We start from the raw sequence: 115343 nt of genomic DNA, 5'->3' as shown, positions 1-115343 counted from the left end.
AGAAAAGGATCAATTCATCAAGGTCATTCCGAGAAATTACAAAATGATGCTTCAAAGCATTGAAGAACAAAAACAAGCGGGCCTTAGTCATGAGGAAGCGGTCATGTATGCCTTTGAAGCAAACACGAAACCGAAAAATCAAGAAACGGCAAACGGGCAAAAAGCAGCCCTCGCTCATTAAGAAAGGGGAGAGGACAATGGGCAAAGCAACAGGTTTTATGGATTATAAAAGAGAAAAGCCAAATGAACGTGACCCTCTCACTCGTCAAAATGACTGGAAAGAATATTCAGCTCCTTATACAGATGACGTATTGAAGAAGCAGGGCGCTAGATGTATGGATTGCGGCACACCGTTTTGTCAAATTGGGATGGAGATCAAAGGCGGCGTGTCAGGCTGCCCGATCTACAATTTAATTCCAGAATGGAACGACCTTGTGTATCGAGGCAGATGGAAAGAAGCGCTCGAAAGACTGCAAAAAACAAATAATTTCCCTGAATTTACTGGGAGAGTGTGTCCAGCGCCTTGCGAAGGGTCATGTACAGTCGCCATCAATGATCCAGCTGTTTCGATTAAAAATATCGAACGCACCATCATTGATAAAGGCTTTGAAAATGGATGGATCACACCGAGAATTCCTTCAAGCCGTACAGGCAAGAAGATTGCCATTGTCGGCTCAGGACCAGCAGGTCTTGCAAGTGCTGATCAATTAAACCAAGCAGGCCACGCCGTCACAGTGTTCGAACGGTCTGATCGCCTTGGCGGACTGCTGACATACGGCATTCCAAACATGAAGCTGGACAAAGAAGTAGTGGAACGAAGAGTCAAACTGCTAAGACAAGAAGGCATTGATTTTGTAACGAACACAGAAATTGGCGTCGATGTCACTGCCGATGAACTGAAAGAGCAGTTTGATGCGGTTATCCTTTGTACAGGTGCACAAAAGCAGCGTGACCTGTTGATTGAAGGCCGGGAAGCTAAAGGGATTCACCTAGCGATGGATTATTTAACCCTCGCCACAAAAAGCATGCTGGATTCAGGGTTTAAAGACAAAAACTTCATTGATGCAAAAGGAAAAGACGTGATTGTCATTGGCGGGGGAGATACAGGTGCAGATTGCGTTGCAACTGCACTTCGCCAAAAAGCAAAAAGTGTTGTTCAGTTCGGGAAGCATCCGAAGCTTCCGGATACACGTGTAGGGGATAACATGTGGCCTGAACAGCCTTACGTCTTCTCACTCGATTATGCTTATGAAGAAGCACAAGCAAAATTCGGGGAAGATCCGCGTCAATATTCCATTCAAACCACAAAAATTGTGGCAGACAAAAATGGAAAATTAAAAGAGCTTCATACGATTCAAATGGAAAAGGTGAAAAACGAACAAGGGAAGTTTGAATTTCATGAGATTCCAGGGACCGAAAAGGTATGGCCGGCTCAGCTAGTCTTTATTGCAATTGGTTTTGAGGGAACTGAACAGCCACTCGTGAAACACTTTGGCGTGGACAGCAAAAACAATCGCATTGACGCAACGTATGGGGAGTATACAACAAATGTAGAAGGCGTATTTGCAGCGGGAGATGCAAGACGCGGGCAAAGCTTGATTGTCTGGGCAATTAATGAAGGCAGACAAGTGGCGCACGAGGTAGACCGTTATTTAATGGGGAGTTCGGTTCTGCCAAAATAGGTCAAACAAAGGGTGTTTACACATATAAAGAAAAGCCATGACCGAAGAGTGGTCATGGCTTTTTATGAATCAGATATTTTGATTTACTATCACTTTTTTCCGCTCTAGGCAGTGAGCTGATTTGAAAATCCATCTTTCATGAGGTGACATTCAAGCACCAGATCATGGATGCAAGTATATGACTCATTGCTTGAGGTAGACGACGTTTTACTTTGTAAACGGTTTAGATCCTTCCTTTCATGTGCATGCTGTAGGTAAATGCACTTTGAAAGGAAGGTATGTTTGTGCCATTTTTTAATATTTTCATTGAACTGTTTATCGGATTTTTTGCCTTATTTTCTATAATAAAATTATTAGGGAAAACACAATTTGCACAAATCACGCCGTTTGATTTTATTTCTGCACTGATTTTAGGCGAAATGGTCGGAAACGCCATTTTCGACCCAGAAGTCAAGATTCAGCACATTTTGTTTGCTGTTGCGGTATGGGGCGTTCTTCTCTATACAGTTGAATGGTTTTCACAGCGCTTTAAAGGTATTCGAGCCTTTTTAGAAGGAAGACCGACACTTGTCATTGATCAAGGGAAGATTCACTACAAACGTTTAAAGAAAAATATGCTTGATCTCAATCAGCTGCAGACACTGATTCGCGCGAAGGGTCATTTTGCCTTGAATGAAATTGAATATGCCATTTTGGAAACAGACGGCTCGGTAAGCGTTCTTCCGAAAATGAAATACGCAACAGCCACCGCAGAAGATGTGAACGTGAAGGGAAAAGAAGTCAAATTACCTAGAACGTTTATTATTGACGGTGAAATTTTAAAAAAAGATTTACAAGAAGCTGGCTTCGATGAAACATGGCTGAGTGAGCAATTAAAAAAGCAGCACATTTCTTCCTATCGAGACGTTCTATTTTGTGAATGGATTGAAAATGAAGGGATTTATGCAATGAAATATGAAAAGTCCAAAAAACATCCATAACATCTATAAGTGGGTGTTTTTTTGTGCGTGTCATGAATAGGATCAAAAAGAATGTTTGATTGAAAACGTTCACAAAGAGGAGGAGATGTACGATGAAGTATGGAAAGGTATGGCTTGTAGTCGTCTTGTCTTTATTACTATTGAACTCAGCTTCACTTCAAGCAGCCGGACATCAGAATCAAACAAATCGCGTCCTTGTGGTCGATCAAAAGGGAAATGGCTCGTTTCGAACCGTTCAGTCTGCCATTGATGCGATTCCAGTGAACAATCAACAGCGCGTAACGATCTATATTAAAAATGGTGTGTATAAAGAAAAAATCCTGCTTCCGCAAAATAAACCTTACGTGTCCTTTATTGGGGAAGACCAATACAAGACGATTCTGACGTATCATGATACAAATGCAAGTACTGGCAGCACAACAAATAGCTCAAGCACAATGATTCGTGCGAACGACTTTTATGCAGAAAATATCACCTTTCAAAATACGGCTGGCAGACATGCTGGTCAGGCGGTTGCACTGTACGTGTCCGGCGACCGGGCTGCGTTTAAACAAATACGAGTTTTAGGGTATCAAGATACACTTTATGCAACAGGTACAGGCCGGCAATATTATGAAAACTGCTATATCGAAGGCACGGTCGATTTTATTTTTGGATCAGCCACAGCCGTGTTTAAAAGAGCTGAAATAAAAAGTCTTGGAAATGGGTATATTACTGCAGCATCCACAACAGAAGCGCAAAAGTATGGATATGTATTCATCGATTCTACACTCAAAAAGGGGACGGCTGCTGCTCAATCGGTATATTTAGGACGTCCGTGGCGGCCTCATTCTGCTGTGACATTCCTCTATACAAATATGGATGATCATATTAAGGCAGAGGGTTGGCATAACTGGGATAATCGTGATAACGAAAGAACAGCAAGATATAAAGAATATGGATCGACAGGAGCAGGAAGCAACGCAGCAACCCGCGTAAAATGGTCCAGTATTTTATCGAAAAACGAAGCAAGTCAAATCACAGTGCAAGCTGTTCTTAGCGGAACCGATGGCTGGAATCCAGAAAAAAGGTAAAGAGCTTGTCAGTTTTCGTCAAAGAAAGCTGACTTTTCTGTTTAAAAAACCTTTGAGAACAAACGTTCTTTTGTGTATAATGAACATATTCTTCTAAAATTGGCTGCGACTAAAAAGGAGGGATTGCGTGAAGCGTTTTTCACAGATCTTGTTTTTACACATATGTATCCTGTCGATTTTATTTCTCCCTTTTTCAGCAAAAGATGATCAACTGACAGCTCGTGACGACTCACTGCCGTGGGTGACAGCTTTAGATGAATTTATACGAACAGCACCTGATTTAGAGGGCGCGATCTCTGGCATCAGCGTCCGCGATACTTCTGACTCCTCTCTTCTTTATGAACATCAAGCCGATATTCGTCTTACTCCTGCTTCTAATATGAAACTGCTCACATCAGCCATCGCCCTTGATATACTAGGAGAAACACACACATTCCCGACAGACATCTGGATAGATGGTTCTATTCAAAAGAAAACGTTACATGGCAACCTGTATCTACGCGGTACCGGGGATCCGACTTTATTAGAAGAGGATTTTGCAGCACTTGCCAAACAAGTGAAAAAGGCCGGAATACATACAATTCGCGGACAGCTTGCGGCAGACGATACATGGTATGATGACACAAGATATTCGATTGATTTACCTTGGAGTGATGAGGATCAATATTACGGTGCACAAATCTCTGCTCTCACGGCTTCACCGAATCAAGATTATGATGCAGGAACCGTGATTCTCGAAGTAAAGCCAGGCAAAAAAGCTGGGCAAAAAGCAACCTATGACATGATTCCGAAGACTTCTGTCCCTCAAGTCATCAATCAAGTAAAAACCGTGCCAGAAGAAGGGAAAAAGAAGATTTCTTTTAAGCGCTCTCACGGCACCAACAAAATCACTTTAACTGGCACCATTCCGGTGAAAGCGAGTGTATCTAGACAATGGGTAGCATTATGGGAGCCATCCTCTTATGCGTTAGATTTAATGAAACGAGCGTTAAAGGCGGAAGGGATTCACGTAAAAGGACCGCTTAAAATAAAACAAGTTCCTAAAAAAGCCAAGAAAATTGCCACCCATTCATCGATGCCTTTATCAGAGCTCCTTGTTCCCATGATGAAACTCAGCAACAATACCCATGCAGAAATGTTGCTGAAGAAACTTGGAAAACAAGTGAAAAGCAAAGGGAGCTTTGAAGATGGACTGGATGTGATGAATGAACGGCTTCCTGCATTCGGCATCGATCCATCTCTTGCAGTGTTGCGAGATGGGTCAGGCATCTCACCTATTAACCTTGTTTCTGCCAACCAGTTCACGTTATTTCTAACAAACATTCAAAAGGAAAAATGGTTTAAGACCTATGAACATGCGCTTCCGTTAGCAGGGGCAAGTGACCGAATGGTGGGAGGGACGTTAAGGAACAGGTTGAAAGAACCAGCTACACTAGAAAAAGTACGTGCAAAAACAGGTTCATTAACTACGGTCAGTACACTGTCTGGATATATTGACACAAAGAGTGGAAAGACGGTCGCTTTTTCCATTTTATTAAATCATCTTGTTGATGACGAGAAAGGGAAAGAGATAGAAGACCACATTGTTAGCATTTTAGCTGAGAATCTTTAGATAGAGAAGGAGAACCATCATGACGTTAGATAACAATCAATCTTTAGTAAAAACCATGTCCATTTTTCTCGTCCCGCTTTTGCTTAGCAATATTTTGCAATCAATCGGACAACTTGTATCCATCGTCCTTGTCGGCAGATGGATTGGAGAGGATGCAGTAGCTGCCATTTCTGCATTCTTTCCGCTTTTCTTTTTACTCGTTTCTTTTTCCATCGGAATTGGATCGGGAAGTTCAATCCTTATTGGACAAGCGTATGGAGCAAAAAATGAACAAAGATTAAAAGAAATTATTGGCACAACGCTTTCATTCACTTTTTTGATCGGACTTTCTTTAGCAATCATTGGAGGTTTTTTTGCAACGGATATCTTAAACCTCATGGGAACACCTGCGAATATCGTGGAGGAAAGTGCGGCTTATGCCAGAATTCTATTCATCTCAATGCCGATCTTATTTCTTTATTTTGTTTACACGACTTTCCTGCGAGGGACAGGGGATTCAAAAACGCCTTTTTATTTCTTAATGATTAGTACGGCAACGAATATTTTGATGCTGCCGATTTTATTATTTGGCTGGCTGGGACTGCCGGCATTTGGTTTATACGGTGCTGCGTATGCTTCTGTGATTTCAACCATTGTGACGTTTATTATTCTACATATCTACTTATATAAAACAAAACACCCGCTTCGCATCGATGCATCGGTTAGAAAGCATTTATTGATGAAAGGGGATCTACTAAAAACATTATTAAAGCTCAGCATTCCATCGAGCATTAATATGATCCTTATTTCTTTATCAGAAATTGCTGTTATTTCCTTTGTCAATGATTATGGATCACAGGCGACTGCTGCCTATGGTGTTGTCAATCAAGTTGTGAGCTATGTGCAGATGCCGGCAGTAAGTCTTGGCATCGCGGTCTCGATCTTTGCAGCACAATTCATCGGCGCAGGGAATATCAACCGATTGAAAGATGTGATAAAAATCGGGTTAGGGCTCAATTTTGCCATAGGCGGATTCATTATTATCATTGTTTATCTCTTCGCACCGCAGATTTTATCTATCTTTTTAACAGATTCTAAGACGATTGACATTGCCTATAGCTTAGTTGTCATTACATTATGGAGCTATCTTATTTTTGGAACAGCCCAAATTGTTGCAGCCACGATGAGAGCAAGCGGAACAGTGCTATGGCCAACGATCTTTAGTATTTGTTCCATTTGGCTTGTAGAAGTACCAGTCGCTTATGTGCTATCGCACCACACAACCCTTGGCATCAAGGGCATCTGGATTGGCTATCCTGCGGCTTTTTTCGTGAACTTACTCCTTCAATACGGCTACTATCAGCTCGTATGGAAGAAAAAACAGATTGTAGCGCTAGTGCAGTCATAATGTAAAAGTGTGAAGCAGCATATACATACGAAGATCTATCACTTTTCAGGAGGTCTGATCTTCTATGTATTTGAATCAAAGAAGTGAACTGAGTGCGTACAATATCGGTGATTTTTCTTATGCCGGACCAGATTTCCAAGTGCTGACGTGGGGGGAAGGAACAACATTAAACATTGGAAAGTTTTGTTCCATCGCAAACGAAGTCAAAATTTTCCTTGGCGGTGAACACCGTACAGATTGGGCCACAACGTATCCGTTTAATCAAATTTTCAAGGAAGCTTCTCACATTAAAGGACATCCAAAGTCAAAAGGAGATGTCCACATAGGACACGATGTCTGGATTGGTTATGGAGCAACAATCATGTCAGGAGTATGTATAGGGAACGGAGCAGTGATTGGTGCAAATAGTGTCATCACAAAAGATGTGCCCCCATATGCGATTGCCGCAGGAAATCCGCAGCAGCTCATGAAATACCGGTTTTCATCTGAAATCATCGAAAAACTTCAGTTATTAGAATGGTGGAATTTAGAGTTTACCGTCATCCAATCTATTTTTCACCTCTTACAATCTGATGATATTGAACAATGTATAAATGTCATAGAAGACATAAAAAAGAAAGGCTGAAAAAGCCTTTCTCATGCTGTCGAGAAAATCTCGACAGCTTTATTTTTTTCTTAGATATTTTCCATCTCTTTCTTTGAGAGCTGTACAAGATCGAAAAATCATCAAAAAGTGATCTCCAGACATGTATGGGAGAGGAACACAAGAAAAGATCAGACAAAATCGTCTGTCTGCCTCTGGAAAAGAGCTATATAAAAAAAGAAAAGAAAAATAGAGCGAAGCCTTGCAGATTCAAAACAACTGCATGGGCTTCGCTATTGCCGGTTGAGAGGAAAACAAAACGTGTGTGGGATGCCTTTTTTATTCAACCTAACGATTGTAGAAAAACATGAGTTTCTCTACAATCTGAAGGCTAAAGTAGCCCTTCTTTTTTTCGTTAACTGAGTCTTATGATTGTTAGGGATGCCCCGGTTGCACCTCCACCAATTAAAATAGCTGTTACAACTGCCCCAAACAATTGCAATGATATCGTATTTCCAGCAGTTAAATTCACAATCAATGTGTTACTGATAAATGTGGTTGAGACCACCGGTGATTGAATAGAACCTGGGATGACAGTGGCTCCATTAAGAAGTAGCCGTGCACTAACTAAAAGTGCAACTGTTGTATTAATTTGGTATGTGATATAGTATTTACCTGTTTGTTGTACAGTAAAAGTATCATTTGAACCATTCGGTGCAAATCCATTGATATTTTGATTACTTGGTAAAGCAATGTTCGTACCACCAAGAACAGTAATGATTGTAGGCCCCGTTGTATTTCCGGCATAAAGAGTCGTTTGAGTTGGACCAGTAGGCCCAGTGGCTCCAGTAGGACCGGTAGCTCCAGTGGCACCAGTAACTCCAGTAGGACCGGTATCTCCGGTTGCACCAGTAGCTCCAGTAGAGCCGGTAACTCCGGTTGCACCAGTAACTCCAGTAGGACCGGTATCTCCGGTTGCCCCAGTAGCCCCAGTAGGGCCGGTATCTCCGGTTGCCCCAGTAGCCCCAGTAGGGCCGGTACCTCCAGTTACACCAGTAACTCCAGTAGAACCGGTATCTCCGGTGGCTCCAGTAGAGCCGGTATCTCCGGTTACACCAGTAGGACCAGTAGGACCGGTAACTCCGGTTGCCCCAGTAGAGCCGGTAACTCCAGTTACACCAGTAACTCCAGTAGAACCGGTATCTCCGGTGGCTCCAGTAGCTCCAGTAGAACCGGTATCTCCGGTTGCACCTGTTGGTCCAGTAGGACCGGTACCTCCAGTTACACCAGTAACTCCAGTAGGACCGGTACCTCCAGTTACACCAGTAACTCCAGTAGAACCGGTATCTCCGGTTGCCCCAGTAGCTCCAGTAGAGCCGGTAACTCCGGTTGCACCTGTTGGTCCAGTAGGACCGGTATCTCCGGTTGCCCCAGTAGGACCGGTATCTCCAGTTACACCAGTAACTCCAGTAGGACCGGTATCTCCGGTGGCCCCAGTAGCTCCAGTAGAGCCGGTATCTCCGGTTGCACCTGTTGGTCCAGTAGGACCGGTATCTCCGGTTGCACCTGTTGGTCCAGTAGGACCGGTACCTCCGGTTGCACCTGTTGGTCCAGTAGGACCGGTAACTCCAGTTACACCAGTAACTCCAGTAGGACCGGTATCTCCGGTTGCCCCAGTAGCCCCAGTAGGGCCGGTATCTCCGGTTGCCCCAGTAGCCCCAGTAGGGCCGGTACCTCCAGTTACACCAGTAACTCCAGTAGAACCGGTATCTCCGGTGGCTCCAGTAGAGCCGGTATCTCCGGTTACACCAGTAGGACCAGTAGGACCGGTAACTCCGGTTGCCCCAGTAGAGCCGGTAACTCCAGTTACACCAGTAACTCCAGTAGAACCGGTATCTCCGGTGGCTCCAGTAGCTCCAGTAGAACCGGTATCTCCGGTTGCACCTGTTGGTCCAGTAGGACCGGTACCTCCAGTTACACCAGTAACTCCAGTAGGACCGGTACCTCCAGTTACACCAGTAACTCCAGTAGAACCGGTATCTCCGGTTGCCCCAGTAGCTCCAGTAGAGCCGGTAACTCCGGTTGCACCTGTTGGTCCAGTAGGACCGGTATCTCCGGTTGCCCCAGTAGGACCGGTATCTCCAGTTACACCAGTAACTCCAGTAGAACCGGTAACTCCGGTTGCACCTGTAACTCCAGTAGAACCGGTAACTCCGGTTGCACCAGTGGCTCCAGTAGGACCGGTATCTCCGGTGGCCCCAGTAGCTCCAGTAGAGCCGGTAACTCCGGTTACACCAGTAGGACCAGTAGGGCCGGTAACTCCGGTTGCACCTGTTGGTCCAGTAGGACCGGTAACTCCGGTTGCACCTGTTGGTCCAGTAGGACCGGTACCTCCAGTTACACCAGTAACTCCAGTAGGACCGGTACCTCCAGTTACACCAGTAACTCCAGTAGAACCGGTATCTCCGGTGGCCCCAGTAGCTCCAGTAGAGCCGGTAACTCCGGTTGCACCTGTTGGTCCAGTAGGACCGGTAACTCCGGTTGCACCTGTTGGTCCAGTAGGACCGGTAACTCCGGTTGCCCCAGTAGGACCGGTATCTCCAGTTACACCAGTAACTCCAGTAGGACCGGTATCTCCGGTGGCCCCAGTAGCTCCAGTAGAGCCGGTATCTCCGGTTGCACCTGTTGGTCCAGTAGAGCCGGTATCTCCGGTTGCACCAGTACCTCCAGTAGGGCCGGTATCTCCAGTTACACCAGTAACTCCGGTTGCACCAGTAACTCCAGTAGAACCGGTAACTCCGGTTGCACCAGTGGCTCCAGTAGGACCGGTATCTCCGGTGGCCCCAGTAGCTCCAGTAGAGCCGGTAACTCCGGTTACACCAGTAGGACCAGTAGGGCCGGTACCTCCAGTTACACCAGTAACTCCAGTAGAACCGGTATCTCCGGTGGCTCCAGTAGCTCCAGTAGAACCGGTATCTCCGGTGGCCCCAGTAGCTCCAGTAGAGCCGGTATCTCCGGTTGCACCTGTTGGTCCAGTAGGACCGGTAACTCCGGTTGCACCTGTTGGTCCAGTAGGACCGGTATCTCCGGTTGCACCTGTTGGTCCAGTAGGACCGGTACCTCCGGTTGCACCTGTTGGTCCAGTAGGACCGGTAACTCCAGTTACACCAGTAACTCCAGTAGGACCGGTAACTCCAGTAGAACCGGTATCTCCGGTGGCCCCAGTAGCTCCAGTAGAGCCGGTATCTCCGGTGGCTCCAGTAGCTCCAGTAGAACCGGTATCTCCGGTGGCCCCAGTAGCTCCAGTAGAGCCGGTATCTCCGGTTGCACCTGTTGGTCCAGTAGGACCGGTAACTCCGGTTGCACCTGTTGGTCCAGTAGGACCGGTATCTCCGGTTGCACCTGTTGGTCCAGTAGGACCGGTACCTCCGGTTGCACCTGTTGGTCCAGTAGGACCGGTAACTCCAGTTACACCAGTAACTCCAGTAGGACCGGTAACTCCAGTAGAACCGGTATCTCCGGTGGCCCCAGTAGCTCCAGTAGAGCCGGTATCTCCGGTGGCCCCAGTAGCTCCAGTAGAGCCGGTATCTCCGGTGGCCCCAGTAGCTCCAGTAGAGCCGGTATCTCCGGTCGCACCAGTGGCTCCAGTAGAACCGGTAACTCCGGTTGCACCAGTGGCTCCAGTAGAGCCGGTAACTCCGGTTACACCAGTAGGACCAGTAGGGCCGGTACCTCCAGTTACACCAGTAACTCCAGTAGAACCGGTATCTCCGGTGGCTCCAGTAGCTCCAGTAGAACCGGTATCTCCGGTGGCCCCAGTAGCTCCAGTAGAGCCGGTATCTCCGGTTGCACCTGTTGGTCCAGTAGGACCGGTAACTCCGGTTGCACCTGTTGGTCCAGTAGGACCGGTATCTCCGGTTGCACCTGTTGGTCCAGTAGGACCGGTACCTCCGGTTGCACCTGTTGGTCCAGTAGGACCGGTAACTCCAGTTACACCAGTAACTCCAGTAGGACCGGTATCTCCGGTTGCCCCAGTAGCCCCAGTAGGGCCGGTATCTCCGGTTGCCCCAGTAGCCCCAGTAGGGCCGGTACCTCCAGTTACACCAGTAACTCCAGTAGAACCGGTATCTCCGGTGGCTCCAGTAGAGCCGGTATCTCCGGTTACACCAGTAGGACCAGTAGGACCGGTAACTCCGGTTGCCCCAGTAGAGCCGGTAACTCCAGTTACACCAGTAACTCCAGTAGAACCGGTATCTCCGGTGGCTCCAGTAGCTCCAGTAGAACCGGTATCTCCGGTTGCACCTGTTGGTCCAGTAGGACCGGTACCTCCAGTTACACCAGTAACTCCAGTAGGACCGGTACCTCCAGTTACACCAGTAACTCCAGTAGAACCGGTATCTCCGGTTGCCCCAGTAGCTCCAGTAGAGCCGGTAACTCCGGTTGCACCTGTTGGTCCAGTAGGACCGGTATCTCCGGTTGCCCCAGTAGGACCGGTATCTCCAGTTACACCAGTAACTCCAGTAGAACCGGTAACTCCGGTTGCACCAGTAACTCCAGTAGAACCGGTAACTCCGGTTGCACCAGTGGCTCCAGTAGGACCGGTATCTCCGGTGGCCCCAGTAGCTCCAGTAGAGCCGGTAACTCCGGTTACACCAGTAGGACCAGTAGGGCCGGTAACTCCGGTTGCACCTGTTGGTCCAGTAGGACCGGTAACTCCGGTTGCACCTGTTGGTCCAGTAGGACCGGTACCTCCAGTTACACCAGTAACTCCAGTAGGACCGGTACCTCCAGTTACACCAGTAACTCCAGTAGAACCGGTATCTCCGGTGGCCCCAGTAGCTCCAGTAGAGCCGGTAACTCCGGTTGCACCTGTTGGTCCAGTAGGACCGGTAACTCCGGTTGCCCCAGTAGGACCGGTATCTCCAGTTACACCAGTAACTCCAGTAGGACCGGTATCTCCGGTGGCCCCAGTAGCTCCAGTAGAGCCGGTATCTCCGGTTGCACCTGTTGGTCCAGTAGAGCCGGTATCTCCGGTTGCACCAGTACCTCCAGTAGGGCCGGTATCTCCAGTTACACCAGTAACTCCGGTTGCACCAGTAACTCCAGTAGAACCGGTAACTCCGGTTGCACCAGTGGCTCCAGTAGGACCGGTATCTCCGGTGGCCCCAGTAGCTCCAGTAGAGCCGGTAACTCCGGTTACACCAGTAGGACCAGTAGGGCCGGTACCTCCAGTTACACCAGTAACTCCAGTAGAACCGGTATCTCCGGTGGCTCCAGTAGCTCCAGTAGAACCGGTATCTCCGGTGGCCCCAGTAGCTCCAGTAGAGCCGGTATCTCCGGTTGCACCTGTTGGTCCAGTAGGACCGGTAACTCCGGTTGCACCTGTTGGTCCAGTAGGACCGGTATCTCCGGTTGCACCTGTTGGTCCAGTAGGACCGGTACCTCCGGTTGCACCTGTTGGTCCAGTAGGACCGGTAACTCCAGTTACACCAGTAACTCCAGTAGGACCGGTAACTCCAGTAGAACCGGTATCTCCGGTGGCCCCAGTAGCTCCAGTAGAGCCGGTATCTCCGGTGGCTCCAGTAGCTCCAGTAGAACCGGTATCTCCGGTGGCCCCAGTAGCTCCAGTAGAGCCGGTATCTCCGGTTGCACCTGTTGGTCCAGTAGGACCGGTAACTCCGGTTGCACCTGTTGGTCCAGTAGGACCGGTATCTCCGGTTGCACCTGTTGGTCCAGTAGGACCGGTACCTCCGGTTGCACCTGTTGGTCCAGTAGGACCGGTAACTCCAGTTACACCAGTAACTCCAGTAGGACCGGTAACTCCAGTAGAACCGGTATCTCCGGTGGCCCCAGTAGCTCCAGTAGAGCCGGTATCTCCGGTGGCCCCAGTAGCTCCAGTAGAGCCGGTATCTCCGGTGGCCCCAGTGGCTCCAGTAGGACCGGTAACTCCGGTGGCTCCCGTTGAGCCAGTTGATCCTGCTGCAGCCAGTAATGTGTAGTCTGGGGAAGTATCTGGTGTACCTGTCGGTGGTGCAGTATTTACTACATACGTACTGCCATTAAAGGTCACTACTTGCCCTACTTGGTAAGTAGGGCTGATTACCGGATCAAACGCTTCAATACCTGTTAACCCTGCACCAGTAGCTCCCGTTGGACCGGTATCTCCAGTTACACCTGTAGGTCCAGTAGGACCAGTATCTCCGGTTGCACCAGTGGCTCCAGTAGGACCAGTATCTCCGGTTGCACCAGTGGCTCCAGTAGGACCGGTAGCTCCAGTTGATCCTGCTGCAGCCAGTAATGTGTAGTCTAGGGAAGTATCTGGTGTACCTGTCGGTGGTGCAGTATTTACTACATACGTACTGCCATTAAAGGTCACTACTTGCCCTACTTGGTAAGTAGGGCTGATTACCGGATCAAACGCTTCAATACCTGTTAACCCTGCACCAGTTGCACCAGTAACTCCAGTAGGACCGGTAACTCCGGTTGCACCAGTAGGACCTCTTTTTACAATTTTATTATTTGTTTTTTTCCGTCCTTTTGCTTTAGCACAAGTGCTGTGATGTTTAACAACTTTGTTCTTTTTACATTCTCGTTTAAGAAGAGGGCAGTCATCAAATAGAGGTCTATCGTGACGAGATTTTCTGTAATGAGGTTGCCAATCATGCTTTTTTCCGCAAAAGGGACATTTGTTGTCGTACTGATTATACAAATTCCCCATCTCCTACAAGTTAATATTTTATTCTATGTGGAAATTTAAAAAGCGAAATTAAGTTAAATGATATTTTTATTTCGAAGTTCATCGAATCAAATTATTTAAAAGTTAAATTGTTTTATGTAAATTTATCCTCTGTGACAGAAGGAGGCACTATTAAGGAATCTTTTGAACATAGTATGGATTTAGAAAAAAAGGCGGAGAAGTGGGGTTATCATAGATACTGGCTTGCGGAACACCATAATATGGAAGGTGCTGCTTTCTCTATTATAAAATGGGGGAATGGAAACTTTAAGGAAAAAATAAAGCTGTCGAGATTTTCTCGACAGCCTGAACGCATAAAGGCCAAAGCCTTTATGCGTTTTGTTTATACATATATTACAGCATTTGCAGCTCGAGTATCTGTGTTAACAGTTGTTATATTTGACTGTGCTGTAATAATGATATTAACAGTATATACATTATTACCCGTACTAGTTACAGTATCAACGTAAGTGGTGGAAACTACAAAGCTTTGTGCCCCTGCGCCTGATCCCGATCTAAAGAAAGGAACTTCTGTTAACAATGTTCCGTTTCTCCTTAATCGAGTATTTCCACTTATACTATAATTCGCTGTAGTGTTAGCTGTAACATTTGCTGATAGGTCAATCTTTACTCTTTGACCACTTGTTACAGGAACTGTAAAAGTGAGTAATGTTATTTCTGAATTCAACGGAGGAAATACTTGCTGCTGTGTTGCTGTTTGGTCAAAGAAAATTTGTGAGGTTGGTCCAGTGGCTCCGGTAGATCCGGTTGAACCAGTGATACCAGTGGCGCCAGTAGGACCAGTTGCACCCGTGATACCAGTGGCGCCAGTAACTCCAGTAGGACCGGTAGCTCCGGTTACACCAGTGGCTCCGGTAGATCCGGTTGAACCAGTGATACCAGTCGCCCCAGTAGGACCAGTAGCACCCGTGATACCAGTGGCGCCAGTAACTCCAGTAGGACCGGTAGCTCCGGTTACACCAGTGGCTCCAGTAGGACCAGTCGCACCAGTAACTCCAGTAGGACCGGTAGGACCGGTATCTCCGGTTGCACCAGTGGCGCCGGTAGATCCGGTTGAACCAGTGATACCAGTCGCCCCAGTAGGACCGGTATCTCCGGTTGCACCAGTAACTCCCGTTGGACCGGTAGCTCCAGTTGATCCTGCTGCAGCCAGTAATGTGTAGTCTAGGGAAGTATCTGGTGTACCTGTCGGTGGTGCAGTATTTACTACATACGTACTGCCATTAAAGGTCACTACTTGCCCTACTTGGTAAGTAGGGCTGATTACCGGATCAAACGCTTCAATACCTGTTAACCCTGCACCAGTAGCTCCCGTTGGACCGGTATCTCCAGTTACACCTGTAGGTCCAGTAGGACCAGTATCTCCGGTTGCACCAGTGGCTCCAGTAGGACCAGTATCTCCGGTTGCACCAGTGGCTCCAGTAGGACCGGTAGCTCCAGTTGATCCTGCTGCAGCCAGTAATGTGTAGTCTAGGGAAGTATCTGGTGTACCTGTCGGTGGTGCAGTATTTACTACATACGTACTGCCATTAAAGGTCACTACTTGCCCTACTTGGTAAGTAGGGCTGATTACCGGATCAAACGCTTCAATACCTGTTAACCCTGCACCAGTAGCTCCCGTTGGACCGGTATCTCCAGTTACACCTGTAGGTCCAGTAGGACCAGTATCTCCGGTTGCACCAGTGGCTCCAGTAGGACCAGTATCTCCGGTTGCACCAGTGGCTCCAGTAGGACCGGTAGCTCCAGTTGATCCTGCTGCAGCCAGTAATGTGTAGTCTAGGGAAGTATCTGGTGTACCTGTCGGTGGTGCAGTATTTACTACATACGTACTGCCATTAAAGGTCACTACTTGCCCTACTTGGTAAGTAGGGCTGATTACCGGTTCAAACGCTTCAATACCTGTTAACCCTGCACCAGTAGCTCCCGTTGGACCAGTATCACCAGTATCACCAGTAACTCCAGTAGGACCGGTATCTCCGGTTGCACCAGTAACTCCAGTAGGCCCGGTATCTCCAGTGGCTCCAGTAGGACCAGTATCACCAGTAACTCCAGTAGGACCGGTATCTCCAGTGGCACCAGTGGCTCCAGTTGGACCAGTATCTCCGGTCGCACCAGTAGGACCAGTATCACCAGTATCACCAGTAACTCCAGTAGGCCCGGTAGCTCCGGTTACACCTGTTGGTCCAGTTGGACCAGTATCACCAGTGGCTCCAGTAGGCCCGGTAGCTCCAGTAACTCCAGTATCACCAGTAACTCCAGTAGGCCCGGTATCTCCAGTGGCACCAGTGGCTCCAGTTGGACCGGTAGCTCCAGTTGATCCTGCTGCAGCCAGTAATGTGTAGTCTAGGGAAGTATCTGGTGTACCTGTCGGTGGTGCAGTATTTACTACATACGTACTGCCATTAAAGGTCACTACTTGCCCTACTTGGTAAGTAGGGCTGATTACCGGATCAAACGCTTCAATACCTGTTAACCCTGCACCAGTAGCTCCAGTTGGACCGGTATCTCCAGTTACACCTGTAGGTCCAGTAGGACCAGTATCTCCGGTCGCACCAGTGGCTCCAGTAGGACCAGTATCACCAGTCGCACCAGTAGGGCCGGTAGCTCCGGTTACACCTGTTGGTCCAGTAGGACCAGTATCACCAGTCGCACCAGTAACTCCCGTTGGACCGGTATCTCCGGTTGCACCAGTGGCTCCAGTAGGACCAGTGGCTCCAGTAGGCCCGGTAGCTCCGGTTACACCTGTTGGTCCAGTAGGACCAGTATCACCAGTGGCTCCAGTAGGCCCGGTAGCTCCGGTTACACCTGTTGGTCCAGTAGGACCGGTATCTCCAGTGGCACCAGTGGCTCCAGTAGGACCAGTATCACCAGTGGCTCCAGTAGGACCAGTATCACCAGTCGCACCAGTAACTCCAGTAGGGCCGGTAGCTCCGGTTACACCTGTTGGTCCAGTAGGACCAGTATCACCAGTAACTCCAGTAGGACCGGTAACTCCGGTTGCACCAGTGGCTCCAGTAGGCCCGGTATCTCCGGTTGCACCAGTAACTCCAGTAGGGCCGGTATCTCCAGTGGCACCAGTGGCTCCAGTTGGACCAGTATCTCCGGTCGCACCAGTGGCTCCAGTAGGACCAGTATCACCAGTGGCACCAGTAACTCCAGTAGGGCCGGTATCTCCGGTTACACCTGTTGGTCCAGTAGGACCAGTATCTCCGGTCGCACCAGTGGCTCCAGTAGGGCCGGTAGCTCCGGTTGCACCTGTTGGTCCAGTAGGACCGGTATCACCAGTGGCACCAGTGGCTCCAGTAGGACCAGTGGCACCAGTAACTCCAGTAGGACCGGTATCTCCGGTTGCACCAGTGGCTCCGGTAGCTCCGGTTGAACCAGTGATACCAGTCGCGCCAGTAGGTCCAGTAGCACCCGTGATGCCTGTCGCCCCAGTAGGACCAGTATCTCCGGTTGCACCAGTGGCACCAGTAGGACCGGTAGGACCGGTATCTCCGGTTGCACCAGTGGCTCCAGTAGGACCAGTATCTCCGGTTGCACCAGTGGCTCCAGTTGGACCAGTATCACCAGTAACTCCAGTAGGCCCGGTATCTCCAGTGGCTCCAGTTGGACCAGTATCACCAGTCGCACCAGTAACTCCAGTAGGGCCGGTAGCTCCGGTTACACCTGTTGGTCCAGTAGGACCAGTATCTCCGGTTGCACCAGTGGCTCCAGTAGGCCCGGTATCTCCGGTTACACCTGTTGGTCCAGTAGGACCGGTAGCACCAGTAACTCCAGTATCACCAGTAACTCCAGTAGGCCCGGTATCTCCAGTGGCACCAGTGGCTCCAGTTGGACCAGTATCTCCGGTCGCACCAGTAACTCCAGTAGGGCCGGTATCTCCGGTTACACCTGTTGGTCCAGTTGGACCAGTATCACCAGTCGCACCAGTAACTCCCGTTGGACCGGTATCTCCGGTTGCACCAGTGGCTCCAGTAGGACCGGTATCTCCGGTTGCACCAGTAACTCCCGTTGGACCGGTAGCTCCAGTTGATCCTGCTGCAGCCAGTAATGTGTAGTCTAGGGAAGTATCTGGTGTACCTGTCGGTGGTGCAGTATTTACTACATACGTACTGCCATTAAAGGTCACTACTTGCCCTACTTGGTAAGTAGGGCTGATTACCGGTTCAAACGCTTCAATACCTGTTAACCCTGCACCAGTAGCTCCCGTTGGACCAGTATCACCAGTATCACCAGTAACTCCAGTAGGACCGGTATCTCCGGTTGCACCAGTAACTCCAGTAGGCCCGGTATCTCCAGTGGCTCCAGTAGGACCAGTATCACCAGTAACTCCAGTAGGACCGGTATCTCCAGTGGCACCAGTGGCTCCAGTTGGACCAGTATCTCCGGTCGCACCAGTAGGACCAGTATCACCAGTATCACCAGTAACTCCAGTAGGCCCGGTAGCTCCGGTTACACCTGTTGGTCCAGTTGGACCAGTATCACCAGTGGCTCCAGTAGGCCCGGTAGCTCCAGTAACTCCAGTATCACCAGTAACTCCAGTAGGCCCGGTATCTCCAGTGGCACCAGTGGCTCCAGTTGGACCAGTATCTCCGGTCGCACCAGTAACTCCAGTAGGGCCGGTAGCTCCGGTTACACCTGTTGGTCCAGTAGGACCAGTATCACCAGTGGCTCCAGTAGGACCGGTATCACCAGTAGCACCAGTATCTCCAGTAGGACCAGTATCTCCGGTTGCACCAGTTGCACCAGTGGCTCCAGTAGGACCGGTATCACCAGTAGGACCAGTATCTCCGGTTGCACCAGTAACTCCCGTTGGACCGGTAGCTCCAGTTGATCCTGCTGCAGCCAGTAATGTGTAGTCTAGGGAAGTATCTGGTGTACCTGTCGGTGGTGCAGTATTTACTACATACGTACTGCCATTAAAGGTCACTACTTGCCCTACTTGGTAAGTAGGGCTGATTACCGGATCAAACGCTTCAATACCTGTTAACCCTGCACCAGTAGCTCCCGTTGGACCGGTATCTCCAGTTACACCTGTAGGTCCAGTAGGACCAGTATCTCCGGTCGCACCAGTGGCTCCAGTAGGACCAGTATCACCAGTCGCACCAGTAGGGCCGGTAGCTCCGGTTACACCTGTTGGTCCAGTAGGACCAGTATCACCAGTCGCACCAGTAACTCCCGTTGGACCGGTATCTCCGGTTGCACCAGTGGCTCCAGTAGGACCAGTATCTCCGGTTGCACCAGTGGCTCCAGTAGGACCAGTATCACCAGTAACTCCAGTATCACCAGTAGGCCCGGTAGCTCCGGTTACACCTGTTGGTCCAGTAGGACCAGTATCACCAGTGGCTCCAGTAGGCCCGGTAGCTCCGGTTACACCTGTTGGTCCAGTAGGACCGGTATCTCCAGTGGCACCAGTGGCTCCAGTAGGACCAGTATCACCAGTGGCTCCAGTAGGACCAGTATCACCAGTCGCACCAGTAACTCCAGTAGGGCCGGTAGCTCCGGTTACACCTGTTGGTCCAGTAGGACCAGTATCACCAGTAACTCCAGTAGGACCGGTAACTCCGGTTGCACCAGTGGCTCCAGTAGGCCCGGTATCTCCGGTTGCACCAGTAACTCCAGTAGGGCCGGTATCTCCAGTGGCACCAGTGGCTCCAGTTGGACCAGTATCTCCGGTCGCACCAGTGGCTCCAGTAGGACCAGTATCACCAGTGGCACCAGTAACTCCAGTAGGGCCGGTATCTCCGGTTACACCTGTTGGTCCAGTAGGACCAGTATCTCCGGTCGCACCAGTGGCTCCAGTAGGGCCGGTATCTCCGGTTGCACCTGTTGGTCCAGTAGGACCGGTATCACCAGTGGCACCAGTGGCTCCAGTAGGACCAGTGGCACCAGTAACTCCAGTAGGACCGGTAGCTCCGGTTACACCTGTTGGTCCAGTAGGACCAGTATCTCCGGTTGCACCAGTGGCACCAGTAGGACCGGTAGGACCGGTAGCTCCGGTTGCACCAGTGGCTCCGGTAGATCCGGTTGAACCAGTGATACCAGTCGCCCCAGTAGGACCAGTAGCACCCGTGATACCAGTGGCGCCAGTAGGGCCGGTAACTCCGGTTGCACCAGTAACTCCAGTAGGGCCGGTATCTCCAGTTGATCCTGCTGCAGCCAGTAATGTGTAGTCTAGGGAAGTATCTGGTGTACCTGTCGGTGGTGCAGTATTTACTACATACGTACTGCCATTAAAGGTCACTACTTGCCCTACTTGGTAAGTAGGGCTGATTACCGGATCAAACGCTTCAATACCTGTTAACCCTGCACCAGTAGCTCCCGTTGGACCGGTATCTCCAGTTACACCTGTAGGTCCAGTAGGACCAGTATCTCCAGTTACACCTGTAGGTCCAGTAGGACCAGTATCTCCGGTCGCACCAGTGGCTCCAGTAGGGCCGGTAGCTCCGGTTGCACCTGTTGGTCCAGTAGGACCAGTATCACCAGTCGCACCAGTAACTCCAGTAGGGCCGGTAGCTCCGGTTACACCTGTTGGTCCAGTAGGACCAGTATCTCCGGTTGCACCAGTGGCTCCAGTAGGCCCGGTATCACCAGTCGCACCAGTGGCTCCAGTAGGACCAGTATCTCCGGTTGCACCAGTGGCTCCAGTAGGCCCGGTATCACCAGTCGCACCAGTAACTCCCGTTGGACCAGTATCACCAGTATCACCAGTAACTCCAGTAGGACCGGTATCTCCGGTTGCACCAGTAACTCCAGTAGGACCGGTATCTCCAGTGGCTCCAGTAGGACCAGTATCACCAGTAACTCCAGTAGGACCGGTATCACCAGTGGCACCAGTGGCACCAGTGGCTCCAGTTGGACCAGTATCTCCGGTCGCACCAGTAGGACCAGTATCACCAGTAACTCCAGTAGGCCCGGTAGCTCCGGTTACACCTGTTGGTCCAGTTGGACCAGTATCACCAGTGGCTCCAGTTGGACCAGTATCTCCGGTCGCACCAGTAACTCCAGTAGGGCCGGTAGCTCCGGTTACACCTGTTGGTCCAGTTGGACCAGTATCACCAGTCGCACCAGTAACTCCCGTTGGACCGGTATCTCCGGTTGCACCAGTGGCTCCAGTAGGACCGGTATCACCAGTAGCACCAGTATCTCCAGTAGGACCAGTATCTCCGGTTGCACCAGTGGCTCCAGTAGGACCGGTATCACCAGTAGGACCAGTATCTCCGGTTGCACCAGTAACTCCCGTTGGACCGGTAGCTCCAGTTGATCCTGCTGCAGCCAGTAATGTGTAGTCTAGGGAAGTATCTGGTGTACCTGTCGGTGGTGCAGTATTTACTACATACGTACTGCCATTAAAGGTCACTACTTGCCCTACTTGGTAAGTAGGGCTGATTACCGGATCAAACGCTTCAATACCTGTTAACCCTGCACCAGTAGCTCCAGTTGGACCGGTATCTCCAGTTACACCTGTAGGTCCAGTAGGACCAGTATCTCCGGTTAGACCAGTGGCACCGGTTGCCCCAGTAGCGCCAGCAGGTCCGGTGGGTCCTATAGGTCCAGCGGGACCTCTTCGTCCAACCCTTTGAATTGGTTTTGATTGTTTTTCTCCTTTTGCACTGTGACAGAGAGGATTTCCTTGAGGTCTATTTTGTTTCGAAAGTTCTTGTTTGATAAATGGACAGTCTCTTCTTTGAGAACGGTCATGACGTGATCTTTTGTAATGAGGCTGTTCATGATATTTACCGCAAAAGGGACATTTGTGATCGAATTGATTGTACAAATTGCCCATCTCCTAAAATTGATATTTCATTCTATGTGCAAATTTTTAAATTGGAAGTAAAACCTAGAAAATCATCATTTCGAAAATCATCGAATCAAATCATTTAAATGTTTGATGATTTTATGTTATGGTGTTGAAAGTATGAAACTAGTATGATTTTTGACAGAAATGGGGACATCATTTATGAGTCAATCAGTTTTACAGCGTACAGCTTATTCCGTTTTAAATTTATCCTCTGTGACAGAAGGAGGCTCCATTAAGGAATCTTTTGAACATAGTATGGATTTAGCAAAAAAGGCGGAGAAGTGGGGTTATCATAGATACTGGCTGGCAGAACACCATAATATGGAAGGTGTTGCAAGTTCAGCAACGTCCGTTTTAATTGGGTATATTGCTGGCGGAACCGAAAAAATTCGAGTAGGATCTGGTGGAATTATGCTGCCAAACCACTCTTCACTTGTCATTGCTGAACAATTCGGCACACTTGAGACATTATATCCGGGGAGAATTGATTTAGGTCTTGGCAGAGCACCAGGGACAGATCAGTTAACGGCAAGGGCGCTTAGACGTAATCTTCATAATGGAGAAGATTTCCCTGAGCAGCTAGAAGAACTTCGGCAATATTTTAAACCAACTGGACAGGTCAAAAAACATGTAAGAGCCGTTCCGGGAGAGGGTCTAAACATTCCGATTTGGCTGCTTGGTTCAAGCGGTTTTAGCGCAAGACTTGCAGGAGAGCTTGGATTGCCATTTGCCTTTGCGGCACATTTTTCACCTAAAAATACAATTCCTGCTTTAGAGTTGTATAGACAGTCATTTAGACCTTCTGATGTGTTGAAAGAGCCTTATGCCATGGTGGGGGTGACAGCTTTTGCTGCAGATCAAACAGAGCGGGCTGAATATTTGGCAACCTCTCATTATCAGCGGTTTTTGAGTCTCATTCGAAATACTCCAGGAAAACTCAAAGCGCCTGTCGACAGTATGGACGGCCTTTGGAGTCCATATGAAAAAGCGATGGTGGATGAACAATTAAGTTCGACAATGATCGGGGATAAAGAAAAGGTGAAAAAAGAATTGGAAGCCTTTGTTGAAGCTACTCAAGCAGACGAAGTGATGATTAATTCGGATATGTTTGACCATCAAGAAAGAATGCGTTCATATGAAATCATCAGCGAGATCTTCCAAGAGGCACAAGAAAAATAAACATAAAAAAGAACTGCACAAAGCAGTTCTTTTTTTACTTATGCTTTTGTAAAAATACGAAATGGTTGTCCAATTGGCAGTACAGTACGGCCAAAATGAGTATTGAGAACAACTGCTGCTGAACCATAAAAAGAAAGCAGGGAAATGATCAATTCTGCAATACCGGCAATGGTATGAGTCACATCGTACATCACACCAAATGAGCTTAGGGAAAGACCAAGGAATAAGAAATCAATAAAGACGAAAATCAAAAATAATACTTTATGTGTTTCCATTGCACCAATCGTCATAAACAAGCTGAAAATTAAATATCCGATAAACGCAAAACCTAGTTGTTTTGGATCTGCTGCTTCCGCAAGCGTTTTCCCAAAAACGCCCGCTTGAATGAGCCAAGTCGTACCAACGCCCATCCAAAAAAGACCGAATGCGCCAAAGGCAGTGGCTCCAAAAATATTTTGATGCTTTGAATCTTGTATGGACGCGATCAGCTGCGCGATGCCTCCAAGGAAGATAGCCCAAGGTAAAATAAGGGAAGTGCCATCTGTAATTCCTAGTTTTTGTGAGGACGCAACGAGCGTCACCATTGCTAAACCAAACAAACCAAGTGGTGTTGGGTCTGCAATTGATAATCGATAAGCTTGAACATTCTGTTTTTCCATAATGACCTCCTACAATTTGCACTTACAAAAGATACTCGAATTAGACCGAAACGTCAAGCTCTTTTTTAGTAGACACTTGCAACGTCTTCCAAATAAATCTATATTTAATACATATCAAATGTGATAGAAAAAGAGGGATAAAATTGAGTAAAGGCTTAGCTGGAAAAACGATTGCCATTTGTGGAACGAGAAAAACAGAAGAAATGCGTACACTTGTCGAAAAGCAAGGGGGACAAGCCGTTATTCGTTCTCTTCAAGGAACCGTATTTTTAGCCAAAGAGGAGTTAAAGCCAGGCATTGAAACCTTTGTGAAAAAAGGCGCCGATTGGGTGATTTTAACAACGGGTATCGGGACTGATACATTAATTGAGAGTGCAGAAGAGCTTCATTTAGGGGAAGAATTTATGCACATTCTATCAAATGCACAGATTGCTTCAAGAGGATACAAAACCTATGCTGCACTCAAAAAACGCGGAATTCAGCTAGACGTATCTGATGAAGATGGAACGGTGCGTGACCTAATCTCAAAGCTTGAAGGCAAAGAGTTTCAAGGCAAACGTGTCATGGTGCAGCTGCACGGAGAAAACGCTCCGGCTCTCATGAAGTTTTTACATGACAAAGGGGCAGATGTATTGCCGCTTTTACCTTATCAGCACACACCACCTGAACCAGAAGCCGCAGAAACATTGCTTCAAGAAATGAAAGATGGAAAAGTCCAAGCCGTCTGTTTTACAACCGCTGTTCAGGTGCACGCCTTTTTCACACTAGCGGCAAAATGGGGAAGAAAAGAAGAACTCCAAGCGCTATTCGAGCAGCCCGTACTGGCAGTAGCTGTTGGAAAAGTCACAGCTGAAGCTTTAAAAGAAGAGGGAATTGACCGGATTCTCGCCCCGTCACTTGAGAGAATGGGTGCAATGATTATGGAATTATCTCAATATATGAAAAAACAATCCTTACACTCATAGAAAAAACGCCTTTCACTAGATCAGTGGAAGGCGCTTTTCATTAGATTGTCCGTTTTCGGTTCGTACGAATTTTTTTTAAGACGAAATAGAGAACGATCAGGACAATCGCAATGGCCATAATAGGAGTGGTATAAGCGTGAGCAACACTTTGAATGTGGTCCCACTTTGTCCCAAGCTGCATACCGAGATAGATAAATAAGATCGACCAAGGGATGGCTGCTAATCCTGTCAAGAGGACAAATTTCAAAAAAGGCATTTTGGCAATACCCGCTGGAATGGAGATGGCATGGCGCACAACAGGAATAAAGCGTGCTGTAAACACTACACCGGTACCATATCGATCAAACCAGCGCTCTGCAGTGGCGATGTGATGCTCATGGATGAATAAGTATTTTCCGTACTTTGTTAAAAAGGGTCTTCCGCCATAAAGACCGATCCAGTATATAAAACACTGTGCGAGCGTACCTCCGATGACGCCAGCGATAACAGCTCCAACAAAACCGATTGTTCCTGTCGACACCATATATCCGCCATAAGCAAGAACAATTTCGCTCGGAATGATTTCAATCATCAGACCTAGTGCTACACCTACATAACCAAGGCTTGTCAGCCAAGTTAAAATTTCATTAAACAAGGTTCCCATTCATTTCACTCTGCCTTTAAATACGAATTTTCTTCAAGCATCCTTATAAAAGCCTATGCTTGTTTTGCTTTTCTCATGAGTCTGCTTTCCGCTTACCTCTCTGAAGGTCAAACCGAAAAACGCCCATCTAGCAAACTTTATCATACCATATTTGCTCGCACCTAGACGATCTACTTGCTGAACACTTGTTATCATGATATCAGGAAAGAAAATATGAACAGGCGGCTTCCGTTTTTTTCAACAGATCATGATATAATTTGTTAGATGAAACGAACGGGTGGTGCATTAACATGTATTTAACAATCGAAGAAACAGCTGAATACTTAGAAGTATCAGAGGCGTATATTGAGAAATTAATTCAGCAAAAAAAGATCCGTTTTGTATTTGACGGAGAATCATATCTCATTTATCAAGGACAGTTTCAAACGCATATGAAGCAGCTTGAACAATACAAAGAGCTCGTCCAAGAGATTTTAAATGAACCGATTCCTGAAGATCCAGATGTAAAGGATGAAGATTAGATTCAAAGGAAGTGAATGGAGTGGAAAAAGTCGTCTTATGTGAAGCCTGTCAAAAAAACGCAATGAATGTGGTAGAAGATACTGATGAACCGAAACAACCTTATCAATTATGTCAGCCGTGTCACAAGAGACTACTCAACAATTCTTTACGACCGATTGAATGGTATAACTTAGCCGTTCTCCATTCTCCTAAACAATTTTTACTGCATGATGACTTTTATGGAGAGGATGGACAGGCTTTGGATGGTGTCATCGTCACCAAAGAAGATAAAGCCCCCACATTACAAGACGTGCGGCAAGATTTGGCGTCTTTAATAGACTTCTCAATTACTAGGTGGTTTCTTGAGGATGATGTCATTGATGCGCTGAAACAGCATGATCAGCAAAGGACCTTAGACTCTGTTCAAAGCCGGTTCGATGAGACTCAGCATATCGAAGTGAAATCACGCATGTTAGAAATTGTGGCTGATGTTTTAGGTACATCTGCCGCTGGGTGGGTAAGGGAACTGGTGAATCAGGCTGACGAAGAATTTCTTTATCCACTTTCATGGGCAGCGGCCAGCAGTTTGCCAGAAGATGAAGGTTTACAACATGTAATAGAAAAATTGAAATCGATCAGTGAAAAAGAATTACCGACAGCAGCTTTTATCTGTCTGTACCGTTTCCACTCTAACAAAGTATTAAATTGGATGGAGGTCACTTGCACTCATTTTCACGTTCATTGGGGAAGGCTGGCAGCCTTAAGCTGTCCAACCTGGGATAGAATGAAAACATGGCTAGACAAAGGAAGACCTTTCAGTTTAATTGCCCTTGAAACAATGACACACTGTGCTAAAGGGAATAGACCGGTCCTTGTGGAACAATGTTCACCTAAGATCCTTCACACAGATAAAAGTGAAGTAGAGAACACTTTAAATGACTATCTTCAAAAAGATGGCGTTCCAAGAGTCAAAACGAACGTGTCTACCATATTGAACAATAAAGAAGATATTTTCGAATAATTTCCAACTCCTTTATTGACTGACACCAGTTTGTACAATTTTCATATGGCATTTAACTAGTACATCCGCATCAGGATAGATTTCCTGCCATTTTTCTGGTGTCATGGCTTTGTCTTTTGATCGATACCTTAAGCCTAGCCCAAGCGGATCAATATGTTGCTTTTTAAAGGACTGAACAAGGTCTTGTCCTTGCTGAACGACATGTTTTTCTACTTCTTTTTCGACTTGGTCCAATATATTCGGTTTATCAATTTTTTTGGATTTCATGAACTCTTTTAATTCACCTTTTAGCTTGATATCAATCGTGATATGAGGCTTTTTTGTTAGGTTATTCGTTGGTTTGATCTGGTAGGACACATGTGATTTGATATTTTCAATGACGACATGGGTCTTTGCTTGATCAGCCAATTGAAACTCGTAGATACCATTTTTATGATTTTCAATCATCGCTTTAAATGTGAACGTGTCTTCTCCAGGGATATGACCGACCATTTTTTCCTGATCAAACAGAGCAACTCCTGTGACTTTAATGGCGTTGCTCGTTTTCTTGATGTAAGGCAGGTAAGCATCGACTCCTTTTGCCAGCATCTGATTCATGAAAATATGCTGATTAGTGACAGGTTGATTGCCATTTCGCATATTTTGGGACAACAGATCAGAGAGATACACACCTATATTTAAGTTCGTTTGATTCATTTTTGTATATAATAAGTCTTCAACTTCTCCGCCTACAATCGCAAACACTTGGCGTGAACCAATGATAGGATCACGATAAATGTAATTCATTAAATCGATCATGCCGACTTCCTTTGCTAATTTTTCACTCACTAAAATAACGAGCACCTGACCCATGACGACTGGAAAAGGTGATTTTTCTGATACGAGAAACTGAATATTACTAATGGTATTTGACCTTGCGCTTAATATTTGATAACTTCCTTGCTCCTCACTTTTAAAGACAGGGAAGACAAAGAAGCCCTTCATTTCTCCATCTTCGATTAAATCAAATCCTGCCGCCTGAGAGATATTTAATTCATCTAAAAGGCGAGGCTGTGCACAGCTAGTTAAGAAGAGACTAAACAACATGAGACCCGTGAGTATATAATGTTTCATGCTCGTTTTTTCACCCACCTTTTTTTCAACATCAGTCCAATAACCATACAGACAATCAAGCCATATACAAGAAAGTATCCGCTATATTCCACCCATTGGTTAAAGGTTTCAAAAGAAGTCGCCCCCGTAAAAAATGAAAACATGACCAGAATGAGGATGCTGAGCGCGATGAACGTGACGCGCTGGCTTGTATGAAGCACTTGTTTTGCCATTCGGCTCGCGGCCCACAGTGGAATCGCGATATTCGGAATGATTAAAAGCAGCCAAAGAGACACTTCGATAAATTCAAAGCGCTGGATAAACGGGAGCTTCACAATGCTTGTTAACGTTAACGTCGGCCATTTTGTTAATTTAAGCTGAGCACTTGAGTAATACGCAATGGAGACGAGAAAGACGAGTAAATTTAAGCATGTCGTAAATAATGCCCCCATGTGAGCAAATTTTTGAGACGTCTGCGCATGTTTAATAAAGGGATAATAGACAAGCAGTGTGCCAAAACCAAACATGGATAATGAAGCATCTTTGACTCCCATCAACAGCTGGGAAAATGTATGATCAAACATCGGGAACATGAAACGAATGTGACTATATTTCATGGCATAAAAACAAATAAACGTCATCCAATACGTCAGTACAATACTAAAAAATGCCCATCCAGCAATCGTTCTAAACCCGCCGGTATGAATGTAATACACGAGCAGCAGAAGTACAGACGCAAACAATAGACCAGGAATTTCTTTAAACAGCCATACATGGATCACATCCATATAATGGACGAGAACGGTCAACGACAAAGAAGCAAAATATAAGATATAGAGAATGTTGAATAATTGCCCAACCCACTTGCCAAATACATATTGCGTGATATCACCAAATTCATCCGAAGGGGCCTTTTTAAACATCATGTACATAAGAAAGATCATGACATTGACACTGAAGCCAGAAATCAGAATGGCGATCCATCCATCATTATTCATAGAACGAACAAGGTTTGTTTGAAAGTTTAAAATGCCAACACCAACTTGATTAGCATTAACGAGAAAAAACAAAAAAAAAGGGGAAACTTGAAATTTCTCTTTTACAGAAGAAGAACTCATGCTTTCACTTCCTTATTCATAAAAATCATTTTTCCCCTTACGGCCTTGCTTAGGCTTTTGCCGATGGATGGTTTCATTTTGCGGGCGTAAATTTTCCGGTCTTTTATTCAAAAAACGAAGCTGAGGACGAATTAAACTGCCCTTTAGATCTGTCAGGCGCAGCGGAAAAATAGGCTCTAGATACGGACGTCCAATAGACGTTAATTTCATTAAATGGGTGAGAAGGAATGATCCCATCACTGCAATACCTAATGCACCCCACACCTGTGCCGCAAGTAGAAAGGGAAATCTCAGCAGCCGAATGGCACTGCCCATTTTGTAAATAGGGGTGACAAATGAGGCAAGAGCAGAAAGTGCAACAATAATGAGTAAAATATTACTTGTTAATCCTGCTGCCACAGCAGCCTGTCCAATGACAATCCCTCCAACAATCCCGAGCGTCTGACCGACTTTAGCTGGAAGCCTCGAACCCGCTTCTCTTAGTAATTCAATCGAAATCTCTAAAAATAGCGCCTCAATGATTGGAGGAAATGGAACAAGATAGCGGGAGGACACAATGGTTTCTAATAAGTCTTTTGGAATTAGCTCATAATGAAACGTTAAAACGGCTACATATAAAGGTGTCGCAAAAATGGAAAATATCACAGCAAATATGCGTAACAGCCTAAAGCAAGAAGCCGCAATCCACGACATATTGTAGTCTTCCATAGTGGAAAAATACTCAAGTAAAATCGTCGGGGCAAGCAAGACATGAGGCGAGCCATCCACTAATATGGCAATTTTCCCTTCTGATAAACCTGAAGAGACGCGGTCGGGTCTTTCTGTATTTAAAAACAACGGAAAGATCGTATTGGACACATCATAAAGCATCTGTGCAAGGTAATTTGCATCTAAAATTTGATCAAAATCAATGTCTTCAATACGCTGGAGAACGGTTTCAATGTTTGTCGGATTAGCAATCTCTTCAATATATAACACCGCTACTTTTGTTTGCGAAAGCGTGCCAACCGTCTTTTCTGACACTTTCAGGTTCGGTGTCGGCAGCCGCCGTCTGACCAAATTTAAATTGGTATCCAAAACCTCCACAAATGCTTCCTGTGCACTAATAATGCCAAATTCTATCTCAGGCGGACCTACTTGTCTGCCTTTCTTTTCTTCAATCGGGATCAGAAGCGCTTTACCCCAGTCCGTTTCAAGACGAATGGCCATATTCCCTCGATGAAGCGCTTTTTCCACTTCCTGAAGATCGGTCGTGATGACGGACTGTTCAATGGGAATTCGTTCTTTCAGCTCCTCAAGAGTGGGGGTGAGATGTAATTCTTTCATGCAGGGCAAAATTTGTTCATGGAGTAGATGCCCATTAATTAAAGAACGAAAAAAAGAAATTCGATAAAGAAAACCTTCACTTCGTGACAACTCGTTTGTAAAATCAGAGGAACGTGACAATGCCTCAAATACTGAATTTGGGTCCTTTTGATGTTGGTTGTTTTTCTTCAGCACTTGAACCATCTCCTTCCGCAATTTGCCTCTATTATCCAACCAATTGACGGAAGATATGCATGAAAAAAGCGTTCAGCTTGATGTGCTGGACGCTTCTTTTCCATATTGAACCGCTTCTAATAATAAATCTACGAGATGAACAGCACGCATGCTGTTCGATTGTCCTGAACGTTTGATACCTGCTGCCATTTGCAGCTGGCAGCCTGGATTGGACGTGACAATAGCAGCCGCAGCTGTTTGACTAGCTTCTGTCATTTTATGATCTAAAATTTTCATCGACATTTGTGGCTGCAAGATATTATAAATTCCGGCGGATCCGCAGCAGCGGTCGGCATCCTTCATTTCTTTAAATGATACCCCTTGAATTGCCTTCATGAGCACCCTTGGCGCTTGCTGTACACCCATTCCGTTCCGCAAATGACAGGAATCTTGATAGGTGATGACTTGCTCTGGCAAAGCAAGCGGCGTACGGCCGTGAAATTCCAACTCCACGAGAATGTCTGATATATCCGTGATTTTCTGTGAGAAGGCTTCACCTCGCTTTTGAAAAGACGGATCATTCTTTAGTAAATGATCATAATCACTTAAAAAGGCACCACATCCGCCCGCATTCATGACAATGGCATCTGCCTCAATCTCCTCAAATGCTTCAATATTCCGCCTTGCTAGCTCTTTCGCTTGCTCTTTTTCTCCACTATGACCATGAAGTGCACCGCAGCACGTCTGAACAGGAGGGACGACAACGTCACAGCCGGCCAGCTGCAAAAGCTGGATGGTCGCTTCGTTTGTGCTGGAAAAAACGGTGTCCATTAAACAGCCAGTAAAAAAGGCGACACGTTTTCTTGCTGTGCCAATGGCTTTGTATTCTAACGCACGGCTTTTTTGTTGACGCGGCACCTTTGGAAGAGCCTCTTCCATCAGCTGTAAATGCGGCGGAAGTACCTTTAGCATGCCAGACTTGCGGGCGGCCGTTTGCAGACCAGAGGTTTGATAAAATCGCAGTAGTCCAGCCGCTTGACGCATCCGGCTTTGGGAAGGAAAGAGTCCTTTAAACACAACACGTCTCACAAATTTGACAGGAAGGGATTGTTTTTTGTGCTGCTGAATGATGTCTCTTGCATCCTCAAGTAAACGTCCATATTTGACGCCTGAGGGGCAGACCGGTTCACATGCACGGCAGCCAAGACAAAGATTCAATGAATGTTCGACATCTTCATCAGGCTCAATCACGCCGTCTCTTACCGCCTTCATTAAAGCAATTCGGCCGCGGGGCGAGTGCGTTTCTTGTTGACCCGATTCAATATAAGTAGGGCAGGAAGGAAGGCAAAAGCCGCAGCGCATGCAATTGAGCAGCTCCTTTTCATCCATTTGCTGTTGAAATGTTTGCTGAATCTCTGTTTGTTTAGAGGAATTCATGAGACCACCACTCGCTTCCTTGCTGCTTTTCCAAACACCTTATCAGGATTCATGATATTTGCTGGATCTAGCGCTTGTTTGATCGCTTTCATTGCAGCGATTCCTTCTTTTTTGACCTTTAGCTCCAAATAGGGGGCTTTCATTAGACCCACACCATGCTCACCCGTAATGGTGCCGCCAAGGGAGACTGCTTTTTCAAAAATAGCCTGAAAGGCTTCTTCAACTCGCTTCATTTCTTCTTCATTTCTTGCATCAGTTGCACAAGTAGGGTGCAGATTTCCGTCACCTGCATGGCCAAATGTACAGATTTTCACGTCGTACTCTCTCGCAATGTCTTCGATCGCCCGCACCATGTTCGCAATTTCAGATCGGGGAACTGTGGCATCTTCTAAAATCGTCGTAGGGCTTAAACGGGCGAGGGCAGATAAAGCGGCTCGCCTCGCTGTTAAAAGGGCACTTGCTTCTTCTTCAGAGTGTGCGATATTCACTTCTTTTGCACCGTGCTGCTGACAGACCTTTGCGATGTTTTGCATATCACGGGAAACAGCCTCAGGGTTGCCATCCTGTTCGATTAATAGCACCGCTTGAACGTCAGTCGGGAGGCCAATTTTGGCAAAGTCTTCAACGACTTCTAGTGTCGGCTGATCCATAAATTCTAATATGGCGGGGATGATACGCTCTGCAATAATCGCCGAAACTGATGCAGCTGCTTCCTCAAGGCTTTCATATAAGCAAAGCATCGTTTGTTTGGTTTCTGGAAGCGGCAAAAGCTTTAGCGTAGCTTCAGTAACTATTCCGAGCGTTCCTTCTGATCCAACAAATAAACGGGTCATATCATACCCGGCCACGTCCTTGGCGAGCTTGCCGCCCGTTTTGACGATGTCGCCGTTTGGCAGAACCACTTCAAGCCCAAGTACATAATCTCTCGTCACGCCATATTTTAACCCCCGAAGCCCACCTGAATTTTCATTAATATTGCCGCCTAACGTCGAAATTTTCATCGAGCTTGGATCTGGTGGATAGAAAAGGCCTCTTGCCTCTACTTGGCGAATGAGTTCCTGTGTGATCAAGCCAGGCTGGACCGTTGCGGTCAGGTTTTCTTCGTCTATTTCGATGAATTGGTTCATTCTTGTAAACAACATCACAAGTCCACCTTGTGTAGGACAGGTTCCTGCACAAAGGTTTGTTCCAGATCCTCTTGGCACAATCGGCACCTTATATGAGGCGCAGAGCCGAACAATTTGCTGGATCTCCTCAGCCGTGTGCGGGCTTACGATCACATCTGGCATATGCTGAAAATTAGGCGTTGCATCATAAGAGTAAGCAAGCCGATCAGCTTTACTGCCCTGTACATGAGACGCACCGACAATCTTTTTTAATTGATTTAAAAATTCAGAATTTAACATACGCATTCACTCCTACTGATTAGACATACCGTTTCTTTCAGTATAAAAAAAGAATCGCCTCATGCCTATGGACGATTCTACAAAATATCGGGCTTCTCGCCTCGTTTATTTGGATGATGATCTAATAGCATCAAGGCTAAATAAAAGAGCATCGCATCCTGCATGCGTTTCGGATCAAGTGTTGTTAAATCTTGGATACGTTTTAGCCTGTAATGCAGTGTATTGATATGTACGTGCATCGCTTCCGCAGTATATTTCAATGAGCAATCTGACGTCATGAGTACACGCAATGTTTTCACTAGCTCAGGGTAGGGGAGAAGCGGGACAATCGTTCGATCAAGGAACACTTCTTTTGTTTCCTGACTCACTTCTTCTATAAAAAGTTCAAGTGTTAAATCTTCATCAAACACAATCGGTGTATCTGTATTCGCCATTTTTAAGGCACGAAAGGCTTGATGAAATGATTGCTTCATCATCTGTCCAGCTGCAGGTTTTCCCGCACCTATCAAAACCTTTGACTTAGGACGTGCGGTGAGCGCAGCATGGATGTGAAAAAGACGCTGCCGCAAAGTATCACGATCATTTGCCGAGGTTTGCAGCATGAGCAAAAAGCGGGCATGTCCCCAGCGGACGATCATTTCCTGATTGGTGAGATGCAGCATTTCCTTCACTTTTTTATATTGATCCTGCTTCATAAACGATTCATTGTGACAATCAATGAGGACGACCACACGCTGCTTATTGATATCAAGCTGAAGCCGCGCTGCTTTTTCAGTGAGATCGATGGCTGTCTCTGGCAGGTGAAGCCAGTCGAACACAAACGCTTCAAGCTGCCGTTCATCGGTTTCCGTTTCTAGAAAAAATTCATGTTCTTGAATGAGCAATTCGGTCATTTTTCGTAATATTTCGCCAAATGGAGAGACATGGACGGGATTTCCTGTCATCCCAATCACACCAATGACCTCTTGCTTAAAATAAATAGGCAGATTGATGCCAGCTTTGACACCTTTCATTCGTTGCTCATCATCCTTTGTGAGGATTCGTTTTTGTCCTTCAAAGGATGTCAAATATGCCCCTTCATGAAATTGACCAATGCGCGCTGGATCTGTTGCCGCTATGATGGTGCCGTTTGTTTGTGTAATGATGATTTCCTCAGTCAGCACCTTTTTGACCTCGTCTACGATTTTTTCTGCCAATGTCATTGTGAGCAAAACGTACCCCTCCGAGATGTATCTTTTGACACTATCATACCATCATATGCTGAGCCATATCTTTCTTTTCATGAGTTATGCTAAAATAATACACGCACGTGAAGGAGAAGAAAGGAGACATAGCCATGTCGCTACAAAATCGCTTACAAGATTTATTGAAAGAAGGACAAGCGCTGACAGACTTTGAATATGACGAAGCGGCGCGCCACAATTGGCCTTTAGAGGGTGCAAGAATAAAGGAAGAGGCACGCTTTAGCGATGTATATATAGAGCGTGTAGACAAAGAATCCGAGGACATGATTCAATCAGAGGGCGCCTCATTTCTAAACACACCGCTTACATATGTAAAACAACATCAAAAAGAATTCATTTATATCGAATCAAAGTGGTTTGATGTGGTGAGAGTCGATGGATTAGCCATTGAATGGGACGAAGTATTTCAAACGTATACCTTGTTATTCGGTTTCAAACGTCCTAAAAAAGACACAGGCATTCTAAAGGACATGCTGGCTTCATTAAATGGTGCGCAGCTTCAATTTAATGGGCAAGACGGCTTGTTTGATGTGAATTTACAGCTTCTTGAGCTTGAGGACATCCATGAAGATATGCCCTTCATTGAAGTCATCTCAGCCGTATACCGCTTTTTATTCCGCCTGATCATGCAGCTTGAAATGAATGAATCAAACAACGGCTCAAATTCCTGAGCCGTTGTTTTGTGATCCATCTATTTTGATGAAGGCGTGACAAACCGTACATCATGCTCTTTTCCATATTGAAGATAATCTTCATTTGGCTGTTTATTCGTCACGACGACATCAAGATCTTGCAAATGACAAAATGTGGTCAAAGCGTAATGATTAAATTTACTATCATCCACTAATAAAAACGTTTTGGCACTTTTTTCAACAACCGTCTTTTTAATATCCGTTTCAAGCGGGGACGAATTCGTGACGCCGTGATCAATGGATAAACCAGTTGATGCGATAAAGGCTTTATTGACATTGTAAGCTTTCAAACGCTCTACACTTTGATAGCCAACGAATGAATTCGTTTTTCTCTCAAGCATCCCGCCGGTGGAAAAGATAGTGAGATTCTCATAAGGCATCGCCTGTGTGATGAAATCTACATTATTGGTCACAACAGTCACCTGTTTCTCAGTCAAATAGGGAAGCATCTCAAGTGTTGTCGTACCAGAATCAACAAAAATCATATCCCCATTTTCCACAAAAGCCGCAGCTGTTTGACCAATCAATTGCTTTTTACTCAGCTGATGGGTCTTTCGCTCCTGATATACTACTAATGTTGAATGATTCACAGCCACTCCGCCATATACTTTTTTGAGCACGCCGGACTCGACCAATGCTTGTACATCTCGGCGTATCGTGTTTTTTGAAACGCCAAAATGCGCCACAAGCTCATCCAGTGAGGCAGATTCCCGGTCAAACACATACTCTTTGATTTGCTGAATCCGTTTTGTTTTGATCATGCTACATTTCTCCAATCCAACCGTATGTCCTTTTTCCATTATACCAAATGGCTTCTCTTTTCCCCATCTCGATAAAAGCGTATGATAGAGAAAAGAACGTAACGGAAAGGACTTTCACTTCTATGAATCAATCAAACAACCCATTTTCAAAGCTTGCGAATTTTAGAGAAGTAGGGGGACTTCACACAACAGATGAAATGGTCATCAGGGAGGGGATGATTTATCGATCCGCAGATTTGTCCCGTCTGACGAAACAAGATATCGAGACGTTTTCGACCCTTGGGATTCAAACCGTTTGTGATCTTCGTACAGCCTCAGAACGCAAATCACATCCGCCAAAGATCAAGGAACATAACAAAATCGTCCATATTCCCATGCATCCTGACAGTAAGATGCCAAGTAAATGGACCATGTTTCGTATGCTGGTAGCAGAAGGGAAATCTTTCACTTTCACACCGATTATGAAGGATTTATATCAAAGCATGCTCACAGAGCGTAAAGAAGAAATTCAGCAACTGTTCACACTGCTTTCAGATAAAAGCAATTACCCGCTGATGCTTCACTGCACAAGCGGTAAGGACCGGACAGGCTTTTTATCTGCCCTCATTCAATTAGCAGCAGGTGTACCGATGTCTGCCGTTTTAAGTGAATACATGCGCTCTAACGAAGGGGTGAAAATGCTTGTCAGAAGGCAGCAGCGATTTGTCCGGATGATGAGTTTATATCGGGTATCAAAAGAGCAAATTCAGCCGCTTCTAGGTGTGCAGCAAGATTATCTGGAAGATGTTCTAAACGAAATGATGAAGACATACGGGAGTGCAGAGCGGTATTTAATCGAGGCTTGCGACATACCTGAAGCCCAGCTCAAGGAAATGAAAAATATCCTGCTGACACCATCTGCTGGCATTCGATCTCAAAAAGCGGAATAAACTGATGATGAGGTGATGCAAAAAATGGTGAAAAAGATCTGTATGACGTGTCTAACACTAATTTTAATGTTTGTATTCTTATTGATTCCTTCTAGCAGTCTAGCTCGTCCAATCCCAAAAGGGAAGCTTGAAAGCACAAGAGAGATGCGCGCAGTATGGATCGCATCGGTTTATAATTTAGATTGGCCTTCAAAGAAAGGGCTGCCTGTCAAAGAGCAAAAAGAAGAGTTTATTCATTTGTTAGATGAGATCAAAGCGATGAATATGAATGCCGTGATCATGCAAATTAAACCGACAGCAGATGCCTTTTACCCTTCGGCATACGGGCCGTGGTCCGAATATTTAACCGGCACGCAAGGGAAAGATCCCGGGTATGACCCGCTTGAATTCATGATCGAAGAAGCTCATAAACGCGGGCTCGAATTTCACGCTTGGTTTAACCCGTATCGCATCACAATGAATCATACCGATCTCAGCCGTTTATCAGCCGATCACCCGGCAAAAAAACATCCTGATTGGACCATTGCGTACGGAAATCAGCTTTATTTCAATCCAGGCATTCCAAAAGCTCAGAAGTTCATTGTCGGCGGTATAGAAGAAGTCGTGAAAAACTACGATATTGATGCAGTGCATATGGATGATTATTTTTACCCGAATAAAATAGCCGGTGTGCCGTTCCCAGATCAAGAAACGTATGAAACATATGGAAAAAAGGCATTTACTCATATAGAAGATTGGCGAAGAGATAATGTGAACCAATTGGTCAAGCAAATCAACGACACCGTGAAGAAAGTAAAGCCGTATGTGAAATTTGGTATTAGCCCATTTGGAGTATGGCGCAACATAAAGGATGACCCGACTGGTTCAAATACCACAGCAGGGATGACCAATTACGATGATTTGTATGCTGATACAAGAGAGTGGATTCAGCAGCATGATATCGACTATGTCACCCCGCAAATTTACTGGAGCATCGGTTTTCAGGCAGCCGCCTATGACGTGCTCACGAAATGGTGGTCAAATGAAGTGAAGGGAGAGCCTGTTCACCTGTACATTGGTCAGGCGACGTATAAAATTAATCAAAACAGTGATCCTGCTTGGTCAGATCCAGAAGAATACTTTCGGCAGATCCAGCTAAACAGACAGTCGCCTCTCGTACAGGGAAGCATACACTTTAGCCTAAAAGATATCAACCGTAACCCTTTGAATGTCAAAAATCGATTGATAGAAGATGCGTACCGTAAACCGGCTCTCATTCCAGAAATGCCTTGGCTTCATCAGAAAGCGCCAAAAAAACCAATCATTCAATCTATTAAAAAAACAGCAGATGGTGCAGCTTTACAGATCAAAAATGATCCGCAATCTACCGCATCCTATTATGCAGTCTATCGATTGACGACGAAAGGAACATATGAGTTGCTTCAAACTGTTAGAAAAGAAACTGGTACGCTGACATCCGTCAAAGATCTTTCAGTTCACCAGAATAAGAGTGTTACTTACAAAGTAACGGCTCTCAATCGTCTTCATCACGAAAGCAAACCTTCTACAAAAAGAGTGAAATAACGAAAAAGCATGAATGAGGATTTTCTTCGTTCATGCTTTTTTCTATTATTTTTGTTTTAATTTTCTGAATTCAGCCAAGCTTGGCATGAAGCAGCCACTTGATTAATAAATATGATAGAAAAGAGCCAAAGGGGGAAACACGATGGATTTTGAATTAACGAAAGAACAGCAAATGATCCGGCAGATGGTCAAAGAATTCGCCAAGGAAGAAATTGCACCACTCGCTCAAACCATTGATGAACAGGCTGTATTCCCAGCCCAAACTTTTCAAAAAATGGGGGAGCTCGGCTTGATGGGTATTCCTTTTCCAGAGAAATACGGAGGCTCAGGTGGAGATACAATCTCATATGCACTCGCTGTAGAAGAAATCGGAAAACAGTGTGCCAGTACAGGTCTTAGCTATGCCGCGGCCGTTTCCTTAGGCGCAAGCCCGCTGTATTACTTCGGTACAGAGGAACAAAAAATGGATCACCTCGTCCCGCTGGCCTCTGGAACAGCACTCGGTTCCTTCGGATTGACGGAACCAAATGCAGGATCAGATGCTAAAGGGACAAAAACAAAAGCGGTCAAAGACGGACAAGAATATGTGATCAGCGGGGAGAAGTGCTGGATCACAAACGCCAATTTTGCCAGAACCATTATCGTTACCGCCGTATCGGATCACGATGAGCACGGCCGTCCAATCATCTCCGCCTTCATTGTAGAAAAAGGGCAAAAAGGGCTGACCATTACAAATCCATATGACAAAATGGGGGTGCGCGGTTCAGATACGGCTGAAATCATTTTAGACAACGTACGTGTACCAGCACATCATATATTAGGAGATCCAAACAAAGGCTTCAAGCAATTTTTATACACTTTAGACGGGGGGCGAATTTCGATTGCTGCCTTATCAGTTGGCATCGCGCAGGCTGCACTTGATGCCTCACTATCCTATGCTAAGGAAAGAAAGCAATTTGGGCAGACCCTTTCTTCCTTCCAAGCCATTCAGTTTAAGCTGGCAGATATGGCGATGCAAATAGAACTCGCTAGACAAATGGTGTGGAAAGCCGCCTGGCTGAAAGATCATGGCAAGCCATTTACAAAAGAAGCTGCCTATGCCAAGCTTTTCGCTTCAGAAATGGCGACAAAAGCAAGTCTTGATGCTGTCCAAATTCACGGAGGAACAGGCTATATGAAAGAGTGCGGGGTAGAACGGCTTGTGAGAGATGCCAAGCTCATGGAAATTGGAGAAGGCACCTCTGAAATTCAGCGTTTAGTCATCGCAAGACAATTGTTAGCTTAATTCTGTTATGAAAACGCTTACTATTGGTGGAGGAGGAAATTCATGATGTCGATTCATCCACAAACGATTGGCTCCCTATTAAAAGAGAAAAAGGAGCAGCACCCAGCACATGAAGCCATTGTGTATCCAGAACGTTCATTACGTTATTCATACGAAGCGTTTTTTAAAGAGGTCAAGGAAACAGGGAAAGGTCTTATGGCATTAGGCGTTCAAAAAGGAGATCATATCGCCATTATGGCACCCAATGTACCTGAATGGCTCATGCTGCAATTCGCCTGCGCTTCTATTGGAGCCGTTCTTGTCACCGTGAATACGAACTTTCAATCACAAGAACTCGCTTACTTACTAAAGCACTCTGATAGCAGCATGCTGTTTATCGTAGACGGGTTTAAAGAGACATCCTATGTCAGAATGCTTGAAGACCTCATCTCAGAGCTCCAAACAGCTCATCAGGGCGAGATCACTTCAACAGCATTTCCATATTTAAAAAGTGTCGTTTATATTGGCGAGCACACGCCAAAGGGCATGCGCAGCTGGGACAGTATTCAAGCTGCTGCCAAAAGAACGGGGGATGATGAATGGGAGAAACGAATGGAGGAGCTGACGCCTGATGACGTCATTAATATGCAATATACGTCAGGGACAACCGGCTACCCAAAAGGTGTCATGCTCAGCCATACAAACATCGTCTGCAATGCCAGTCAAATCGCAGATTGCATGAAGCTCACCCGTGAAGACCGCATGTGTATCCCCGTGCCGTTTTTTCATTGCTTTGGGTCTGTTCTTGGCGTACTTGCTTGTCTCGCAAAAGGTGGCACGATCATTCCAATTGAATCTTTCCACCCAGAGCGAGTCCTTCAAACAGTGGAAAAAGAGAAGTGCACGGTTCTTCACGGCGTCCCGACAATGTTCATCGCAGAGCTTGATCATCCGAATTTCCACAAGTACAATCTGTCAACATTACGCACCGGCATTATGGCAGGATCTCTCTGCCCATCCCATGTGATGAAAGCCGTCATTGAACAAATGGGTCTGAAGGAGCTCACGATTGCCTACGGCCAGACTGAAAGCTCACCTGTCATTACCCAAACAAGAACGGATGATTCATTTGAAAGGCGGGTTCAAACAGTCGGTCGGGCGCTTCCTCACATCGAGGTAAAAATCACCGCCCCAGGTACCCCATATGAAGTACCAAGAGGAGAACAAGGCGAGCTGTGCACGAAAGGCTATCACGTGATGAAAGGCTACTATAAAAATGAAGAAGCCACAAATGAAGTCATTGATGAGGACGGGTGGCTTCATACAGGAGATTTAGCGGAGATGGATGAGGATGGCTATGTGAAAATCACAGGACGGCTGAAAGATATGATCATTAGAGGCGGGGAAAATGTTTATCCAAAAGAGATTGAAGACGTTCTTTACACGCATCCAGCCATTCTTGATGCACAGGTCGTCGGTATTCCTGACGAGACTTACGGAGAAGAAGCCGCCGCATTCATTCGGCTCAAACAAGGTCGCACGGTGACGATTGAGACATTAACCAGCTACTGTCAGTCACAAATGGCACGCTACAAAATTCCGAAATATTTTTTCATCACAGACGAGTATCCGATGACCGCCTCAGGGAAGATTCAAAAATTTCGTCTGAAAAAACAGGCACTTGATCTAATAAAGGAGTGAGGGCAGCGATGTTCAAAAAAGTATTGATCGCCAATCGAGGCGAAATTGCTCGTCGAATTATTCGGACTTGTAAAAGGCTCGGGATCAACACCGTGGCTGTTTATTCAGAGGCAGATCAGCATGCACTTCATGTGCAAGAAGCAGACAGCGCCTATCTTATTGGAGGTGCAAAAGTATCTGAAAGCTATTTAAACATGGAAGTGATCATCGAGGTAGCCAAGCAGACAAATACAGACGCCATCCACCCTGGGTATGGCCTTTTATCAGAAAATGCCGCCTTTGCAGAACGCTGCCGCAGCGAAGGAATCGCTTTTATTGGTCCATCTGCACAGGTCATTCAGCGCATGGGGAATAAAATTGAAGCGAGAAAAACGATGGATCATGCGGGAATCCCCATTGTACCTGGCGTTTCAGCGCCTCTCCATGACGCAGAAGAAGGAGTCAGTAAAGCGCAGTCACTCGGTTATCCGATCATGCTCAAGGCATCAAGCGGAGGCGGAGGTATCGGCATGCAGCTTGTCCGAAATGATGAGGAGCTGCGTAAAGCTTTTGAGGGAAATCAAAAAAGAGCGCAAAGTTTTTTTAACGACGGGACGCTTTATATGGAAAAGGTCATTGAAGACGCGCGGCACATTGAAATCCAGGTCCTCTTTGATTCATTTGGCCACGGGGTTCACTTATTTGAGCGCGACTGTTCACTCCAGAGAAGACACCAGAAAATCATCGAAGAAGCACCAGCTGCCTGTCTCGATGAATCCGTAAGACAAGAGATGGGACGGGTGGCGGTGAAAGCAGCCAAAGCCATTGGCTATGAAAATGCAGGGACAATTGAATGTTTAGTCGATCAAAACCAACAATTTTACTTTTTAGAGATGAACACGAGATTACAAGTAGAGCACCCTGTCACAGAAGAAATTACAGGTATTGATCTTGTCGAGGAGCAACTGAAAATCGCTGCATCAGAGCCGCTTTCCTTCAATCAGGGGGACATTCATCAAATCGGGCATGCCATCGAGGTCAGAATCTATGCGGAGGATCCCGTCACCTTTTATCCGTCACCAGGAACAATCACTCGGCTATCTATACCAGAAGCTCCCTATATACGCCATGAATCAAGTGTGACAAGCGGGAGCGTCATTACCCCATATTACGATCCAATGATTGCGAAGATGGTCGTTTACGGTGATACACGAAAACTTGCAATAGAACGATTAAAACAGGCGTTACAAGCATATGAAATAGAAGGGATCAAAACCAACTTACCGCTTTTGAGGGAAATGGCTGAATCATCTACTTTCTTACATGGCAGCATCACAACCGATTTTCTCATGAAAAAAAGGGAGGGGAACCGTTCATGAAAACGGTCACGATACAAATGGCGGGAAACTTATGGAAGCTTCTTGTGAAACAAGGCGATGAAGTGCAAAAAGGGCAGGAGGTCGCTATCTTGGAATCAATGAAAATGGAGATTCCAATAGTGGCAGAAGAGGCAGGTGTCATCAGCAAAGTGTATAAAAGAGAGGGAGAATTTGTCGATGAAGGGGAGGTTCTTCTAGAGCTGACAGAATAGGGGGAAGCGAGATGGCATTACCAAAGCGTGTACTTATTAGGGAGGTTGGCCCGCGGGACGGATTGCAAAATGAATCCACTTGGCTGGACACAAGTGAGAAACAAAGATGGATTGAACTGCTCACAACAGCCCGGCTTCCTTATATTGAAGTCACCTCATTTGTTCATCCTAAATGGGTCCCAGCCTTAAAAGACGCCAAAGAGTTAGCCCAATCCTTACACAAAAGAGGCGACATCACCTATGCAGCACTCATTCCTAACGAAAAAGGCTTAGCTCACTTTTTTGAAGCAAATCTTGACACAGGCGCTATGTTTATCTCCTCGAGTGAAACACATAACAAAAAAAATATGAATCAATCCATCCACGAAACACTTCCTGTCATCAAACAAATGACAGCTGATTTAAAAGTAGCAGGAAAACAGACACGCGCATATATTTCCACCGTGTTTGGCTGCCCTTATGAACATCAAGTGCCGATGGATCAAGTGTTGCGGTTAACGGATATGCTGCTTTCTTATGGCATTGATGAAATATCACTCGGCGACACCATTGGAGAAGCCCATCCGCTTCAAGTAGAAAGACGCTTAGACATTTTACTTGAACGTTTTCCTGCTGATAAAATCGCTCTTCATTTTCATGATACGAAAGGGATGGGTCTTGCCAATATTTATACGGCATTAAAAGCTGGAATCACCACATTTGACGCCTCTAGCGGCGGGCTAGGCGGCTGTCCATATGCGCCTGGCTCTAGTGGAAATGTCGCGACAGAAGATGTCGTGCATATGCTTCAAAAACTAGGAATTGAAACCAATATCGATTTTCCAGCATTGATAAAAGCGGCAGAATGGATCGAATCAAAAGTAAATCGAACCCTGCCTAGTCATTGTTTACGCGCTTTTCACTCTCATACTACTTCATAAAGGATGAATGTGACATGACATCATTGGTCAATTTTACGATACAAGATGAACAGATTGGAATCATGACCTTAAACAGACCAGCACAAGCAAATTCCCTATCTGCTGCGATGCTTGAGGAGATCAATCAACTCATTCAAGAAATCAAACATGATGAAAGCATCCGCTGCCTGCTCATGACAGGAGCTGGTTCTAACGTTTTTTGCGCAGGTGCTGATTTAAAAGAGCGACGATTGATGACAGAAGAAGAAGCAAAAGCGGCAGTTCTGTCAATTCAGCAAACCTTTACAGAAATTGAATCCCTTCCTGTACCTGTCATTGCCGTCATGAATGGACACGCACTTGGCGGAGGACTTGAGCTCGCACTGGCTTGTGATATTCGCATCGCACGAGCCGGAGCAAGACTCGGTCTGCCAGAAACAGGACTAGCTATCATACCAGGGGCAGGAGGGACGCAGCGGCTTCCTCGTCTTATCGGACTCGGTAAAGCAAAAGAACTCATTTTCACAGGTGCTTCATTACAAGCTGAAGAAGCCATTCAAATTGGACTAATTGAGCACCTCTCTTTAGCAGATTCCCTTATGAATGACGCCATTTCTCTCGCAAAACAAATCGCCAAAAACGGCCCAATTGCTTTAAAAGAAGCGAAACGAGCGATTCAAATGAGTCTTGATCATGATCTGCGTACAGGTTTGATGAAGGAATACGAAGCCTATGTCCGGCTCATTGATACAGAAGATCGAATGGAGGGCCTTCAAGCTTTCCAAGAAAAACGAACGCCTCAATACAGAGGCAACTAGCAAGAAAGGGGAATGGGCATGATTGAAGAATATGAAGTGAAAAAACAGCGGATTGTCAAAGGAGGAGCTGAACGATACCATCAAAAAAACAAAGAAAAAGGAAAATTGTTCGTCCGTGACCGGCTCCAGTTGTTATTAGATCAGGATTCGTTCATTGAGGATGCGATGTTTGCCGAGTGTAAAGATGAGCATTTACCAGCAGATGGTGTTGTTACAGGGACGGGGCGGATGAATGGGCAAACCGTATGCGTTATGGCAAATGATTCTACTGTCAAAGCTGGATCATGGGGCGTCAAAACGGTCGAAAAAATCATCAGAATCCAAGAAACAGCAGAAAAGCTCAACTGCCCAATGCTGTATTTAGTCGACTCTGCGGGTGCTAGAATCACCGATCAAATTGCGATGTTTCCAGGCAGAAGAGGAGCGGGACGCATTTTTTATAACCAAGTGAAGCTGTCTGGACGTATCCCGCAAGTTTGTTTACTATTTGGTCCTTCTGCGGCAGGAGGTGCTTACATTCCTGCTTTTTGTGACATCGTTGTGATGGTCGAAGGGAATGCCTCGATGTATTTAGGCTCTCCGAGAATGGCCGAAATGGTGATTGGAGAAAAAGTAACACTTGAAGAAATGGGCGGGGCAAACATGCACTGTAGCATATCAGGATGTGGTGATATTTTAGCCAAAACCGAGGAAGAAGCCATTCAAATCGCTCGCGACTATTTAACCTACATGCCTGCCAACTATACAGAAAAACCAAAACTGGCAGCCGCAAAAGCACCTAAAGCATCTGAGAGGACCATCCAAGACCTTATTCCTAAAGGGCAGAATACCCCTTTTGATATGTATCAGCTCATTGATTTACTCATTGATGAAGGATCATTTTTTGAAATCAAAAAACTGTTTGCCGCAGAGCTGATCACAGGCTTTGGCCGCATGAACGGGCAGCCTGTCGGTCTTATTGCCAACCAGCCGAGGGTAAAAGGCGGGGTGCTGTTCCATGACTCAGCTGACAAAGCTGCCAAGTTTATTCAGCTATGTGACGCCTTTCATATCCCGCTCCTTTTCCTTGCGGATATACCGGGATTTATGATCGGAACAAAAGTGGAACAAGCTGGCATTATTAGGCACGGGGCGAAAATGATCTCCGCTATGTCAGAGGCAACCGTTCCGAAAATATCGGTCATTGTGCGTAAAGCATACGGTGCAGGTTTATATGCAATGGCAGGACCAGCGTTTGAACCAGACTGCTGTCTTGCTCTTCCATCAGCGCAAATTGCTGTCATGGGGCCAGAAGCGGCTGTAAATGCTGTCTATGCAAATAAGATTGCCGAATTGCCTGCTGAAGAGAGAGCTGCATTTATCCAAGAGAAACGCAAGGAATATCAAGAAGATATGAATATATATGAGCTTGCATCTGAAATGATTGTCGACGGTGTCATCCCGTTCGACCACCTGCGAGATGAGCTTTGTCATCGATTACAAGCCTATTCCTCAAAAGAGATGACATTTACAAGACGAAAACATCCGGTCTATCCGGTCTAAAGGGGGGCATCCTCATGATGAACCTGAAACCAGTGTGGAAACCGGAAGAGCAAATGATCAAACAGACACGTCTTTACCAATGGATGCACTCGCTTGGTTTTTCAACTTATGATGCATTCTACAAAGCTAGTATCGAGCGTACCGATTGGTTTTGGAGAGAAGCTGAAAAGGCGGTCGGTATCAAGTGGAAGATGCCGTATGAAGCCGCATTAGGTCAAGATTCACTCATGTGGCCAAACTGGTATAAAGGCGGCCAACTCAACATAACCGAAACGGCCGTGGACAAATGGGCAGAGAACGAAGAAGCGCAGCATCAGCCAGCCGTGATTTGGAAAAACGAGATGGGCGAAGAGAGGAGATGGACGTATTTCGATCTTCAGGAAAAGGTGAATCGCCTCGCTGCTGGCTTTTTGAAGAATGGGCTTCAAAAAGGAGATGTGGCAGTCATTTATATGCCGATGCTTCCTGAAACGGTCGCTGTCATGCTAGCCTTTGCAAAAATTGGCGTTATCTTTAGCCCCGTCTTCTCTGGATATGGAAGCGAGCCTCTTGCCGTACGTATTCGTGCGTCAGGTGCAGCCATTGTCGTCACAGGCTCAAGCATGACGCGCCGCGGGAAGAAGATCAATATGCGGGAATGTGCAGCAGAAGCCATAGGCAAAACCACGACCGTCAAAACCGTCATTGTACACACTTCCTCTGACACTGAATATGAAGGAGATATTAGGTTAAACGATTTGTTAAAAGAAGACCCGATAAGTGAACCGACCTATCTCACAAATAAAGAGCCTCTCATGATCTTATACACTTCTGGAACGACTGGTACGCCAAAAGGAGCGGTTCATACACACGCAGGATTCCCTGTAAAAGCAGCTTTTGATGCCGGTCTTTGTATGGACGTTGCAAAAGGAGACCGCTTGTTTTGGCTCACAGACATGGGCTGGATGATGGGGCCATTTCTCGTCTTTGGCGGCTTGATCAATGGAGCTGCGATTGTTTTATATGACGGCGCACCCGATTATCCAGATGAACAGCACCTCTGGTCATTCATTCACAAGCAAAGGGTCACCCACTTTGGTCTTTCACCTACGTTTGTTCGATCTGCGATGCAGCAAGATCTTGCAGGTATAAAGCTGCCCCATGTCAAAGCCATCATATCTACAGGTGAGCCATGGAATGAAGCACCATGGCAATGGCTTTTTGATAAAATTGGTCGAAAGCATATTCCAATTCTAAACTATTCGGGAGGAACAGAAATCTCAGGCGGAATTGTAGGAAGTACGCTGCTTCGCCCAATTAAACCAGTCCTTTTTAATGCGGTGATTTTAGGAATGGCAGCTGATGTATATAATGAAGCAGGTGAGAGCGTCATAAATGAAGTAGGAGAGCTCGTTGTGAAAAAGCCATGGGTTGGCATGACATGTGGGTTTTGGAAAGATCCTAAGCGTTATGAAGACACGTATTTCAAACGATTTGATGGGGTGTGGACACATGGTGACTGGGTGGTGCAATCAGAGGATGGCACGTTTCATATCACTGGCAGATCAGATGATGTCATTAATACAGCAGGAAAACGTGTCGGTCCAGCAGAAATTGAATCCATTCTTGTCGGACACCCAGCTGTACACGAGGCAGCTGTGATTGGGGTAAAGGATGAGGTGAAGGGGGAGGCACTCGTGTGCTTCATCGTGAGCAGCCCGCAGTCTTGTGACGAATCAAAACTGATTCAAGAGCTCAAAACTCATGTTGGTTCATTTGCGGGAAAAGCGCTCACGCCAAAGGAAATTCATCTTATTTCAGCTTTACCGAAAACAAGAAACGGAAAAATCGTCCGGCGTTTATTAAAAGGAGCTTATGAACAGCAGCCTCCACCAGATCTTTCTTCTTTAGACAATCCTCATGTGTACAAAAGCATTTGCGAGTACTTGAAACTGAAACAGAACAGCGTGTAAACAAGAGCCATCGCATCGGTGTTCAGGTCTGCGTGCCGGTACTCGTTCTTCCTTCCTAGGGATGAAAAAAGACAGGAGAGTGTCCTGTCTTTTTCTATTGCACATGAAAATTCGTGCCATCTGTTGTTTCTTTGACAATCCCTGCCCGAACAACAAAATCACCGAAATGTTCTTGGTCTTCTCGTTCTTTTGCATAGCGGGGGAGAAGAGAGCCAAGCTCGTTTAAAATCTCTTCCTCACCAACATTTTCACGGTACAGCTTACTTAATCTGCTGCCATCAAACGCAGCGCCAAGATACATGTTGTATTTGCCAGGTGATTTGCCGATAAAACCAATTTCACCTAGCGCATGGCGGGCACAGCCATTTGGACAACCAGTCATACGAATCGTGATTTCTTTATCACTTAAGCCGTTTTCTTCAACAATCTCTTCAATTTTGTCAATCAAGCGCGGGAGGTAGCGTTCTGCTTCTGCCATTGCTAAGCCGCATGTTGGAAGAGAAACACAGGCCATTGAACTGCGGCGGAGTGCAGAGTGCTGCTGACCAGCTGATAAACCGAACTCCTGTATGAGCTGCTCGATTTGTTTCTTTTTATGAGAAGTGACATTTCCAATGATAAAATTTTGATTCGCTGTTAAGCGGAAGTCACCCGTATGAATTTTTGCGATTTCACGAATGCCCGTCATCAGCGGATAATCATCATAATCTGTGATACGTCCGCCTTCTACAAACATCGTATAATGCCATCTGCCATTGATGCCTTTTACCCAGCCATAGCGGTCCCCATTATGATCAAAGTGATAATCTCTTGCGCCTAAAAGGGCAAACCCGAGGCGGCGCTCCAGCTCTTCTTTTACATTCTCAAGACCAAGGCGGTCCACTGTATATTTAAAGCGGGCATTTTTTCGCACGGAACGGTTTCCGTAGTCACGCTGAATAGTAATCACTTGTTTCGCAATCTCTACAACCTGTTCCGGTGTACAAAAGCCAATTACTTTTGCAAGCTGAGGATAGGTCGCTGTATCACCATGAGTCATACCCATTCCGCCGCCAATTGCGACATTAAAGCCGATTAATTGCTCATTTTCGATGATCGCAATGAAGCCTAAATCCTGCGAAAAGACATCAATATCATTAGCAGGAGGGACCGCCACACCAATTTTGAATTTCCTTGGTAAATAAAGCGGGCCATACATCGGTTCAACTTCTGTATCTGGCGTTGCCGCAACCTTTTCCTCATCAAGCCAAATTTCGTGATACGCTCTTGTTTGCGGAAGCAGGTCATCACTTAATTTTTTCGCCAGCTCGTATACATCATGGTGCACTTCTGATTGATAGGGGTTTGATGTACACATGACATTCCGGTTCACGTCGCCGCAAGCAGCAATTGTATCAAGCATAGTAGAATGAATGTCTTGAATGGTTTTTTTCATATTCCATTTTAAAATACCGTGAAGCTGAAAGGTTTCACGAGTAGTCAGCTTTAACGTACCGTTTCCGTATGTGTGAGCAAGCTCATCCATCACTAGCCACTGCTTAGATGTGGCGATTCCGCCAGGCAGGCGTACGCGCAGCATAAATTGATAGGCAGGCTCAAGTTTTTGTTTCTGCCGTTCATTTCTGAGGTCCCGATCATCCTGTAAATAACTGCCGTGATGTTTCATCAGGCGGTTGTCATCATCAGGAATTCCCGCTGAAATCGGATCAAGCATTACTTCTTTTAACGTACCCCGTAAATAATCACTTTTTTCTTTGATTTCTTCTACGTCGCTCGGAGGTCCATCCGGCGCTGTTAATGCTGTCTTCACCATGTAAGTAAAAGCTCCTTTCTTTCAAGCATCAAGTCCATTAATATACGTCGCGCTGATAGCGTTTTTGCTGCTGCAAGTTAGCTAGATAGCTTTCTGCTTTCTCTTTGCTCATCGCTCCTTCTTCTTGGATAATCGATAGAAGGGTACGATGCACATCATGCGCCATATGCTTTTCATCTCCGCAAACATATACATACGCACCTTGCTCCAGCCATTCGAATAATTCTTTACTTTGTTTCCTCATTTGATGCTGAACATATACTTTTTCCTCTGAATCTCTTGAAAAAGCCACATCCATTTTCGTTAAGACGCCATCTTTTAACCACTTTTGCCATTCGGTTTGATATAAGAAGTCCGTCACAAAGTGCTGATCGCCGAAGAATAACCACGACTTTCCGCTTGCACCGATTTCTTCTCGTTCCTGCATAAACGAACGGAAAGGGGCGATACCTGTGCCTGGTCCCACCATAATGATCGGTGCATCAGGGTTTTCAGGAAGCTTAAAGTTTTGATTGTGCTGAATATAAACAGGCAGCGTATCACCTGGCTCTAAGCGCTCTGCACATAGAATGGAGCAGACACCTTGACGTTCTCTCCCGTGCGCATCATATCTCACAGCACCGATCGTCAAATGAACCTCTTCTTCATTCGCTTTCAGGCTGCTTGCAATCGAATAAAGGCGGGCAGGAATTTTTCTTAAAATCGCAGTAAAGTCTGCGGCTGTTCCTTCAAAAGGACCGAAGTCGCGCGCAGCATCGACTAAATCTCTTCCTGCTAAATACGCTTTTAACTTTTCTTCATTTCCTTCTTCTAAAAGGGCATGGAGGGCTTCACTTTTCGTCAAGTCCGCCAACTTTTGAAGAAGGGGTTTTGTTAATACTGTAATCTCAAAATGTGAGGTAAGTGCTTCTTTTAAAGGAAGAGTGTCACCGTTTTTATGAACAGTTACGGCTTCGTCTGCATTCCATTTCCATCCACATGTCGTGATCAGTTCATCAACAAGCGCAGGATCATTTGTTGGATAAATTCCAAGGCTGTCACCCGGTTCATAAACAAGTCCTGATCCTTCTAATGAAAGCTCCAAATGGCGGGTCTCTTTGTTAGAGCCGCGGCCATTTAGGTTGATATTTTCAAGAACTTCCGCATAAAAAGGATTCGTTCTTGAGTATTCAGTAGCTGCTGTTTGGTTGCTCTCTCCTGCTGATTCTTGCGGGAAGGCTGCGGCTTCACCTTCGCTAAGTGACGATGTCACCCCTTGAAGCCATTCCGAAAACGGCTCATCATAATCAAGGTCACAATCCACTCGATCTGTCAGGCGCGTTCCGCCAAGCTCTTTGAAGCGCTCATCAAATTCTTTTCCAGTCTGACAGAAGAATTCGTAGGAGCTGTCGCCTAGCGATAAAACAGAAAAGCTTAAATGATCAAGCTTTGGCGCACGTCTACCGTGGACATATTCATGGAAAGAAAGGGCATTATCAGGCGGATCTCCCTCGCCATGTGTGCTGACGATCAACAGTAAATTGTGTATTTTTTTCAGATTATTTGGTTTAAAATCTGACATAGAAGAGAGCGTCACTTGAAAACCTTTCTCCTCAAGATGCTGCGCTGTCTTTTTCGCTAATCCTTCAGAATTACCTGTTTGTGAGCCATAAATGACGGTCACATCTTTACTGACAGGCTGCGCAGGTACTGCGGCAGAAGGAGAAGGGGCCGTAGTCGCCGTTTCTGATCCGGCTAGAGCTGCCTGTGCTGATAAATAACCGGTAAGCCAAATTTTTTGTTGATCTGTTAAAGTCGGAAGCAGCTGATTAAGCAAGTCTGCCTGCTGCTGACTAAACGGACTGTTCAATACATGAAGTTGCAACGATATCCACCTCACAAGGAATATAAACATAGATTAATTCGATAGGAATTATATATATAGGTTCAATTTGAACTTTACCGAAAGTTTGCCATTAAGTAAAATATATAATATTGATTGTCATGATTAACATTTCTAATACCTTTACAAGGTAAATGAACTTGAGGGTAAATCGGTTTAACTGTATAAAGCATCTTAAGAAAAATGGGTCGTTTTGTTCTAAGAATGCTAGTATGAAGAAGCGAACGCAAAGAATTGAAAAGGGGTGAATGAAATTTGATACAGCTAAAGTTTAAAAAAATAAAATGTTTTCGGCTTGTCATCTTGATTTTTCTCATTTTATTAGTAGCGTGCAATTCTCCGAAGGGAAATATAAAGGATTCATACAATCAGAATAAAACAACAGCACCTTTTTCAAAAAAAGGCATACTGCTATGTAAAGAGGAGACGAGTTTACTTCTTATAAACAATAAAACGCCCCTAAAAAGCGATGATTCATTAAATACTCATCTACTTATTGATAAGTATAAAGATGATCTCATCATTATCGATTTAACGAAAGTAGATTCTAAAGAACTGTCACAGGGGCAAACGATTGAGATTTGGTTTGATGAGTTACAAGAATCGTTTCCTCCAAAAGCAACCGTCGAAAAATACAAAATCATTATGGATAAGAATAAATAAGAGAGTAGTAAGCAGTTCTTAATATTTGAAAAGGGTTCTTATTGATTAAATAAAAAGGGAGAAAAACCTTAGAGTTTTTCTCCCTCCTCAAAAAATTATGCCGTAGGAAGTCCCATCACAGCTTTCACTTCTAAATATTCCTCGATGCCGAAGTCTCCCCATTCTCTTCCGATACCTGATTGCTTGAAGCCGCCAAATGGGGCAAAGTAATCTGTTTCGGCATTGTTAATGGTGATTTGGCCAGCACGAATATGTTCAGCGACATATTTTAATGTTTTATCATCTTTTCCAACAACATACCCAGCAAGGCCATACACTGTATCATTGGCGATCTCAAGGGCATGATCCAAGTCCTGATACGTGATAACACTCATGACTGGTCCAAAGATTTCTTCTTGTGCAATGGTCATGTCATTTTTCACATTGGTGAAAATGGTATGCTTGGCGAAATATCCTTTATCGATTCCGTCTGGCTTTCCAGTTCCCCCAACAAGAAGGGTAGCACCTTCTTCGATTCCTTTTTCAATATAAGATTGCACGGTATCCCATTGCTTTTTAGATACAAGCGGGCCTGTAGCATGATCTTCTCTCGGATCACCAACTGTAAACTTCGGCAGGGCGTTTAGCAGCGCTTTTTCAAACTTGTCTTTCATTGATTCTGGAATAAGCACACGCGTAGCTGCAGAACACACTTGACCTGTATTCATCGCAATATGATGAACAGCGGTTTCTGCTGCTACATCCACATCTGCATCATCTAAGACGATAAGAGGGGATTTCCCGCCAAGCTCAAGAGCCACTTTCTTCACATTGTCCGCCGCGTTTTCCATAATTTTAGAGCCGACGGCACCTGATCCGGTAAATGAAACAAAGTCAATATCAGGATGTGAGCTAATGCCGTCACCAATCACGTCACCCGTTCCGTTTACTAAGTTGAAGACTCCTTTCGGTACACCAGCTTCATCCATAATTTCTGCAAGAATCATCGCAGCAAATGGTGTAATTTCCGCTGGCTTTAAGACAACTGGTGAGCCTGCCGCAATGGCACCTGCGATTTTAAGAGATGTCTGATTCGTTGGGAAGTTCCACGGTGTAATCAATCCGCTGACGCCAATCGCTTCTTTTATAATGGTATGTCCGCCGCGGTCCTCTGTAAATGTATAAGATTTAAGTGCTTCCGCTGCTTTAGAAAAATGTTCATAGCCCATTTTGTAATGAACTTCTTCGGATACTTTTAGCGGTGCACCGAGCTCTTGTGTCATCACTTCTACAAGTTCATCTTTGCGTTTTTCGTAGCCGCGCACAATGTTTTCCAGCATCTTCACTCGGTCATTTCGAGATGTTTTGGAGAAAGAAGGGAAGGCGGCACGAGCTGCTTTCACTGCCTTATCTAAATCTTCTTTTGTTCCTAAGCTAATGGTGCCAATGACTTCCTCTGTCGCAGGGTTGATGACCTCCGTCGTTTCGTTTCCTGTTGATGCAATCCATTCTCCGTTAATAAAATGTTTCTCTTGATTTCTCATTCTGACATGTCTCCTTTTTGTATATGATTCATTCAATATTCTGTTTTCAGCTGATATAAAACTGTACCCACTGTGAAAAATCTAAAACGAACAAACTGCAAAAGAAAAAGTTTCTGATATAATACGCAAAGTGGGACATATGTCCTTTTCAACCGGCAGGCATGTATCATTTAATGGAACTAGACTGAAAAAAGAAGGAGCTTTTGAACGAATGAAAGGTGTTATTTTCGCTTTATTAGGAGGCGCTTGTATTACACTACAAGGCGTAGCCAACGCAAGAATTAGCCAGGATATCGGCACATGGCAGGCAGCCACCATCACGCAGCTGACCGGCTTTATCATCTCGCTCGTCATTTTACTCATCGTACGAGACGGACACTTCAGAGAATATCGAAAGGTGCAGCCACTTTATTTAATAGGCGGCGCATTTGCAGCGATTATTATTTTTAATGAAGTCACCGCGATTCAAATAATCGGTGTGACACTCACTATCGCAGCTTTATTGATTGCACAGCTTGCTTTTACCTTTGCAATCGATGCAAAAGGATGGTTTGGTGTTCAGAAAAAGAAAATGAAATGGCCACATTACGCAGGAATTTTATTGATGGTCACAGGCGTGATCATTTTAAAACTATAAAGGAGGGCGACAGATGGAGGAACTTCAAGATGAGTCTCTTTTTGCCTCATATATGAAGGCACATCAATTAGAAAGTGTCTTTCATCAAAAGCTCATATCACACGTAAGTTTGTGGCGCTATGAGCAAGGGGAGCTCGTTTGTTCAAAAGGGGATAAGAGGGAGTACCTGTACTTGTTAGTGAAAGGAAAATTAAAGATTTTCACGACCACAAAGGAAGGGAAAACCTTTATTCTTAGCTTTAAACATCCCCTTGAAGCGATTGGAGATATCGAATACGTTCAGCAGACGGACATGGTCAATACAGTCGAAGCGGTCACAGAAGTACATATGTTAAGGATTTCTCATCAAGCGCTCATGCGCCATGCGAAGGATGACCCGCGCATGCTAACCTTTCTGCTAAAAGGGATCACAAACAAATTTTATACAAAATCAAACGATTTGAGTTTCCACCTGTTATATCCTGTGGAGGTCAGGCTTGCAAGCTACTTATTGTCTGTTGTCACAGATGACGACAGCGCGAGCGCCCTTCGTCTCACTGATGCGGCAAGCTTAATCGGTACGAGCTACCGTCATATTAACCGAGTCATTCAGCATTTCTGTGAAAAAGGACTGATAGAAAGGCAGAGAGGAAAGATTACGATTTGTGACCGCAAAGAGCTCCTAGAAATAGCCGAGCACAACATTTATGAATAGAAGAAATGAAGGGATTTATATATGATCATAGGAATAGTATTAGCCATCACGGCTGGCGCACTCGTCAGCTTACAAACCATTTTTAACAGTAAGGTCAATGAGCAGACAGGCTCTTGGTCAACGACAACCCTCGTTCTTGGAATGGGCTTTATTGCTTCACTCCTGATGGGGCTCTTACTAGAGGGGACTGGCATGTTTCGATTAAGACATATGGAAGCATGGTACTGGATCAGCGGGGCCATTGGGGTAGGAGTGGTCATTTGTCTTGTTCAAAGTATCAAACGTCTTGGACCGACTTATGGCATCTCGATTGTCCTCACGTCACAGCTCGGCTGCGCGCTTTTGTTTGATTCGCTTGGCTGGCTTGGGTTAGAAAAAGTAGAATTCTCTTTGACAAAACTTTTAGGTGTTATTGTGATTGTTGCTGGAATCTTGGTGTTTAAATTGACCAAATTGGAGTCAGCTGAAGAGCAGCAATCGCAAGAAAAAGGGCTGCCACAGGAGTAGCTGCCCTTTTTTAAATCAATCTCCTCCATAAAACCGTTATTGCGGATAATCCATTTAAAAGGAGCCTTTTCATCAAAGGCTTTTTTTTCTGTCCATAAGCGCTCGTATGAAGGACTGTTCGGTCTTTAGCAACGAGATAACTGTAGGCGATTTTTCGTTCAATTGCCTGTGTAAGTGATAACGCAAATGGGGCACTGTCAATGACTAAAATCGACTCCGTGTTTAAAAAACTAGACCTCGCATCTAAGTTATATGTCCCAATTATACTCAAGTAATCATCAATCACCATTGATTTCGCATGAATGGAATACGGGCCTTCATATTCATACAAATGAACGCCTGTTTTCATCAGCTCCTTTTTTGTGCTTAAATACCCGGCAAAGGCTAATGGATTTGGCGTCGCCGTAAGTGAATTCGTCACCACGGTCGTCTGGATATCACTAGGTAAGGGAGTGAGTCCGGCTTTCATTGGGCGCGTTGGGATGACATAAGGCGTTTGGATGAGCACAGAACGCTTTGCCCGGTGCGCAAGATCGTTCAGCTTTTTCAGCACAAGTGGTCGCTTATTAAAGCGTTCCACAGGATTTGTGAAAAAGGCAACCTGTTTCACAGAAGTGGTATCTGCTGCCCAATCAAATGAGGACATCACAAAAGGTTCTTTCGTGCGCATGGCTTCTTGATAGGATCTGAGCAGCTGTTTTCTTAGCTTTAATCCTTTTTTCGCTTTTGGCTTAGAGAACACAGCTTTTGTTCTTTTTGTGAAATCATGATTCCATAAATAAACGAAATATTGCTCCATTTCATCTAATACTTTTCCCTTTTTGGGGTTATAGAGCAGCACATCACGGTCAAAAGCAAAGTCTTTCGGCGGCTGATCTGCAAAGTATTTATCACCGATATTTCTTCCGCCCATCACAGCCACTCGGCCATCTGCTAGTAGCAGCTTATCGTGTAGCCGATTATGCCATGTCCATGGCTTGAACAAACGAAAGGGCTCATAAAAACGAATCGACATGTTCGGATGATTTGCTACCGCATAGCGCAAATGCTTTAGCGGCCCGCGCAAACTGTGACAGATGCCATCTAACAACAGCTGCACTTTCACACCTCGATCAGCTGCTTCAATTAAAGCACCTAGTATCCATTCGGCTGTTTTTCCCTTTTGAATGGAATAGTAACTGAGGCGGATCATCTTCTTTGCCTCACGAATCATTTGGAGCCTCACCTGACCAGATTCAAACCCGTCGTCAAGAAGCATCACTTGATTTGTCCCCTGATCGTCTCCTGAAATAGAAGAGGCTTTATAAATGCAATGTTCTTTGCATGTTTTTCGTATCGGTAAATAAAACAAAACAAATGCGGTCAAAAATACATAGACGACATAAAGAAGGATGAGATAAAACAAAAGATGAAGCATCATGATCAGCTCCTTTCACACAGACACAACTTTTCCTTAGTGTATGTCAAAAATGAAATTTCACTCATTTTGGCTTTTTAACAAAATATATGACAAAAGAATCATCTTGTTTTTATTGGGCATTTAATTATAGTATGAAATGAGTAAGGGGGAATCGAATTGAATGAACCACTATTTAACATTCCAAGCGAAGTGTATCAAACGCTAAGTGAAACAGAACGTTATTTACTCCATTATATTCACCAGCATTTAGAGGATATCTCCACCTTATCCATCGTCACATTAAGTGAAAGAGCGAATGTGTCGACAGCCACAATTGTCAGACTGATGAAAAAAATTGGCTACAACGGCTATACATCCTTTAAATATCGATTGAAACAAGAAAAGAAAATGACCGATGCAAGTGATCAGCTCAAAAACATTGATGAAGACATTAAACTAGCGATTCGGAAAAATGAAGAAGAGGTTTTAAAGACGATCCAGCTGCAAAGTATTGGGCAAATTGAAGATGCCGTTCAAAAAATACATAATGCGGACAAAATTTATATTTTCGGCAGAGGCTTCTCAGAGATGATTGCCAAAGAAATGACCATCAAATTACAGCTCATCGGAAAAACATGCGAAGTACATGACGATCCGAATATCATTCGGCTGAAATCGAGAGACATCAGTAAAAACGAACTTGCGATCTTTGTTTCATTAAATGGCGAAACAGCGGAGCTCGTTGAAGCGTGTCAAAACCTTAGCATGAAGCAAGTCACGACCATTACCGTCACCACAAGAATAGATTCTACATTAAGTAAAATATCAGATATGACTCTAGTCGGATATAAAGGAAAACAATCTTTCTTCCCAGATTATGAGGTCAGATCGCGCCTGTCTCTTCATGTCATTGCCCGCATTTTACTAGATGCCTACGTGATTCGAATGAAATAACCGATAAAGAAGCCTTCGAGACTTTGATTTAGAAGGCTTTTTATCATGAAAACCTTTACACAATCTGAAAACATTTTCACTCCTGCGTATGAGATACTTTCTTTAGAGAAAAGAAAGAAGGTGAAACCAATTGATTTATACCTGCACCTTAAATCCTGCTATTGACCTATATATTGCATTAAAAGAAATGAAGGCAAATGCAGTCAACCGCACGGAAGATGAAGATTATCAGCCGAACGGCAAGGGAGTCAATGTCTCCATTATGCTAAAGAAATATGGATTCACCAGCACTGCATTAGGATTTATTGCTGGGTTTTCAGGCTCTTATATTGAACAATCCTTAAAGGACCTTTCCATTCAAACCGATTTTATCTCAGTTGAAGGAATTACACGCATTAATGTTTTTATTAATACGACAGAAGAATATAAGCTCGTGAACCAGGGACCTGCGATTGAAGAAAAAGCACTTCACGCCTTTCGTGAAAAAATAGCGGCCATTCCGCAGGGGGACATCCTGATCATGTCAGGCAGCCTGCCAAAGGGCATACCAGCCAGCATTTTTTCAGAAGTAGCAGCTATTTGTCATCAGCACAACGTCAAGTTTATTTTAGACACAAGCTCCGCAGCAGTTCTTGAGACGCTTCAATACAAGCCGTATTTATTAAAACCGAATGAAGAAGAAATCGCTGCTTTTTTCGGCAAAACACAGCCTATGTCAGAAAAAGAACTCATTCAATCAGGAGAAAAGCTCATTGAGATGGGTGCAGAGCAAGTGCTTATTTCCCGCGGGGGAGAAGGGGCTTTGTTCATTACAAAAGACGCCGTCTTAAAAGGAAACGCACCGACAGGCACTGTAGTAAATACAGCTTGCTCTGGAGATGCGATGCTCGCAGCCTTTCTTAGTAAACAGCTTGAAGGACATTCACCTGAAGAGTGCTTACGTTACGGCATTGCAACAGGCGCATCTACTGCATTTTCTAAAGGCTTAAGTGATTTACATGACATTCATTCATTAATTGATCAAGTACACATTGACAAGATATAAGGGGGAATAGACATGAGCCGTAAAAAAATTGTCGCTGCAACTGGCTGTCCAACAGGCATTGCACACACATTTATGGCAGCTGAGGCATTAAAAATAGCTGCTGAGCAACTAGGGGTCGACATCAAAGTTGAAACGCACGGTCAAGTAGGAATTGAAAACGCTTTAACCGATCAAGACATTCTGGAGGCCGATGGGGTCATTGTCGCAGCTGACAAAGATGTGAATACAGATCGTTTTCACGGCAAACCACTGATTGAAGTGCCTGTAGCGAAGGGTATCCGCACGCCAAATGAACTGATCCAAGGCATTATCAATGGAGAAGCTCCCGTTCATCAAGTGAAAGGAAGAGCTACTGGAACAGAAAAAACATCTGCTTCTTCTTCACCAGCTCAACAAAAGTCGGCGAATAAGTGGATACACACCATCTACAAACATTTAATGAACGGTGTATCACACATGCTTCCATTTGTTGTTGGAGGCGGGGTCTTAATTGCTTTATCTTTTCTATTCGGTATTTACTCAGCTGATCCTCAGCATGAAACGTATCATCCGTTTGCTGCCTACTTGAAAAGCATTGGTGGACTCGGCTTTAGCTTAATGGTGCCTATTTTAGCAGCATTTATCGCTGATTCAATCGCCAGACGCCCAGGGATGGTTGTCGGATTTATCGGCGGCCTGCTTGCAAACGATGGAGGTGCTGGATTCTTAGGTGGTATTATCGCAGGTTTTGCAGCAGGGTATATCATCGTACTCCTTCAATTCCTGCTTCAAAAATTACCTGCATCACTTGACGGATTAAAATCAATCTTCATCTATCCTGTTATCGGTATTTTCTTAATTGGGGCTGTGATGACACCACTATTAGTTCCAATCACAGGGCTAAATAATTCATTAATGGATTTTCTCTCAGCTGTTCAATCCACGAATCCGCTGCTCTTAGGTTTAATTGTTGGAGCGATGTGTGGATTTGACATGGGAGGACCTTTTAACAAAGCAGCCTATGTCACAGGAACGGCTTTACTTGCAGAAGGTAACCTTTACTTCATGGCAGGTGTGTCAGCAGCATGTATCACACCACCGCTTATCATTGCGATTGCCACAACGATTTTCCGAAAACATTTCACACCGCAGGAACGAAATGCAGGGGCCATCAACTATATTCTAGGAGCGACACATATAACAGAAGGGGCCATCCCATTTGCGGCAAAGAACCCGATCGTTGTCCTGCCAATTATCATGTTTGGCTCCGCCATCTCTGCTATATTGACGTATCTCTTTGGCGTACAGGTTCCAGCTCCGCATGGCGGGTTCCTTGTCCTTCCAGTCGTCACAGGCGCATTCCAGTGGGTACTATCCATACTGATCGGATCACTTGTAGGTGCCATTCTATACGGACTTTATCGTAAAAAAATAGACAAACCCGCAGTTTAATAGGGAGGAAGAGAAATGATGGAACATATTTATATGAATCTTCATGAAACCGCGTCGTCACAGGCTGGCGTTTTCGCAGCCATTGCTGATATTGCCTACAAAGCAGGTATTTGTACATCACCAGAGGATGTTAAAAAAGGCTTAGCGGAAAGAGAAGCACTGAGCACAACTGGATTTCAAGATGGATTTGCGATTCCGCATACACAAACAGACGCCATCACAAAACCAGCACTCGTGATCGTCCGCACGGAAACAGGCATTGAATGGGACGCTTTTGATGGGAAGCCATGCTTTTTCTTCTTATCCTTACTGATCCCCAAAAGTGAAGCAGGGACCACTCATCTAAAGGCTCTTTCTGCCCTTTCACGAGGATTAATGGATGAAGCGAAACGACAAAAGCTACTGGAAACAAGAACAAATGAAGAGATGCTAACTGTATTAGAAACAGATATTTTAACGAGAGAGGATGTTTGATCATGCCTTTACTATCCACAACACCGATGCTTGAGACTGCGAAAAAAGAAAAATACGGAATCGTTGCATTCAATGTACATTCCTTTGACAGTATTTATTGGGTGCTCGAAACGGCCGCAGAATTAAAGTCACCTGTCATTTTGCAAACAACGGTTGGAACCGTTCAATCTCTTGGAGCAAAAGCGATTGCAGATACAGTCAAAGCGGCGGCTGATCAATATCAAATCCCAATCGGTCTGCACCTCGATCACTGTACGGATTTTGATGTGATTCTCACCTGTATCAGGGCGGGATATACATCCGTCATGATCGATGCATCGATGCATTCATATGAAGAAAATGTTCGCCGCACAAAAGAAGTGGTGGACCTCGCATTAAAAGTAGGGGTGAACGTTGAAGCAGAATTAGGCAAGGTAGGCGGCGTCGAAGATGATATCGTCGTCGATGAAAAGGATGCTGAAAAAGCCATTCCATCAGAATGCCGTCAATTTGTAGAAGAAACTGGGGTACCAACTTTAGCACCTGCAATTGGTACCGCACATGGCATTTATAAAGGGGTTCCGGATATTGATTTTGACCGCATTGAACAAATTGCATCACTGGTCGATGTTCCCCTTGTACTGCACGGCGGTTCCGCTGTACCAGATGAAGACGTCAGACGATGTGTGGCACTTGGTATGGCAAAGGTCAATGTCTCAACTGAATTAAAAAATGCGTACTCTGAAGCCATCCGTGATCATTTCTCAAACGAACCGGAAAGCTTAGATCCACGTATGTATTTACAAAAAGCTAAACAAGCAGCAAAAGATATGGTCACATCGAAAATACGGATCGTTGGCAGTGAGGGCAAAGCCCATCCTCTATATCAGTGAAACAAAAAAGCAGAGCCGCTTAAGCTCTGCTTTTTCACATTATTCGTTTTCTTTCATTTCATTTGATGTGCGTACCCGTGCATTTCCCATAAACAGGACCGTAATCGCTGCAAGGGCAATAGGGAATAACGCAATCAAAAATACGTACGTGATACTTTGTGACATCGCATCGATGACTTTATTTAAAATATCAGGCGGAATTTGTGAACGGGCACCCTCTTGAAAAATGGCCTGTGGATCACCTATTTGAGAAGGGGCTCCTTTCATTCCGCTAAAGGCATCTGCTAAGCGATTCGATAGGACATTGGTTTGAATCGTCCCAAAAATCGTGACACCAAGTGTCATCCCAAGTGATCTCATAAATGAATTGGTCGAGTTTGCACTGCCTCGGTAACGAGGGGCAAGATCATTCATTGAAGCTGACGGCAGAAGGGAGAAGCTGAAGCCGACACCAAAGCCTGATATCATCATAAAGATTGTGAGCCACAGTCTAGCTGTATCTGGTGACATATTGGCAAGCAGCAGCATCCCCGCGAAAAATGAAATGACAGAGATCGCCATAAGACGTCTGAAAGGCACTTTCGTCTGCATCGTTCCGCCAATCATACTGCCAATGACAGACCCTATCATCATCGGTGTTAAAATGAATCCTGCACTTGTCGCTGATTCACCGTACACCGCCTGGACGAAAATAGGAATGAAGACGGCAAGAATAATAAATGTTCCGCCATATAAAAACGCCAAAATTTGAGATGTCGCAAATAAACGATTTTTAAACATCCAAAATGAAATAATCGGTTCCTCCGCTTTACGCTCAACAATAAAGAAGATGGTACCAAACACAACAAACACGGCAAAAAGTGTGAGGATTTGCACCGAATCCCATGCATAGGATTTACCGCCAAGCTCAAGAGCGAACATCAAGCTCACAACCGCCACGACAAGTGTAATAGCACCTGACCAGTCAATTTTCTGCTTGCGATGTTCTAGGGATTCATGATAGTATCTGGCGATCAAGAACACACTAACAATACCAATTGGCACGTTAATATAGAAAACCCAATGCCAGCCGATTGAATCTGTGATAATAGCTCCTAATAGTGGTCCTAGTACACTCGATAAACCAAACACTGCACCAAACATACCGGACATTTTCCCGCGTTTTTCAGGCGGGAAGATATCAAAGATGATCGTAAACGCGATCGGAAGAAGGGCACCGCCTCCAAGCCCTTGAATGGCTCGGTAAATAATGAGCTGATCCATCGTTTGTGCGATACCGCAAAGCGCAGATCCAATTAAAAAGAAAATAAGTCCAAACAGAAAAAAACGCTTTCGACCATACATATCAGAAAGCTTTCCGTAAATCGGCATTCCAGCCATTACTGCCACCATATAAGAAGCCGTCACCCAAGCAAATTTATCAAAACTGCCCAAATCTGCTACGATGCTTCCCATTGCTGTTGCAACAATGGTATTGTCCATCGCCGCCATAAAAATTCCTAACAGCAAACCGATGACAACTAAGCGAGTGGATGCCTTGCCTTTATCCACATGATTCATTTCATTTACCTCCTGCTTACGTTCTCTCCTTATTTTTGCTATGATCAACTTAAATATAAAGTAAGAGAACATTTATCTTGATGATCAAGATAAATTGATTTTAAAGGGAGGAGAACAAGTTGTCAATAAAGAACGACGCAGAAGACAGAGCAGACCTGATCATCCATACAATGAGGCGCCTCGCCACACGAACGGTTTTATTCCACCAAGCGGCCGCACAATCGCTTGGCCTTTTCCCAACAGACCTCAAATCAGCCGATTTATTAAACGAACTCGGTCCTCTCACAGCAGGAGAATTAAGTGAAAAAACAGGTCTTAGCTCAGGTGCGGTCACAGCTCTGATTGACCGCCTTGAAAAAGCGGGCTACGCCAAAAGAGAAAAGGACCCAAAAGACAAACGAAGAGTCATCATCGTTCCATTAACAGCAGGGAAATCACAGGTAAAAGAACTCTTTCGATCCTTATCAGCATCAACAAAACTGCTCACAAACGAATACAAACGAGAAGAATTAGACTTAATTATTCAATTTATTACCGAAGCAGCAGATATTATGGATCAAGAGTTGCAATTGCTTAAGTCTAAATCGTAAGAAAGCACACTGTTGCGGGTGTGCTTTTTCTATGAGCTGTTCAAATAAGATAATAAAAATTTGCAGATTGGTCGATTAGTGACCACTTCCTTACCATGTAAGTGTTCTACAACACTTGTATAAAATGGAGCAACTCAAACGGTTTTAATCAAAGGATGGTTGTAAAAGTCGCCTTTTAATTATTACTGACGATGGCATGGCTAAGGCGTTCTATTAAAACACGGATTATTTACATATTAAGTACTGTTTTTGTATCTATATTCCTATTTAATGACAAACTTCATGTTGGTAAAATTGACCTTGTCAATGAATAGGAAGGAGTGAATTCTTCTGGGGAAGATACTTGATGCAAAAGCACTAACAAGTGCCATGGATGCAAGGGCAAAACACTACCAGGAACTCCGTGAACAAATGGTAGATTTAAAAAAAGCATTACAAGGTGTTTCTAATCTTGGTGACGACTTCACTGGAAAAGGTGCCGATAACATTAAAAGCTTTTATAAAGAACTGGCTGGAAATGTAGATATGTTTATCAGCTTCATTGATAAGCAAAAAGCCTTTCATGAAGGTGTTTCTGGGACACTTGATGATACGAGTTTTGGCGGCGACACCTTTGTAGAAGAACACTTTTTAGACAACGCTGTACATATGGGCATCAAAAATGCCAAAAGCATTGTGAAGGATCAAAAAAAGGCGCTTAAAACGATTTTTCAAGACATCGACGACCTCATTTCTCTAGAAGTATTTGATAGTCAAACCTTTGATGAAAAAATTGCAGATGCGGAAGACGAGCGAAAAAAGACAGTGAAAGACCTAAGAGAGCTTGATCAAAATGTAAAAGATGAATATGCTTTGTCAGAAACGGAGCAGCAAGCTACAATGGCATTGTATACGGAAATGATGAATGCCACAAATGACGGAAAAGCGATTTCGCCTATGAATTTTGACAACAAAGCGTATCAAAATAGTGAAATCTACAAGGCAAAAAGCGATATTGAGAAGCAAACTTCTGAATATCTGAAAATCAAAAAAGAACAAGAAGAGGCCCGTGAGAATGCAAAGGAACAGGAAGCACTCGCCAACCGTCCTTGGTATGAAAAAGCACTTGATTATGGCGGAAATATCGTCAATGAATTGACAGGCGTGAACGATGCAAAACGCGCCGCTACAGGTGTTGACCCGATCACAGGTGAAGAGCTCACCGCAGGACAGCGCGTCGCAGCAGGCGGTATGGCAGCAGCAGGTTATATCCCAATCGTCGGATGGGCAGGTCGTATTTTCAAAGGTGGTAAAGCCGTCTATAAAACAACTCAAGCCACATCAGCCGCAGTCAGAGCAGTCGACATTTACAAGACATCGCAAAAATCCTTTGACGCCTTAAAAACATCTCAAAAAGGTCTATATGGTCTCACCGCCACCAACGGCTTCAGCGAAGCGATTACAGGTAGAGACATGTTTGGAAATAAGGTCTCGAAAGAACAGCAGGAAGCGAGTATGAATGCGGCGCTAGGAATGCTTTTGCCGTTTGGGGCGAAAGGGTTTCATGGGAAGATGGGGGTAAAGAGTACAGGCATACCTAATATTTCAAAAAGGCACGATGAAATTGCTCATAAAAGTTATTATGGTAGAAAAGATTTTAGAGCTAAGATAAATAATGCAGTATATTCTCATCATGATAATAAACATTTAAAGGCTAGGACTGCTGAAGAAGCCAAACGTTTTAGTGAGACAGGAAAAAGAAATGCTCAATACCTGCCTGAAATAAATAATAAAGTTTTAGAAAAAGAGGCTCTTCAAAAAGGGCATATCATTGATAATGGCAACAATAATTTTTATTTCATTTATGATACAGGTAAAATTGTTGGTTATGATAATGGTAAATCTACAAGTTGGATAAGGGGAGAACTGACGAGTGGAAATGTGTATCATGGCCACCCGATTGCTGGAGACAGACTAAATAAGTATTTAAATAAATTAGGAATAAAATAACTAGAATATTAGCAAAGAGGTCAGATGATGAGAAAATATGTAAAACTTGATATTCCCGAAGTAAACATTCATCCTTTAAGAATAACTGAAGGTTGGATTGTACGTTATAATAATTTCAGGGAAATTGACCCTAAAAAGTTAGAAACAGAAGATGATAGATGGTTTATGTTCACTGAAAGTTTGTTACAACTTTATCATGAGAAATCATCAATAACATTGGATTTAGGGTGGTATCCCGACTTATCTTCAGATGGTCACTATCTTGTTCTAATAGTTAAAAATACAGATTGGGACAATCCTATTCAGGAATTCAGCTCGGATGACTATACCAAAGTGATTGATTTTATAGAATTTCATTTGAAAGAAATTACATCTAACTGGTGGAAATAAAATGCTAGATACTTAATTACTAACAAATTAACATCGTTATTTTCTTCAGTTTTACTCGTTTTATGATCAATTTTTGGGGCTATAGGTACTCGAATGTGTTCTCAGAGTAAATTCATAATTAAGGGACTCAATATGTTTATAGAATTAGATAATCTTTTATCTGCTAATACAACGATAGACTCTTGGTATGATGACGGGTGTTTGATTGCTAGTGAGATACTCTCAGATTTTAGCCTAAACGACTGGGAAGAACTATCAAATCAGGTGCTTAATAAACCAATAGAGTGACAGCGTAAAATTGCTTACTGTCTGGATAATGAGTGCAATGAATATGAGTTAAATATTTTAATAGATTTGTTGAATACTAACGATAAAGAATTGTTTGAGATTTGTATTGATACATTGAGAAGTTTTCCAATTGAAGAAGGCAAGAAATTGATATTGAAGCATCCTCAAATTTTAGAACGTGTAAATCATGTAGTGACTACTACTGCGAATTCACCAGTAAAAGTAGTTCTTCAAGACTTTCTTTCAAAAATGCATTCAAATTAGTTCGTTTTAATGAGATTATGCAAAAAACCGACAAAAAGGTGGATGGTGACCTTTTTTCCTATGTGGGTCATCGTATGAAAGAAACAAGCAAAACGAACGTGAAAATTTTGTCCAGAAGGAAGAATGTGTGGATGCCAATCATTGAGCACTTTAAGTGCGTTGATTGGTGTCCGCTTTTTTAGCGACGATGATTCAGTACATATGAGTAAATCAAGAATGCCAAAAGAATTGTGAAAGATCAAAAAAGACATAAAGGACGATTCAGTACATCCATGACCTCATTACAAACGTTTTCTATCACATAAAAGAAAACAAAGAATTCTTTTTATACAAGTCTCAAAGCACACTCAAGCGGGTGTGCTTTTTCTTATAGCAAAAGAACACCCAAAAAGCTGCACAGCATTTGCTGAAAACATTTGGGCTTCTTTGACGCAGGGGAGTTGATTAGACTTATAACCAAAGGGAAGAAGGGAGGAATTCGAACTGCACTTAACCAAAAGGGGTACGACTTTATTATCGATGCTGATTCACACGACATCTTATTTATCAATTGAAGATTTACAGAACCGACTGAATGTCTCTTCTCGAACCGTCTACTCTGAAATCAAACGAATGAATAGCTGGCTGAAAACTCATGAGCTTAGTGGCGTTCAGCGAAAAGATCAACTTGGCTACTACTTACTCACACATGAAAAAGAAGTCATTATTCAAAAAGCGAACACCATTCTCGTTGGTTCTGATTATGAACCATGTGTAAAGGAAAGAAGGGCGATCCTGCTCTTATCCATTGCATGCAGTGAGAAACGTCTAAAAATTGATGATTTTATGAAACTGACCAAAGTGAGCCGAAATACATTGCTTGAAGATATGAAACAGCTAAAAGAAGCACTTTCAAAGCAGCAGCTCACGCTTCACTATCAGGCAGCCTGCGGCTATTTGATTTCAGGAGAAGAAAGAATGATTCGATTGGCGCTGAAACCTTATATTCATTCCATTCGCACTATGATAAAAAACGAAAAAGCGTTTCCATCTTTTTGGTTAAAGGGGCCAATTTCATATAAGCGGTTAAAGCATCTCCTCGAGCAGTCAGAACAAGAGCTTCAGCTCGAGTTTGCTGATGACATGCTGGATCAGCTGTCTTTGGATCTCTTTTTCTACTTTAAGCGGATGAAGCTAGGACGTGCTATACACCTTTCAAACGAAGAAAAGCGTACATTGCAGGAAACTGAGGAATGCTTGGCGGCTATTCGTTTCATGGCACGAATTCAAAAAGAAACGGGTCTTCAAGTGCATGATGATGAAATCTATTTTCTTAGCACTCTATGGCTCAGCGCCAAGAAACAAAAGCTTCCATCAAGTCAAAAGCCAGAAGAGCATCTCATTCGCACCATTGCCAGACAAATGATTTTTGATTTTCAGCGGTATGCATGTATCTCCTTTCAAGAGTACGAAGCCTTGGAGCAAAACTTAACCATGCATCTCATCCCTGCCTATTACAGACTCATCTATCACATTGATATCAACAATGAATTAACAGAATCTATTAAAAAAACACAGCCAGAGGTGTTTGATATCACTCAAAAGGTCGTATGTCATTTAGAAAAGGCGACCTGCTCCAAGATAAGTGAGCATGAAATTGCTTACGTGGCGATGCATTTTGGTGGTTGGATGAGAAGAGAAGGGATTTCGCCAATTGTGCGGCGTTCTGTATACATTGTTTGCGGCGAAGGAATTGGCACAAGTCATATGCTGAAAACACAGCTTATCGAATTAATCGGTTATATCGATGTACGTGATCTATTATCAAAGCGCTCATACGAACAGCTGTCATCGATTGATGTCGACTTTGTTGTGTCAACAACACCTATTTCGTTTAAAGGAAAGCCAGTTCATCTCGTTCATCCCATCCTTACTGCCTATGAAAAAAAAACCTTACTTCAATATGGAGAAGGTGCAGAAACTAGGTTTGATGAGAAAAATGTGAACGCTTTATTTAACATCATTCAACAACATACCATCGTACAAAATGAAAATGCACTGCTTCGTGATCTTAAAGCGCTACTGCATCCCGCATATGTATCCCATCAGAAAGGGTGGAAACCAGTGTTAAACGATTTATTAACAGAAAAAACCATTCATCTCCAACAAACAGCAGAAACATGGCAAGAGGCCATCACAAAAGCAGCGCAGCCTTTACTCGATCAAAATGCCATTCAGAAAGGTTATGTGGAGGCCATGATTCAGTCCGTTCATCAAAATGGACCTTATATTGTGATCGCGCCACAAGTAGCCATTCCGCATGCTAGACCAGAGGACGGCGTGAACGAATTAAGCATGTCACTCATGTCATTCGAACGGCCCGTTTTTTTCTCTAAGGATGAAAAAAAACAGGTTCGTCTCATCATTGTGCTAGCAGCCATTGACAGTATCACTCACCTGAAAGCGCTCAAACAGCTGACCATGCTGTTAAGTGATGAAAAACGGAGGAAACAACTGATTGAAGCAAATGAATTAGCATCGGTGCAAAAACTAATTGATCAATTTTCACAACGATAAAGGAGGAAAAAGAGAATGAAAAAAATTCTTGTTGTGTGCGGAAACGGATTAGGAAGCAGCTTTATCGTAGAAATGAATGTCAAAAAAGCATTAGAAGAGTTAGGGCTTGTAGCTGAAGTGGACCATACCGATCTCAGCACAAGTAAAAATGAACTGGCTGATCTATATATCGGAGCAACAGACATTATCGATCAGCTGGATGACGGCACAAGAAAGGTCGCTGGATTAAATAACTTGTTAGACCAGGAAGCTATTAAAGACATCCTTCGTAAACACATTTAAGCCACGAAAAAGGGGGATTCACATCATGATAGAACTGATCATGAATGATATATTGGGCACACCAGCCATTCTCATCGGTTTGTTTGCACTAGCTGGTTTACTTTTGCAGAAAAAATCAGCTGCCGATACAGTATCAGGCACCTTAAAAACAACGATGGGTTTTTTAATATTAGGAGCGGGCGCCACAGTCGTGTCTGATTCACTTGGCGTTTTTCGAAAAATGTTTGAAGCAGCGTTTCACATTCAAGGGGTTGTCCCAAATACAGATGCCATGGCAGCCATTGCTCAAAAGGAATTCGGGACACAGACGGCTCTCATTATGATTTTTGGCATGCTGGTCAATTTATTATTGGCAAAATTCACCCCCTTTAAATACGTCTTTTTAACAGGACACCATACCTTGTATATGGCTGCAATGCTCGCAGTCGTTCTTTCGACAGCAGGAATGCAAGGAGCGCTTCTTGTCACTATCGGTTCAATTATATTAGGGACCGCTATGGTCATTGCACCCGCTATTCTTCAGCCATTCACAAGGAAAGTCACTGGAAGCGATGATCTTGCGCTTGGACACTTCAGTACCTTCGGTTATTTTACAGCGGGAATGATCGGAAAATGGATCGGTCGTCCAGAGAGATCAACAGAAACCATTCAAGTGCCTAAATCACTCGGCTTTCTACGAGATACATCTGTGGCCATTTCAATCACGATGGCTTTGCTGTTCTTTGCGATTGCACCGTTTGCTGGTATTCCCTTTATAGAACAAATGAGTGGGGGCACGAACTTCGCTGTCTTCATTCTCATTCAGGCTATTACCTTTGCTGCTGGTGTGTACATTATTTTAGCCGGGGTTCGGATGGCAATCGGTGAAATCGTGCCTGCTTTCAAAGGGATTGCCGATCGTTTTGTGAAAGGGGCAAAACCGGCACTTGACGCACCAACCGTTTTTCCATTTGCTCCAAATGCAGTCATTATCGGTTTTTTATGCAGCTTTGCAGGAGGCATTGTATCCATTTTTCTTTTACCTTTGTTTGGTTTAACTGTCATTGTTCCTGGTCTAGTCCCGCACTTTTTTTGCGGCGCTACAGCAGGAGTGTATGGCAATGCAACAGGAGGCGTGAGAGGGGCTGTCGTTGGGGCATTTGCAAATGGATTGCTTCTTTCTTTTTTACCTGCTTGTTTATTACCTGTGTTAGGAACCCTTGGTTTTGAAGGGACAACTTTTGGAGATACAGACTTTGGTATCATCGGAATCTTGATTGGATTGATCAAGCTTTTATTTCAACTGTAAAAAGGAGGATTCTGAGAATGACAGCCATTTTTTCACCTTCATTGATGTGCATGGATTTAACGCACTTCCGCGAACAAATTCATATTCTCAACACGAGAGCAGATCGATATCATGTCGACGTCATGGATGGTCATTACGTGAAAAATATCACCTTATCACCCTTTTTCATAGAACAGCTTCGAAAACTGACAGATAGACCAATTGATGTGCATCTTATGGCAGAATACCCCCAAGAATTTTTAATCGATGCCTGCATTGATGCAGGCGCAAGCATGATCTGCTTACACCCAGAGGTCGTGCAAAAGGACGTTTTTAGGATCATTCGGCATATCCATCAAAGAGACTGCGAGGTTGGCTTTGTCTTAAATCCAGCCACACCAATTGCAGTGTTAGATTCCTATATACATTTAATAGACCGAGTGACGATCATGACGATTGATCCAGGCTTTGCTGGACAGCCTTTTATTAAAGCAATGCTTCGTAAAATCAAAGAGGTGAGAAAGATAAAAGAGCAAGAAGGGTACTCTTTTTCAATTGAAGTAGACGGCTCCTGTAATGAGAGCACGTTCCGGCTGCTTGCTGAGGCTGGAAACGAGATCTATATTATCGGTACCTCAGGTTTATTTGGACTTCACCATCAACTTGATACAGCTTGGGAGACAATGAAGCAATTGTTTTCAAAAGAAACAGCCTCAATTGAATCACGTTAGTAAAAGAGGATGAAACCCATCCTCTTTTTTACGCAACTTTACTAAAACATCGTATCTAACCAAAACATACTCGAAAACAAAATAAAAAATCATAACTTCACACTTGAAAGCGCTTTATCAACGTGTTATCCTTCAAATATCTTTAGTAAATATTTAGTCAAAAACCAAGAGGAGTTTGCCTATGACCACACTCAAAGATATTGCTCATGATGCAAAAGTGTCCGTTTCTACTGTATCCCGTGTGTTAAATGGCGATCAAACCCTTGCCGTTTCGCACGCAACAAGACAAAACATCCTCGACATTGCAAAGAAGCTAAACTATACCCCAATGAGAGCAAGAAAAGCCGATCAAACAGAGGAAAAAAGCCCATCTGAATCCCCAATCATCGGTATCGTTGTCGCTCAATCCATTGACGAAGAATTAAATGACCCCTTTTTTTCATCGATTCGAAAAGGAATTGAAAAAGAATATGCCAAACAAGGGCTCTCCACCCTCCATACCTTTCGCCTGAGAAGCATGGATAAAGGGGCGATGCTAAAGGATATTGACGGTTTGATCGTCATTGGACGAATTAGCCCTGATACGGTGGAAAAAATGACAAATCGAATGGAACACATTGTTTTTATTAATCATTATGCGGATGAGGATTTGTATGATTGTGTACATGTCGATTTTGTCAGAGCGGCAGATCGAGCGATTCGCCATCTGCAATCGCTTGGCTATACACATCTAGGCTATATTGGCGGAAAGGAGCGAGAGCATTATTTCGAAGGTAATGCTGTGATTGAGGACGAAAGACAAACGACGTTTATGAAAAGAATGCAAGAGGCAGGTAGTCTTCATCTGGATGACATCCATATTGGAGAATACTCCATGCAAGAAGGCTATACGCTCATGCAGAAGGCCATTAAAAAAGGAAACCTGCCACAAGCCTTTTTTATCGGAAGTGATTCAATGGCGATCGGTGCAATGCGAGCGCTCAACGAAGCCGGTCTGCGTGTTCCTTTCGATGTATCCATTGTTGGGTTTAATGACATTGAAGCGGCTTCATTTTCAAGCCCGCCGCTTACAACCGTCAAAGTATATACAGAAGAAATGGGGGAAGTCGGTCTGAAGCTTTTGCTTGAGAGAATAAACGGCAGAAAGCTTCCTCTAAAAGTCGTCGTGCCAACAAAACTCATCGAAAGAGGCAGCACATGTCTCATCCATGAAAGGGGGTGAACCCGAGATTTCAGCAAACAAAAAAGAGACAAAAAAGCAGAAAGCAAGCTGCTAGCATGATGGCCAGATCATGCGAAGAACAAGGCAGCCTACTGGTATGCTCTCTTATCTCTTTGAAAAGAATAGAATTCCAGTATAATGGACTTCTTTTGTTTCCGCAACTGCATGAATTCTACCGATTATCGTCTGAATTTTCAGTGATTAAAAGGAGGAAACCATGAATAAAAAAATCATGCTACTCACTGCGGCCTTTATCTTGACCATTCTTTTGTCTGCTTGCAGCAATAGCGGAACGTCCGAAGCAAACGGAAAGGTCACCCTAACTCTCTTTTCGACGATGAGCAACAGCGGGGAAAGAAAAGCGTTTGAAGAAGTGATCCGTAAATTTGAAAAAGAGCATCCACATCTTCGAATCGATGCCAACTTCCCAGGCAACAGCTATGAAGATACGATCCGTGTCAAAATGGGGGCAAATGATATGCCAGATCTGTTTGACACACATGGCTGGGCAAAACTGCGCTACAGCGAGTATGTGGCTGATTTAAAAGAAATGGATTGGGTGAAACAGCTTGATCCTTCACTCGATCAAATTTTAAAGGACCAAGATGGCAAAGTATACGCGTATCCGCTGAATCAAGCAAAAGACGGGCTTAGCTTTAATGCCAATCTATTAAAGGACTATGACATTGAAATCCCTAGAACACTTGATGAGCTAAAATCCGCTTTGCTGACAGTGAAGGAAAAGAGCAAAGGAGAGGTTGTGCCGCTCTGGATACCAGGAGGAGACAACTCAAATATCGCCCAAGTCTTTGATGAACTCGCCACACCTTTATTGATCACCAGTCCAAACCACCGATACGGAAAAGACCTTGAAAACGGATCATTTGATTGGTCTCTCTATACACCGCTTGCACAGTTCATGAAGGAGCTGAAGGATCAAGATCTTTTAAACAAAGATGTCCTCACAGCAAAACTATCTCAAGCACCTGAACTGATGGCACAAAACAAAATAGCCTTCACCTTTGTCGGAGGCTCATTAGGACCTGAAGCATCTGAACTCAATCCATCGATCAAAGTAGGGACGATGCCAGTTCCATCTATTCATGAAGGAGATAAGCAAAGCTGGATTGGAGGAGAACGGTTTACGGTCGCTGCTTGGAAAGACTCCAAGCATCTAAAAGAAGCAAAACAATTCATTGATTTTCTCGCAAAGCCTGAAAATGCGAAAAAGATCGCAGAAGGCACATCCTCTGAAGCAGCCTTAAAGCAAGTAAAAGCGAAAAACTATTACTCTACGTTTTACGATCAATACGAACAGGTGAAGATTGAACCGTATTTCGATCGAAAATACTTACCAAGCGGCATGTGGGCTGTCATGGCAACATCGGGTCAAGAATTATTAGCAGGCTCCATCACACCAGAACAGTTATCGAAAAAGATGGAAGAGGAATATAAGCGTCTGAAAAAACAATAGCAGGCTCATGCTGAAACAGGAGTGAAGCCAATGAATGACATCACAAAAGCACAGCAGCCAGCCGCATTCACCTCTTTACCAAAGCAGAAAATGAAAAAAAGCCAGAATTCATCCCTTTGGTGGATGTACTTGCCAGCTGTTCTCGTCGTCAGTACCTTTATCATTTATCCTTTTTTGAACGGAATTCAGCTATCTTTTACGAATTGGAATGGGTTCTCACAAACTTATGAATGGATTGGGCTGGATCAATATAAGCGCCTGCTTCAGGACCCAACGACATGGCTTGTTGTTAAAAATACACTTCTATACGGCATCGGTAGCACCATCTTACAAAATATCATCGGACTTGGATATGCTCTTTTATTAAATCAAAGCTTAAAAATGAGAGCGATCGCAAGAACAATTGTCTATTTACCTGTCATGATTAGTCCGATTGCGATGGGCTATATTTGGTATTTTGTGTTTGCTTACCAAGGCGGTGCCTTAAACGATGTGGTGACGCTTTTTGGATTTGATCAAATGAATGCGCTTGGCAATCCGCAACTAAACACATGGATCATTGTGCTCGTCAACACCTATCAATTCGTCGGGATCGCAATGATCATTTATTTAGCAGGACTGCAAGGCATTCCTAAGGATTATTATGAAGCGGCACAATTAGACGGTGCATCCAGCCTTCAGCAGTTCAGGCGAATTACATTGCCTCTCCTTATACCGTCTATCACCATTAATGTTGTGCTGAATGTCATTGGCGGGCTCAAGCTCTTTGATGTCATTGTGGCGCTTACTGGCGGCGGACCTGGAGATTCCTCGCAATCGATGTCGACCTTTATGTATGATCTGTATTTCAAACGTCAGGATGCAGGCTATGCAGCAACGCAAGGAGTCTTCATGGCGGTCATCATCCTTGTCATTAGTGTCGCAGCGCTGATGTATTTCAAACGAAAGGAGACCGAGGTGTGATGGAAAATGCCTTTAAACGTAAGAAGAGATGGTACACCTTCCTCGCCCTTTTGGTGACATTGCTTCATCTCATTCCATTTTATATCTTGGTAACGACATCATTAAAGGGGATAGGAGATTTCAGTTCAAAATGGCTGTTTCCAAAAGCGCTTCATCTTGAAAACTTTCGCACGGCATGGACAGAGGCTCAGCTTGGCCAATCCTTTTTGAATACCGTGATCATTACGTTCAGCTCTGCTGTATGCCTCATCTTTCTTGGCTCCCTTGCAGCCTATCCGCTCGCAAGAAGGAGCACAAAGCTAAATCAAGCAGTTTATGTTTTATTCATCGCCATTATGGTCATTCCACCACTCACAGCCCTTGTCCCTCTCTATAAAATGGTCGTTCAAATCGGGATGATGAACACCTATCAAATCGCTATTTTAAATAATGTCGCTGCTTTTTTGCCGCTAACGATTTTCTTATATGCAGGCTTTATCCGGTCAACCATTCCAAAGGAGCTTGAAGAAGCAGCCCGTATTGATGGAGCGGGGACACTTAGAGTTTTTTTCACCGTCGTTTTTCCGCTTCTGAAACCCATTACCGCTTCTGTTTTAATCATTGCCTGTGTGTATATTTGGAACGACTATCAATTTGCCATCTTCTTTTTGCAAGATAAAGAGATGCATACACTCACAGTCGCCTTATCCCATTTTTTTGGTCAAAATCAACATCAGCTTCAGCTCGTTGGTGCTGCTGCGCTCATTGCAATGCTGCCGATGGTGACGATGTTTTTACTGTTGCAAAAATATTTTATCGCAGGGCTTTCACAAGGCTCTGTCAAAGGGTAGTTCAATATGGATGCGAAAAGGAGAGTCGTCTATGTCTAAAATTACATTTATCGGTGCAGGGAGTACCGTGTTTGCTAAAAATATATTAGGAGATTGTTTGTTCGTCCCTGCACTAAGCGGTTTTGAATTCGCTTTATATGATATCGACCACAACCGGCTGAAAGAATCCGAAACGATGCTCCGCCATTTAAAAGAGAACTACGGTGCACATGTGGCCATTAAGTCCTATCACAACCGAAAAGAAGCCTTAAAGGATGCGAAATATGTGATCAATGCCATCCAGGTTGGAGGCTACCGGCCAAGCACGGTGATTGATTTTGAGATTCCGAAAAAATATGGGTTAAGACAAACGATTGCGGATACGGTTGGCATCGGCGGCATCTTCCGCTTCCTTCGGACAATTCCTGTGATGCTTGATTTTGCAAAGGAGATGGAAGAGGTTTGCCCAAATGCTTTATTGTTAAATTACACAAATCCAATGGCCACACTGACAGGCGCGATGCTGCGCTATACACAGGTTCAAACAGTGGGTCTTTGTCATAGTGTGCAGGTGTGTACAAAGGATCTATTTGAATCACTTGAAATGGATCATGAAGGCATTGAAGAAAAAATTGCCGGCATTAATCATATGGCATGGTTATTAGAAGTGAAACGGGACGGAAAAGACTTGTACCCAGACATCAAAAAAAGAGCAAAAGAAAAGCAGCAATCGCGGCATCATGATATGGTACGTTTTGAGCTGATGGATAAATTCGGGTACTATGTCACTGAATCCTCAGAGCACAATGCCGAATACCACCCTTATTTTATCAAATCTCGCTATCCAGAACTGATCGGTCAATATAACATTCCGCTCGATGAATACCCGAGACGCTGCGAGGAACAAATCAACAACTGGAATACAATGAAGCATGACCTTGTGGGCAATACACAGATCACACATACTCGCTCAAAAGAATATGGTCCCCGTATCATTGAAGCGATCGAAACGAACATTCCCTTTAAATTTGGCGGGAATGTGCTGAACACAGGAGGCCTCATTCACAACCTGCCTGAAAAAGCGTGTGTCGAAGTGCCGTGTGTTGCAGATCGGAGCGGTATCATGCCATGCTATGTCGGAGAGATCCCTGAACAATTGGCTGGACTGAACCGGACCAATATCAACTCACAGCTCATGACAATCGAAGCAGCAATCAGCGGCAAAAAAGAGCACATTTATCAAGCGGCATTACTTGATCCACACACAAGCGCTGAACTATCGATTGATGACATCATCAAATTATGCGATGAACTCATTGAAGCACATGGTGAGATGCTTCCGCATTTTGCAGAACCGAATCAATATGCCGCATCAACCAACTTACAGAAATAAACCAGCCTCTACCTGATGCTACGCGCATCAGGTTTTTTTATGCTGCAAAAAGAGGATTGACTGAAAGCGTTTTTAATATTATGATTTTTCTAAAGTTAACCAACAGTTAATCAAAAATACATCATGAATGAATCACATTCCGGAATCATTTCTCACAAACAAATGAATGGGCGACAACCTTTCACACGTTAGAGCAAGCTTTTATCACAACGTAAACCAAAACGACAATAATATTTGACAAAGAGTGTATACAGATGGGCGCCCATTAGATGAGACAATGACAACCAAACACATCCTATAAGCATGACATTTTTTCATAAAAAGGAGAGAGGGAACATGACCAAAACAGATGTACAAATGTTGAAAAATTATATTGGCGGACAATGGATTGAGGCAGAAACTAGTCAAACAGAGGCAGTATATAACCCAGCAACTGGCGAGATCATCGCAGAAGTGCCGCTTTCAACAAAAAAAGATGTCGAACGTGCGGTACAGGCAGCACAACAAGCATTTACCACTTGGTCGAAAACCCCCGTTCCCCGCCGTGCCCGCATTTTATTTAAATATCAGCAGTTACTCGTTGAAAAATGGGATGAGCTGGCTGAACTCGTCACGATTGAAAACGGAAAAAGCATAACAGAAGCAAAGGGAGAAGTGCAGCGCGGGATTGAATGTGTCGAATTTGCCGCTGGTGCACCAACCTTAATGATGGGAAAACAATTACCAGATATCGCATCAGGACTCGAATCTGGCATGTACCGCTATCCAATTGGCGTCATCGGCGGGATTACACCATTTAACTTTCCGATGATGGTCCCTTGCTGGATGTTTCCGCTTGCCATTGCGTGCGGAAATACGTTTGTTTTAAAACCTTCAGAGCGCACGCCGATTCTTGCCGCGCGTTTAGCCGAGCTATTTGAAGAAGCAGGTCTTCCAAAAGGGGTTCTCAACATTGTCAATGGGGCTCACGATGTCGTCTATGGTCTGCTTGAACACCAAAAGGTCAAAGCCATTTCATTTGTCGGCTCTCAGCCAGTCGCAGAATACGTCTATAAAAAAGGCACAGAGCATGGCAAACGTGTCCAAGCACTTGCAGGAGCAAAAAATCACTCCATTGTTCTCAAAGATGCAGATTTAGACGCGGCAACGAAACAAATCATTGGTGCTGCCTTTGGATCAGCAGGAGAGCGCTGCATGGCTGCGGCCGTTGTCGCAGTGGAAGAAGAAGTGGCAGATGAGCTCATTCAAAAATTAGTTGATGAATCGAACGAGCTCGTCATTGGAAATGGAATAAATGAAGAGGTCTTTCTTGGTCCAGTCATTCGAAAGGAACATAAAGAACGAACGCTTCAATACATCCAGTCAGGGATTGAAGAAGGCGCAAGTCTCATTCGTGATGGCAGGAAAGATCACGAAACAAATGGAAAAGGGTATTTCGTTGGACCAACGATCTTTGACCATGTGACAAATCAAATGAAAATTTGGCAGGACGAGATTTTCGCCCCAGTCTTATCCATTGTTCGTGTCTCTTCACTAACAGAAGCAATCGACCTTTCCAATCAATCAAAATTTGCGAACGGTGCCTGCCTGTACACAGACAGTGCATCAAGCATCAGAGAATTTCGCGAAAACATCGACGCAGGGATGCTCGGCGTCAATATCGGTGTTCCTGCACCAATGGCATTTTTCCCGTTTTCCGGCTGGAAGGATTCTTTCTACGGGGACTTGCACGCCAATGGAACAGACGGAGTAGAGTTTTACACAAGAAAGAAAATGGTGACCGCGCGTTATATGTGATCAACAATCATGAATAAGCTAAGAAAATGCAGTTCCAAAAGGAGAACTGCATTTTTTTGTTGTCTCCTAGTCAAAAAGTAAGGGTTTTCATCGTTGTTTTAGCAGCGATTCTCCCAAGAAATCATCCTTTGTATTCATTCTTCATCAGCGTCTATCAACATAATTTGAAATTGGGCGTAAACCCCAAGATTAGGAAGATGAAAACAGGAGGAAAATGACACGATGAGAAAGAGGATGAAGTGCGGTGTAGGTTTTTTGATTCTTGCTTTGGTACTGAGCTGTATACCCGTATATGATGCGAGTGCAGCAAGTACCCCCATTGCAAAACGAGTAGGAAATGCAAATCCGCTCATAGACCATCACCTGGGGGCAGATCCGTTTGCGCTCACCTATAACGGAAGAGTGTACATTTATATGTCGAGTGATGACTATGAATATCACAGCAATGGAACGATTAAGGACAATTCTTTTGCAAATTTGAATAGGGTTTTTGTCATCTCTTCGGCAGATATGGTGAACTGGACAGATCACGGAGCGATTCCAGTAGCAGGGGCCAATGGCGGGAAAGGGATTGCCAAATGGGCAGGCGCATCTTGGGCTCCAGCCGCTGCGGTGAAGAAGATCAATGGGAAAGATAAATTTTTCCTTTATTTTGCTAACAGCGGCGGAGGGATTGGCGTCCTGACAGCGGACAGCCCGATTGGTCCCTGGAAAGATCCTATCGGAAAAGCGCTCGTCACGCCAAATACACCAGGGATGTCAGGTGTTGTATGGCTGTTTGATCCAGCCGTATTTGTAGATGATGACGGGACCGGTTATCTATATGCTGGTGGAGGCGTTCCAGGCGGTTCAAATCCAACGCAGGGACAATGGGCCAATCCTAAAACAGCAAGAGTTCTGAAGCTAGGGCCTGACATGACAAGTGTGGTCGGTAGTGCATCAACCATTGATGCTCCTTTCATGTTTGAAGATTCGGGAATGCATAAATATAACGGTACCTATTACTACTCCTATTGCATCAATTTTGGCGGCTCCCACCCAGCAGATAAACCACCAGGCGAGATCGGCTATATGACGAGCTCAAGTCCTATGGGTCCCTTTACGTATAAAGGACACTTCTTGAAAAATCCGGGTGCATTTTTCGGTGGCGGCGGTAACAACCATCATGCTGTGTTTAATTTTAAAAACGAGTGGTATGTCGTGTATCACACACAAACGGTGAGCTCTGCCTTATACGGAGCAGGGAAAGGCTACAGATCTCCCCACATTAATAAGCTTGTGCATAATGCTGACGGCTCCCTTCGAGAGGTCGCAGCCAATTTTGAAGGCGTTAAACAGCTTTCCAACTTAAATCCTTATCAACGGGTAGAAGCTGAAACATTCGCTTGGAATGGGCGCATTTTAACAGAGGCCTCCTCAGCACCTGGTGGGCCAGCCAATAACCAGCACGTCACAAACATTCAAAACGGCGATTGGGTGGCTGTCAGTAATGTCGATTTCGGATCGAGAGGTGCCAGAACCTTTAAAGCCAATGTAGCAGCCGCTTCAGGCGGACAAATTGAAGTGCGTCTCGGCAGTCCAGACGGTAGAATTGCCGGAACACTCAATGTCCCTTCCACAGGCGGAAACTGGCGAGAAATAGAAGCGGCAGTAAACGGGGCAACGGGAGTACACAACGTATTCTTTGTCTTCAAAGGAAATGGTGCCAACCTATTCCAATTTGATTCCTGGCAGTTTACTCAAAGGTAAACAAAATCTGATGCTACGGCATCGATTAATGGTTGATGGGAGAGTGGGAAAATTTGATGTCCATAATCAAAAAACCAATTTGCACTTTATTGGTCTGCTTCACTATGTTGTCTGTCATGTTCATAGGACCCGGCGTAACTGAGGTGTCAGCGGCAAGTGATGCGAATATTAATCTCAACGCGGAAAGACAAGTGATCCGCGGCTTTGGCGGAATGAACCACCCGGCCTGGATTGGTGATTTGACCGGACCTCAAAGGGAAACCGCCTTTGGCAATGGACAGAATCAGTTAGGATTCTCCATTCTACGGATTTATGTAGACGAGAACAGAAATAATTGGCACAGAGAAGTCGCCACCGCTAAAAGAGCGATAGAGCATGGCGCTTTGGTGATCGCTTCGCCTTGGAATCCTCCAAGCCATATGGTAGAGACTTTCAACCGTAATGGTGCGTCTGCAAAGCGGCTGAGATACAATCAATACGCCGCATATGCTCAGCATTTGAATGATTTTGTGACATACATGAAAAATAATGGCGTCAATCTCTATGCCATTTCCGTACAAAACGAGCCTGATTATGCACATGAATGGACATGGTGGACACCTCAGGAAATCCTGCGATTCATGAGAGAAAATGCTGGCTCCATAAATGCACGTGTGATTGCACCAGAATCCTTTCAATACCTTAAAAATATCTCAGATCCTATCTTAAACGATCCGCAGGCGCTTAGTAATATGGACATTCTCGGTGCCCATCTGTACGGAACCCAAATCAGCCAGCTTCCGTATCCTCTTTTCAAACAAAAAGGAGGGGGAAAAGAGCTGTGGATGACAGAGGTCTACTACCCGAATAGTGATAACAATTCAGCGGACCGCTGGCCTGAGGCATTAGGGGTATCAGAGCATATTCACCATTCAATGGTGGAAGGGGACTTTCAGGCGTATGTGTGGTGGTACATCCGGAGATCATACGGTCCTATGAAAGAAGATGGAATGATTAGCAAGCGCGGATACAACATGGCGCATTTCTCCAAGTTTGTGCGTCCAGGGTACGTCAGAATTGATGCAACGAAAAGCCCTGAACCGAATGTTTTCGTCTCAGCCTATAAAGGAAACAATCAGGTCGTCATTGTCGCGATTAACAAAAACAATACAGGAGTCAATCAACACTTTGTCATGCAAAACGGAACTGCTTCCCAAGCGTCAAGATGGATCACGAGCAGCAACAGTAACCTCCAGCCTGGAACTGACTTAAACATATCAGGAAATCAATTTTGGGCACATCTCCCAGCTCAAAGTGTGACAACATTTGTGGTCAAACGCTAAAAAACACCAAAAGCCAATTTTCTCATTAACAAAGAAAATTGGCTTTTTCTGTGTAAATAGAAAGTTGATTTTTCACGATGTCTCCACTTTGGGTATAATAATAACAATGACTTCAGGAGAGTGATCATAATGCCAAAGCTTCAAAGCAAAGTATTGATTATAGATGACGAAAAAGAAATCTTGGAATTAATCCATACAGTATTAACAAGAGAAGGCATTGACCGGGTGATAACAGCTTCAACTGCCCGTGATGGGCTCTCGCAATTCCATCAAGAACAACCTGATCTCGTCATACTGGATATTATGCTGCCAGACGGTGAAGGCTACGATATTTGCAAACAAATCAGAGACGTCTCGCATGTTCCGATTATCTTTTTATCAGCAAAGGGAGAGGAATCAGACAAAATTGTAGGACTTGCCATTGGCGGTGATGATTATATTACAAAGCCGTTCAGTCCAAAAGAAGTCGCCTACCGGGTAAAAGCCCAGCTTAGACGGTCGTCATACTTACAGCCTTCTCAAGCAGATCCCATCATCAAAAAAGGGCCATTTGAGTTAAACGAGCAGCAAGCCGAACTGACGAAAAACGGAGCGGCGATTGAGCTCACTCCGAAAGAACTTATGCTGATGACCTATTTCTTGCAGCACCCGAATCGCGTGATCAGTAAAGAAACGCTTTATCAAACGGTTTGGGGAGAGGATTTCTTCGGTTCTGATAATACGGTGATGGTTCATATACGAAGACTTCGAGAGAAAATAGAAAATTCCCCATCTACACCAGAATTTCTCGTGACCGTTAAAGGACTTGGCTATAAATTTGTTGTAAAGGATGCATAAAGATGAAATGGCGATTAACAGGCAGATATATGGTCTCTGTCATTATCGTGACCATTATCACGGTCTTTATTAACTTATTTGGATTCATGATTTGGCTTGTACTACAAGCAAGCAGCCAGCAAAACGAAGAAAATACGCCGGAAACCTTCACAAGAACATTTGAACAATACATCACCTTGTCCAATCAAGATATCACTGTGAGCAAAGAAGGACAGCAAGCCTTAAAACAACAAAATGCATGGATTCAAATATTAGACGAAAATGGACAAGATGTTTATCATGCACAAGCACCTAAAGGCTTAAAGAGCAAATACACACCTATAGAAATCGTAAACTTACATAAATATAAAGATAAGCAATTGATGTCGACTATCTATGCTGGGGGGAAAAATGGAAAGGGTAAGGAATACAGCTACTTTATCGGATTTAAGGACCCTTCCATCGGAAAATATTTATTTTCGTTCAATACGAAAGACTTAATATCGCAATTCAATATCGGGACGATGATTTTATTATCGATTGATGCCATCATTGCCTTAGTCATTGGATACTTATTCAGCCGGCAGCTCATCAAACCGCTCGGCCGTGCCATTTATGGCATCCAGCGGCTCGCAAACGGAGATTATACGACGAAGCTGCCAACTAAGGGGATATATAAAGATGTCTTCTATAATGTCAATCACTTATCAGAACAGCTCGCTTCAAGCCAAAAAGAAAAAGACAAATTAGAGCAAATGCGAGAAGAGTGGATCAGCCATATTTCTCATGATATTAAAACACCATTATCCTCCATTCAAGGCTATGCAGAAATCATGAAAGATCCAAATTATCCTCTTTCAGATCAAGACATCAAACATTATGCCAGCATCATAGAGAATAAATCACTGTACATCAAAGATGTCATGGAGGATCTCAATTTAACAACAAGGCTGAAAAATAACGACGTGATGCTGCATAAAGAGCTGGTGAACATTGTACCGTTGCTGCGTGAAACGTTAATTGATATCCTCAACGATTCGAGATATGCAGATCAGACCATTGAGCTGCAAACGAATGTAGACAAGCTTATGCTGAATATTGATACGATCCTCATACGAAGAGCGGTCACCAATCTCATTTTAAATGCCCTTGTTCACAATGATGCTGATGTGAACATCATTGTACAGCTTGAACAAAAAGAAAACACCCACATTACGATTCAAGACAACGGCAAAGGAATCGAAGAGGCAGAGCTAGAAAAAGTGTTTGACCGCTACTATAGAGGGACAAATACAGGAGGGACACATGCAGGCTCTGGTCTTGGAATGGCGATTGCAAAGGATATTATCAAAAAACACGGCGGGGATATTAAGATACAAAGTATGATTGGGGAAGGAACAACGATTGATATCCAATTACCCGCATGAACGGACATACAAAAAAACGGTTCTGCTCAATCACAGAACCGTTTTTTTCAACTATTATTCTGAAAACACTTTAATGCCTTTCACAATGTTCCAAATGAAGAAGTAGATCGCGACAAGGAATGTCACAGCATACGTTGCAATTAAGAACGGACCAGCATGACTGATATCGTTCATGCCAAGTAACCCTGAACCGGCAATACCGATGCCAAAAATCAAATAAGGAATTAAATGCGTCCAAAGCGATTTTTTCGCATGATATTTCACTTCGTCCTTTCCTAAGAAATAGACGATAATTGGAAACAGAAACGGTGCAAAAAAGATACTGAAGTAACATAATGAAGACAAAATTTTATTTTCTCTCAAACCTTTTCACCTCTATGATTGATTTAGAAGAGGGGACCATTTGACTCATCCCTCACTTCCTTACAACCCCATTGTACAACCTCAACCTTAACTTGTATTAATCCGAACCTTACAGCAACCTTAAAAATGTTAAACCGTAAAATGATCAATGAAAGATAAAATGATTATAGGTATTTCAATCTATTTTTTCAGAAAAAATAGTTGACTTTGGTCATCCCTCTGTTTAAAATAAAGTCGTAACCGATGCAGGAGTGTCACTGATATGATCAGGCACCACCAAGTCAGGTAAACAGTTTGTACATTTTGTACGTTGTTTGCTGAGATTTTGGTGTTTTTTTATGCTTTTTTTAGCATTTTAGGTAAGGTGGGATGAGGATGTTCACCGTCGTTAAAGTTTTAAATAATAATATCGTATTAGCTCTAACAGAGGCTCAAAATGAAGTCGTTGTTTTTGGAACAGGAATAGGTTTTAAAAAGAAGAAAGGTGATACTCTTGATGAGAGCGCTGTCAGTAAGACATTTTATTCTGATCAGACGTCTCCATTAGAATCTCAACTTGCCGCTATCCCAACTGATATCCTTTTATTAACTGAAAAAATCATTCGCGCGGGCGAAGAGATGTTGAATAAGAAGTTAGGTTCCAGCGTGCTCTTTTCGCTATCCGATCATCTTACCTTTGCTATTCAAAGGCACGAAGAAAAAATGGCGTATGAAAACCCCATTGTGTGGGAAATTCCACATCTCTATTTTCAAGAATATCAAATCGGGAAAAAAGCACTGGCAATTATTCAAAAAATGATGGGCATTTCTTTTGAAGATACTGAAGCTTCACTCATTGCCCTGCATTTTGTAAACGCTCAAATAGATGGTCAGTCTATGGGAGACACCATTAAAATGACTCACCTCACCAAGGAAATCGTCAAAATTATTCAAAATATTTTCGAGATGATATTGGATAAATCATCCATTAATTATTCGAGGTTTATCACACACTTGAGATATTTTATTGTGAGGCAGGAAACCAATCAACCACCGCAGCAGATGGATGACTCGTTAAAAGAATTAATTCAGGATCGTTATATGAAGAGTTATGCCTGCGGATTGATTATCAAAGAAATGTTAAAACGAGAATTCAATTGGAAAGTGACAGAAGACGAACTTGTTTTTTTAGTCATCCATATTGAAAGAATCACAAAGGAACACCAAAAAAATAACTGATTTCTTTTAGGCGTGTTATGAAAAAGCATTAACCTAAACAAATCTCCATGAAGAAGAATGATCTTTTCTCATGGCGGATTTTGTTTAGGTTTTTTTTGTGAAAATGAAGGGGTGAAGGCATGGAAAACAAAGAATTAGCTCAAGAAATTGTGAATTTAATCGGTGGAACCGAAAATATATCTCAAAGTTGGCATTGTATCACGAGACTAAGATTTAATCTCAACGATGAAAGCCAAGTAAAAGTAGATGAGCTGAAAACATTAGATGGGGTTTTAGGTGCACAATTTCAAAGTGGACAATTCCAAGTCATTATTGGAGCAAAGGTAGCAGAGGTCTATGAGGAAATTGATCATCTGGTTGGTCATAGCAGCAATGAATCTGCTCCTGTTAAAAACACGTCAAAGATGAATCCAATTGAAGTCGTATTCGATGTGATCAGCGGGATTTTCACACCTATTTTGCCAGCGATTGTTGGGAGTGGATTGATCAAAGGGATCATGGCACTGCTTGTTAGCTTAGGCTGGCTGACGGAAACAAGCGCTACCTATCAAGTGCTTCAAATCTTTTCAAATGCTGTCTTTTACTTTTTACCTTTCCTCATTGCTTATTCGGCAGCGAAGAAGTTTAAAACAAGAGAATCTCTCGCGCTCGCATTAGCAGGAATTTTACTATATCCAACGATGATCGAAGGTGCAGCAAAAGGAGCAGACCCGTTAAGCTTTTTAGGGTTAAGTATTCCACTAAATAATTACACATCTTCCGTATTACCAATTATTTTAGGTGTGCTATTACTAAGCTTTGTCGATAAGTGGATAACAAAAGCGATCCCAAAATCCTTAAGTATCGTATTTACACCGGTACTGAGCCTGATGATCACGGCTCCTCTTACACTGGCTTTTATAGCTCCTATTGGAAACGTTTCCGGGCAGTATTTAGAAATCTTTTTCACTTCTTTGTTCAATTTCGCTGGTCCGATTGCCGGTTTATTAATGGGCGGCTTGATGCCACTCATTGTGTTAACTGGGATGCATTACGCATTCTTCCCAAGCACGTTAGCCAGCTTTGAAAAAGTGGGTTACGATATCATGCTGCTTCCGATGAATTTCATTGCGAATATGGCACAAGCAGGCGCTGTGTTAGGTGTCATCATCCGCACCAAGCGGGTAGAAACAAGGTCTTTAGCACTTTCAACATTGCTTCCTAGTTTCTTCGGTATCACAGAACCAGCCATTTATGGAGTCACACTTAGACTAAAAAAACCTTTTTATGCTTCATTAATTGGCGGCGCAGTCGGTGGATGTTTTTACGGTTTATTTTCAGTTAAAACGACAGCCTTTTCGATTCCAGGCATCACCTCACTGCCCACTTACATTATGAAAGGGACGAATAATTTCCAGCTGGCTCTGATTGGAATCGCCTTGAGCTTCATCGTGTCACTTCTCGTCACCATTTTCCTTGGATTTAAGGAGTCTGTCACAGCCGTTCACGAGCAAGCAGCAGAAAAGCCAAATCACACTGTGAGTACAGAGAATCAACAAATGTCTAAGCAAACAAGCCCATTCGAAGTTCAAGCACCTATGAGTGGAAAGGTCATTCCTTTATCTGAAGTGAATGATTCAGTGTTCTCAAGTGAAATGATGGGGAAGGGAGTCGCAATTTTGCCTGATAAGGGGGTGGTACAAGCACCGTTCTCAGGAAAAGTAGTGACTGTTACGCCTACTAAACATGCCATCGGACTCGTTTCAGATGATGGAATTGAATTATTGATCCACGTGGGGATTGATACCGTCAGCCTAAATGGCCAATTCTTTGATGTACTGGTAAAAGAGGGCGATGAGATGAAGACCGGGGATCATTTATTATCGTTTGATATAGAAGGAATTCAATCAAACCATTTAGATGTAGTGACACCTATCATCGTCACAAATTCAACGCAATACCTTGATGTGATTCATACAGGTGACGCTCATGTCACCGCAGGTCAAAATAAGCTCTTAATGCTTATTCACTAATATAAAGAGAAGGGATGATTGAAATGAAGAATGTAAAAAAAGGATTTTCAGATGATTTTTTATGGGGTGGCGCAACTGCTGCCAATCAAATAGAAGGCGCGTACTTAGAAGGTGGCAAGGGCCTATCGACGTCAGACTTTGCTGCATATAAAGATCCTTATGAAAAAGGAAAAGTGAACAACTTTACTTTCGATGTTAGTTCAGCTGAATTAAAAAGATACAAGGAACAACCTGATGAATTTGATTTCCCGAAAAGACGCGGAATCGATTTTTACCATCGATATGAAGAGGATATTGCACTATTTGCAGAAATGGGCTTTAAAGTGTTTCGCTTGTCTATATCATGGGCAAGAATCTTCCCAACTGGTTTAGAGGAAAAGCCGAACGAAGAAGGATTGGCTTTTTATGATCAAGTATTTGATGAATGTGCGAAATATGGAATTGAACCGTTAGTCACGATGTCTCACTATGAAATGCCGATTACTTTAACAGAGAAATATAATGGCTGGATGAGTAGAGAGCTTGTGCCGTTGTTTGAAAAATATGCCCGTGCCATTTTAGAAAGATATAAAGATAAAGTGAAGTATTGGATTACATTCAATGAAATGAATATGAACCTCAACAGCCTTTACACCGGTGCTGGAATTTTAGAGGACCTAGTAGACCATAAATTACAGGCTGCGTATCAAGCGTCACATCATCAATTTATCGCCAGCGCTCTCACAGTGAAGGCAGCAAAAGAAATCATTCCGCATGCACAAATTGGCTGTATGATTAACCAAATTGAAGCCTATGCAAAAACAACAAAGCCAGAGGACCAGCTGCAAGCGGTAAAATCGAACCAATTGAATATGTTCTATCCAGATGTTCAAGCTAGAGGAGAATATCCAACATACATGGTAAAATACTTTGCAGACAACGACATCAAGCTGGATATCAAAGAGCAGGATGAACAAATTTTGAAAGAGGGGATTGTTGATTTTGTGGCAATCAGCTACTATATGTCCCACGTTGCAGAAGCGCGAGAAGATGCGGCTGAGCTAGCGGGTACATTTGATAGTCCAATCAAAAATGAGCATTTGGAGCTATCACAATGGGATTGGCCAATTGATCCGATGGGACTCCGCATTTCATTAATCAAGCTGTATGACAGATACCAAAAGCCTTTATTTGTATGTGAAAATGGACTTGGCGCAAGAGATACATTGACACCAGACGGAGAAATACACGACGATTATCGAATTGATTACTTGAAAAAACATATTGAACAAATGAAAGAAGCAGTCAAAGAAGGTGTCGACTTAATGGGGTATACGCCTTGGGGATGCATCGACTTAATTAGCTGCGGAACATCTCAAATGAGTAAACGCTATGGTTTGATCTATGTGGATCAAGACGACAGAGGGAATGGTACATTAAATCGTTACCGAAAAGATTCCTTCTACTGGTACAAAAATGTGATTGCAACAAATGGAGAAGATTTATCATAATCCAGATTGAATGATGAAAACATCATTGCGCCCGCCTTTATTTGCCGGGTGCGATGGTGTTTTATTTGTTTACCGAAAAGAAACCCAAATCATGTCATAGCAAGCCAATAAATGTTTCACCTTGACCTTGAAGTATAGTTCAACCTTTATAATATATATATATAGTAAGACAAAATAATGACAAAGGAGTAACGATGGAGTTGATGACTAGAGGAGAACTTGCCAAAAAAACAGGAATAAGTCCTGCCGCAATTCGTTACTATGAAGAGCACAACATATTACCTGCTCCAAGACGACGTTCAAACGGTTACAGATTCTATACAGAAGACTATGTTGTGAAGATTCAATTGATCAAAGATGCGAAAACATTGGGTTATTCATTAAAGGAAATAGCTGAAATCATGGACATGCTAAGTCAAGACATAGAACTTGATACGCTAAGAAAAATTGTCCATCTTAAACATGAAGAAATTGAAAGGAAAATCAAAAGCCTTCGTCTCATTCAAGACCTTTTATCTAACTTATTAAAAACTCCTGAAAAAAAAGTACAAGTCTACCTGGAATCATTTCGTGTACCAAACCAGGATGATCAATCCTCATATTGAGTGAAAGGAGAGAAAAAAATGAGTGTAGAAATTTATCAAGGTGAACGCTCTGACGAAAGTATTCAATTTGAAACATTATTCGCTTCGCAAAGTAATAAAGAGAGTTTTTCTAGTATCGAGCACACAAAAAAATTTCTTGAGCAAAAAGGAATTGAAAATACGCAGCCTTATGCCATTGGAGATGATGTGAAGTTAATGAGTGAGGTACAAGAGCAGACATTCGAAGGCATGCAAGTTTTCACATTGAATGAACAAGCATCACAAAAACAAAAAGTCATTCTCTATCTACATGGAGGCGCATGGACAAATCAGCCTTTGAATGTCCATTGGTGGTTCATGGATAAAATGGCGCAATCACTAGGTGCGAAAGTAGTCGCTCCTATTTACCCAAAAGTGCCTCATTATAGCTACCAGGATACGTATCCGAAAATACTTAACCTATATAAAGACCTTCTGAAAACTGCCGGAAGTGCCAATCAATTGACGATCATGGGAGATTCAGCTGGCGGAAATATCTCACTTGGTCTGGCGCACCTTTTAAAGAAGGAGGATCTGCCGCAACCGAAGGATATTATTTTATTATCTGCATGTGTTGACATGAGCTTAAGCAATCCTCTCATGTTTAAATATGCAAAAAAGGACCCGATTCTAGGTTATGAAGGAATGGAAGCCATTGCAAAGATTTGGACAGCTGATCAACATGTAACTGACCCATTGATCAGTCCCATTTACGGTGACTTCAAAGGACTTGCGAAGATCACTCATTTTATTGGAACACATGATATGTTATACCCAGATGCCATAAAGCTCGATGAAAAACTAACAGAACAAGGAATTGACATCAAAACCTTTGTTTATCCTGAAATGCTTCATGTATTTGTTGTCATGCCAATCCCTGAGGCACAAGATGCTCAGGAGAAAATCATTCAGGTGATCAATCGTTAAGAAATGTATAATGATTTGATTGAAATAGTCGAAAGTTTAGTGAATGGGCTGCTTTCATGAAAGCAGCCTTTTTCAATTCAACTTGAAATACATCCAGAATGTCAACTCACTACAGATTAAACTTCTTTAAATTCCAATTTTTGTTTACAACGATCGTATTTCCCATTAATATAATGATTGTTCGCTTCTTCATTGGATTTAAATAAATGACGGCTAGTAAAGGAGAGTGAATGATGATTGTTTCCTTTCTTCAACCTATGGCTCTGATCTTGTTTACATTGCCTTTGTTATCTTTGATATGGGGGATTGTCGGCTATTTCATCTTTAAGCGGGTCTACGTCGTTCTAGTGATCACATTTGCAGCTTCAACCGTTTTTATCTTTGCCTATACGGGGTTCGATTTGTCGAATATGTATTGGGTCGTCGCAATGACTTTTCTATGCATGTGTACCTCTCTCATCACAAAAATCATCCAATTTATGATTCAACGCTATAAAAAAGCATAAAGAAGCTTATGCCTGCAAACATAAGCTTTATTTTTGTTTCCACTCATCTTCGGGCAAACAGTTCATTACCTAATGTTTGGTATAATAGATACGAGCATGGAAGGGGAAGGAGAACACGTTGGAAACTTTTGATTTATCCCAAGAAGATCTTGAATTAATAGACGAAGCAAAAAAGAAGATTATCAGTCTTTATGAAGATGATAAACACCATGTAGGGGCAGCGATCCGCATGAAAACAGGAGAAATAATGTCGGCTGTCCATATAGAAGCCTATATCGGACGGGTAACTGTTTGTGCAGAAGCCATTGCGATTGGCAGTGCTTTATCGAATGGACATAAGGATTTTGATACAATTGTTGCAGTGAGACACCCCTATTCAGATGAAGAAGATAGAAAAATTAGGGTAGTAAGCCCTTGCGGCATCTGCCGAGAGCTCATTTCAGACTTCGGACCAGCATGTTTTGTCATCATCGAGATGGCTGGGGAGCTGGTCAAGGTGAAAATCGAAGAACTCATTCCGCTCAAATATACTCGAAGCTGATGTACCACATAAAGATAAAGTAGGAAAAGGGATGCAGCAAACGTTAAGTGTGATCCTTGCGGCATCCAAGATGACTGAAAAATCGCTCAACAAAAGCAACCCCATATATTTTCTCCATATGATTCATGTTAAAAATATACTGTTCCATATGCTCAAGCTTGCGCAGACTGCGCACTAGTATTTTCCGTTCATCGTCAGAAAGAGCAGGGTCATCATTTACCTTCTCCAAAGCCTTTTTCACTCGTGCAGATACCTTTTCAACATAGAGATGGTTTTTGGATGTTGGCGGAATACATGCCGACAGGTCACAGCCTGTAAAACGAACACCGTCAAGGGTGCAGTTTTCAAAATCGGCGATCAGCTTTTGTTTGCCATTTCCCTCAAACGTTATATCTATTAGCTTACCAGAAAAGGTACAATTGACGATATTCGCTGCCTGTAAAACGCGGTCATTGAATCTACATTTAGAGAAAGTGCAATCGATAAACGTAGCATTCTCCAAGGTCATTCCCCTCATATCGCAAGAAGAAAATACGCAATTGGTGAAGACAGCTTCGTTTTTGCCAATGCCCACAGAACGCAAGTCGGAACGACTAAAAGTACAATGATCAATCGTACTACCGGCAAAAAATCTTGCATTCGTGAGATCACACGTATCAAATACAAGATGATCCAGGTGACAGCTCCAAAAAAAAGGAGAACGAACATTTGAGTTGATGATTGTCGTTCTGCTGATTGTTTCGTGTTCATACCTGGCAATATCAGAAAATGATTCGTTGTCTATTGATATACCAGACTCAAGTCTTCTCATCGCTATCACCCTATCATTTCTTCAGAATTTTTTACAATCATGATTTCCATTCAGCAAGTTCATTTCATTTTTCTTATCACTTGTATTTGACTCAAGATTATATCACAAAACGATACTCACCCAGCAAAGAACAGATATCCATTTTCAAGATGAAAGGGGCATAAAAGAATGAAAAGGTATGACACATTCCCAGAACCAATCGGTAGCTATATAGCCGGCCGAATCCAGATGGATTTTGAGTATACGGCATCAGATCACTCAAAAAGAGAATTGACCGCGTTTATATACTATCCATCTGATAGCAGCGAAGGGAAGACTGCATCAACGTACATGTTTCCTGAAGTCTACGAGATGCTTCATGAGCAGCCACTTGTCACTGAATATTTGAAGGAAATAAACTTCTTCTCTACCGATATCAAGACTCATTGTTATGACGATCTTGCTCTTTCCGGGAAGGAAAAGCGCTATCCAGTGGTATTCTATGTTTGCGGCGGGGGTGGTTCACCAGAATGGGGGACAGCCATCTGTACAGACATGGCAAGCCAAGGGTATGTTGTCGTCAGTATCGGTCATCAGGATAGCACCATGTATAAACGGAAAGATGGGAAGCTGGTGAATGTCTCAAAGGGTTTTTCGGATGTCATTATGGCGTTTTCTGAAGATCCAGAGATGATGGCGCTGGCTAGTAAGATGAAAATGCGCCCTGACGATAAAACGGCTATTGAGATGTGCCATAACATCCTTACCTTGCCAATCATTAACGAGTTAACAAGATATAGTGAACGACAGGCAGAAGATGTAAGGTACGTAGCTGATTATCTTCACAGACTAGACTCTGGAGAATGGAAGTCTATCTTTCGTAACAGACTGCTGCTCGGCATTGGCATGGGCATCGCAGGGCATTCTTATGGCGGGCCTACAGCGGCTATTGTTTGCCGGGATGACGACCGGTTTGTCTGCGGGGTTGGCTTAGATAGTGGTGCATTCGGCCTTCTCGACAGCGACCTCAATAAACCCTTTTTGCTCCTGTTTTCTGAACCGAATTATTATATGAATGCGATCATTGGTGCTAACAACAGCATGGAAACCTATTATTTCTCTGTTGATGGTGCTGCACATTTAGATTACTGTGACATCGTGTTTACCGGTGTAGATGAGGAACTTAGAGGCACAAGGGGTGTATTAGAGATGCGAAATCTTGTGACAGACTATACGAAGACCTTTTTTGATCATTATATCCTGCAAAAGGCTGTACATGTGGAAAACCTGTCATATGAAGGTGTAGACTTATTCAAGAAAACCAGCAACAAGTGAGATAGGGTAAGCTGCTGACATTTTTTAAGAGTATTCTTCAAGTTGACTCTCTTAGCTTGTAAATGAAGAGAAAATGTAAGGTGGATCAATCATCTTGAATAAGTAACAACGATGCTGGCAGCTGCATTTACTCTGATCGTATTGGCCAAAGATCCCTTTAAAAAAGCAATCCCTGCACTTGTTTTATTCGCTCTTAGTATTGCGGTCAGCTTATACCACATTCTTTAAATTCATATCAAGAAGTCGCAATAACCTAAACAAATCTCCATTGTTCTAATGGTGGATTGTGTTTAGGTTTTTTAGCGATTGAATCGTTTTCGAAGAACTAGGCATGAGATAGCAAAAACTGCGAAAGCGCCTGCTGATACAGCAGCAAACATCAGCCCAGATTGTTCTAGTTTGGATTTGAATAACAAAGGGACAGAAAGAATGAGCGCGGCACCACTAAAGCCCAATCCTAATATCAACATTGCCAATAATTTATTCATAGAAACACCTCTTACACTCAGAATTTTAACAATGAAAACCTTTAATATTCCTAGATGGAGTGTATCATATGATGGCGGGCGAGTGGTTTCTTTTCATTAAAACACAATCGTGAAACAAACGATTTTAAACGAACACTGTTCTTTACGAACAATGTTCGTTATAATATAAATGAGATGTAGTTTTAAACGATTTCCATAAAAGAAGAGGAGATGCATACGATGACGGCATTATCTAAGAACCAAAAGCAAATCGCTATTATTGGAGGAGGACCTGGGGGGCTAACACTCGCCTTAATTCTGCAAAATTACGGTATACAAACAACCATCTACGAACGGGAGATGCATGACAAGAGTCTTGAACGAGGAGGCTCACTGGATATTCACGAAGAAACAGGCCAAAAAGCCTTAAAAGAAGCAGGAGTTTATGAGAAATTTCAAAGGAATGCCCGTTATGAAGGAGAAGATTTCCGATTACTTGATAAATCAGGAAGAATTTATTTAGATGAAGAAACGGAATCAGATCAAAAAGGCACTCGTCCAGAAATTGATCGTGGTGTGTTGTGCGAACTGCTGTTAGATCAAATTGATGCTGCAAACATCAAATATGGATATAAACTAGAAAGATGCGTTTCATTAGAAAACGGCATGACGGAGCTTCATTTTGAAAACAGGTTTGTCGAGACAGTTGATCTTTTGATTGGGGCTGATGGTGCATTTTCTCGTGTGCGTCCTCTGTTAACAGATATTGAGATTGAATACTCTGGGCTCACGATGCTGGAATTGAATGTCCTAAGCGTAGAGGCGAACCACCCTGATTTAGCTGAATTTAATAAACGTGGTAAGATGTTTGCTTTAGCTGATCACAAAGGGATAATTGGGCAGTTAAACGGAGATGGACGAATCAAAGTGTATGCAAGCCTTATGGTAGAACGCAGCTGGATCGAGACTTGTGGTATACCGTTTCATCAAGCGAAAGAAGCAAAAGAACAATTATTAGAGTTATTTAGTGATTGGGATGATCAGCTGAAAAAGTATATTCGTTATGCAGAAGATGCCATCATTCCAAGACGGATTTATACGCTTCCTACCGGTTTTAAATGGAATCGTCATAAAGGAGTAACGCTTATCGGTGATGCAGCTCATGTCATGTCACCATTCGCAGGCGAGGGTGTAAACATGGCGATGTTTGATGCAAGGGAGCTAGCACTTGCTATTGTCCGACATCCTCATGATATTGAAAAGGCCATTGAGGAATACGAAGACATGATGTACGAATATTCATCGGAAAAGGCACATGAATCGGAGAATAGTTTAAAACTGTGTTTTTCAAAAGACGCTGCGGTCAAGCTTGCAGATATGATGAATTCTTTTCAAGAAAACGGTGATTGATGCTCAATTTACTATTTTACTTTGACATGTTATAAAGAGAGTATGAACAATTCAAATCGTCGTATTATAAGTCGCCGGTCTCGGCCGGCTAAAGAGCCCTTAAGCCGTGAGCTCATTGTGAAAACGGCCTATGAGCTTCTTAAGGAGCAAGGGATAGAGGGCATGAGTATGCGTAAGGTGGCTAAAGCATTGGATACGGGACCTGCATCCTTGTATGTCTACGTGAACAATTTTCAAGAACTCAGTGCTTACGTATTGGATTATGGTCTCGGCCAAATGGTTTACCCAGATTCAGAGAATGGCACATGGAAAGAACAGTTATTTGACATATTGCATACTTATTTCCTACTGCTATTCGAAAAACCTGGTCTCGCTGAAATTTCTCTTTCCACCATCCCGCAAGGAACGAACTTTCTTCAGTTGACCGAACGTATTCTCGCTGCATTGCATGAAGGCGGGATCAAATCTACATCCGCTGCATGGGGAGTAGACCTATTGCTGTTATACGTATCTTCGGTAGCTTACGAAAAGGTCTCTTGGAAGAAACATGACTCTTCGCAGATTTCAGACATTAAAAAATCATTTCATGATGCAGACAAAACGCGTTTTCCTTTCATTCATAGTGTAAAAGAAGAAATGTTTGCAGGTGATACCGTATCAATGGAACGGTTCCGATGGGGAATTGACGTCATTTTGTATGGAATCCAGAAAGAAATCAATTAGAAAGGAGCACAAGCAAAAAGCAGTCAATGGCTGCTTTTTTTATATGGTGATTTTCAAATTTGTGATCTTGTGAGCATCATGATATATAAATAAATCTATATATTGTATTTATATATAAAAAATTATATAATCTAGTGGAATAAAAAAATGAGGTGCTTAGGCATGGAACATATTAAAAACTTATTAGAGAGTTATATTCCTTTAGCAAAATCTACTGCAAAAATGTTTGGACCAAATTGTGAAGTGGTGATTCATGATTTAACGAACCCTCAAGCATCTGTCATGTTTACAGTAAATAACCATGTGACAGGAAGAGAAATCGGCCAATCATTTGATCATCTAGTAAAGACTGTATTACAATCAGAAGATTTTAAAGAAGATTATCTGGCTGGCTATACATTTGTTACAGAAGATAAGCGTACGATTCGTTCTTCGACTTCATTAATACGTGATTCAAAGCAAAAAGTGATTGGTGCTTTCTGTATCAACTTTGATGTTGAAGCCCTGAATCAAATGCAGCAATTTATGGATACTTTTCTTTCTACACAAGTGGAAGCTCCAGAGAAAGAAACAACATCAAATGATGATCTTGAAAATGTGGAAGAAATAGTAGATCAATTGATTCAACAAATCATTCAAAACAGTGTTCATCCAGTCATGAAACGTCATGAAAAAATTGAACTAATTAAATTCATGGATGAAAAGGGCATTTTTTTAATGAAAGGATCTGTTGAGAAGGTCGCATCTATGTTAGGCATTTCCAAAGTAACCGTCTATAGCTATTTGGATGAAATCAAAAATAAATCGAGGTAAGGAGAGTCAAAATGGAAAGCATACTCGAGGTAGGAAATCTAAAATCAAACGGACACTATGCATTCGCAACCATTCATCAAAACACGGTCTATGTTTCAGGACAATTTGCCATCAATCCCGAAACGAGAGAAAAAGAGTTCGGCCCCATTGAAGAAGAGACATTACAAGCGCTTAAGAATGTAGAGATGATTGTAGAGGCTGCTGGAAGTAACAAAGAGAAGATTTTGCGCATGACATTATACATTTCGGATATTCACTTATGGGACAAAGTTGATGCTGTTTATACTGATTTTTTCGGTGAACATAAACCAGCACGTACTATTGTACCAACGAATGAATTACATTTTGGTTTCAAAATTGAAATTGATGCCATTGCATATATTTAAGATCTTTTTTTGCCTACTATATATAAAAAATTATATTTCGTATAAAAAAATATTTGAAGGGGTTGATGATTGATGAATCAATTGATTTGTAACCATTGCGGGAAAAAGTATGAGATGACACCAACTCTATGGAGATGTGATTGTGATGGAGTATTAAACCTAGTGAAAGATACCCCAAAAATAGATATCGCAGCTTGGGATCACTATCCAAACTCATTATGGCGTTATGTTGAAACCATGCCATTTTCAAAAGGTTCTAAGACTTGGGAAACTGTCACAATGGGGGAGGGTCAAACCCCTTTAATCGTTCTAGATCCTAATGAGCCAAACACTTATGTAAAAGTTGATTATATGATGCCGACATTATCCTTTAAAGACCGAGGAGCCGCAGTTCTAATGACAAAGGCTAAGGAACTCGGGGTATCAAAAGTGATTGCTGATAGTAGTGGGAATGCAGGAACGGCGATTGCAGCTTATGCAGCACGCTGCGAGATTGCCTGTGACATCTATCTAAGCGATGACACTTCTCCTAAAAAGGTCGCTCAAATAAAAGCACATGGAGCAACGATTAAAGAAATTCGTGGTACTCGAGAGGATATTGCAGCCGCAGCCCAAAAAGCAGTAGACGACGAAGACGTTTTTTATGCAAGCCATGTCTATAACCCTTATTTTTTTGAAGGAACAAAAACATACGCCTATGAAATCTATGAGCAACTAAAAGGAGCACCTGACGCTTTAATCATTCCGGTTGGAAATGGTACTCTCCTCCTAGGTGCGTATTATGGTTTTAAAGAGTTATTTGAAAATGGTCTCATTCATAACATACCGAAAATCGTTGCAGTACAAGCGAAAAACTGTGCACCCCTTGTGAAAGCTTATCAAAATGAAGAAAAATCAGCAGCACCTGTGACGAATAAAGGGACCTTAGCAGAAGGGATCGCCATTGCTGCCCCGGCGCGCTCCAAACAAATTTTAGAAGCTGTACTAGATACGAATGGTACATTTATTGATATTGAAGAAGATGAGATCTTAAATGCACGATCTAAACTGAGTGAAAAAGGATTTTATGTCGAAGTGACATCTGCAGTCAATTTTGCTGGCTACATGAAATATCAAAAGGAACCAGAAGAAACCATTGTCATACCTCTTTGTGGTGCAGGGATTAAATCAAAATAACCCGATAATGACTAGAATACGGAGGAATATTTCATGGGATTGGATTTTACTCATTGCGAAGCACATTGGTCATATAGTGACTTCCATGATTTTAGAAAAAGGTTAGCAGCTGGTATTGGCATGAATTTAGATGATATCGAGGGGTTTGGTGGGGAAATACCCTTTAAAAACTAACAGGATGACATCATCCCATTGCTGGAACAACCAGATTCTGATAGTTACTTATCACCAGATGTTTGTCAGACTATCGCTGCGAGATTGCGTCAACTGATCCACAATTGGCCAGATGATGATATAGATAAAATGAACGCTCTCTATCTGGCAGAAGGAATGGAGTTAGCTCATCAACAAAATGAGCCAATAAGCTTTATTTAAAATTAAGAATTGTCATATGACAGCTCATTTAACTCAAAAACCTCTATGACTGGTTTAATTAATTGAGGACGTAGAGGTTTTTGAGATGATGCACAGAAGGGAAGATGTACAAGAAGGTAAATATAGATCCATTGAATGCTTCATTATAAAGATAAGAAGTAGCAAAGTTTTCTTCTCCTAGCAAACCAAGTGTAAACACCATGGAAATAGAAGGTGAAAATTGTTAGCTATTCGGCACCTACACATTCCTCCAAGATTATTTCATCATTTGACTCCGAAATTAGTAAAGAAATGTAGACTTCATACAGTTACAGATAGTTGATGACTTAAAAAAGAGCCAGCTCTTTTTGGGGTCCTACCAGCCAAACGCGGAAAACATACGCTAAGACAATTTCTAGATGGATAAAGCCGATTTTTCCTACGCTAAGGATTCATCGGCTTTCATATTTAATGTCAAAGAAAAAGAAGCATCCGCAAATCTGGCAGGAATTGAAGTGATAGGGCGGCTTTTAAACGCTTAGCAATTCCTCATTGAAATTATACTCAAACTGTAATCTCATACGAATTTTCAGGAATCTTATTCATAAACGTGCTCATTTCCCCTACGGAGAAAAGATGAAGCTCGTGCATAGCCCTCGTACATGCAGTGTAAAAGAGTTTCCTTTCAAATTCTCTTCCATATTTTATATTAGAAGCATCGTATATGATCACAGCATCAAATTCGATTCCCTTTGCTAAATAAGCAGGGAGAATTAAGATACCTTTTTGATAGGAAATCGCACTTTGTTCAATCATCTTGAGATCCATTTGCTTACTCAATTGCTCATAGGATTCCTTGCATTCTTTTCCCGTTTTACATATCACAGCGATTGTTTCATGGTTTGCTGACTGCAGTTGACGAATCTTCTGTGTTATTCGAGATTGAAGGGTGTCAAAATCCTCAACCTTCGTAAAAGTAGGCTTCTGACCATCTCTGTTAAAAGCTTCAATAGTTTCTCCTTCTTCTATAATTCCCTTTGTGAATTCAACGATTTGACGAGTTGAACGGTAGCTTTTCGTTAACTCTATTCTCTCAAAATTTTCTTTTACATATAATTCGCTTGATAGTAAGGTTGGTGCATTTAGTGTATGGGCATAAATCGCCTGATTAAAATCACCTAGAATCGTCATTCGGCAATAAGGAAAAAGCTGCTTAAGAACAAAAAACTGAAAGGGTGAATAATCCTGTGCTTCATCAATTAATAAATGGCGTATTCTTGTGTTTATTCTTTTTCCCTCAAGTTTATCTTGGAGATACAAATAAGGCGCTGCATCTTCATACGTCATTTCTTTTCTTTGTAGCTTTTTTAATGTATACGAACAAATTTCTTCCCAACTTTCAGGAAGTGTATCTTTAAGCTTTTGAAGGATGTTGTCTTTCTGTTTAAACAGTTGACAGTAAATCGCCGCTACATTAATAAACTTTAGTTTCTTTACAGCTGTTCGTATTGGTTTAAAGTGTTTTTTGACAATCATTTTAGCTATTTTCTTTTGCTCCTGTTCAAAATCGTCGAACGTATTCTCAGAAAATCTTCCTTCCTTCAGTAGCTCACTATAAACTTTTGTATACTCTTCAAGTTCTAACAGATCACTCTCTTCTATTACCCAATCTTTGGTTCTTTCCAATTTTTCTTTCTTTCCTAACTCTTTTAGAAGCCATTCCTTTACTAACTGCATACGATTTGGAATGGAGATAGATGCATCTAGTGAATAAAAATAGTTTTTAATTTGTTCAGCTCTAATCAACATTTCTCCTCGGAAAGAAATATTTTTAAAGATAAGCTCTTCACTCGAGAGAATAACAACATAGGAATCAATCAAAGCTTTAAAATCGCTACTCGCTTTATACCGTATTCCTTTTCTTCTTGCAGGATACTTTTTATGGTCCTGACATGTAAGCATATATTCCATTTGCGTAAACGGATGTTCAACATCAAATTGTTTTCCAAGACGCTTCTCCACATATTCTTGGAATGTGAGCTGCTGCATATTGTCCTCCCCTAAATCAGGGAGGACAGAAGCAATGTAGCGATTAAATAAAGAATTAGGTGAAAAAAGCATAATATTTTCAGCCGTGATCTCATTCTGGTAGTGATATAGCAAATAAGCAACTCTTTGAAGAGCTGCAGAGGTTTTCCCACTTCCAGCAACCCCTTGTACAACTAAATACTTGCTTTTCACGTTACGAATAATCTGATTTTGCTCTTTCTGAATGGTAGCAACAATGCTTTTCATATTGGTACTCGCATTATTGCCAAGTACTTCTTTCAAAAGTTCATCGCCAATGGTAACATCCGTATCAAACATCGTTTTGATTTGCCCATCTCTCGTGATAAACTGACGCTTTAACTCTATTTCTCCTTGAATTATCCCTTCTACTGTTTCGTATTGGGCTGATCCTGGAGAGTAATCATAATAAATACTGGAAATAGGGGCTCTCCAATCATAAATAAGAAATGTTTCTTCATTTTCATCCATTAAACTCGAAACTCCAAGGTACACGTTATTTGTTGTCTCCTTACCATTTTCGAGAAAATCAACACGGGCGAAATATGGAGAATCTTTTAATCGAGATAAGGTCTTCCTCTGCTTATCTAGCTGACGGTGCGTTCTTTCTCTCTCGGACAGCATCTCCGCCTGCTGTCTAATGCTAGATAAGGTTTCACCAGCATCTTCAGGATTATCTAGATTTATTTTTACATCATCCCAAAAGGTTTTCTTTAGATGAATGACATCTTTCTTTAATCCACCAGAATCATGAACCAACTTAACGACTTTTTTTTCAATTTCTCTTAAAACAATACGAATGCGCTCCTCTTCATACTTTCGCACTTGGTTTCCATTCTTCACCTCTTCACACTCCTTAAAGATGTTAAAAGTAAATAAATAATACATCATTGACCGTCGGTCGGTCAATGATGTATCTTTAAAAGACAATTATAAGTCTCGAGGGGGGAGTTCCATGAAAAGAATTGTCAAAAAACCCGAAGAAAGAAGAAGCGAGATTATTTCCGTCGCAAAAGATTTGTTTTCATCTAATGGGTACGAGAATACTACGATTAGCGATATTATTAAAAAAATTGGAGTTGCAAAAGGCACTTTTTATCATTATTTCAAGTCAAAAGATGAAATTGCGGACGCAGTAATTCAAGACTCTATTGATTCAGGTGTTCAAGTGTTTAAACAAATTAATAATAACTCCGATTTAAAAGCAATAGAGAAGTTTATAAATATTATTCAGTTTTTTTCACAGGAAACATCAAATCATTTCAGTGATGGATTAATGACTCATTTACATCACAAAGATAACGTTCTTCTACATCAGAAAATGAAAGTTTGCATGATAAAAGAATATGTACCAATTATTTCATCTGTTTTGAAGCAAGGAGTAGAAGAAGGTGTATTTCACACGGATTTTCCAGATGAAATTACGGAATTCTTATTAGTCGGACTCCATTTTATGCTTGATCCCAGCCTTTTCTCATTGACTCACGAACAGCTCATTGCCAAACTAGATGCGATTGACGAGATTTATGAAAAACTATTAGGTGCTCCAAAAGGTAGCTTCCCTTCAATAAAACAATATTTCGAAAAGTTGTATTGACCTTGTTAAAGCATTTAAGGTTACGAAATAAAACAAAAAAAATCGATTTACACTTGACGAAATTTTTTATTTGTGCTATAATTTACTTTTGTTTTTTTCGGTTATATAATAGGGTTCTCCTGGCCAGGGGAACCCTATTTTTTTGTTCTATAATAAAGGAGAGTGTTTGTATGAAGAAAGATGAGTCAAGTGTAACTTCGTTAATATCAGCTTTTGGCAGATCCTATCATAGTCAATTTGATGATACCCCTAAAATCTTTAATGATTATTTAGCTAAAGACTTAATTTCCGAAAAAGAATTTAATGACATCAAAGAGAATATGGTTCAAGGCATACATTTCTTCAACAAAGATATCGCACAAAAATTCGAGGGGAATACAGAAGAAATATTAAAATGGATTACACAAGTACAACTTTCTCCAATAACCTTATCACGTGCTGCGTATTGCGAAAAAGTATTACTTAATGAGGTAGCTTTAGGTTTAAGACAATATGTCATACTTGGCGCTGGATTAGATACTTTTAGTTTCCGACATCCAGAATTGGAAAACATCTTAGAAATATTCGAAATTGATTATCCTACTACACAGGAATTTAAAAAGAAAAAACTGGACGAGGCTAATTTAAAAATCCCAAGTAATCTTCATTTTGTTTCTATGGACTTCACAAAAAAATTGTCCTATCAAAACCTAACAGGTAAAGGATTTGATAACAAAAAGACGTTCTTTAGTCTTTTAGGTGTTTCATACTATTTAACTAAAGAGGAAGTTTCAAGCTTAATAGATTATTTATTCACCAAGGTTCCATCAGGAAGTTCAATCGTTTTTGATTATGCAGACGAGAAACTATTCGAAGAAAAAGGAACCTCTAATAGAGTTGAAAATATGTTGAAAATGGCTTCAATAGGCGGGGAACCAATGAAATCATGTTTTTCTTACTTTGAAATTGAGAAGATGTTAGAGAAATCCGGTTTATTAATTTACGAACACCTATCACCGGCTCAAATTCATGAACTTTATTTTAAGAATCGTAATGATTACTTATCTGCTTTTGAAACGATTCATTACATTCATGCGATAAAAAAATAAAACATATTAAAGATACTTAATACACTTCTCCATTAAATAGATCTAATATGAGCGAAAGGTAGAGCTTTTGCCCAAATAATTTGAACTCAGTCATATCTGTGACCCATTTCTCATTTGGCTTATCAGCTTGAAGGTGACGAGCTAAACTATTAGGCGCTACTTTGCCAACTAAGCCTTTGTATGAACGATATTTCTTCATTTGAACCATGCATTTAGACCTAGTGATTTCATGATGCGCTGTACTTTTTTGTGATTGACTATTTTCCCCTGATTGACTAGTTCATCACGAATACGGCGATATCCGTATCGGCCATGATGTTCTTAGTAAATATTTTGAATCATTTTTTCAGATCGACATCTCGGTTATGAAGATTCCAATGTTTCACCAAATAGTAGTAGGTACTACGCGGAATACCTGCGATCTTAAGCAGTGCTTTCACCGGGTATTTATGCCTTAAATCAAAGTTCCATCGATCCTTTAGCCGGTGCTTGATTTCCTGTTTTTCCCATAGACGGACGCCCCTTTTTCATTGATTTGGGGGCGTCTTCTCCTTGTGTTTCCATGATACGCTGCCAGTCCCAAAGCGTAGTATCAGAAGGCAAATTAAAGAGTGCAGCTGTTTCCATGATAGACGTCCCATGTGAAGTACGTCTAGTTTATATTGGACTGGATAATTTGTATATGACATGGAGTAGATCTGGCAGGGGATTCTTGCAGAATCCTCGTGCTTGATGGTAAGCCTAACTCATACACAGCAAGAGAACAATATAATTCTATTGTGCGAGAGGGATGTGCACAAACTGCTCAAACGATTACAGGGGGTGGGAAGGGCAGTTAGGTCCGGAAGTGACCACTGCGCTGTATTTATTTCAGATAATTCACTACTCCAATTTATCGGTATTGAAGAAAATCGAGAGTTCTTTAATTCGACTAAAAGATCACAAATTGATTTTGGTCTTGAGTTATTTGGTGATAATAAGCCCAATACTAGGAAACATTTTTTAATATGTGGGTGAAGTCGAGGGATGGCAATTAGGTAACAATAATTAAATTCAAAATAATTTATTGGACATAGAGGTTTTTGATATTACATACAAAAGGGCAGTTGGAGATGGATAAGAGGGAGTGTACAACAATGGATTCACATTTACCTTCTAGTACAGAACAATTGCATTGCATCTGTTTATTTTCATTTCTTAGTTTACATAATATATATTCTAGGAAGTTAAACAACGAATACATTTTTCATGTCTCAAATCTAAGTATACTTATCTTATTGAGACAAAAAAGGAAAATCAAAATCCTTCGCTTATTCGCCAGATTTTGATTCATCTAGATATTTCATGATTTTGCAGGATTTCCGCCAACCACGACGTTTGCTGGAACACTTTTTGTCACAATCGCCAATGGTGACACCTGGATTAATAATAACACCGCCGCCAATCCAGACGTGGTTTCCAATGGTGACTGGCTTGCCAAATTCAATGCCTTTTGCACGTTCTATTGGTTCAAAACGACATCATTTCCGCAAGCGCCTAATAATTCCTTTAATAAAATGGCTGTTCTTTTTTCTGGCTGATTGGTTTGCTGGTATGCAAAGGTCAATTGTCTCGCTCTTTCACGATCTGCGATCAAGGTTTGGTCACTAGATACATAATGTTTTCCTTGGATCATTTTTTCCTTCTCACTTTTCATATTGATCCTCTCCTCCCCTTTTTCTTTATTTTACCTTCTCTTCAGAAGAATTTGTGAAGGCATGATTTCTTTTGAATAGAATTGGCCATGTTCCTGCCATAAGTTATTTACGAATCGACCCGTCTCATTTATAATCGAGTAGATTTGTTCAGTAACAGATACATCTTTAAATGTGAGGGATTACATGGAATTAAAGTGGTATAAAGCAATCATCATCATTTTCACGATGTCTGGTATTTCCATTTCCACATGGTTTTCACGGACACCAGAAGTGAGAGATTTATTACAAGCCAATACAGGAACGATGGGACTCATTTTACTCGGATTATCCGTTGGTTCAATTGTTGGGCTTGGTCTTTCAAATGTATTTGTTCGAAAAAAAGGCGGACGATTGGCAATTGTGATTAGTGCTTTTTTGATGTTTCTTGGATTCACCACTCTTGCTATTGGTTCGACCCTCTCTTCTATCTTTGTCGTCACGGCCGGGCTATTTCTTTTTGGAGCAGGCTCAGGGATGTGCAATGTGGCGATGAACCTAGAAGGGACAGAAATTGAATACATGATTAAGAAAACCATTTTGCCTATATTGCACGCTTCCTTTAGCATTGGCACTTTAATTGGAGCAGGTGCTGGCATTCTTTTTATTCATCTAGGGGTCTCTGTGTTGATTCATTTACTTGTCATTGCCCTTCTCTTCTTTCTCAGCATCCTAATTTGTACCCGGTATATTCCGCATGGGACTGGAATGGATCAGCATGAGAAGCAGTCGCAGTCAGATACAATAGATGATACTCAAACGCCATGGCTGAACAAACGGACGATATCTCTTGCGATGATCGCCTTATGTCTTGCGTTTGTCGAAGGGTCTGCTAATGATTGGATTCCACTTGCAATGGTGGATGGATACCAGGTTTCACATTCCATGAGTACCGTCATCTATGCATTATTTTTATGCGGGATGATTAGCGGCAGATTAATCAGCGGACGTTTGATCGACCGTTTCGGCAGGGTGTTATTGCTAAGAGTTGCGATTGTATCAGCTGCTGCTGGACTATTCTTGGTCATTTTAAAGATTTCACTTGTGGTATGTATGATATCGATCTTTTTATGGGGACTTGGCGCTTCTTTAGGCTTCCCGCTAACCATTTCTGCAGCTGGTGATGATAGCCGGTACGCCGTGAAACGCGTCAGCATTGTGACCTTATCAGGTTACACCGCCTCTCTTTCTGGGCCGCCTATATTAGGGCTGCTTGCCAATCAAGTAGGACTGCTTCATGCCTTTATTTTTGTGTTATTCGCCATATGTATTGCAGGAATCTTTACAAAAGCTGTCGCAAAACCGCGTACATCACAAGTTCACTAAAAGTGTCTGATCCTCGATCATGGCACTTTTTTTAAATTAAAAAATAAAATTGAAACCTTTCATGAAGTGAAACAGTCCTATAAATGTCCTGATGTTTATCGCTTTTTTAAAGAGGGAAAGTGAAAAAATAAGACTTTTCAAATAACAGAAAACGTGGTAAGATCATGAAAATAAACAGGAAGGGGTGAGATAAATGAAAAAAAATATGCTGCTAAAATTAGCTGTCTTATTCATAGCACTTGCAAGTTTTCATTTGTTCTCAATGCCTCATTCCGTTCAGGTATACCATCATGCAAAGGTGGTTGCCGATCAAGAATCACATGAGATGAAAATCGCTCAGACCATGGGCGATGAAAAGAAACAAAAACATGTGAGCGCAGTATTTGCCGCATTTACAGTACTGCTGATGATTGGCAGTATGACAGCTGGATTTGCACGCATCACTCATACTGATCAATATGACCGGAAAAAGAAGCATTTACTTGCAGTGTTCTATCAATCTTCTTATTTCCGACTGTCTCGTGTTTAACCCAACCATCTAAATCAAAACAAAAATTGGGAGGTTTTACACGATGTTATTTTTCTTAAGAGTATTCATTCTAGGTCTATTCTCTGTCACTTCACTTTCTCTTTTCGTCTACCAAGGAATTGAAGTAGTGCACGCCATTACAAACATGTTTGGCAGCCACGAGAGCTAAATGACCCGTATATAAAAGAAACCCCCTGTTTATCGCAGGGGGTTTTCGTTTGCTTATTTATTGTCATCTGGTGCAGGTTGAGGTGTGACAAGGACATGCGTTACTTCTCCCTGCTCTTCCTCATCTACAATAAATGATCCATTGCTATAACGGTCATTCGCTCTGAGAGTAGAGATATCAAGCGGAATCGTTGCACCCTTCTCTGTATCCATTTCAAGTGTGTCGTGCAGTGATGCAGCAATGACAGCCACAATACGATGCGGGTTTTTCTTTAATTCTCTTAGCATCAGAACTCCGCGTTTGGCTCTAGATGTTTTATCAAATTCAGAGAGGTTCATTCGCTTCACAGCCCCTCTTTGTGTCGTCAGCACAAGGACATCGTTTTTCGGATCAATGATCTGGCCAGAGACTACTTCGTCCCCGTCCTTCAAGTTGATGCCTTTGACACCAGCCGCTCTCGGACCAACAACACTTACTTCTTCTTCATCAAACCACAATCCGTAGCCATTTTTCGTCGCAATAAACAATTCCTGCTGTCCTGTTGTCACATGGACATCCACGAGTTCATCGTCCCCTTTTAGGTTCAAGGCGACAAGCGGTTTCGAATAGCGCTGCGCTTTATATTGAAGAAGCTCTGTTTTTTTCACCATTCCGCCTTTTGTAAAAAACAGCAGATACGATGTTTCATCAAATTCTTTAATTGGAATGGCTTTTTGGATGGATTCATCACGATCAATTGAAATGATATTCGTAATATGCTGCCCCATGTCTTTCCATCGTATGTCTGGCAGCTGATGCACAGGACAATAAATGTAGCTCCCTTTATTCGTGAACAATAGGAGGACATCCGTTGTATTCATTTCAAACTGATGAATCAGGCGGTCTGTATCCTTCATGCCAAAGTCCTTACCGTTAGATGCAGCATAGGAGCGCTGGCTTGTCCGTTTGATGTACCCATCCTTCGTCACCGTGACGTAAACATCCTCTGAGGCAATCATCACTTCTAGGTTAATCTTAATTTCTTCGATTTTTTCCTCAATGACAGATCGTCTCTCATCAGCATATGTCTTTTTGAGCTTTTTCAAACTATTTGTAATGACCTTTAGCAGCTTTTTCTCGTTACCTAAAATGTCTTCAAGTTCTGCTATACGCACATCAAGCTCACTTGCTTCGTCTCTTAATTGCGTAATATCCGTATTCGTTAAACGATATAACTGGAGGGAAACAATCGCTTCTGATTGTGCTTCTGTAAAGTCATATTTATCCATCAAGTTGTTTTTCGCATCTCGCTTATCATTAGAAGACCGGATTGTGGCAATGACTTCATCTAAGATGGATAGCGCCTTAATTAATCCGTCTACAATATGGTGGCGTTCCTTCGCTTTTCGAAGCTCATATGCTGAGCGATTCGTCACCACTTCTTTTTGATGAGCAATATATGCATCAAGTATAGTTGTGAGCGTCATTAAGGTTGGTCTACGATTATGTATCGCCACCATATTAAAGTTATACGGGATTTGCAGATCTGAGTTTTTATATAAGAAATTCAAAACACCATTTGCATCTGCTTCTTTTTTCAGCTCTACTACGATTCGAAGCCCAGTCCGGTCAGTCTCGTCTCGAACCTCTGAAATTCCTTCCACTTTTCTTTCAATTCGGAACTCGTCCATCTTTTTGACAAGGTTGGCTTTATTCACTTCATAAGGAATCTCTGTGATCACAATTTGCTGGCGCCCGCCGCGGATAGTTTCAATCTCCGCTTTTCCGCGAATCATGATCTTTCCTTTGCCTGTTTCATAGGCCTTCTTAATGCCGTCTACCCCTTGAATGATACCGCCTGTTGGGAAATCTGGACCTTTGATGACCGTCATTAAGTCCTCAACCGTACAATGCGGCTGTTCGATTCGTTTAATGACACCATCAATCACTTCTCCTAGATGATGCGGGGGGATATCAGTGGCATAACCAGCAGAAATCCCTGTTGATCCATTCACGAGAAGGTTTGGAAACATTGCTGGTAAAACAACTGGCTCCTTGCTTGTATCATCAAAGTTTGCGACAAACTCGACCGTTTCCTTGTCTAAGTCCTTTAATAGCTCTGAAGCAATCGCAGATAGCCTTGCTTCCGTATAACGCATGGCAGCAGGCGGATCACCATCGATACTCCCGTTATTTCCATGCATCTCAATGAGCACATTCCGTACTTTCCAATCCTGACTCATTCTCACCATCGCTTCATAAACAGATGAGTCACCGTGCGGATGATAGTTACCAATCACGTTACCGACTGTTTTCGCGGCTTTACGGAAGTTTTTATCTTGCGTGTTTCCTTCTGCGTACATCGCATATAAAATTCTTCGTTGTACAGGCTTTAGTCCATCTCGCGCATCTGGAAGCGCGCGGTCTTGGATAATATATTTACTATAGCGACCAAACCGGTCTCCGATTACTTCTTCTAATGGTAAATCATGAAATCGTTCTTGTTGTGCCATGTTTAAACCTCCTCAGCTAGCGACAAGTTTTCATTTTCAAGAATGTTGCTTTCCTCATCAAGTCCAAAGGCGACATTCTTTTCAATCCATTTACGACGTGGTTCTACTTTGTCACCCATCAATGTCGTGACGCGGCGTTCCACACGTGCAGCATCGTCGATTTTAACCCTGACAAGTGTTCTCGATTCTGGATTCATTGTCGTTTCCCATAGCTGGTCGGCGTTCATTTCACCTAAACCTTTATAGCGCTGAATCGTGTACCCTTTTCCAACTTTCTTCAGTACGTCGTCCATTTCTTCATCAGACCATGCGTACTCAATAACTTCTTTTTTACCTGAGCCTTTGCTGACTTTATATAAAGGCGGTAGTGCAATAAACACTTTGCCATGCTCAATCAGCGGCTTCATATAGCGGTAGAAGAACGTGAGCAGAAGCACTTGAATATGCGCTCCATCCGTATCAGCATCTGTCATGATCACGATTTTGTCATAATTGATGTCTTCTACATTAAAATCGACACCGACGCCTCCACCGATCGCATGAATAATGGTGTTGATTTCTTCATTTTTGAAAATATCAGCAAGTTTCGCTTTTTCTGTGTTAATGACCTTTCCACGAAGCGGCAGCACCGCTTGGAATTTACGGTCACGTCCTTGTTTTGCTGACCCGCCCGCTGAGTCGCCCTCTACAAGGTACAATTCGTTTCTTGCTGGGTTTCTAGATTGAGCAGGTGTTAATTTACCGCTCAGTGTTGCTTCGGACTTTTTCCGTTTCTTGCCGCTCCTTGCTTCTTCACGTGCTCTTCTAGCAGCTTCTCTTGCCTGCTGCGCTTTAATCGCTTTTCTCACAAGAAGAGTCGCTGTTTCACGGTTTTCTTCAAGGAAATAAGCCAGCTTTTCAGAAATAACAGCATCAACAGCTGAGCGAGCCTCACTTGTTCCAAGCTTTCCTTTTGTCTGGCCTTCAAATTGAAGCAGTTCTTCAGGAATTCTGACAGAAATAATAGCTGACAGCCCTTCGCGAATATCAGTGCCCTCTAAATTTTTGTCTTTTTCTTTTAAAAGGGCTACTTTGCGCGCATATTCATTAAAGGCTCTTGTCATCGCCGTTTTGGCACCAGACTCATGCGTACCGCCATCTTTTGTTCTCACGTTATTGACGAAAGAAAGAATATTTTCCGAGTAGCCGTCATTGAATTGAAATGCAAAGTCTACTTCGATGGATTGATGCTCTCCTTCAAATGAGACCACTTCACTCAGAACATCTTTTTCTTCATTTAAATAAGCAACGAAGGCTTCAATGCCCGTCTCATAATAAAAGGTTTCTTGTACATCATGTCGTTCATCAATCAGCTCTATTTTTAATCCTTTTAATAAAAAGGCAGATTCTCTTAAACGTTCTGATAATGTATCGAAATTATAGGTTGTAACGCTGAACATAGATCGATCTGGTTTAAAATGAATCAGTGTTCCGGTTTTTTTCGTTTTTCCGACTTTTTCAAGTGATGTGGCAGGCTTTCCGCCGTTTTCAAAGCGCTGATGATAAATAAAGCCATCACGTTCAATTGTGACAGTAAGCCACTCTGACAGCGCGTTTACAACAGATGCCCCAACTCCGTGAAGCCCACCACTTGTTTTATATCCGCCTTGACCAAATTTTCCGCCTGCGTGAAGGACCGTTAAAATGATCTCAGGTGTCGGTTTTCCAAGCTTATGCATACCAGTAGGCATCCCGCGTCCTTTATCCTGAACGGAAATGCTGTTATCTTTATGTATTTTGACAACGATATGATCTCCATGGCCAGCGAGTACTTCATCGACAGAGTTGTCTACAATCTCATAGACAAGGTGATGAAGACCGCGTGAATCCGTTGACCCAATATACATCCCTGGACGTTTACGGACCGCTTCAAGCCCCTCTAGCACCTGAATAGAATCATCGTTATAATCTACTTGCTGCTTTTTAACCAAATGCTTAATCCCCTTTCACTAACAAACATAACCGGCAAACCATCAAATGATCTCTCTAGATTTTAATGATGATCATGCTGCTCATTACTGTCCACTTTAATAAGCTGCATCATCACCATGCATGTGTGATTCAACAACACATGCTCCTTTACGGCTATGAGAATGTTCTACATTCTGCAATGAGAACTAGAAGTCCATTATAAACAAGACTGTTTGATAAGCCAAATGCAATCATATGATGATTTTTACAAAACGGAACAAATGTTCTGTTTTTATCTTATCGCTCTTTTTCTTGTTATGCAAGATCACCGATATGTCCCTGTCGCCTTATTTTATCGCTTTCTTCTAGAATCGCAAATATATTTCTGTAACAAAAAAGCAAAAATCCTTGAAAACCAAGGATTTTTGACGATTTAATGAGTTTTTGTCATTGCATGAGCCACCTTGATACATACATCCATGATGGCGACCTTGCCATTTTCCTCAATCAGCCTTTTCGCTTCTTCGTGATAAATGCCTTGCTGCGCCCAAAAAACAGGTGCGTCTATTTCAAGAAATTCTTCTGCTACCTCGGGCAAAAACTCTGAACGTCTAAAAACATTCACGATATCAACAGGCTCTTTGATATCTTTTAGTGAAGCGACTGCTTTCACACCAAGTGCTTCATCGATCGTTGGATTCACCGGAATGATCTCATAACCGGCATCCTGCATCGCTTTAGACACCATATATGACGTTCGGTGCGGTTGATCTGATAAACCAACAACAGCAATTCGTTTACTGCTTTTTAATATGCGGCCAATTTCTTGTTTCGAAGGATGATTCATCCAAACACCCCTTTTCCTCTATTTTAGCGAACTTCTGCTTAAAAACAAAGCTGAATCCATCTGCTTTTGATTTTTTCAAAAAAGATCCCCATGTTTTTCATAAGATCATGTTAAAATGTAAGACAAGAGGGAGAATATAAAGGAGTTATGCAGATGTTAATTGCTTTGATGTTTATTTTGGCTTATCTTCTCGGCAGTATTCCATCCGGTCTCATTGTCGGGAAAGCTGCAAAGGGTATTGATATCCGTGAACATGGCAGCGGCAACCTAGGTGCGACGAATGCATTTCGTACGCTTGGCGTAAAAGCAGGGTCTATCGTTATTTCTGCTGATATTTTAAAGGGGACTCTCGCTTCTGCTTTACCGTTTTTCATGCAACTGGACATTCATCCCTTATTAGTAGGGGTTGCTGCTGTTATCGGTCACAGCTTTCCTATCTTTGCAAAATTTAAAGGGGGAAAAGCAGTCGCTACATCTGGCGGCGTGTTATTATTTTATGCCCCATTCTTATTTATCACGATGATCGCTGCTTTTTTCTTATTTTTATACATTAGTAAATATGTTTCATTATCATCTATGCTGACCGGCATCTATACATTCATTTACAGCATATTCACCAAAGACGTATTCTTAATCATTGTTGTTGCCGTTCTTGCTGGTTTTGTGATCTACAGACACATCGCCAACCTCAAACGAATCCTCAACAAAACTGAACCGAAAATCAAATGGCTCTAGCCGTTTCATAAGTTTCATTCTGTGGTAAAAGTAAAGAAAAGCTGTTTTTTGCATCCTGCATTTTAAAAAACAGCATGACTTCAAAAAGGGGCGATCACATTGAAATTAACGATAAAAGAAGATGCACTTAATTGGTACAAGGATGAATTAGATTTAGAAAAAGGTGATCAAGTTCGCTTTTTTGTGAGATATGGCGGGTGCAGTAATGTACAAAAAGGCTTTTCTCTCGGCGTCGCAAAAGATGAACCTCAAAATGCCGGCGCAACCGCTGAAATAGAAGGTATTACTTTCTTTGTAGAAGAAAGTGATATTTGGTATTTTGACAACCATGATCTGCATATTGATTATAACGAGTCTGTAAAAGAACCAGAATTTCATTATGAATAAACAAAAAAGATACCTCATCCCTCGGGTATCTTTTTTGTTTTATCCTTCAATATATAGCCCATACTCCTGAATGTTTCCTAAAGACCGCTCCTTTTGCAGGATTCTTTTTTGTGGTTCACCGATCAAGTCAAAGTGAGGAAACCCTGCGCGGTCATGAATCCATTCTTTTTTAAGTCCATGCTTTTCTCCCCAT

General features: G+C 43.0%; 94 protein-coding genes and 5 pseudogenes (2 of these 99 only partly in view). 73 read left to right on the top strand and 26 right to left on the bottom strand.

Annotation, left to right across the window (positions count from 1 at the left end):
- The 8 genes and pseudogenes from gltB to MHB79_RS09355 all read left to right on the top strand — a co-directional run.
- On the top strand, nucleotides 1-181 hold the 3' portion of the coding sequence (gene gltB, locus MHB79_RS09390; protein ID WP_137055116.1) for a glutamate synthase large subunit. It extends 4391 nt beyond the left edge of the window; the window shows 181 of its 4572 coding nt (coding positions 4392-4572); its start codon lies beyond the left edge, outside the window; the stop codon is at nucleotides 179-181.
- Between the two features lie 16 nt (nucleotides 182-197).
- Nucleotides 198-1682, top strand: coding sequence for a glutamate synthase small subunit (gene gltD / locus MHB79_RS09385; protein ID WP_106032542.1), 1485 nt, complete (start codon nucleotides 198-200; stop codon nucleotides 1680-1682).
- Nucleotides 1683-1960: 278 nt separating this feature from the next.
- Nucleotides 1961-2662: a DUF421 domain-containing protein gene (locus MHB79_RS09380; protein ID WP_212046017.1), complete on the top strand. Its 702-nt coding sequence runs from the start codon at nucleotides 1961-1963 to the stop codon at nucleotides 2660-2662.
- 92 nt (nucleotides 2663-2754) lie between these two features.
- Nucleotides 2755-3735, top strand: a complete 981-nt coding sequence (locus MHB79_RS09375; protein ID WP_251190433.1) for a pectinesterase family protein — start codon at nucleotides 2755-2757, stop codon at nucleotides 3733-3735.
- A gap of 127 nt (nucleotides 3736-3862) precedes the next feature.
- Nucleotides 3863-5347: a D-alanyl-D-alanine carboxypeptidase/D-alanyl-D-alanine endopeptidase gene (gene dacB, locus MHB79_RS09370; protein WP_322000480.1), complete on the top strand. Its 1485-nt coding sequence runs from the start codon at nucleotides 3863-3865 to the stop codon at nucleotides 5345-5347.
- A 19-nt stretch (nucleotides 5348-5366) separates the two neighbouring features.
- The gene (locus tag MHB79_RS09365) at nucleotides 5367-6734 is read left to right on the top strand and encodes an MATE family efflux transporter (protein ID WP_310025011.1); all 1368 of its coding nucleotides are present in this window, start codon (nucleotides 5367-5369) and stop codon (nucleotides 6732-6734) included.
- Between the two features lie 64 nt (nucleotides 6735-6798).
- Entirely contained in the window at nucleotides 6799-7359 is a 561-nt protein-coding gene (locus tag MHB79_RS09360; protein WP_212046019.1) for a CatB-related O-acetyltransferase, read from the top strand.
- 78 nt (nucleotides 7360-7437) lie between these two features.
- Nucleotides 7438-7638, top strand: a pseudogene (locus tag MHB79_RS09355) (transposase); the annotation flags it as partial.
- Nucleotides 7639-7732: 94 nt separating this feature from the next.
- Here the strand turns inward: MHB79_RS09355 and MHB79_RS09350 are convergent.
- Nucleotides 7733-14026 (bottom strand): hypothetical protein, encoded by a 6294-nt coding sequence (locus MHB79_RS09350; protein WP_445661252.1) that lies wholly within the window; start codon nucleotides 14024-14026, stop codon nucleotides 7733-7735.
- An 89-nt stretch (nucleotides 14027-14115) separates the two neighbouring features.
- On the opposite strand from MHB79_RS09350, the pseudogene MHB79_RS09345 reads away from it, so the two are divergent.
- Nucleotides 14116-14295: pseudogene (locus MHB79_RS09345) on the top strand (LLM class flavin-dependent oxidoreductase); the annotation flags it as partial.
- A gap of 101 nt (nucleotides 14296-14396) precedes the next feature.
- Here the strand turns inward: MHB79_RS09345 and MHB79_RS09340 are convergent.
- Entirely contained in the window at nucleotides 14397-21863 is a 7467-nt protein-coding gene (locus MHB79_RS09340; protein WP_445661251.1) for a hypothetical protein, read from the bottom strand.
- Between the two features lie 174 nt (nucleotides 21864-22037).
- Here MHB79_RS09340 and MHB79_RS09335 point away from each other — a divergent pair, with 174 nt between their 5' ends.
- Nucleotides 22038-23057: an LLM class flavin-dependent oxidoreductase gene (locus MHB79_RS09335; protein ID WP_106028836.1), complete on the top strand. Its 1020-nt coding sequence runs from the start codon at nucleotides 22038-22040 to the stop codon at nucleotides 23055-23057.
- A gap of 38 nt (nucleotides 23058-23095) precedes the next feature.
- On the opposite strand, the gene MHB79_RS09330 is transcribed toward MHB79_RS09335, so the two are convergent.
- Nucleotides 23096-23716 (bottom strand): acetate uptake transporter, encoded by a 621-nt coding sequence (locus MHB79_RS09330; RefSeq protein ID WP_050944818.1) that lies wholly within the window; start codon nucleotides 23714-23716, stop codon nucleotides 23096-23098.
- Between the two features lie 143 nt (nucleotides 23717-23859).
- Between MHB79_RS09330 and MHB79_RS09325 the strand changes: the two genes are divergently transcribed.
- Nucleotides 23860-24681: a uroporphyrinogen-III synthase gene (locus MHB79_RS09325; protein WP_340989598.1), complete on the top strand. Its 822-nt coding sequence runs from the start codon at nucleotides 23860-23862 to the stop codon at nucleotides 24679-24681.
- 40 nt (nucleotides 24682-24721) lie between these two features.
- Here MHB79_RS09325 and MHB79_RS09320 read toward each other — a convergent pair whose 3' ends face one another.
- Nucleotides 24722-25324: a DedA family protein gene (locus tag MHB79_RS09320; RefSeq protein WP_095285257.1), complete on the bottom strand. Its 603-nt coding sequence runs from the start codon at nucleotides 25322-25324 to the stop codon at nucleotides 24722-24724.
- A gap of 290 nt (nucleotides 25325-25614) precedes the next feature.
- Between MHB79_RS09320 and MHB79_RS09315 the strand changes: the two genes are divergently transcribed.
- Both MHB79_RS09315 and MHB79_RS09310 read left to right on the top strand, forming a co-directional pair.
- Nucleotides 25615-25845: an excisionase family DNA-binding protein gene (locus MHB79_RS09315; protein WP_050944821.1), complete on the top strand. Its 231-nt coding sequence runs from the start codon at nucleotides 25615-25617 to the stop codon at nucleotides 25843-25845.
- Between the two features lie 20 nt (nucleotides 25846-25865).
- Nucleotides 25866-26846 carry a hypothetical protein gene (locus MHB79_RS09310; RefSeq protein ID WP_268493877.1) on the top strand — a complete coding sequence of 327 codons (981 nt, stop codon included), beginning with the start codon at nucleotides 25866-25868 and terminating at the stop codon, nucleotides 26844-26846.
- Between the two features lie 12 nt (nucleotides 26847-26858).
- Here MHB79_RS09310 and MHB79_RS09305 read toward each other — a convergent pair whose 3' ends face one another.
- The 6 genes from MHB79_RS09305 to MHB79_RS09280 all read right to left on the bottom strand — a co-directional run bounded on the left by MHB79_RS09305 (nucleotide 26859) and on the right by MHB79_RS09280 (nucleotide 34589).
- Entirely contained in the window at nucleotides 26859-27959 is a 1101-nt protein-coding gene (locus tag MHB79_RS09305) for a Ger(x)C family spore germination protein (protein WP_003212267.1), read from the bottom strand.
- Entirely contained in the window at nucleotides 27956-29056 is a 1101-nt protein-coding gene (locus tag MHB79_RS09300) for a GerAB/ArcD/ProY family transporter (RefSeq protein ID WP_106032536.1), read from the bottom strand. Before MHB79_RS09300 ends, MHB79_RS09305 begins: the two co-directional genes overlap by 4 nt.
- Nucleotides 29057-29068: 12 nt before the next feature.
- A complete protein-coding gene (locus MHB79_RS09295) occupies nucleotides 29069-30556 on the bottom strand; it encodes a spore germination protein (protein ID WP_340989593.1) in 1488 nt (495 codons plus the stop codon).
- Between the two features lie 72 nt (nucleotides 30557-30628).
- Entirely contained in the window at nucleotides 30629-31972 is a 1344-nt protein-coding gene (locus MHB79_RS09290) for a (Fe-S)-binding protein (protein WP_340989591.1), read from the bottom strand.
- Nucleotides 31969-33378, bottom strand: coding sequence for a glycolate oxidase subunit GlcD (gene glcD, locus MHB79_RS09285; protein ID WP_340989589.1), 1410 nt, complete (start codon nucleotides 33376-33378; stop codon nucleotides 31969-31971). The genes MHB79_RS09290 and glcD overlap by 4 nt, the downstream gene beginning before the upstream one ends.
- Before the next feature lie 77 nt (nucleotides 33379-33455).
- Nucleotides 33456-34589 (bottom strand): CdaR family transcriptional regulator, encoded by a 1134-nt coding sequence (locus tag MHB79_RS09280; protein WP_340989587.1) that lies wholly within the window; start codon nucleotides 34587-34589, stop codon nucleotides 33456-33458.
- A 125-nt stretch (nucleotides 34590-34714) separates the two neighbouring features.
- Between MHB79_RS09280 and MHB79_RS09275 the strand changes: the two genes are divergently transcribed.
- Nucleotides 34715-35293 carry a branched-chain amino acid aminotransferase gene (locus MHB79_RS09275; protein WP_340989585.1) on the top strand — a complete coding sequence of 193 codons (579 nt, stop codon included), beginning with the start codon at nucleotides 34715-34717 and terminating at the stop codon, nucleotides 35291-35293.
- A 20-nt stretch (nucleotides 35294-35313) separates the two neighbouring features.
- On the opposite strand, the gene MHB79_RS09270 is transcribed toward MHB79_RS09275, so the two are convergent.
- A complete protein-coding gene (locus tag MHB79_RS09270; protein WP_340989583.1) occupies nucleotides 35314-36075 on the bottom strand; it encodes a DeoR/GlpR family DNA-binding transcription regulator in 762 nt (253 codons plus the stop codon).
- 122 nt (nucleotides 36076-36197) lie between these two features.
- Between MHB79_RS09270 and MHB79_RS09265 the strand changes: the two genes are divergently transcribed.
- The 10 genes from MHB79_RS09265 (at nucleotide 36198) to MHB79_RS09220 (ending at nucleotide 48313) form a co-directional block, all read left to right on the top strand.
- Nucleotides 36198-37004 (top strand): tyrosine-protein phosphatase, encoded by an 807-nt coding sequence (locus tag MHB79_RS09265; protein ID WP_106028840.1) that lies wholly within the window; start codon nucleotides 36198-36200, stop codon nucleotides 37002-37004.
- A gap of 24 nt (nucleotides 37005-37028) precedes the next feature.
- Nucleotides 37029-38567: a glycoside hydrolase family 10 protein gene (locus tag MHB79_RS09260; RefSeq protein ID WP_340989580.1), complete on the top strand. Its 1539-nt coding sequence runs from the start codon at nucleotides 37029-37031 to the stop codon at nucleotides 38565-38567.
- A gap of 142 nt (nucleotides 38568-38709) precedes the next feature.
- Entirely contained in the window at nucleotides 38710-39852 is a 1143-nt protein-coding gene (locus MHB79_RS09255; RefSeq protein ID WP_003211257.1) for an acyl-CoA dehydrogenase family protein, read from the top strand.
- A 42-nt stretch (nucleotides 39853-39894) separates the two neighbouring features.
- Nucleotides 39895-41532, top strand: a complete 1638-nt coding sequence (locus MHB79_RS09250) for an AMP-binding protein (protein ID WP_050944832.1) — start codon at nucleotides 39895-39897, stop codon at nucleotides 41530-41532.
- Nucleotides 41533-41540: 8 nt separating this feature from the next.
- Nucleotides 41541-42890, top strand: a complete 1350-nt coding sequence (locus tag MHB79_RS09245; RefSeq protein WP_050944833.1) for an acetyl-CoA carboxylase biotin carboxylase subunit — start codon at nucleotides 41541-41543, stop codon at nucleotides 42888-42890.
- Nucleotides 42887-43102, top strand: coding sequence for an acetyl-CoA carboxylase biotin carboxyl carrier protein subunit (locus tag MHB79_RS09240; protein WP_050944834.1), 216 nt, complete (start codon nucleotides 42887-42889; stop codon nucleotides 43100-43102). Before MHB79_RS09245 ends, MHB79_RS09240 begins: the two co-directional genes overlap by 4 nt.
- 11 nt (nucleotides 43103-43113) lie before the next feature.
- On the top strand, nucleotides 43114-44022 hold the full coding sequence (locus tag MHB79_RS09235; RefSeq protein WP_212046639.1) for a hydroxymethylglutaryl-CoA lyase: 909 nt from the start codon (nucleotides 43114-43116) through the stop codon (nucleotides 44020-44022).
- 14 nt (nucleotides 44023-44036) lie between these two features.
- Complete coding sequence (locus MHB79_RS09230; protein ID WP_212046640.1) at nucleotides 44037-44819, top strand: enoyl-CoA hydratase; 783 nt, start codon at nucleotides 44037-44039, stop codon at nucleotides 44817-44819.
- A gap of 18 nt (nucleotides 44820-44837) precedes the next feature.
- Nucleotides 44838-46361: an acyl-CoA carboxylase subunit beta gene (locus tag MHB79_RS09225; RefSeq protein WP_268460089.1), complete on the top strand. Its 1524-nt coding sequence runs from the start codon at nucleotides 44838-44840 to the stop codon at nucleotides 46359-46361.
- Nucleotides 46362-46375: 14 nt separating this feature from the next.
- Nucleotides 46376-48313, top strand: a complete 1938-nt coding sequence (locus tag MHB79_RS09220; RefSeq protein WP_340989577.1) for an AMP-binding protein — start codon at nucleotides 46376-46378, stop codon at nucleotides 48311-48313.
- Between the two features lie 94 nt (nucleotides 48314-48407).
- Here the strand turns inward: MHB79_RS09220 and cysI are convergent, their stop codons facing one another.
- A complete protein-coding gene (gene cysI, locus MHB79_RS09215; RefSeq protein ID WP_340989575.1) occupies nucleotides 48408-50126 on the bottom strand; it encodes an assimilatory sulfite reductase (NADPH) hemoprotein subunit in 1719 nt (572 codons plus the stop codon).
- Between the two features lie 37 nt (nucleotides 50127-50163).
- Nucleotides 50164-51990, bottom strand: coding sequence for an assimilatory sulfite reductase (NADPH) flavoprotein subunit (locus MHB79_RS09210; RefSeq protein ID WP_340989573.1), 1827 nt, complete (start codon nucleotides 51988-51990; stop codon nucleotides 50164-50166).
- Nucleotides 51991-52263: 273 nt separating this feature from the next.
- On the opposite strand from MHB79_RS09210, the gene MHB79_RS09205 reads away from it, so the two are divergent.
- Entirely contained in the window at nucleotides 52264-52671 is a 408-nt protein-coding gene (locus MHB79_RS09205) for a DUF3221 domain-containing protein (protein ID WP_050944841.1), read from the top strand.
- 95 nt (nucleotides 52672-52766) lie between these two features.
- Here MHB79_RS09205 and MHB79_RS09200 read toward each other — a convergent pair whose 3' ends face one another.
- The gene (locus MHB79_RS09200) at nucleotides 52767-54194 is read right to left on the bottom strand and encodes an aldehyde dehydrogenase family protein (protein ID WP_340989571.1); all 1428 of its coding nucleotides are present in this window, start codon (nucleotides 54192-54194) and stop codon (nucleotides 52767-52769) included.
- A 211-nt stretch (nucleotides 54195-54405) separates the two neighbouring features.
- On the opposite strand from MHB79_RS09200, the gene MHB79_RS09195 reads away from it, so the two are divergent.
- Genes MHB79_RS09195 through MHB79_RS09185 form a run of 3 tightly spaced genes read left to right on the top strand, consistent with a single transcriptional unit; the run spans nucleotide 54406 to nucleotide 56032 of the window.
- A complete protein-coding gene (locus MHB79_RS09195) occupies nucleotides 54406-54831 on the top strand; it encodes a DMT family transporter (RefSeq protein WP_012010174.1) in 426 nt (141 codons plus the stop codon).
- A gap of 13 nt (nucleotides 54832-54844) precedes the next feature.
- Nucleotides 54845-55525, top strand: a complete 681-nt coding sequence (locus tag MHB79_RS09190; protein ID WP_340989570.1) for a Crp/Fnr family transcriptional regulator — start codon at nucleotides 54845-54847, stop codon at nucleotides 55523-55525.
- A gap of 21 nt (nucleotides 55526-55546) precedes the next feature.
- Complete coding sequence (locus tag MHB79_RS09185) at nucleotides 55547-56032, top strand: DMT family transporter (protein WP_212046647.1); 486 nt, start codon at nucleotides 55547-55549, stop codon at nucleotides 56030-56032.
- Nucleotides 56033-56042: 10 nt separating this feature from the next.
- On the opposite strand, the gene MHB79_RS09180 is transcribed toward MHB79_RS09185, so the two are convergent.
- Entirely contained in the window at nucleotides 56043-57449 is a 1407-nt protein-coding gene (locus tag MHB79_RS09180) for a phospholipase D-like domain-containing protein (RefSeq protein WP_340989567.1), read from the bottom strand.
- 159 nt (nucleotides 57450-57608) lie between these two features.
- Between MHB79_RS09180 and MHB79_RS09175 the strand changes: the two genes are divergently transcribed.
- From MHB79_RS09175 to MHB79_RS09155, 5 genes are all read left to right on the top strand, one after another.
- Complete coding sequence (locus tag MHB79_RS09175) at nucleotides 57609-58385, top strand: MurR/RpiR family transcriptional regulator (protein ID WP_340989566.1); 777 nt, start codon at nucleotides 57609-57611, stop codon at nucleotides 58383-58385.
- Between the two features lie 130 nt (nucleotides 58386-58515).
- The gene (gene pfkB / locus MHB79_RS09170; protein WP_003211047.1) at nucleotides 58516-59430 is read left to right on the top strand and encodes a 1-phosphofructokinase; all 915 of its coding nucleotides are present in this window, start codon (nucleotides 58516-58518) and stop codon (nucleotides 59428-59430) included.
- A 12-nt stretch (nucleotides 59431-59442) separates the two neighbouring features.
- The gene (locus MHB79_RS09165; RefSeq protein ID WP_003211208.1) at nucleotides 59443-60861 is read left to right on the top strand and encodes a PTS fructose transporter subunit IIC; all 1419 of its coding nucleotides are present in this window, start codon (nucleotides 59443-59445) and stop codon (nucleotides 60859-60861) included.
- Between the two features lie 15 nt (nucleotides 60862-60876).
- Nucleotides 60877-61335, top strand: a complete 459-nt coding sequence (locus tag MHB79_RS09160; protein WP_003211874.1) for a PTS sugar transporter subunit IIA — start codon at nucleotides 60877-60879, stop codon at nucleotides 61333-61335.
- A gap of 2 nt (nucleotides 61336-61337) precedes the next feature.
- On the top strand, nucleotides 61338-62207 hold the full coding sequence (locus MHB79_RS09155) for a class II fructose-bisphosphate aldolase (RefSeq protein ID WP_003210866.1): 870 nt from the start codon (nucleotides 61338-61340) through the stop codon (nucleotides 62205-62207).
- 39 nt (nucleotides 62208-62246) lie between these two features.
- Here the strand turns inward: MHB79_RS09155 and MHB79_RS09150 are convergent, their stop codons facing one another.
- Entirely contained in the window at nucleotides 62247-63767 is a 1521-nt protein-coding gene (locus MHB79_RS09150; RefSeq protein WP_226805266.1) for an MDR family MFS transporter, read from the bottom strand.
- 170 nt (nucleotides 63768-63937) lie between these two features.
- Here MHB79_RS09150 and MHB79_RS09145 point away from each other — a divergent pair, with 170 nt between their 5' ends.
- From MHB79_RS09145 to MHB79_RS09060, 17 genes are all read left to right on the top strand, one after another.
- A complete protein-coding gene (locus tag MHB79_RS09145) occupies nucleotides 63938-64357 on the top strand; it encodes a MarR family winged helix-turn-helix transcriptional regulator (protein ID WP_226805343.1) in 420 nt (139 codons plus the stop codon).
- 369 nt (nucleotides 64358-64726) lie between these two features.
- Complete coding sequence (locus tag MHB79_RS09140; protein WP_445661250.1) at nucleotides 64727-66346, top strand: ribonuclease YeeF family protein; 1620 nt, start codon at nucleotides 64727-64729, stop codon at nucleotides 66344-66346.
- A gap of 27 nt (nucleotides 66347-66373) precedes the next feature.
- On the top strand, nucleotides 66374-66736 hold the full coding sequence (locus MHB79_RS09135) for a hypothetical protein (protein WP_106032612.1): 363 nt from the start codon (nucleotides 66374-66376) through the stop codon (nucleotides 66734-66736).
- Nucleotides 66737-67771: 1035 nt separating this feature from the next.
- On the top strand, nucleotides 67772-69844 hold the full coding sequence (locus MHB79_RS09125) for a BglG family transcription antiterminator (protein WP_340990590.1): 2073 nt from the start codon (nucleotides 67772-67774) through the stop codon (nucleotides 69842-69844).
- Between the two features lie 15 nt (nucleotides 69845-69859).
- On the top strand, nucleotides 69860-70126 hold the full coding sequence (locus MHB79_RS09120; protein WP_137054524.1) for a PTS sugar transporter subunit IIB: 267 nt from the start codon (nucleotides 69860-69862) through the stop codon (nucleotides 70124-70126).
- A 25-nt stretch (nucleotides 70127-70151) separates the two neighbouring features.
- Nucleotides 70152-71414: a PTS ascorbate transporter subunit IIC gene (locus MHB79_RS09115; RefSeq protein WP_340989562.1), complete on the top strand. Its 1263-nt coding sequence runs from the start codon at nucleotides 70152-70154 to the stop codon at nucleotides 71412-71414.
- A 17-nt stretch (nucleotides 71415-71431) separates the two neighbouring features.
- Nucleotides 71432-72124: a D-allulose 6-phosphate 3-epimerase gene (gene alsE, locus MHB79_RS09110; RefSeq protein ID WP_340989560.1), complete on the top strand. Its 693-nt coding sequence runs from the start codon at nucleotides 71432-71434 to the stop codon at nucleotides 72122-72124.
- A gap of 181 nt (nucleotides 72125-72305) precedes the next feature.
- Complete coding sequence (locus MHB79_RS09105; protein WP_340989558.1) at nucleotides 72306-73346, top strand: LacI family DNA-binding transcriptional regulator; 1041 nt, start codon at nucleotides 72306-72308, stop codon at nucleotides 73344-73346.
- Nucleotides 73347-73563: 217 nt separating this feature from the next.
- Nucleotides 73564-74820, top strand: a complete 1257-nt coding sequence (locus tag MHB79_RS09100) for an ABC transporter substrate-binding protein (protein WP_340989556.1) — start codon at nucleotides 73564-73566, stop codon at nucleotides 74818-74820.
- A gap of 30 nt (nucleotides 74821-74850) precedes the next feature.
- Nucleotides 74851-75783, top strand: coding sequence for a carbohydrate ABC transporter permease (locus MHB79_RS09095; RefSeq protein WP_340989554.1), 933 nt, complete (start codon nucleotides 74851-74853; stop codon nucleotides 75781-75783).
- Nucleotides 75783-76613: a carbohydrate ABC transporter permease gene (locus tag MHB79_RS09090; RefSeq protein WP_106028864.1), complete on the top strand. Its 831-nt coding sequence runs from the start codon at nucleotides 75783-75785 to the stop codon at nucleotides 76611-76613. Before MHB79_RS09095 ends, MHB79_RS09090 begins: the two co-directional genes overlap by 1 nt.
- A 31-nt stretch (nucleotides 76614-76644) precedes the next feature.
- Nucleotides 76645-77985: an alpha-glucosidase/alpha-galactosidase gene (locus tag MHB79_RS09085; protein ID WP_284907612.1), complete on the top strand. Its 1341-nt coding sequence runs from the start codon at nucleotides 76645-76647 to the stop codon at nucleotides 77983-77985.
- Between the two features lie 336 nt (nucleotides 77986-78321).
- Nucleotides 78322-79782, top strand: coding sequence for a CoA-acylating methylmalonate-semialdehyde dehydrogenase (locus MHB79_RS09080; RefSeq protein WP_340989551.1), 1461 nt, complete (start codon nucleotides 78322-78324; stop codon nucleotides 79780-79782).
- A gap of 222 nt (nucleotides 79783-80004) precedes the next feature.
- Complete coding sequence (locus tag MHB79_RS09075; protein WP_445661249.1) at nucleotides 80005-81531, top strand: glycoside hydrolase family 43 protein; 1527 nt, start codon at nucleotides 80005-80007, stop codon at nucleotides 81529-81531.
- A gap of 53 nt (nucleotides 81532-81584) precedes the next feature.
- A complete protein-coding gene (locus MHB79_RS09070) occupies nucleotides 81585-82853 on the top strand; it encodes a glucuronoxylanase (protein ID WP_340989549.1) in 1269 nt (422 codons plus the stop codon).
- Nucleotides 82854-82982: 129 nt separating this feature from the next.
- Nucleotides 82983-83690, top strand: coding sequence for a response regulator transcription factor (locus tag MHB79_RS09065; protein WP_180310718.1), 708 nt, complete (start codon nucleotides 82983-82985; stop codon nucleotides 83688-83690).
- A 2-nt stretch (nucleotides 83691-83692) separates the two neighbouring features.
- Nucleotides 83693-85096 carry a sensor histidine kinase gene (locus MHB79_RS09060; RefSeq protein ID WP_268458531.1) on the top strand — a complete coding sequence of 468 codons (1404 nt, stop codon included), beginning with the start codon at nucleotides 83693-83695 and terminating at the stop codon, nucleotides 85094-85096.
- 54 nt (nucleotides 85097-85150) lie between these two features.
- On the opposite strand, the gene MHB79_RS09055 is transcribed toward MHB79_RS09060, so the two are convergent.
- Entirely contained in the window at nucleotides 85151-85459 is a 309-nt protein-coding gene (locus MHB79_RS09055; protein ID WP_050944865.1) for a DUF4870 domain-containing protein, read from the bottom strand.
- 375 nt (nucleotides 85460-85834) lie between these two features.
- Here MHB79_RS09055 and MHB79_RS09050 point away from each other — a divergent pair, with 375 nt between their 5' ends.
- The 7 genes from MHB79_RS09050 to MHB79_RS09020 all read left to right on the top strand — a co-directional run bounded on the left by MHB79_RS09050 (nucleotide 85835) and on the right by MHB79_RS09020 (nucleotide 92776).
- On the top strand, nucleotides 85835-86677 hold the full coding sequence (locus tag MHB79_RS09050) for a PRD domain-containing protein (protein ID WP_212046450.1): 843 nt from the start codon (nucleotides 85835-85837) through the stop codon (nucleotides 86675-86677).
- Between the two features lie 119 nt (nucleotides 86678-86796).
- On the top strand, nucleotides 86797-88689 hold the full coding sequence (locus MHB79_RS09045; protein ID WP_284907609.1) for a beta-glucoside-specific PTS transporter subunit IIABC: 1893 nt from the start codon (nucleotides 86797-86799) through the stop codon (nucleotides 88687-88689).
- Nucleotides 88690-88703: 14 nt separating this feature from the next.
- Nucleotides 88704-90179, top strand: a complete 1476-nt coding sequence (locus MHB79_RS09040; protein ID WP_277552142.1) for a glycoside hydrolase family 1 protein — start codon at nucleotides 88704-88706, stop codon at nucleotides 90177-90179.
- Between the two features lie 194 nt (nucleotides 90180-90373).
- On the top strand, nucleotides 90374-90784 hold the full coding sequence (locus MHB79_RS09035) for a MerR family transcriptional regulator (RefSeq protein WP_106028872.1): 411 nt from the start codon (nucleotides 90374-90376) through the stop codon (nucleotides 90782-90784).
- 18 nt (nucleotides 90785-90802) lie between these two features.
- Entirely contained in the window at nucleotides 90803-91729 is a 927-nt protein-coding gene (locus MHB79_RS09030; RefSeq protein WP_310023925.1) for an alpha/beta hydrolase, read from the top strand.
- Nucleotides 91730-91962: 233 nt separating this feature from the next.
- Entirely contained in the window at nucleotides 91963-92235 is a 273-nt protein-coding gene (locus MHB79_RS09025; RefSeq protein WP_050944871.1) for a DUF2651 family protein, read from the top strand.
- 118 nt (nucleotides 92236-92353) lie between these two features.
- Complete coding sequence (locus tag MHB79_RS09020; protein WP_003211471.1) at nucleotides 92354-92776, top strand: cytidine deaminase; 423 nt, start codon at nucleotides 92354-92356, stop codon at nucleotides 92774-92776.
- Nucleotides 92777-92819: 43 nt separating this feature from the next.
- On the opposite strand, the gene MHB79_RS09015 is transcribed toward MHB79_RS09020, so the two are convergent.
- On the bottom strand, nucleotides 92820-93587 hold the full coding sequence (locus MHB79_RS09015; protein WP_268458543.1) for a pentapeptide repeat-containing protein: 768 nt from the start codon (nucleotides 93585-93587) through the stop codon (nucleotides 92820-92822).
- A 168-nt stretch (nucleotides 93588-93755) separates the two neighbouring features.
- On the opposite strand from MHB79_RS09015, the gene MHB79_RS09010 reads away from it, so the two are divergent.
- Both MHB79_RS09010 and MHB79_RS19025 read left to right on the top strand, forming a co-directional pair.
- Nucleotides 93756-94901 (top strand): alpha/beta hydrolase, encoded by a 1146-nt coding sequence (locus MHB79_RS09010; protein WP_340989542.1) that lies wholly within the window; start codon nucleotides 93756-93758, stop codon nucleotides 94899-94901.
- 108 nt (nucleotides 94902-95009) lie between these two features.
- Nucleotides 95010-95129: pseudogene (locus tag MHB79_RS19025) on the top strand (DoxX family protein); the annotation flags it as partial.
- Between the two features lie 71 nt (nucleotides 95130-95200).
- On the opposite strand, the gene MHB79_RS09005 reads toward MHB79_RS19025, so the two are convergent.
- Nucleotides 95201-95389 carry a hypothetical protein gene (locus tag MHB79_RS09005; protein ID WP_339207239.1) on the bottom strand — a complete coding sequence of 63 codons (189 nt, stop codon included), beginning with the start codon at nucleotides 95387-95389 and terminating at the stop codon, nucleotides 95201-95203.
- A gap of 219 nt (nucleotides 95390-95608) precedes the next feature.
- On the opposite strand from MHB79_RS09005, the gene MHB79_RS09000 reads away from it, so the two are divergent.
- The 7 genes from MHB79_RS09000 to MHB79_RS08970 all read left to right on the top strand — a co-directional run bounded on the left by MHB79_RS09000 (nucleotide 95609) and on the right by MHB79_RS08970 (nucleotide 100251).
- A complete protein-coding gene (locus MHB79_RS09000) occupies nucleotides 95609-96778 on the top strand; it encodes an FAD-dependent oxidoreductase (protein ID WP_340989540.1) in 1170 nt (389 codons plus the stop codon).
- 42 nt (nucleotides 96779-96820) lie between these two features.
- Nucleotides 96821-97501 (top strand): TetR/AcrR family transcriptional regulator, encoded by a 681-nt coding sequence (locus MHB79_RS08995; RefSeq protein ID WP_340866154.1) that lies wholly within the window; start codon nucleotides 96821-96823, stop codon nucleotides 97499-97501.
- A gap of 162 nt (nucleotides 97502-97663) precedes the next feature.
- On the top strand, nucleotides 97664-98314 hold the full coding sequence (locus MHB79_RS08990) for a helix-turn-helix transcriptional regulator (protein WP_284907605.1): 651 nt from the start codon (nucleotides 97664-97666) through the stop codon (nucleotides 98312-98314).
- 11 nt (nucleotides 98315-98325) lie between these two features.
- Nucleotides 98326-98700 carry a RidA family protein gene (locus tag MHB79_RS08985; protein ID WP_050944882.1) on the top strand — a complete coding sequence of 125 codons (375 nt, stop codon included), beginning with the start codon at nucleotides 98326-98328 and terminating at the stop codon, nucleotides 98698-98700.
- A gap of 72 nt (nucleotides 98701-98772) precedes the next feature.
- Entirely contained in the window at nucleotides 98773-99876 is a 1104-nt protein-coding gene (locus MHB79_RS08980) for a threonine synthase (protein WP_340989538.1), read from the top strand.
- A gap of 33 nt (nucleotides 99877-99909) precedes the next feature.
- Entirely contained in the window at nucleotides 99910-100050 is a 141-nt protein-coding gene (locus MHB79_RS08975; protein ID WP_335365642.1) for a hypothetical protein, read from the top strand.
- Between the two features lie 18 nt (nucleotides 100051-100068).
- Nucleotides 100069-100251 (top strand): hypothetical protein, encoded by a 183-nt coding sequence (locus tag MHB79_RS08970; protein ID WP_335365641.1) that lies wholly within the window; start codon nucleotides 100069-100071, stop codon nucleotides 100249-100251.
- 543 nt (nucleotides 100252-100794) lie between these two features.
- Here the strand turns inward: MHB79_RS08970 and helD are convergent.
- The gene (gene helD / locus MHB79_RS08965; protein ID WP_340989535.1) at nucleotides 100795-103140 is read right to left on the bottom strand and encodes an RNA polymerase recycling motor HelD; all 2346 of its coding nucleotides are present in this window, start codon (nucleotides 103138-103140) and stop codon (nucleotides 100795-100797) included.
- A 112-nt stretch (nucleotides 103141-103252) separates the two neighbouring features.
- Between helD and MHB79_RS08960 the strand changes: the two genes are divergently transcribed.
- Nucleotides 103253-103894, top strand: coding sequence for a TetR/AcrR family transcriptional regulator (locus MHB79_RS08960; protein WP_340989533.1), 642 nt, complete (start codon nucleotides 103253-103255; stop codon nucleotides 103892-103894).
- Between the two features lie 170 nt (nucleotides 103895-104064).
- Nucleotides 104065-104982 carry a class I SAM-dependent methyltransferase gene (locus tag MHB79_RS08955; protein WP_050944886.1) on the top strand — a complete coding sequence of 306 codons (918 nt, stop codon included), beginning with the start codon at nucleotides 104065-104067 and terminating at the stop codon, nucleotides 104980-104982.
- 22 nt (nucleotides 104983-105004) lie between these two features.
- On the opposite strand, the pseudogene MHB79_RS08950 reads toward MHB79_RS08955, so the two are convergent.
- Together MHB79_RS08950 and MHB79_RS19020 are read right to left on the bottom strand one after the other, a co-directional pair.
- A pseudogene (locus MHB79_RS08950) lies at nucleotides 105005-105662 on the bottom strand (IS3 family transposase); the annotation flags it as partial.
- 662 nt (nucleotides 105663-106324) lie between these two features.
- Nucleotides 106325-106678: pseudogene (locus tag MHB79_RS19020) on the bottom strand (maltose acetyltransferase domain-containing protein).
- A gap of 184 nt (nucleotides 106679-106862) precedes the next feature.
- On the opposite strand from MHB79_RS19020, the gene MHB79_RS08935 reads away from it, so the two are divergent.
- From MHB79_RS08935 to MHB79_RS08925, 3 genes are all read left to right on the top strand, one after another.
- Nucleotides 106863-108041 carry an MFS transporter gene (locus MHB79_RS08935; protein WP_137054577.1) on the top strand — a complete coding sequence of 393 codons (1179 nt, stop codon included), beginning with the start codon at nucleotides 106863-106865 and terminating at the stop codon, nucleotides 108039-108041.
- A gap of 193 nt (nucleotides 108042-108234) precedes the next feature.
- A complete protein-coding gene (locus MHB79_RS08930) occupies nucleotides 108235-108570 on the top strand; it encodes a hypothetical protein (RefSeq protein WP_003210975.1) in 336 nt (111 codons plus the stop codon).
- 43 nt (nucleotides 108571-108613) lie between these two features.
- Nucleotides 108614-108739 carry a hypothetical protein gene (locus tag MHB79_RS08925; protein ID WP_003210976.1) on the top strand — a complete coding sequence of 42 codons (126 nt, stop codon included), beginning with the start codon at nucleotides 108614-108616 and terminating at the stop codon, nucleotides 108737-108739.
- Between the two features lie 53 nt (nucleotides 108740-108792).
- On the opposite strand, the gene parC is transcribed toward MHB79_RS08925, so the two are convergent.
- The 3 genes from parC to MHB79_RS08910 form a co-directional block, all read right to left on the bottom strand.
- Nucleotides 108793-111231, bottom strand: coding sequence for a DNA topoisomerase IV subunit A (gene parC, locus MHB79_RS08920; protein WP_251190484.1), 2439 nt, complete (start codon nucleotides 111229-111231; stop codon nucleotides 108793-108795).
- 2 nt (nucleotides 111232-111233) lie between these two features.
- Nucleotides 111234-113201, bottom strand: coding sequence for a DNA topoisomerase IV subunit B (parE, locus tag MHB79_RS08915; protein WP_095117801.1), 1968 nt, complete (start codon nucleotides 113199-113201; stop codon nucleotides 111234-111236).
- A 413-nt stretch (nucleotides 113202-113614) separates the two neighbouring features.
- Nucleotides 113615-114028 carry a CoA-binding protein gene (locus MHB79_RS08910; protein ID WP_050944892.1) on the bottom strand — a complete coding sequence of 138 codons (414 nt, stop codon included), beginning with the start codon at nucleotides 114026-114028 and terminating at the stop codon, nucleotides 113615-113617.
- 153 nt (nucleotides 114029-114181) lie between these two features.
- Between MHB79_RS08910 and plsY the strand changes: the two genes are divergently transcribed.
- The gene (plsY, locus tag MHB79_RS08905; RefSeq protein ID WP_003212462.1) at nucleotides 114182-114763 is read left to right on the top strand and encodes a glycerol-3-phosphate 1-O-acyltransferase PlsY; all 582 of its coding nucleotides are present in this window, start codon (nucleotides 114182-114184) and stop codon (nucleotides 114761-114763) included.
- 99 nt (nucleotides 114764-114862) lie between these two features.
- Nucleotides 114863-115150, top strand: a complete 288-nt coding sequence (locus MHB79_RS08900) for a HesB/YadR/YfhF family protein (RefSeq protein WP_003210876.1) — start codon at nucleotides 114863-114865, stop codon at nucleotides 115148-115150.
- A gap of 39 nt (nucleotides 115151-115189) precedes the next feature.
- Here MHB79_RS08900 and MHB79_RS08895 read toward each other — a convergent pair whose 3' ends face one another.
- Nucleotides 115190-115343: the 3' end of a hypothetical protein gene (locus MHB79_RS08895; protein ID WP_050944893.1), read on the bottom strand. It continues 158 nt past the right edge of the window; 154 of the gene's 312 nt are visible here — the last part of the coding sequence; its start codon lies beyond the right edge, outside the window; it ends in the stop codon at nucleotides 115190-115192.

Origin of the sequence: Bacillus sp. FSL M7-0558 (genome assembly GCF_038003245.1) — a bacterium.
Classification (GTDB): Bacteria; Bacillota; Bacilli; order Bacillales; family Bacillaceae; genus Bacillus; species Bacillus pumilus.
Note: the sequence above shows the minus strand (reverse complement) of the source record. Positions and strands in the feature narration are given on the sequence as shown.

Excerpts from the sequence above, each read along its gene's own strand:
- gltD (WP_106032542.1), top strand. The coding sequence starts at position 198 with ATGGGCAAAGCAACAGGTTTTATGGATTATAAAAGAGAAAAGCCAAAT.
- MHB79_RS09380 (WP_212046017.1), top strand. The coding sequence starts at position 1,961 with ATGTTTGTGCCATTTTTTAATATTTTCATTGAACTGTTTATCGGATTT.
- MHB79_RS09375 (WP_251190433.1), top strand. The coding sequence starts at position 2,755 with ATGAAGTATGGAAAGGTATGGCTTGTAGTCGTCTTGTCTTTATTACTA.
- MHB79_RS09365 (WP_310025011.1), top strand. The coding sequence starts at position 5,367 with ATGACGTTAGATAACAATCAATCTTTAGTAAAAACCATGTCCATTTTT.
- MHB79_RS09360 (WP_212046019.1), top strand. The coding sequence starts at position 6,799 with ATGTATTTGAATCAAAGAAGTGAACTGAGTGCGTACAATATCGGTGAT.
- MHB79_RS09340 (WP_445661251.1), bottom strand. The coding sequence starts at position 21,863 with ATGGGCAATTTGTACAATCAATTCGATCACAAATGTCCCTTTTGCGGT.
- MHB79_RS09335 (WP_106028836.1), top strand. The coding sequence starts at position 22,038 with ATGAGTCAATCAGTTTTACAGCGTACAGCTTATTCCGTTTTAAATTTA.
- MHB79_RS09330 (WP_050944818.1), bottom strand. The coding sequence starts at position 23,716 with ATGGAAAAACAGAATGTTCAAGCTTATCGATTATCAATTGCAGACCCA.
- MHB79_RS09320 (WP_095285257.1), bottom strand. The coding sequence starts at position 25,324 with ATGGGAACCTTGTTTAATGAAATTTTAACTTGGCTGACAAGCCTTGGT.
- MHB79_RS09315 (WP_050944821.1), top strand. The coding sequence starts at position 25,615 with ATGTATTTAACAATCGAAGAAACAGCTGAATACTTAGAAGTATCAGAG.
- MHB79_RS09305 (WP_003212267.1), bottom strand. The coding sequence starts at position 27,959 with ATGAAACATTATATACTCACGGGTCTCATGTTGTTTAGTCTCTTCTTA.
- MHB79_RS09300 (WP_106032536.1), bottom strand. The coding sequence starts at position 29,056 with ATGAGTTCTTCTTCTGTAAAAGAGAAATTTCAAGTTTCCCCTTTTTTT.
- MHB79_RS09290 (WP_340989591.1), bottom strand. The coding sequence starts at position 31,972 with ATGAATTCCTCTAAACAAACAGAGATTCAGCAAACATTTCAACAGCAA.
- glcD (WP_340989589.1), bottom strand. The coding sequence starts at position 33,378 with ATGTTAAATTCTGAATTTTTAAATCAATTAAAAAAGATTGTCGGTGCG.
- MHB79_RS09275 (WP_340989585.1), top strand. The coding sequence starts at position 34,715 with ATGTCGCTACAAAATCGCTTACAAGATTTATTGAAAGAAGGACAAGCG.
- MHB79_RS09270 (WP_340989583.1), bottom strand. The coding sequence starts at position 36,075 with ATGATCAAAACAAAACGGATTCAGCAAATCAAAGAGTATGTGTTTGAC.
- MHB79_RS09265 (WP_106028840.1), top strand. The coding sequence starts at position 36,198 with ATGAATCAATCAAACAACCCATTTTCAAAGCTTGCGAATTTTAGAGAA.
- MHB79_RS09260 (WP_340989580.1), top strand. The coding sequence starts at position 37,029 with ATGGTGAAAAAGATCTGTATGACGTGTCTAACACTAATTTTAATGTTT.
- MHB79_RS09255 (WP_003211257.1), top strand. The coding sequence starts at position 38,710 with ATGGATTTTGAATTAACGAAAGAACAGCAAATGATCCGGCAGATGGTC.
- MHB79_RS09250 (WP_050944832.1), top strand. The coding sequence starts at position 39,895 with ATGATGTCGATTCATCCACAAACGATTGGCTCCCTATTAAAAGAGAAA.
- MHB79_RS09245 (WP_050944833.1), top strand. The coding sequence starts at position 41,541 with ATGTTCAAAAAAGTATTGATCGCCAATCGAGGCGAAATTGCTCGTCGA.
- MHB79_RS09240 (WP_050944834.1), top strand. The coding sequence starts at position 42,887 with ATGAAAACGGTCACGATACAAATGGCGGGAAACTTATGGAAGCTTCTT.
- MHB79_RS09235 (WP_212046639.1), top strand. The coding sequence starts at position 43,114 with ATGGCATTACCAAAGCGTGTACTTATTAGGGAGGTTGGCCCGCGGGAC.
- MHB79_RS09230 (WP_212046640.1), top strand. The coding sequence starts at position 44,037 with ATGACATCATTGGTCAATTTTACGATACAAGATGAACAGATTGGAATC.
- MHB79_RS09225 (WP_268460089.1), top strand. The coding sequence starts at position 44,838 with ATGATTGAAGAATATGAAGTGAAAAAACAGCGGATTGTCAAAGGAGGA.
- MHB79_RS09220 (WP_340989577.1), top strand. The coding sequence starts at position 46,376 with ATGATGAACCTGAAACCAGTGTGGAAACCGGAAGAGCAAATGATCAAA.
- cysI (WP_340989575.1), bottom strand. The coding sequence starts at position 50,126 with ATGGTGAAGACAGCATTAACAGCGCCGGATGGACCTCCGAGCGACGTA.
- MHB79_RS09200 (WP_340989571.1), bottom strand. The coding sequence starts at position 54,194 with ATGAGAAATCAAGAGAAACATTTTATTAACGGAGAATGGATTGCATCA.
- MHB79_RS09195 (WP_012010174.1), top strand. The coding sequence starts at position 54,406 with ATGAAAGGTGTTATTTTCGCTTTATTAGGAGGCGCTTGTATTACACTA.
- MHB79_RS09190 (WP_340989570.1), top strand. The coding sequence starts at position 54,845 with ATGGAGGAACTTCAAGATGAGTCTCTTTTTGCCTCATATATGAAGGCA.
- MHB79_RS09185 (WP_212046647.1), top strand. The coding sequence starts at position 55,547 with ATGATCATAGGAATAGTATTAGCCATCACGGCTGGCGCACTCGTCAGC.
- MHB79_RS09180 (WP_340989567.1), bottom strand. The coding sequence starts at position 57,449 with ATGCTTCATCTTTTGTTTTATCTCATCCTTCTTTATGTCGTCTATGTA.
- MHB79_RS09165 (WP_003211208.1), top strand. The coding sequence starts at position 59,443 with ATGAGCCGTAAAAAAATTGTCGCTGCAACTGGCTGTCCAACAGGCATT.
- MHB79_RS09160 (WP_003211874.1), top strand. The coding sequence starts at position 60,877 with ATGATGGAACATATTTATATGAATCTTCATGAAACCGCGTCGTCACAG.
- MHB79_RS09155 (WP_003210866.1), top strand. The coding sequence starts at position 61,338 with ATGCCTTTACTATCCACAACACCGATGCTTGAGACTGCGAAAAAAGAA.
- MHB79_RS09150 (WP_226805266.1), bottom strand. The coding sequence starts at position 63,767 with ATGAATCATGTGGATAAAGGCAAGGCATCCACTCGCTTAGTTGTCATC.
- MHB79_RS09145 (WP_226805343.1), top strand. The coding sequence starts at position 63,938 with ATGAGGCGCCTCGCCACACGAACGGTTTTATTCCACCAAGCGGCCGCA.
- MHB79_RS09140 (WP_445661250.1), top strand. The coding sequence starts at position 64,727 with ATGGATGCAAGGGCAAAACACTACCAGGAACTCCGTGAACAAATGGTA.
- MHB79_RS09135 (WP_106032612.1), top strand. The coding sequence starts at position 66,374 with ATGAGAAAATATGTAAAACTTGATATTCCCGAAGTAAACATTCATCCT.
- MHB79_RS09120 (WP_137054524.1), top strand. The coding sequence starts at position 69,860 with ATGAAAAAAATTCTTGTTGTGTGCGGAAACGGATTAGGAAGCAGCTTT.
- MHB79_RS09115 (WP_340989562.1), top strand. The coding sequence starts at position 70,152 with ATGATAGAACTGATCATGAATGATATATTGGGCACACCAGCCATTCTC.
- alsE (WP_340989560.1), top strand. The coding sequence starts at position 71,432 with ATGACAGCCATTTTTTCACCTTCATTGATGTGCATGGATTTAACGCAC.
- MHB79_RS09105 (WP_340989558.1), top strand. The coding sequence starts at position 72,306 with ATGACCACACTCAAAGATATTGCTCATGATGCAAAAGTGTCCGTTTCT.
- MHB79_RS09100 (WP_340989556.1), top strand. The coding sequence starts at position 73,564 with ATGAATAAAAAAATCATGCTACTCACTGCGGCCTTTATCTTGACCATT.
- MHB79_RS09095 (WP_340989554.1), top strand. The coding sequence starts at position 74,851 with ATGAATGACATCACAAAAGCACAGCAGCCAGCCGCATTCACCTCTTTA.
- MHB79_RS09090 (WP_106028864.1), top strand. The coding sequence starts at position 75,783 with ATGGAAAATGCCTTTAAACGTAAGAAGAGATGGTACACCTTCCTCGCC.
- MHB79_RS09085 (WP_284907612.1), top strand. The coding sequence starts at position 76,645 with ATGTCTAAAATTACATTTATCGGTGCAGGGAGTACCGTGTTTGCTAAA.
- MHB79_RS09080 (WP_340989551.1), top strand. The coding sequence starts at position 78,322 with ATGACCAAAACAGATGTACAAATGTTGAAAAATTATATTGGCGGACAA.
- MHB79_RS09075 (WP_445661249.1), top strand. The coding sequence starts at position 80,005 with ATGAGAAAGAGGATGAAGTGCGGTGTAGGTTTTTTGATTCTTGCTTTG.
- MHB79_RS09065 (WP_180310718.1), top strand. The coding sequence starts at position 82,983 with ATGCCAAAGCTTCAAAGCAAAGTATTGATTATAGATGACGAAAAAGAA.
- MHB79_RS09060 (WP_268458531.1), top strand. The coding sequence starts at position 83,693 with ATGAAATGGCGATTAACAGGCAGATATATGGTCTCTGTCATTATCGTG.
- MHB79_RS09050 (WP_212046450.1), top strand. The coding sequence starts at position 85,835 with ATGTTCACCGTCGTTAAAGTTTTAAATAATAATATCGTATTAGCTCTA.
- MHB79_RS09045 (WP_284907609.1), top strand. The coding sequence starts at position 86,797 with ATGGAAAACAAAGAATTAGCTCAAGAAATTGTGAATTTAATCGGTGGA.
- MHB79_RS09040 (WP_277552142.1), top strand. The coding sequence starts at position 88,704 with ATGATTGAAATGAAGAATGTAAAAAAAGGATTTTCAGATGATTTTTTA.
- MHB79_RS09035 (WP_106028872.1), top strand. The coding sequence starts at position 90,374 with ATGGAGTTGATGACTAGAGGAGAACTTGCCAAAAAAACAGGAATAAGT.
- MHB79_RS09030 (WP_310023925.1), top strand. The coding sequence starts at position 90,803 with ATGAGTGTAGAAATTTATCAAGGTGAACGCTCTGACGAAAGTATTCAA.
- MHB79_RS09025 (WP_050944871.1), top strand. The coding sequence starts at position 91,963 with ATGATTGTTTCCTTTCTTCAACCTATGGCTCTGATCTTGTTTACATTG.
- MHB79_RS09015 (WP_268458543.1), bottom strand. The coding sequence starts at position 93,587 with ATGAGAAGACTTGAGTCTGGTATATCAATAGACAACGAATCATTTTCT.
- MHB79_RS09010 (WP_340989542.1), top strand. The coding sequence starts at position 93,756 with ATGAAAAGGTATGACACATTCCCAGAACCAATCGGTAGCTATATAGCC.
- MHB79_RS09005 (WP_339207239.1), bottom strand. The coding sequence starts at position 95,389 with ATGAATAAATTATTGGCAATGTTGATATTAGGATTGGGCTTTAGTGGT.
- MHB79_RS09000 (WP_340989540.1), top strand. The coding sequence starts at position 95,609 with ATGACGGCATTATCTAAGAACCAAAAGCAAATCGCTATTATTGGAGGA.
- MHB79_RS08995 (WP_340866154.1), top strand. The coding sequence starts at position 96,821 with ATGAACAATTCAAATCGTCGTATTATAAGTCGCCGGTCTCGGCCGGCT.
- MHB79_RS08990 (WP_284907605.1), top strand. The coding sequence starts at position 97,664 with ATGGAACATATTAAAAACTTATTAGAGAGTTATATTCCTTTAGCAAAA.
- MHB79_RS08985 (WP_050944882.1), top strand. The coding sequence starts at position 98,326 with ATGGAAAGCATACTCGAGGTAGGAAATCTAAAATCAAACGGACACTAT.
- MHB79_RS08980 (WP_340989538.1), top strand. The coding sequence starts at position 98,773 with ATGAATCAATTGATTTGTAACCATTGCGGGAAAAAGTATGAGATGACA.
- MHB79_RS08975 (WP_335365642.1), top strand. The coding sequence starts at position 99,910 with ATGGGATTGGATTTTACTCATTGCGAAGCACATTGGTCATATAGTGAC.
- MHB79_RS08960 (WP_340989533.1), top strand. The coding sequence starts at position 103,253 with ATGAAAAGAATTGTCAAAAAACCCGAAGAAAGAAGAAGCGAGATTATT.
- MHB79_RS08955 (WP_050944886.1), top strand. The coding sequence starts at position 104,065 with ATGAAGAAAGATGAGTCAAGTGTAACTTCGTTAATATCAGCTTTTGGC.
- MHB79_RS08935 (WP_137054577.1), top strand. The coding sequence starts at position 106,863 with ATGGAATTAAAGTGGTATAAAGCAATCATCATCATTTTCACGATGTCT.
- MHB79_RS08930 (WP_003210975.1), top strand. The coding sequence starts at position 108,235 with ATGAAAAAAAATATGCTGCTAAAATTAGCTGTCTTATTCATAGCACTT.
- MHB79_RS08925 (WP_003210976.1), top strand. The coding sequence starts at position 108,614 with ATGTTATTTTTCTTAAGAGTATTCATTCTAGGTCTATTCTCTGTCACT.
- parC (WP_251190484.1), bottom strand. The coding sequence starts at position 111,231 with ATGGCACAACAAGAACGATTTCATGATTTACCATTAGAAGAAGTAATC.
- MHB79_RS08910 (WP_050944892.1), bottom strand. The coding sequence starts at position 114,028 with ATGAATCATCCTTCGAAACAAGAAATTGGCCGCATATTAAAAAGCAGT.
- plsY (WP_003212462.1), top strand. The coding sequence starts at position 114,182 with ATGTTAATTGCTTTGATGTTTATTTTGGCTTATCTTCTCGGCAGTATT.